At 63.6% G+C, this 87861-nt stretch carries 83 protein-coding genes, 1 tRNA gene and 2 pseudogenes; 39 read left to right on the forward strand and 47 right to left on the reverse strand.

The annotated features are described in order from the left end of the window. Both NKI47_RS26070 and NKI47_RS26075 read right to left on the reverse strand, forming a co-directional pair. Positions 1–430 (reverse strand): TPM domain-containing protein (locus tag NKI47_RS26070; protein ID WP_502897352.1); only part of this gene is annotated, 430 nt, incomplete at its 3' end. A gap of 218 nt (positions 431–648) precedes the next feature. Next, a complete protein-coding gene (locus NKI47_RS26075; protein ID WP_023678141.1) occupies positions 649–1293 on the reverse strand; it encodes a LemA family protein in 645 nt (214 codons plus the stop codon). 161 nt (positions 1294–1454) lie between these two features. Here NKI47_RS26075 and NKI47_RS26080 point away from each other — a divergent pair, with 161 nt between their 5' ends. The 3 genes from NKI47_RS26080 (at position 1455) to NKI47_RS26090 (ending at position 3429) form a co-directional block, all read left to right on the forward strand. Next, positions 1455–1706: a hypothetical protein gene (locus tag NKI47_RS26080; RefSeq protein ID WP_023678142.1), complete on the forward strand. Its 252-nt coding sequence runs from the start codon at positions 1455–1457 to the stop codon at positions 1704–1706. Positions 1707–1714: 8 nt separating this feature from the next. Continuing rightward, entirely contained in the window at positions 1715–2599 is an 885-nt protein-coding gene (gene pdxY, locus NKI47_RS26085; protein ID WP_023678143.1) for a pyridoxal kinase PdxY, read from the forward strand. Between the two features lie 62 nt (positions 2600–2661). Beyond that, entirely contained in the window at positions 2662–3429 is a 768-nt protein-coding gene (locus tag NKI47_RS26090; RefSeq protein WP_352594145.1) for a DUF429 domain-containing protein, read from the forward strand. Between the two features lie 11 nt (positions 3430–3440). Here the strand turns inward: NKI47_RS26090 and NKI47_RS26095 are convergent, their stop codons facing one another. Further along, entirely contained in the window at positions 3441–4643 is a 1203-nt protein-coding gene (locus NKI47_RS26095; protein ID WP_352594103.1) for an aromatic ring-hydroxylating oxygenase subunit alpha, read from the reverse strand. Between the two features lie 415 nt (positions 4644–5058). On the opposite strand from NKI47_RS26095, the gene NKI47_RS26100 reads away from it, so the two are divergent. Further along, positions 5059–5463: a hypothetical protein gene (locus NKI47_RS26100; protein ID WP_352594104.1), complete on the forward strand. Its 405-nt coding sequence runs from the start codon at positions 5059–5061 to the stop codon at positions 5461–5463. A gap of 90 nt (positions 5464–5553) precedes the next feature. On the opposite strand, the gene NKI47_RS26105 is transcribed toward NKI47_RS26100, so the two are convergent. Continuing rightward, complete coding sequence (locus NKI47_RS26105; RefSeq protein ID WP_352594105.1) at positions 5554–7641, reverse strand: PAS domain S-box protein; 2088 nt, start codon at positions 7639–7641, stop codon at positions 5554–5556. Between the two features lie 46 nt (positions 7642–7687). Continuing rightward, a complete protein-coding gene (locus tag NKI47_RS26110; RefSeq protein WP_198023578.1) occupies positions 7688–8467 on the reverse strand; it encodes a response regulator in 780 nt (259 codons plus the stop codon). Between the two features lie 46 nt (positions 8468–8513). On the opposite strand from NKI47_RS26110, the gene NKI47_RS26115 reads away from it, so the two are divergent. After that, positions 8514–9200 carry a winged helix-turn-helix domain-containing protein gene (locus tag NKI47_RS26115; protein WP_352569491.1) on the forward strand — a complete coding sequence of 229 codons (687 nt, stop codon included), beginning with the start codon at positions 8514–8516 and terminating at the stop codon, positions 9198–9200. 76 nt (positions 9201–9276) lie between these two features. On the opposite strand, the gene NKI47_RS26120 is transcribed toward NKI47_RS26115, so the two are convergent. Further along, the gene (locus tag NKI47_RS26120) at positions 9277–9444 is read right to left on the reverse strand and encodes a hypothetical protein (RefSeq protein WP_023721318.1); all 168 of its coding nucleotides are present in this window, start codon (positions 9442–9444) and stop codon (positions 9277–9279) included. A gap of 600 nt (positions 9445–10044) precedes the next feature. Between NKI47_RS26120 and NKI47_RS26125 the strand changes: the two genes are divergently transcribed. Then, entirely contained in the window at positions 10045–10509 is a 465-nt protein-coding gene (locus NKI47_RS26125) for a L,D-transpeptidase (protein WP_352569490.1), read from the forward strand. Between the two features lie 43 nt (positions 10510–10552). Here the strand turns inward: NKI47_RS26125 and NKI47_RS26130 are convergent, their stop codons facing one another. Both NKI47_RS26130 and NKI47_RS26135 read right to left on the reverse strand, forming a co-directional pair. After that, positions 10553–13639: an efflux RND transporter permease subunit gene (locus NKI47_RS26130; protein ID WP_352569488.1), complete on the reverse strand. Its 3087-nt coding sequence runs from the start codon at positions 13637–13639 to the stop codon at positions 10553–10555. Next, positions 13636–14913, reverse strand: coding sequence for an efflux RND transporter periplasmic adaptor subunit (locus NKI47_RS26135; protein WP_502897348.1), 1278 nt, complete (start codon positions 14911–14913; stop codon positions 13636–13638). Before NKI47_RS26135 ends, NKI47_RS26130 begins: the two co-directional genes overlap by 4 nt. Positions 14914–15063: 150 nt before the next feature. On the opposite strand from NKI47_RS26135, the gene NKI47_RS26140 reads away from it, so the two are divergent. The 7 genes from NKI47_RS26140 (at position 15064) to NKI47_RS26170 (ending at position 22628) form a co-directional block, all read left to right on the forward strand. Continuing rightward, positions 15064–15600, forward strand: a complete 537-nt coding sequence (locus NKI47_RS26140; protein ID WP_352594106.1) for a TetR/AcrR family transcriptional regulator — start codon at positions 15064–15066, stop codon at positions 15598–15600. A gap of 145 nt (positions 15601–15745) precedes the next feature. Then, positions 15746–17350, forward strand: coding sequence for an inorganic phosphate transporter (locus tag NKI47_RS26145; protein ID WP_352594107.1), 1605 nt, complete (start codon positions 15746–15748; stop codon positions 17348–17350). Between the two features lie 86 nt (positions 17351–17436). Beyond that, a complete protein-coding gene (locus tag NKI47_RS26150) occupies positions 17437–18462 on the forward strand; it encodes a transporter (RefSeq protein ID WP_352594108.1) in 1026 nt (341 codons plus the stop codon). Between the two features lie 166 nt (positions 18463–18628). Next, on the forward strand, positions 18629–19273 hold the full coding sequence (locus tag NKI47_RS26155) for a carbonic anhydrase (RefSeq protein WP_352594109.1): 645 nt from the start codon (positions 18629–18631) through the stop codon (positions 19271–19273). A gap of 10 nt (positions 19274–19283) precedes the next feature. Further along, positions 19284–19694 (forward strand): nuclear transport factor 2 family protein, encoded by a 411-nt coding sequence (locus NKI47_RS26160; protein ID WP_352470724.1) that lies wholly within the window; start codon positions 19284–19286, stop codon positions 19692–19694. A 198-nt stretch (positions 19695–19892) separates the two neighbouring features. After that, positions 19893–20402 carry a hypothetical protein gene (locus NKI47_RS26165; RefSeq protein ID WP_352594110.1) on the forward strand — a complete coding sequence of 170 codons (510 nt, stop codon included), beginning with the start codon at positions 19893–19895 and terminating at the stop codon, positions 20400–20402. 171 nt (positions 20403–20573) lie between these two features. After that, positions 20574–22628, forward strand: coding sequence for a M3 family metallopeptidase (locus tag NKI47_RS26170; RefSeq protein ID WP_352594147.1), 2055 nt, complete (start codon positions 20574–20576; stop codon positions 22626–22628). A gap of 327 nt (positions 22629–22955) precedes the next feature. Here the strand turns inward: NKI47_RS26170 and NKI47_RS26175 are convergent. Then, positions 22956–23352: pseudogene (locus NKI47_RS26175) on the reverse strand (transposase); the annotation flags it as partial. Between NKI47_RS26175 and NKI47_RS26180 the strand changes: the two are divergent. The 3 genes and pseudogenes from NKI47_RS26180 to NKI47_RS26190 all read left to right on the forward strand — a co-directional run. Then, positions 23339–23530, forward strand: coding sequence for a hypothetical protein (locus tag NKI47_RS26180; RefSeq protein WP_352470727.1), 192 nt, complete (start codon positions 23339–23341; stop codon positions 23528–23530). The pseudogene NKI47_RS26175 and the gene NKI47_RS26180 overlap by 14 nt on opposite strands. Positions 23531–23565: 35 nt before the next feature. Further along, complete coding sequence (nadE, locus tag NKI47_RS26185) at positions 23566–24399, forward strand: NAD(+) synthase (RefSeq protein ID WP_352594111.1); 834 nt, start codon at positions 23566–23568, stop codon at positions 24397–24399. Between the two features lie 116 nt (positions 24400–24515). Beyond that, positions 24516–24650 (forward strand): annotated as a pseudogene (locus tag NKI47_RS26190) (IS630 family transposase); the annotation flags it as partial. A 211-nt stretch (positions 24651–24861) separates the two neighbouring features. On the opposite strand, the gene NKI47_RS26195 reads toward NKI47_RS26190, so the two are convergent. From NKI47_RS26195 to NKI47_RS26210, 4 genes are all read right to left on the reverse strand, one after another. Further along, positions 24862–26199, reverse strand: a complete 1338-nt coding sequence (locus tag NKI47_RS26195; protein ID WP_352594112.1) for an LGFP repeat-containing protein — start codon at positions 26197–26199, stop codon at positions 24862–24864. 223 nt (positions 26200–26422) lie between these two features. Continuing rightward, positions 26423–29635, reverse strand: a complete 3213-nt coding sequence (locus NKI47_RS26200; RefSeq protein ID WP_352594113.1) for an AfsR/SARP family transcriptional regulator — start codon at positions 29633–29635, stop codon at positions 26423–26425. Positions 29636–29755: 120 nt separating this feature from the next. After that, positions 29756–30214: a hypothetical protein gene (locus tag NKI47_RS26205; RefSeq protein ID WP_352594114.1), complete on the reverse strand. Its 459-nt coding sequence runs from the start codon at positions 30212–30214 to the stop codon at positions 29756–29758. A gap of 243 nt (positions 30215–30457) precedes the next feature. Continuing rightward, positions 30458–30533 (reverse strand) — tRNA-Ala (locus NKI47_RS26210). A gap of 167 nt (positions 30534–30700) precedes the next feature. Between NKI47_RS26210 and NKI47_RS26215 the strand changes: the two genes are divergently transcribed. The 3 genes from NKI47_RS26215 to NKI47_RS26225 all read left to right on the forward strand — a co-directional run bounded on the left by NKI47_RS26215 (position 30701) and on the right by NKI47_RS26225 (position 32334). Then, a complete protein-coding gene (locus tag NKI47_RS26215) occupies positions 30701–31003 on the forward strand; it encodes a YggT family protein (protein ID WP_292657287.1) in 303 nt (100 codons plus the stop codon). Continuing rightward, a complete protein-coding gene (locus NKI47_RS26220; protein WP_352569478.1) occupies positions 31000–31332 on the forward strand; it encodes a DUF167 family protein in 333 nt (110 codons plus the stop codon). The genes NKI47_RS26215 and NKI47_RS26220 overlap by 4 nt, the downstream gene beginning before the upstream one ends. A gap of 246 nt (positions 31333–31578) precedes the next feature. Then, on the forward strand, positions 31579–32334 hold the full coding sequence (locus NKI47_RS26225; RefSeq protein ID WP_352569477.1) for a haloacid dehalogenase type II: 756 nt from the start codon (positions 31579–31581) through the stop codon (positions 32332–32334). Between the two features lie 16 nt (positions 32335–32350). On the opposite strand, the gene NKI47_RS26230 is transcribed toward NKI47_RS26225, so the two are convergent. From NKI47_RS26230 to NKI47_RS26260, 7 genes are all read right to left on the reverse strand, one after another. Then, positions 32351–33319 carry an ABC transporter ATP-binding protein gene (locus NKI47_RS26230; RefSeq protein ID WP_352594115.1) on the reverse strand — a complete coding sequence of 323 codons (969 nt, stop codon included), beginning with the start codon at positions 33317–33319 and terminating at the stop codon, positions 32351–32353. Further along, complete coding sequence (locus NKI47_RS26235) at positions 33319–34329, reverse strand: ABC transporter ATP-binding protein (RefSeq protein ID WP_352569617.1); 1011 nt, start codon at positions 34327–34329, stop codon at positions 33319–33321. The genes NKI47_RS26230 and NKI47_RS26235 overlap by 1 nt, the downstream gene beginning before the upstream one ends. Continuing rightward, positions 34326–35243, reverse strand: coding sequence for a dihydrodipicolinate synthase family protein (locus NKI47_RS26240; RefSeq protein WP_352594116.1), 918 nt, complete (start codon positions 35241–35243; stop codon positions 34326–34328). The genes NKI47_RS26235 and NKI47_RS26240 overlap by 4 nt, the downstream gene beginning before the upstream one ends. 18 nt (positions 35244–35261) lie before the next feature. Then, positions 35262–36167 (reverse strand): ABC transporter permease, encoded by a 906-nt coding sequence (locus NKI47_RS26245; protein ID WP_023678168.1) that lies wholly within the window; start codon positions 36165–36167, stop codon positions 35262–35264. Beyond that, positions 36164–37123 (reverse strand): ABC transporter permease, encoded by a 960-nt coding sequence (locus tag NKI47_RS26250; RefSeq protein WP_023678169.1) that lies wholly within the window; start codon positions 37121–37123, stop codon positions 36164–36166. The genes NKI47_RS26245 and NKI47_RS26250 overlap by 4 nt, the downstream gene beginning before the upstream one ends. 66 nt (positions 37124–37189) lie before the next feature. Further along, a complete protein-coding gene (locus NKI47_RS26255) occupies positions 37190–38770 on the reverse strand; it encodes an ABC transporter substrate-binding protein (protein ID WP_023678170.1) in 1581 nt (526 codons plus the stop codon). Between the two features lie 32 nt (positions 38771–38802). Further along, positions 38803–39516: a FadR/GntR family transcriptional regulator gene (locus NKI47_RS26260; protein ID WP_031212077.1), complete on the reverse strand. Its 714-nt coding sequence runs from the start codon at positions 39514–39516 to the stop codon at positions 38803–38805. Positions 39517–39613: 97 nt separating this feature from the next. On the opposite strand from NKI47_RS26260, the gene NKI47_RS26265 reads away from it, so the two are divergent. From NKI47_RS26265 to NKI47_RS26275, 3 genes are read left to right on the forward strand one after another with little or no spacing between them, the layout of a single operon-like run. After that, entirely contained in the window at positions 39614–40585 is a 972-nt protein-coding gene (locus NKI47_RS26265) for a Gfo/Idh/MocA family protein (protein ID WP_352594117.1), read from the forward strand. Beyond that, entirely contained in the window at positions 40582–41577 is a 996-nt protein-coding gene (locus tag NKI47_RS26270; RefSeq protein WP_023678173.1) for a Gfo/Idh/MocA family protein, read from the forward strand. The genes NKI47_RS26265 and NKI47_RS26270 overlap by 4 nt, the downstream gene beginning before the upstream one ends. Beyond that, positions 41567–42517, forward strand: a complete 951-nt coding sequence (locus NKI47_RS26275) for a dihydrodipicolinate synthase family protein (RefSeq protein ID WP_352574553.1) — start codon at positions 41567–41569, stop codon at positions 42515–42517. The genes NKI47_RS26270 and NKI47_RS26275 overlap by 11 nt, the downstream gene beginning before the upstream one ends. A 34-nt stretch (positions 42518–42551) precedes the next feature. Here the strand turns inward: NKI47_RS26275 and NKI47_RS26280 are convergent, their stop codons facing one another. Next, positions 42552–43499: an LLM class flavin-dependent oxidoreductase gene (locus NKI47_RS26280; RefSeq protein WP_352574551.1), complete on the reverse strand. Its 948-nt coding sequence runs from the start codon at positions 43497–43499 to the stop codon at positions 42552–42554. A gap of 130 nt (positions 43500–43629) precedes the next feature. Then, a complete protein-coding gene (locus NKI47_RS26285) occupies positions 43630–43785 on the reverse strand; it encodes a hypothetical protein (RefSeq protein ID WP_023678176.1) in 156 nt (51 codons plus the stop codon). Positions 43786–44049: 264 nt separating this feature from the next. Between NKI47_RS26285 and NKI47_RS26290 the strand changes: the two genes are divergently transcribed. Beyond that, entirely contained in the window at positions 44050–44817 is a 768-nt protein-coding gene (locus NKI47_RS26290) for an SDR family NAD(P)-dependent oxidoreductase (RefSeq protein ID WP_352470743.1), read from the forward strand. Positions 44818–44831: 14 nt separating this feature from the next. On the opposite strand, the gene NKI47_RS26295 is transcribed toward NKI47_RS26290, so the two are convergent. The 10 genes from NKI47_RS26295 to NKI47_RS26340 form a co-directional block, all read right to left on the reverse strand. Further along, positions 44832–45776, reverse strand: coding sequence for an ABC transporter permease (locus NKI47_RS26295; protein ID WP_352574549.1), 945 nt, complete (start codon positions 45774–45776; stop codon positions 44832–44834). Next, positions 45773–46828 carry an ABC transporter permease gene (locus NKI47_RS26300; RefSeq protein ID WP_352594118.1) on the reverse strand — a complete coding sequence of 352 codons (1056 nt, stop codon included), beginning with the start codon at positions 46826–46828 and terminating at the stop codon, positions 45773–45775. Before NKI47_RS26300 ends, NKI47_RS26295 begins: the two co-directional genes overlap by 4 nt. Continuing rightward, the gene (locus NKI47_RS26305) at positions 46828–48318 is read right to left on the reverse strand and encodes an ABC transporter ATP-binding protein (protein ID WP_502897353.1); all 1491 of its coding nucleotides are present in this window, start codon (positions 48316–48318) and stop codon (positions 46828–46830) included. Before NKI47_RS26305 ends, NKI47_RS26300 begins: the two co-directional genes overlap by 1 nt. Positions 48319–48595: 277 nt before the next feature. Beyond that, positions 48596–49627, reverse strand: a complete 1032-nt coding sequence (locus tag NKI47_RS26310; RefSeq protein ID WP_023678180.1) for a BMP family protein — start codon at positions 49625–49627, stop codon at positions 48596–48598. Positions 49628–50157: 530 nt separating this feature from the next. Beyond that, positions 50158–51363: a 3-oxoadipyl-CoA thiolase gene (gene pcaF / locus NKI47_RS26315; RefSeq protein ID WP_352594119.1), complete on the reverse strand. Its 1206-nt coding sequence runs from the start codon at positions 51361–51363 to the stop codon at positions 50158–50160. Between the two features lie 140 nt (positions 51364–51503). Continuing rightward, on the reverse strand, positions 51504–52265 hold the full coding sequence (locus NKI47_RS26320; protein ID WP_352574542.1) for an SDR family NAD(P)-dependent oxidoreductase: 762 nt from the start codon (positions 52263–52265) through the stop codon (positions 51504–51506). An 11-nt stretch (positions 52266–52276) separates the two neighbouring features. Then, positions 52277–53089 (reverse strand): ABC transporter permease, encoded by an 813-nt coding sequence (locus tag NKI47_RS26325; protein ID WP_352594120.1) that lies wholly within the window; start codon positions 53087–53089, stop codon positions 52277–52279. After that, on the reverse strand, positions 53089–53952 hold the full coding sequence (locus tag NKI47_RS26330) for an ABC transporter permease (RefSeq protein WP_352594121.1): 864 nt from the start codon (positions 53950–53952) through the stop codon (positions 53089–53091). The genes NKI47_RS26325 and NKI47_RS26330 overlap by 1 nt, the downstream gene beginning before the upstream one ends. Before the next feature lie 76 nt (positions 53953–54028). Beyond that, positions 54029–55192: an ABC transporter substrate-binding protein gene (locus NKI47_RS26335; RefSeq protein ID WP_352594122.1), complete on the reverse strand. Its 1164-nt coding sequence runs from the start codon at positions 55190–55192 to the stop codon at positions 54029–54031. Continuing rightward, positions 55173–56303 carry an ABC transporter ATP-binding protein gene (locus NKI47_RS26340; RefSeq protein WP_352594123.1) on the reverse strand — a complete coding sequence of 377 codons (1131 nt, stop codon included), beginning with the start codon at positions 56301–56303 and terminating at the stop codon, positions 55173–55175. The genes NKI47_RS26335 and NKI47_RS26340 overlap by 20 nt, the downstream gene beginning before the upstream one ends. Positions 56304–56417: 114 nt before the next feature. Between NKI47_RS26340 and NKI47_RS26345 the strand changes: the two genes are divergently transcribed. Then, positions 56418–57230 carry a helix-turn-helix domain-containing protein gene (locus NKI47_RS26345; RefSeq protein ID WP_352594124.1) on the forward strand — a complete coding sequence of 271 codons (813 nt, stop codon included), beginning with the start codon at positions 56418–56420 and terminating at the stop codon, positions 57228–57230. Positions 57231–57238: 8 nt separating this feature from the next. On the opposite strand, the gene NKI47_RS26350 is transcribed toward NKI47_RS26345, so the two are convergent. From NKI47_RS26350 to NKI47_RS26370, 5 genes are all read right to left on the reverse strand, one after another. Beyond that, complete coding sequence (locus tag NKI47_RS26350) at positions 57239–59308, reverse strand: 3-hydroxyacyl-CoA dehydrogenase NAD-binding domain-containing protein (RefSeq protein WP_352594125.1); 2070 nt, start codon at positions 59306–59308, stop codon at positions 57239–57241. 121 nt (positions 59309–59429) lie between these two features. After that, the gene (locus tag NKI47_RS26355) at positions 59430–60377 is read right to left on the reverse strand and encodes an ABC transporter permease (protein ID WP_352569465.1); all 948 of its coding nucleotides are present in this window, start codon (positions 60375–60377) and stop codon (positions 59430–59432) included. A gap of 2 nt (positions 60378–60379) precedes the next feature. Further along, complete coding sequence (locus NKI47_RS26360) at positions 60380–61354, reverse strand: ABC transporter permease (RefSeq protein ID WP_023678190.1); 975 nt, start codon at positions 61352–61354, stop codon at positions 60380–60382. A gap of 1 nt (position 61355) precedes the next feature. Continuing rightward, positions 61356–62849, reverse strand: a complete 1494-nt coding sequence (locus NKI47_RS26365) for a sugar ABC transporter ATP-binding protein (protein ID WP_352594148.1) — start codon at positions 62847–62849, stop codon at positions 61356–61358. Between the two features lie 74 nt (positions 62850–62923). Beyond that, positions 62924–63937 carry an ABC transporter substrate-binding protein gene (locus tag NKI47_RS26370; protein WP_352594126.1) on the reverse strand — a complete coding sequence of 338 codons (1014 nt, stop codon included), beginning with the start codon at positions 63935–63937 and terminating at the stop codon, positions 62924–62926. Between the two features lie 218 nt (positions 63938–64155). Here NKI47_RS26370 and NKI47_RS26375 point away from each other — a divergent pair, with 218 nt between their 5' ends. The 5 genes from NKI47_RS26375 (at position 64156) to NKI47_RS26395 (ending at position 70436) form a co-directional block, all read left to right on the forward strand. Further along, complete coding sequence (locus NKI47_RS26375; protein WP_352594127.1) at positions 64156–66567, forward strand: glucan 1,4-alpha-glucosidase; 2412 nt, start codon at positions 64156–64158, stop codon at positions 66565–66567. A gap of 100 nt (positions 66568–66667) precedes the next feature. Then, entirely contained in the window at positions 66668–67684 is a 1017-nt protein-coding gene (gnd, locus tag NKI47_RS26380) for a phosphogluconate dehydrogenase (NAD(+)-dependent, decarboxylating) (RefSeq protein WP_352594128.1), read from the forward strand. A 22-nt stretch (positions 67685–67706) separates the two neighbouring features. Continuing rightward, positions 67707–69083, forward strand: a complete 1377-nt coding sequence (gene zwf / locus NKI47_RS26385; RefSeq protein ID WP_352594129.1) for a glucose-6-phosphate dehydrogenase — start codon at positions 67707–67709, stop codon at positions 69081–69083. Positions 69084–69102: 19 nt separating this feature from the next. Continuing rightward, positions 69103–69807: an ROK family protein gene (locus NKI47_RS26390; protein WP_352594130.1), complete on the forward strand. Its 705-nt coding sequence runs from the start codon at positions 69103–69105 to the stop codon at positions 69805–69807. 164 nt (positions 69808–69971) lie between these two features. Then, positions 69972–70436, forward strand: a complete 465-nt coding sequence (locus NKI47_RS26395) for a Ros/MucR family transcriptional regulator (RefSeq protein WP_352569456.1) — start codon at positions 69972–69974, stop codon at positions 70434–70436. A gap of 363 nt (positions 70437–70799) precedes the next feature. Here NKI47_RS26395 and NKI47_RS26400 read toward each other — a convergent pair whose 3' ends face one another. Further along, positions 70800–71087, reverse strand: a complete 288-nt coding sequence (locus tag NKI47_RS26400; RefSeq protein ID WP_352568805.1) for a GIY-YIG nuclease family protein — start codon at positions 71085–71087, stop codon at positions 70800–70802. A 331-nt stretch (positions 71088–71418) separates the two neighbouring features. Here NKI47_RS26400 and NKI47_RS26405 point away from each other — a divergent pair, with 331 nt between their 5' ends. Next, complete coding sequence (locus tag NKI47_RS26405; protein ID WP_352594131.1) at positions 71419–72660, forward strand: MFS transporter; 1242 nt, start codon at positions 71419–71421, stop codon at positions 72658–72660. Here the strand turns inward: NKI47_RS26405 and NKI47_RS26410 are convergent, their stop codons facing one another. The 6 genes from NKI47_RS26410 to hemC all read right to left on the reverse strand — a co-directional run bounded on the left by NKI47_RS26410 (position 72661) and on the right by hemC (position 79157). Further along, positions 72661–73377, reverse strand: a complete 717-nt coding sequence (locus NKI47_RS26410) for a glutamine amidotransferase (protein WP_352594132.1) — start codon at positions 73375–73377, stop codon at positions 72661–72663. Positions 73378–73395: 18 nt separating this feature from the next. Further along, on the reverse strand, positions 73396–73875 hold the full coding sequence (locus tag NKI47_RS26415; protein ID WP_023678200.1) for a tellurite resistance TerB family protein: 480 nt from the start codon (positions 73873–73875) through the stop codon (positions 73396–73398). A gap of 39 nt (positions 73876–73914) precedes the next feature. Beyond that, on the reverse strand, positions 73915–75522 hold the full coding sequence (locus NKI47_RS26420) for a heme biosynthesis protein HemY (protein WP_352594133.1): 1608 nt from the start codon (positions 75520–75522) through the stop codon (positions 73915–73917). A gap of 8 nt (positions 75523–75530) precedes the next feature. Then, a complete protein-coding gene (locus tag NKI47_RS26425; RefSeq protein ID WP_352594134.1) occupies positions 75531–77021 on the reverse strand; it encodes a COG4223 family protein in 1491 nt (496 codons plus the stop codon). A 500-nt stretch (positions 77022–77521) separates the two neighbouring features. After that, positions 77522–78229 carry a uroporphyrinogen-III synthase gene (locus NKI47_RS26430; protein WP_352594135.1) on the reverse strand — a complete coding sequence of 236 codons (708 nt, stop codon included), beginning with the start codon at positions 78227–78229 and terminating at the stop codon, positions 77522–77524. Between the two features lies 1 nt (position 78230). After that, a complete protein-coding gene (hemC, locus tag NKI47_RS26435) occupies positions 78231–79157 on the reverse strand; it encodes a hydroxymethylbilane synthase (RefSeq protein WP_352594136.1) in 927 nt (308 codons plus the stop codon). Between the two features lie 101 nt (positions 79158–79258). On the opposite strand from hemC, the gene tsaD reads away from it, so the two are divergent. The 6 genes from tsaD (at position 79259) to NKI47_RS26465 (ending at position 83355) form a co-directional block, all read left to right on the forward strand. Then, complete coding sequence (tsaD, locus tag NKI47_RS26440; protein ID WP_352594149.1) at positions 79259–80344, forward strand: tRNA (adenosine(37)-N6)-threonylcarbamoyltransferase complex transferase subunit TsaD; 1086 nt, start codon at positions 79259–79261, stop codon at positions 80342–80344. After that, positions 80341–81351 carry an NAD(P)H-dependent glycerol-3-phosphate dehydrogenase gene (locus NKI47_RS26445; RefSeq protein ID WP_352594137.1) on the forward strand — a complete coding sequence of 337 codons (1011 nt, stop codon included), beginning with the start codon at positions 80341–80343 and terminating at the stop codon, positions 81349–81351. The genes tsaD and NKI47_RS26445 overlap by 4 nt, the downstream gene beginning before the upstream one ends. A gap of 26 nt (positions 81352–81377) precedes the next feature. Next, a complete protein-coding gene (locus NKI47_RS26450; RefSeq protein ID WP_352594138.1) occupies positions 81378–81674 on the forward strand; it encodes a YciI-like protein in 297 nt (98 codons plus the stop codon). 134 nt (positions 81675–81808) lie between these two features. Further along, a complete protein-coding gene (locus NKI47_RS26455; RefSeq protein WP_352594139.1) occupies positions 81809–82234 on the forward strand; it encodes an EVE domain-containing protein in 426 nt (141 codons plus the stop codon). Further along, positions 82231–82887, forward strand: a complete 657-nt coding sequence (locus NKI47_RS26460; RefSeq protein ID WP_352594140.1) for a class I SAM-dependent methyltransferase — start codon at positions 82231–82233, stop codon at positions 82885–82887. Before NKI47_RS26455 ends, NKI47_RS26460 begins: the two co-directional genes overlap by 4 nt. 48 nt (positions 82888–82935) lie before the next feature. Further along, a complete protein-coding gene (locus NKI47_RS26465) occupies positions 82936–83355 on the forward strand; it encodes a DUF1761 domain-containing protein (RefSeq protein ID WP_352594141.1) in 420 nt (139 codons plus the stop codon). Between the two features lie 3 nt (positions 83356–83358). Here the strand turns inward: NKI47_RS26465 and gcvA are convergent, their stop codons facing one another. After that, entirely contained in the window at positions 83359–84279 is a 921-nt protein-coding gene (gcvA, locus tag NKI47_RS26470) for a transcriptional regulator GcvA (protein ID WP_352594142.1), read from the reverse strand. Positions 84280–84441: 162 nt separating this feature from the next. Here gcvA and NKI47_RS26475 point away from each other — a divergent pair, with 162 nt between their 5' ends. After that, positions 84442–84690, forward strand: coding sequence for a hypothetical protein (locus NKI47_RS26475; RefSeq protein WP_352594150.1), 249 nt, complete (start codon positions 84442–84444; stop codon positions 84688–84690). Positions 84691–84799: 109 nt separating this feature from the next. Here NKI47_RS26475 and NKI47_RS26480 read toward each other — a convergent pair whose 3' ends face one another. Beyond that, a complete protein-coding gene (locus tag NKI47_RS26480; protein ID WP_352594151.1) occupies positions 84800–85336 on the reverse strand; it encodes a L,D-transpeptidase family protein in 537 nt (178 codons plus the stop codon). A 144-nt stretch (positions 85337–85480) separates the two neighbouring features. Between NKI47_RS26480 and NKI47_RS26485 the strand changes: the two genes are divergently transcribed. Beyond that, positions 85481–86164 (forward strand): response regulator transcription factor, encoded by a 684-nt coding sequence (locus NKI47_RS26485; protein WP_023680479.1) that lies wholly within the window; start codon positions 85481–85483, stop codon positions 86162–86164. Positions 86165–86289: 125 nt separating this feature from the next. Further along, entirely contained in the window at positions 86290–86745 is a 456-nt protein-coding gene (locus NKI47_RS26490; protein ID WP_023680480.1) for a Crp/Fnr family transcriptional regulator, read from the forward strand. A 46-nt stretch (positions 86746–86791) separates the two neighbouring features. Here the strand turns inward: NKI47_RS26490 and NKI47_RS26495 are convergent, their stop codons facing one another. Continuing rightward, positions 86792–87685: a sugar phosphate isomerase/epimerase family protein gene (locus tag NKI47_RS26495; protein WP_352594143.1), complete on the reverse strand. Its 894-nt coding sequence runs from the start codon at positions 87683–87685 to the stop codon at positions 86792–86794. Between the last annotated feature and the right edge of the window lie 176 nt (positions 87686–87861).

The raw sequence follows: 87861 nt of genomic DNA on the forward strand, positions 1-87861 counted from the left end.
TGCCGCCGGAGAAATCGCCGGCACGGAAGGCCGGCACCATGTCGTTTTCGATGATCAGCTTGGTGTGCAGGTCGGTCAGCGTGCCTTCCAGCCCATAGCCGACTTCGATGCGCATCTTGCGGTCGTTCGGCGCCACCAGAAGCAGGACGCCGTTGTTCTCCTTCGCCTGGCCCAGTTTCCAGGCGCGGAACAGCCGGTTGGCGTAAGGCTCGATCTCCTCGCCGTCGAGGCTGGGGATGGTCGCGACGACGATCTGGTCGGACCCTTTGGTCTCGAACTCGGCAAGCTTCTGCGTCAGCGCCGCCTCGGTCGCGGCATCGATGATGCCGGCATTGTCGACGACCCGTCCGGTGAGGGTTGGCAGGTCGGCGGCGAAGGCGATGACAGGGAGGAGGAGGAGAAGGCTTTGGAAGACGAGCAGGAAGGCCAGGCAGGCGTTCTGTCGCGCCCCCCTCTGTCCTGCCGGACATCTCCCCCTCAAGGGGGGAGATCGGCTGTCACGGCTGTTTTCGCCAATCTCCAACGTTGCAGGATGGGCGGTGAGGCCAAAGCTGCCAATCTCCCCCCTTGAGGGGGAGATGCCCGGTAGGGCAGAGGGGGGCGCTACGGAGTGCAAGGCCAATAGGGACCACGCTCACCGGCTGTTCTTCACCCGCCTTGCGTGGTGTTGGTGCCGAAATCGACCTTCGGCGGCTGCATCTTATCCTCCTCGATGGTGAAATTCGCAAACGGCTGGTTGCCGCGGAACCAAAAGGTCGCCCAGATCACCGACGGGAAGGTCCTCAGCGTCAGATTGTACTCTCTCACTGCCTGGATATAGTCGCGGCGGGCGACCGTGATCCGGTTCTCGGTGCCTTCGAGTTGTGCTTGCAGCGCCAGAAAGTTCTGGTTGGCCTTGAGATCGGGATAGTTCTCCACCACCGCCAGCAGGCGCGACAGCGCGCTGGTCAGGCCGGCCTGGCTGTCCTGGAATTTCTTGAAGGCTTCCGGATTGTTCAGCGTTTCCGGCGTCACGGTCACCTGCGTCGCCTTGGCGCGCGCTTCGACCACGGCATCGAGCGTGTCCTTCTCGTGCGCGGCGTAGCCCTTGACCGTGTTGACCAGATTGGGGATGAGATCGGCGCGGCGCTGGTATTGATTCAACACCTCGCTCCATGCGGCTTTGGCGTTTTCCTCAGCCGTCGGAATGGTGTTGTAGCCGCAGCCGGCAAGCAGCGGCAGCATGACGGCCATGACCAGGAACGCAGCTAGATTACGAAAGATTGGCGGCGAAGAAAGGCGCTGGGCAAGCATGATAAGTCCCCTCGATAGCATTGGCAGGCGAAGCATTAGCACAATCCTTGCGTAAGAAAATGACTTCGGCCGAGAAGTGTTACTGGTTTCTGCCATTCGCCGTCGGGCCCTGTGACAGACGAGGCGAACGGGTTAAGCTCGGCATAAAACGGGACATCACCATGGCGAAACGCCACGACAGCGACGCGGAATCGCGCCGCATCATCGAACGGGTGGCGCGCGAGACCGACCCGGGGGGCACCTCGTTCCTTGCACGAACCACTAAAGGCGCGCGCGACCACGTCACCGCGGCCGATGCCGACCGGTCGGACCCGATCGAATATTGGGGCACCCGCATCGGTCGGGCAGCGGGCTTGCTTATTGCCATCGGCCTGTTGATCTGGCTCGTGCTTTTCGTCACCAGGGGCAGTTAGGAAAATCAATGAGTGCCGAAAAAACCGAGGCGCCGCGCGCGGTCATCGTCGTCTCCAGCCATGTCGCCCGTGGCTCGGTCGGCAACCGTGCCGCTGTCTTTGCGCTGGAGACGCTCGGCTTTCCGGTTTGGGCGGTACCGACCGTCATCCTGCCCTGGCATCCGGGCCATGGCCGGGCCACCCGCATCGTGCCGCCGCTAGACCAGTTCAAGGCGCTGATGGCCGACCTTGAGCGCGCGCCGTGGCTGGGCGAGGTCGGCGCCGTGCTGTCCGGCTATCTCGGCGAGGCTGGCCAGGCCGAAGCCGTCGCTTCGCTGGTCGGCGCAGTGAAGGCGAAGACGCCGGACGCCCTCTATATCTGCGATCCGGTGATGGGCGATTCGGGCGGGCTCTACGTACCTGAGCCGACCGCAATCGCCATGCGCGACCGGCTGATGCCGATCGCCGATATCGCCACGCCCAACCGCTACGAGCTGGAATGGATGGCCGGAGCGCCGCTGCCAGACCTGAAATCGGCAATGGCTGCGGCCCTGCAGGCCGGCCCACCGGCCATGCTGGTCACATCGGCGCCGGCGATGATGGCCGGCGGCACCGGCAATTTACTGCTTGCCGGCAGAGAGGCACTGCTTGCCGAACACCGGCTCATCGACAAGCCGCCGAATGGGCTCGGCGACCTGACGGCGGCCGTCTACCTGGCGCGGATCCTGTCCGGCCAGCCGGCCGCCAAGGCGCTGCAATCGACCACGGCGGCGGTCTACGAGATCCTGGCGCGGACCGCCAAGCGCGGCGGCGACGAGTTGCAGCTCGAGACCGATGCCCAGAGCCTGTCGCACCCGATGGCGATGGTGCAGCTTCGCCATCTCCTGCATCCGGAACGGGACCGCCGGGCGTGACGCAGGCCGAAGACGCCGTGCCCCAGGATGATGCGCCCAAGGATGTTGCGCCCGACGATGTTATGCCCTGGGGTGTTGTGCTTGTCGGCGTCGACGGTTGCAAGGCCGGCTGGATAGCCGTCCGCCGCGATCCCGGTGCGGCACCGTCGACAGCCGTTTTCCCAAGCTTCGCGGCGTTGCTCGACCGACTGCCCGCCGACTCGTTGGTAGCGGTCGATATGCCAATCGGCCTGCCCGATTTCTCCCAAAGAGGCGGTCGCGGCCCGGAGGCGCTGGTGCGGCCGCTGCTTGGGGCCCGGCAGTCCAGTGTCTTTGCCATCCCCTCCCGCGCCGCGCTCTATGCGGAGATCGAAGCCTTCACCACGGTCGAAGCCTGGTACGCCGCACATTGCAAGGCAAGCGAGGTAGCCAAAACAACCTCAGATCCGCCGCGCGGCGTCTCGATCCAGGCCTTCGGCATCTTCGCCAAGATCCGTGAGATCGATTCGCTGCTGATCGCGCGGCCCGAACTGCGCAGCCGCGTCTTCGAATCGCATCCGGAAGTTGCCTTCAGCAAACTGAACGGCGACCGCGCTATGCGCCTGCCGAAGAAGATCAGGGGCAACATCAATCCGGCCGGCATGGCCGAACGCAAGGCGCTGCTTGCCCGGCATGGCTATAGCCAGGATTTTCTCGACCAGACGCCGCCGCGCGGCGCGGCCGCCGACGATTTCCTCGACGCCGCGGCGATGATGGTGGTTGCCGGACGCATCGTCAGAGGCGAGGCAATGCCGTTTCCGGATCCGCCGCTCGCCGATCGTTTCGGCATTCCGGTCGCCATCTGGGCCTGAGGACCAGGGCGTCAGGAGCGTGATCTGAGCGCCTCGTTGAGTGCCCACATATCCTTCTCCTCGGGCGCGGTCTCCAATCCGAGCACGGGAACTTGCTTGCGCAAATGGTCGTGGTGGGTGCGCACGCCATATTCGAGATCGGAGAGGTAAAAACCTCCGAAGGCTTCGGACAGCATGGATTCGTTGGACCATATCGAAAGCTGTACATCCTCGGCCAGCGTGTCGCGGTCGATGCGGTAGGATAGGTAGCGGGCTGCCGCCTGTCGCCTGGTCTCGTCGCTATAGCGGTAGATGGCGCCGCGCAGCAGCGTCTCACCCGTCGACAGCGGAAATTCCTGATAGAACTGCACCGATTCCGGCATGATCGACAGCGCGTTGTTCGGGAAGATGCCGTAGTAGATCCAGGCCTTGCGCAGGTGTTCCGGCAGGTGCTTCGCCTCGGGTGCGAGCTTGATATATTGCGCGACGCTCCAGCGCCGTCCGGCATACGGATTGTAGGTGGCGAACGAGCGCGACACGCCGTTGACGAACGGCTCGTCGAAATAGGTCGCACCGTAAAGGTCCTGCAGCGCCGGATGCGCCATGGCGACGTGGTAGCCTTCATTGTCGACATCGCGCACCGATTTCCAGTTGACCGGCGTCTTTTGGGTCCAGATGCCCCAGGACGGCACCATCTCGGCGACGCCGTAATGGGCAATCTCGGCTTCGATCGGCTTCAACAGCTCGGCCACCGATGGCTGCGGCCCACCCTTGCGGAAACGGATGAAGATGAAGCCCATCCAGATTTCGAGCTCGAGCGGCATCAGGCCGAATTCGGTCTTGTCGAGGTCGGGGAAGGAACGGGGGCGGGCAGCACCGCGCAGCGTGCCGTCGAGATTGTAGACCCAGCCATGAAAGGGGCAGACCAGCGCATTCTTGCAAGTGCCCTGGCTGTCGGCAACGACGCGACTGCCGCGGTGGCGGCACATATTGTTGAAGGCGCGCACAACGCCATCCTTGCCGCGCACGATCAGCGCCCGCTCGCCGACCACATCCATCGTCAGATAGTCGCCGGCGTTCGGCACGTCGCAGACATGGCCGGCGATCTGCCAATGGTTGCGGAAGACGTGCTCTTTCTCGAGTTCGAGCAAGGCGTCGGAATGATAGCTCCAGCCCGGCAGCCCCCGCCGATCCCAATCGTTGGGGATTGCCACGTCACGCAGATGCGGGTTCATAAAAGGCTCTTTATTTATTGAATGCTCGTTCAATAAAAGCATATTTTCCGTTGAAATGCAATGGCTTGTGAAAATGGGGCGAATTCTTGACGGGAAATCGAGCGGGATTCGAGAACCCAGTCCGAACGATCGAAGTCGGGAAAATCCCGGGAATTCCAGACGTTAATCCCCTTACACGTGTTGAGCGCCCGACGCTCTGTGGGCCTGGAAAGGCGACGTGGATCTGGTGCCGTGGGTAGCGGAAAACGAGAATGCCACCGGTGCTGCCAGCTACGCCGGATCGATTTGCCCAGGAATGGCCGCGGGCTTGGTTTCATGCCGGTTACACAATCGTTAATCCATCATCGTTGGCCGGTTACAAGGTGCGATTAAGTTCGTTTCAACAGAGAAAAGAAGAAGACTGAAGGAAACGACGATGCGTACGAAAATCCAGATCACCGATACCGACCTTCGCCAGCAGGGTCCCCAGCGTAACGACCGGCGCCCGAAGCTGGCGCTGCGCCAGCGCGCCAGTGATCATCCGATGGCGATGTTCACGCTGCTGGCGGCTGCCGCATTTGCCGGCATGGCGTTGACGCCGACCGTCGGTCCGGCCTTCGCCTCACTGAACCCGCCGGCCAACCTCATCAATGGCGCGACAACCACCACCAAGACGGCGCGCCTGCCGATGCCGGAGATCGATTTTGCCTGCAAGGGGCAGGCCTGGGGCGCCGAGAGCCTGGACTGCCTGCGCGTCATCGCCGCCCAGTCGGGCAAGGCACGGCCGGTCCGCATGATCGCCAATGCCGCCCCGCTGGCTGATACGCCGAACGTTTTTTGATTTTTTTGCGAGCGCCCTCCAGCACTCCAGTCAGGCTCCCGCCGCAATGTCGGCCGGGAGCCTTTTTCTTCCGGGGCGAGATCGCGGAGTCTAGCCGCCCAGAGCGGCCTGCTCGGCAATGGCCGAGAGCACGCCGCGCACATCCAGCGTGCTGAACGGTTTTTCGAGGATCGGCGGTCGCTGCTGCGCCGACAGCGCTTCGATCTCGCCTTTCGCGCCGATCAGATCGCCGGTGACAAGCACGAAGCGCCGTGCCAGACCCGGCATTTCGGCGAGTAGCTCGCGATAGGCGGCTATGCCGCTGGTGCCGGGCATGCGCAAATCGGAAAACACGATGTCCGGCGGCACATGGCCGCTCAGCGTCGCGGCGGCCGAGACCCAGGCCGGCACGACCCGCGACTTGATGCCCATCAGCTCCAGAATATCGGACAGCGACGCGGCGACATCCGGCTCATCGTCTATGATCAGCGCGTGACGCAAGCCGCTGGACCGCGACGGAGCTTCGCCGGCGGCGGCCGCGCCGGCAGCGATCGCCGGCAGCTGCACAACAAAACGCACACCTCTCGGCGAAACCTCCTCGAACCAGATATTGCCATTGTGCCGCTCGATGATCGATTTCGAGATCGACAGGCCGATGCCGGTACCGACACCGACCGGCTTGGTGGTGAAATAGGATTCGAATATGCGTGAGCGTATCGCTTCCGGCACGCCTGGCCCGTTGTCCTCGACCGAGAATCCGGGATTGCCGCGGTCGCTGCGAAACGTCCGGACCTTGATCCGGCGGTCGCCGGCAACGCCGACCAAGGCGTGCTGGCTGTTGATGAGGAAGTTGGCGGCCACCTGCGTCACGTGGTCGGCATCGGCCATGGCCAGCAACGGGCCGCTGGCGAAATCGGTGTCGATGATGATGCCGCTCGACCGTGCACCATAGGCGGTCACTTCGAGTGCGGCGCGGATCACCTGGTTGAGGTCGGTTTCGGCTTGTGCGGCCGGGTGCAGGCGGACCATCGACAGGAAGCTCTTGACGATACGGCCGCAGCGCTCGGCAGCGGCGCGCACCTTTTCGGCGCGCACCTTGGTCTGCGGATCGGCGGCGAATTCGTGCAGCAGCGTCGACTGGGCGACAACCACGGCCAGCGGATTGTTGAGCTCGTGCGAAACGCCGGCAAGCAGCGAGCCCATTGCCGCCATCTTCTCGTTCTGGTGCAGTTTTTCGCGCTGGCGGTTGATTTCCTCCTCGGCCCGCAACTTGTCGCGCAGGTCGCGGATGGAGCCGAAGATCAGCTGGCGATCGGCGACCCGCATCTCGGTTGCCGTCAGCTCGATCGGAAAAACCTCGCCGGCGGCATTCTGGGTGACCGTTTCAAGCCGTTGGCCGACCATCGGCGCGCCGCGGCCCGACATGTATTCGGCACCCGACGCATAGCCCTTGCGGTAATATTCCGGCACGACCGTATCGAGCAGGTCCTTGCCGAGGATATCGCTGCGCCGATAGCCGAACATCTTTTCGGCGGCCGGATTGAATTCGATAATCGAGCCGGTCTCGTCGATGACGATGATGGCGTCGAGAGAGGCCTGCAGCATGGTGCGGCGAATGACGTCGCTGGCATGCGCGTCGGAGGGCGACCGTTCGATGGCATCGCCGATGGCGAGTGCCACCATGTGCAGCGCCGCCTCTTCCTGGTCGGTCCATTCGCGTTCGTGGATGCAGTCGTTGACCGCCAGCGTGCCCCACAAATTGCCGTGCGAAAAGACCGACACCGACAGGAACGACTTGATGTTCTGCTTTTCGAAATCCGTCCGCAGAAAGCCTTCGAGATCGCGTGTGTGCCCGGCGAAGATCTTGCCTTGACGCTCGTCCTCCGCCAGCCGTTCCAGCAATGGGTCCGAATCGACGACCGACTGCATGATGACGGTCGGCGACGCCAGCTCGCCGCCAAACCGGGGGGCGATCCAATAAGCGGCGACCGACTGGGCGAAGCCCTGGCCGGGCAGTTCGCGCAGGCGAAACAGGATGCCGCGGTGACAATCCATGGCTTCGCAAAGCGTCTGGAGAATACCCTCCATTTCGCGTTGCCAGTCGCCGGCTTCGCGCAGCCGGCGAACCACATGCACGGCCGCCATCGCCGCGCCCTGCCTGGCGCCCTGCATGTCCGCGCGTGTTGTTTCAGCCGTCATGGTCAGCCGTCATTTCCTGGCCGTGGCTTGCTCAAGCCGCCGGGCCCTAGTTGTTTTCCCCGACTGGCAGCGAGAAGATATAGCCTTCGCCGCGCACCGTGCGCAGGAATTTCGGATTGGCCGGATCCGCCTCGATCTTCTTTCTCAGCCGCATGATGCGGATGTCGACGGCGCGGGACGACTCCGGGTCCTCGACGAAACCGATCGCCTCGGAGATCGCCGCCCGCGTCAACAGCCGGTTGGCGCGCGTCAGGAACACCTCCAGCACGTCGAACTCGCTCTTGGCCATGTCGATGACCGCGCCGTTGGCGCCGGTGACGAGCCTGCCGTCGAGATCGGCGTGAAAGGGTCCGAAGCTCACGGACCGGCGGCCGCCGGATGTTTCAGCCTTGGCCTTTTGTGGCTCGGTCGGCTCAGGAACGCGACGCAGCACGCTGCGCACCCTGGCCAGCACTTCGCGCAATTCGTAAGGCTTGACGATGTAATCGTCAGCGCCGAGCTCCAGTCCGACGATGCGGTCGAGCGCGGTACCGGCGGCCGTCGCATAGATGATGCCGATCGGCATTTTCGACCGCATCCAGCGGCCGAGCGACAGGCCGTCCTCGCCCGGCATGGCAATGTCGAGAATGGCCAGATGGAAGGACTGGGTTTCCAAAAGGTCGCGCGCCGCCGCCGCGCTTTCGGCCGTGGCCACATCATAGCCGCTGGCACCGAGATACTCGGCGACCGCATCCCTCAGGTCGGGCTCGTCCTCGACAATGACAATTCGTGCCCGCACGATGCTTTCGCTCCCGCTTTCAGCGGAAAGTAGATTGGGTATAAACATGATGTCCAGCACTCTTCTTGGATTGCCGTATGCGGGGTAGAAAATCATGGCTGCACGATCCGTTATCGCGCTTGTTTCCGTCGCTGAAGTAGTTGCGACCGATCTCGCCGATCATCTCGAGCGGCGCGGTCATGACGTCCGCGCGGCGCGACAGCCGTGGGAGGCCGAATCGCTGCTTTCGGAAAAGGGTATCGATGTCGTGGTTGTCGGCGACAGCGTCAGCCAGGCGGAGGGGCGCGACCTGCTCAGGCGACACGGCGGCGAAGGTGGACCGGATTTCATCCTGATCTGCCGCCCGGCCGATCTGGTCGACAAGGTTCTGGCGCTCGAACTCGGCGCCGCCGACGTCGTCGAAAGCCCGCTCAATGTCAGGGAGCTTGCCGCTCGCGTCGGCGGCCTTCTGGCTCGGCGCGGCAGGAGCGCCGGGGAACTGATCGTGCTGGAGAACGCGACCGTCGATCTCCGATCGGCCATCGTCATGCACCGCTCGGGAACGGAAGAACAGCTGTCCCCCGGGCAGGTGGCGCTGCTCAGGCTGTTCCTGGCCAGCCCGCGCAAGGTGCTGACGCGGGACGACATCATCGCCGCCGCGCCCGCCGAAAATGCCGAAGCCTTCGATCGGTCGATCGATTCGCGCATCGTGCGGCTGCGCCGCAAGCTCGATACCGAAACCATCACCACCATACGGGGTGCGGGCTACCGGTTCGATCCGCCCACGCAATTCGCCGATTGAAGGCAGGACGGCCACCCTTTTGTCTTGAGCATCGGATTTTCCCAAAACCGGTTTCCACTTTGGGGTCCGATGCTCTTCAGCGCACCACGAGAAGCGACGGGCCGGACGGCATGTCACTGTTCGTGCTGACCTCGCCGGCATGGGCACGTTCCTTCAGCAGCACGGTGGCGAGGCCGGCAATGCCGAGCAGCCCCTGCACGTAGAGCAGGGCGGAAAGCACGGAAGCGGCGAATTTCGTTTTCATCCTGTTCGTTCCTCAAAATTGGAATTTACGGGCACTTCAGGGGAACCCCCGAAGCGCCCGCGCCGCCAGCGGAGCCCCCCGTTGCGGCGCGGGCCTTCGGTCCTCTCGGCTGCAAGTTGCCGGAGGCGCCGCGCATCCTCAACGGCCCTAAGCCGCCCCCGCCAGAGGGGCTTGAGCCGGTCGACGCGCAGGCTGGAAACTGTCCAGACCAATCCAGACCGTAGCGAAAACAGTGTTGGCTTCCGATCGTTCGTTGACCGCTGTTTTCGTTAGGTCAACTTTGCCTGTTCGCTGTATCCGGATCATGCCGCCGAGGCTGCGCTTTGTTGCAGCTCGGTTTCGGAGTCAGGTGAATTCCTATCAAACGAAAGGCAATCGCGTATTCGCGCCGCGGTTTGGCCGATCCGCCTAGGCAAACACGCCACCGTCATGACGACGTCGTGCAACTGCAAGCTGCTTTGCACGGACCTTTTCTGTTAACCAGGGGAAACAGAATCGAAACACAAACGAGCACGTAGCGAAATCGACTTGAAACATGACGCCCCGATAAGCCGGTCATCGAATTGAGCCGGCCCCGACCGGCAGAATAGGGGAGACATCATGTACACTGCCATTTCCGCCAAGCTCATCAACATCGCCGCCGCCCTCATCACCGGTACTGCCTTGCTTGTCAGTGCCGGCAACGGCGCAGCCCACGCCGCCGCCAACAAGATCGTCGCGCGTGTGTCGCTATCGCAGCAGACCATGGAAATCCTGGTCGACGGCCGGCCGACATTCGCCTGGAAGGTCTCGACCGGCGACAGGACGCACGTCACGCCGACCGGTTCGTTCAAGCCGACCCGCATGCATGAAATTTGGTATTCGAAGAAATACGACAACGCCCCGATGCCGCATTCGGTGTTCTTCAGCGGCGGCTACGCCGTACATGCGACAAGCGCCATCAAGCGCCTCGGCCAGCCAGCCTCGCATGGCTGCGTGCGTCTGCATCCGGACAACGCCGCCGATTTCTACCAGCTCGTCGAGGTCTTCGGCCCGGCCAACACCAGCATCGTCATCGTCAAGTGAGCGATGCTTCTCGTCGCCCCCAGGGGCCGGAAATTAGCGCAGTCTAATCCGGCATTACCGGCATCAGCTTCGGATCCGGCTTTTCGGCGTGATGCGGCAGGTCCTTGCTGGCGATAAAGGTGTAGAACATCGGCACCACGAACAGCGTGAACATGGTTCCGACCAGGATGCCGGTGAAGATCACCAAGCCCATCGAATAGCGTGCCGCCGCACCGGCGCCGCTGGAGATGATCAGCGGCACCACGCCGAGCGCCATCGCCGCCGTCGTCATCAGGATCGGCCGTAGCCGCACCTTGGCCGAGGCGATGATCGCATCACGCCGCCGCATGCCGTGCATTTCACGCTGCTGGTTGGCGAACTCGACCAGAAGGATGCCGTGCTTGGTGATCAGGCCGATCAGCGTGATCAAGCCGACCTGGGTGTAGATGTTGAGCGTGCCGAGCCCAATATTAAGCGGCACGATCGCGCCGAAGATCGACAGCGGCACCGCCATCATGATGATCAGCGGATCGCGGAAACTTTCGAATTGCGCCGCCAGCACCAGATAGATGACGAGCACCGCCGCCGCGAAGGCGATGATGATCGTGTAGCCCTGTTCCTTCTCCTGCCGCGATTGACCGGTATAGTCGATGAAGAAGGTGTCGGGCAGGCTTTGCTTGGCAATGTCCTCGATCGCCTGTAGCCCATCCCCGGTGGTGATGCCGGGCCGCGGCAAGGCAGAGATCGTCGCCGAGTTGAGCTGGTTGAACTGCTCGATGGCGGCCGGCGACGCGTTGGTCGAGATCTTCACCACCGCCGAGAGCGGCACCATCTCGCCCGATACGCTGCGCACGAAATACTCGCCCAGTTTTTCGGGATTGTCGCGGAATTGCTGCGGCACCTGCGGAATGATGTCGTAGCTATTGGATTCGCGGTCGAATTGCGCCACTTCGGCGCCACCGACCAGGAGCGTCAGCGTCCGGCCGATGTCGGCTATCGGCAGGTTGAGCGCGGCGGCGCGATCGCGGTCAATCGTCACTGTCACTTGCGGCGCGTCGAAGGTCATCGAATTCTGCACGACGATGAAGCGGCCGGAGGCCTGCGCCTTGTTCTTGATGTCTTCGGCCGCCTCGTACACCTGCGAGGCGTCGCCGGTCGAGCGCACGACCATCGTTATCGGCAGGCCGCCGCCGGAGCCGGGCAGCGTCGGCGGCGCGAAGACGAAAGCTTCGACGCCCGCCACCTTGCTCAGGCGGGCCGTAATGTCTTGCTGGATTTCCTTCGAGTTGCGCGTGCGGTCAGCCCAGTCCTTGAACGCAAAGCCGACGAAAGCGCTGTTCGTCTGGCCACCACCGAAGGCGACCGCGGAGAACTGTGCCCGCGTCTCAGGCAGATCCTTGACCAGGCCGAGTATCTGATTGACGTAGGTTTCGGTATAGTCCGACGTCGCGTACCGCGGCGCGGTCACCAGCGAAAGCAGGAAACCCTGGTCCTCTTCCGGCGCCAGTTCGCTCGCGGTCTTGGTGAACATGAAACCGGTCGTGGCGACCAGCGCGAGGACGATCATCAGCGTCACCGGGCGATAGTTCAACGAACCGGTGACGAGCCGCTCATAGATGTGTTCGACGCGCCCGAACGTATTGTCGACAATGCGCTGGAAGCGGCTGTGCGAGCCGGACCTCAGGATACGTGCCGACATCATCGGTGTGATGGTGAGGGCGACGACACCCGAAAGCACCACCGAGCCGGCAAGCGTCACCGCGAATTCGCGAAATAGTGCGCCTGTCAGGCCGCCGGTGAAGGCCAGCGGCGCGAACACGGCGGCCAATGTTATCGTCATGGCGACGACGGCGGACGAGATCTCGCGCATGCCGTTGAACGCCGCCTGCATCGGCGACAAGCCGTCTTCCTCCATATGGCGGTGGATGTTTTCCACCACCACGATGGCATCGTCGACGACAAGTCCGATCGCCAGCACCATGGCCAGCAACGACAAAAGATTGATCGAATAGCCCACTGAAAACAGCAGGAAACAGACGCCGATCAGCGACAGCGGAATGGTCACGATCGGCATCAGCACCGAGCGGAACGAGCCGAGGAAGAGCAGGATGACGACGATGACGATGGCGACCGCCTCGCCGATGGTCTTGAATACCTCCTCGATCGACGCGCTGATCTGCTCGGTTGAGTCGTAGACGATCTCCATCGTCATGCCGAGCGGCAGCGTCTCCTGAATGGTCGGCACAATCTTGTGGATTGCCGCCGCGGTGGTCAGCGGATTGGCGGCCGGCGTCGGAAAGATAGCGAGAAAGATGCCGGGCTTGCCGTTGAAGCTGACCCTGGTGTCGGTGTTCGCCGCGGCGAGTTCGACGCGGGCCACGTCGCGCAGTCTCACCACATTGCCGTCTTTCGAGCGGAGCGGAAGGGCAGCGAAAGCCTCCGGGGTCTGCAGCGTCGAGCGAACGGTGATCGAGGAAACCACATATTCGTTTTCGGTGTCGCCGGGCGCGGAAAGGAAATTCGATTCGTTGATGGCGGCCAGCACTTCCGCCGCCGTCACGCCGCGCGCCGCCAGTTTGATCGGGTCGATCCAGACCCGCATCGAATATTCGGCTGCGCCGAAGATCTGCACGTCGGCGACGCCTTCGACCGTCGAGATACGCGGCCGCACGACGCGCTCGATATATTCGGTGAGCTGTTCCGGCGTCATGTTCGGGTTCTGCATCGAGATGTACATCATCGCGAACTGCTGGCCGGTGCCCTTGACGATCACCGGGTCCTTGGTTTCGTCCGGCAGATCGCCGCGAACGCTCTGCACCTTCGACAAGACTTCGTTCAGCGCGACGTCGGGGTCGGAGCCGAGTTTCATCTGCACTGTCACGGTGCTGGATGACGGCCGGCTCGCCGACGTGACATAGTCGATGTTTTCGGTCGACGCGACGGCACGCGCGATCGGCGCGGAAATGAACCCCTGGATCAGGTCGGCGCTGGCGCCGGGATAGGCAGTGGTGATGGTGATGGCCGTTTCTTCAACCTCTGGATACTGCCGGATCGAAAGGTTGAAGATGCCCTGAAAACCCAGAAGCAGGATCATGCAGGCAAGCACGGTCGAAAGGACCGGGCGGCGGATGAAGAGGTCGGAAAAGCTCATTGCTGGGCTGCCTGCTGGTTCCCTGGCTTGCTCGGATCGATCGTGTTGTCGACGGCAACGGACATTCCGTTGGAGAGCCGGTTCTGGCCGGCGGTAACGACTTCGTCGCCTGGCGCGATGCCCTCCAGAATCTCGACCAGGCCGGCGTTGCGGCGGCCTGGCTTGACGAACACCTGGGCTAGCACGAGCTGCGGCTTCTGTTCTTCCGCTGCCGGCTTGGCTTCCTCTGCCGGTTTGGCTGGGGTAGCAGCCGACTTTTCGTCGGGTTTTGCCGCGGGTGCTTCGGCTGCGGGCTTGGCAGCATCTGCAGCCGGCTTTTCTTCCGGCTTTGCCTCGGGCGCCGCGCCGTTGGCTTCGGCGGATTTGGCCGGGCGCACTACGAAGACGAAGTCGCCGTACAGACTGGAGGTCAGCGCCGTCTGCGGCAGCGCCAGCACGTCGTTCTCCTCGGGCAGTTCGACGCGCACCTGGACGAACTGGCCGGGCGTCAGCTTGCCTTCGGGATTGCCGACCTCCGCCCTTACCGTCACCAGCCGGCTGGTCGGGTCGATCTTCGGATCGATACCGCGGATGCTGCCGGTGAACGGCATGTCGCCGCCGCCGACGCCCAACCGCACCGTCTGTCCGATCTTCAGCTGCGGAAGCTGCTGCTCCGGGACGGTGAAATCGACACGCATCGTGTCCATGTCCTGCAAGGTCACCACGGCGGTGCCGGGTGTGAGATACTGGCCAATGTCGATTTTCGGAATACCGACGGTACCCTTGAAAGGGGCCGTCAACTGCTTTTGGTCGAGCACCGCTTGCAGCTTGTTCACCTGCGCGGCGGAGACCGATGCTGCTGCCTGCGCTGTGTCGAGCGTAGCGTCGGTGCCGACCCCGCGCTTCTGCAGCTCAAGCGCGCGCATCAGCGTCGTCTGGTCGGAGGTGGCTTGCGCCTTCGATGCCACGAGGTCGGCTCGCTCGACTTCATCGTCGAGTTGCAGCAGCACGGCGTTGGCGGCGACCTTCTGATTGGCATGGAACAGGATGTCCTTGACGATGCCCGCGGTTTCGACCGTCAGGTCGACGCCGCGTACGGCACTGACAGTGCCGATCGCCTCGATGCCGGGCGTCCAGGACATCGGTTTGACGATGACCGTCGACACGGTCGCGGCCGGCGGCTTCATGGTGGCGAAGAACTGTTTGATCGCATTGTCGCGAAACAGGTTGAAGCCGACGATGCCGCCGCACACCAGCACGAGCAGAATGAAGGCGATGATGAAGCGCTTGATCACGAACAGTCCCCTCGGCCACGGCCCAGCATAACGGTCGGACGGCCGGAACACATACCTGTGACTGGTCCCAATTTCAAATGACGGCGATCTTACTGTACCGTCTGGACGGTCTTGTCAATTCCGCCTAAGCTAATGAATGGGGAACGCTTGATGAAGGCCCGCAGAGCAAATTCGCGCGAGAAGATTCTCGCCGCCGCCGCCGCCGTGGCGCGCGAGACGGGTCCTGGCAGCCTGTCGCTGGATGCGGTCGCCAGCCGTGCCGGCGTGTCGAAGGGTGGTCTTCTCTACAATTTCCCGACCAAGGCGAAATTGATGCAGGCGCTGGTCGAGGATTACCTGCGCGCCTTCGAGCAGGCGCTGGAGTCCGCCCGCACGGCCGGCGTCAACGGCGAAAGCCCGCTTGCAACTTACATCAAGCTGTCGGCCGAGCATGCCGAGGAATCGAAACCGTCGGCATCCTGGATATTTTCGGCGATTGCCGAGGATCCCGACTTCCTGACGCCGATAAAATCGTTCAGGCGGCAGGTGTTCGAGCGGCTGAAGGAGGAGACGCCGAATCTCAAGGCGCTGCTGGTCTGCTATCTCGCCATCGAAGGGCTTCGCAGCATGAACCTGTTCGGTTCGGACATTCTCTCCGTCGAAGAGCGCCGGCTGCTGATATCGACCCTGCTGGAGATCGCGGAATAGTCTAGGAATACGCCGGCTGGGTTCAGTTGCCTCGCTCGCTTCGATCGCCCGTTTGCGTCAACCCAAAGTGCCTGCCGTCACACAGGCTTCATCGTGCCGACATAGCGTCCTCCCATTCTTTGCTGCAAGGCACGAGGAGTGGGGTGTGGTCGATATTGTTTCAAGCGAAGCAGGAATTCCAAGGCCGGAGCATCCGCTTGACCGGCCAAACGGCACCGGTAAATGGTTTCTGCCGGCCTTTGCCGTCATCATTCTGGGCGGCCTTGCCTATGTCGGCTACGCGCTCAGCCAGGACCTGACCAGCACCGTCGCGGTGCCGTGGATCCTACTTGGGCTGGCGCTGCTGATCGCGCTCGGCTTCGAATTCGTCAACGGTTTTCACGACACTGCCAATGCGGTGGCAACGGTGATCTACACGCATTCCATGCCGGCCGAGCTTGCAGTGATGTGGTCCGGCTTCTTCAATTTCCTCGGCGTGCTCACCGCCAGCGGAGCAGTCGCCTTCGGCATCATTTCGCTGTTGCCGGTCGAGTTGATCCTTCAGGTCGGATCGAGCGCGGGGCTGGCCATGGTCTTCGCGCTGCTGGTCGCGGCGATCATGTGGAATCTCGGAACCTGGTATCTCGGCCTGCCTGCCTCGAGCTCGCACACACTGATCGGTTCGATCATCGGCGTCGGTCTCGCCAACCAGTTCATGGCCCCGGCCGGCTCCGTCACCAGCGGCGTCGACTGGTCGCAGGCGTCCAATGTCGGCCTGTCGCTCCTGATCTCGCCGCTGGTCGGTTTTGGCCTGGCTGCACTGCTGCTTCTGGTGATGAAGCTGCTGGTCAGGAACCGCGAGCTCTACGAGGCGCCCAAGTCGAGCGCGCCGCCGCCGCTGTGGATTCGGGCGCTGCTTATTTTCACCTGCACCGGCGTCAGCTTTGCCCACGGCTCCAATGACGGGCAAAAGGGCATGGGCCTCATCATGCTCATCCTGATCGGCGTCGTGCCGACCGCGTTCGCGCTCAACCGCACACCGGACGTGAACTATCTCGAAGCTTACAAATCGGCGGCGACGCAAGTCGAAACGGTACTCGGCAAATACGTCAAGCCCGGCGTCGTCGTGACTGACGCGGCGACCGCGGTCGGCGACGCCGTTCGCACCAAGACCTGGAAGGACGAGACCACGCCTGCCCTGCAGAGCTTCATCCACGACACCAGCGCCATGTTGTCGCCCTATCCGTCCGTGGAAAAGCTGCCGACAACGCTGGTCAGCAACGCCCGCAACAACATCTATCTTATCGGTGAAGCGCTGAAGCTGATCGACAAGAAGAAGCTGCTGCCGATGGAGGCAGACGACCTGAAGGCGGTGACGACCTACCATAAGGCGGTCGACAACGCGACGAAGTTCATCCCGCTCTGGGTCAAGGTCGCCATCGCGCTGGCGCTCGGCCTCGGCACCATGGTCGGCTGGAAGCGCATCGTCGTCACCGTCGGCGAGAAGATCGGCAAAAGCCATTTGACCTACGGTCAGGGTGCGTCCGCCGAGCTTGTCGCGATGGCGACGATCGCATCGGCCGACTATCTCGGCCTGCCGGTCTCAACCACCCATGTGCTGTCCTCGGGCGTTGCCGGCACCATGGCGGCGAACGGCTCGGGCCTGCAATGGTCGACGGTGCGCAACATGCTGATGGCCTGGATACTGACCCTTCCGGTCTCCATCTGTCTTGCCTTCGTGTTGTTCGTCATCTTCCGCCAGGTGTTCTGAGCGGGGGCAGGGTTTGACCAGAATGTCGCGGCACCGGCCCCGGCGCCGCCCTGATCACCTGAACGTGCATCGTTTCGGCGGCGGCCATGAATGACGCATCGCATCTGACATTGCTTGCCGCGGACGACCAGCATCATGCTCCCGGGCTGGTCTGGGCCTATCATGCCGCTCCCGGCAAAGCTCCCGAACCGCTGGCGCCCCGAGACATAGAGGCCGCGCTGGCCTCAGCGGGCGGCTGGGTCTGGCTGCATGTCGACCTTGTCGACCGGCGCGCCCATTCCTGGGTCAGCCATGCCTGCGCGCTGCCGGCGTCGGCTCATGCAATCCTCGAAGGACATGAGGACAGCCTAGTGCTGGCGCATGAGAATGGCGTCGTCCACGGCATTTCGGCCGATCTGCATGGCGAGATCACCCATCAGTCGACGACCATCGGCAGATTGCATTTTGCGGTCTCGGAACGGCTGCTGGTCACCGGCCGCCGGCATCCGCTGGCGGCAGTGGAGGAAGTGCACACGGCCCTTGCCGCGGGGCTGCGGCCGGCCACGGCATTCGAGCTGTTCGAAATGCTAGTCATGGCTTTTTGCAAGACCACCAGCCTGCGGCTCGCCGCGGCAACGAAGCGGCTGGATGCAGTCGAGGATCATCTCGTGACCGAGCGGCTTGCCGACGAAAAACGGCAGCTGAAGGATGTGCGCCGCCTTGCCGTATCCCTGCATCGGCCGATCTCGGCCCTGGCAGCGCTTTTCCAGGACGAAGACCGTTCCGCCTGGAACCTTTCCGCCGGCGCACATGAAGTTCTGCGCCGGCTTGCTGCGCGCCTTGAACGGCTCGACCGCGAGGTCGTCATGATCAACGACCGGGCAAGGCTGCTGCAGGAGGAGCTTGCGGCTGAGCTTGCCGACGAATCGAACCGTAGCCTCAAGGCGCTGGCGGTGATGAGCGCGCTGCTTTTGCCAGGAACCCTGATCGTCGGCATTTTCGGCATGAACACAGGCGGACTGCCATTTGCCGAGAGTCCCAGCGGCTTCTTCCTGGCGATGCTGCTGGCGGTTGGCGCGACCGGCCTGTTCTACTGGCTCCTACTGCGCGCCGGCGCCAATCTGCGGTTCTGAGGCCGATTAATGGCGGCGTTCGTTCACCTGTGTCAAAATACGGGCTGCCACCTCGAAACCACGCCATCCCGCCTTCCGAAAATCGGTTCCGATTTTCAGGCCGATGCGCTAGAGCCTTTCGGGATTGAACCGTGCCTTTAACCCGGAAAGGCTCCCACCGCTGCCCATGCCCCATCTTCCCGAGCATCTTCTCACCGGCTACCGCAATTTCATGAATGGCCGCTATCTCACCGAGAGCGGGCGTTATCGCTCGCTGGCGCGAGAGGGCCAGGCACCGGAAACGATGATCGTCGCCTGCTGCGATTCCCGTGCCGCGCCCGAAGCGATCTTCGATGCCGGGCCGGGCGAGCTGTTCGTGCTGCGCAATGTCGGCAATCTGGTGCCGCCCTATGCGCCAGACGATCAGTTCCACTCGACATCGGCGGCGCTCGAATTTGCCGTGCAGAGCCTCAAGGTCAAGAACATCGTGGTGATGGGCCACGGCCGCTGCGGCGGCATCCGCGCGGCGCTCGACACCACGGCCGCGCCGTTATCGCCGGGCGATTTCATCGGCAAGTGGATGAGCCTGATCGCGCCCGCGGCCGAGACCGTATCGTCCAGCACCTTCATGACCGCGACCGAGCGCCAGACGGCGCTGGAGCGCATCTCGATCCGCTATTCCATCGCCAATCTGCGTACCTTCCCTTGTGTTTCGATCCTCGAAGGCAAGGGGCGACTGTCGCTGCACGGTGCCTGGTTCGATATTTCGACCGGCGAGCTTTGGGTGATGAACAAGGAAACCGGCGATTTCGAGCGGCCGGAGACGGAGTAGGAGACGAGGCATGGTGCGAGCTCGGATCGCGTTCGCGGCGGCGGCACTGCTGTGCCCGATAACTGTCGCCCGCGCCGATGATAGCGCGATCATCGACCGCTGGTATTCGGCCCTGCTGATCGCCGACCGCACCGAATTGTCGGACCTGCTCGCCGACAACGTCCGCATCAAGCTCGACGACCTCGGCGTCGTGCAAAGCAAGCAGGAATTCATCGCCTCGATCGCCGAGTGGCAGGGCGCCGTCGCCGGGGCCGAAATCCGCCACCGGATCGAGAAGACGGAGGGCGGCGTCACCACTGTGATCGCCTGCTATGATTTTCCCAGCAACGACATGCTGATGCAGGAGACCTTTGCAGTCGCCAACGACCAGATCACCGCCAGTTCGCAAGCCGCGATCGCCGAAAACTGCGACGGCTACTGACGAAATTTGGTCTTGAGCTTCTCGGGGGATAGGCGCTGGAATTGCCGGCGTCAATTCGGACCTGTCCACGTCACGTGGTTACGCAGGTGGGAACGCCAATGCGACAAGCCATGCGGTCAATCCACTCACAACGACGGTCGCGCCCTGCAAAAGTGCACTATTATCGGAATTCGAAATCTTATGTGTTGGAGGGCAATGATGGGCAAGCAATTCAATCTTTTCCTGTCGCACAGAGATGAAATCGTTTTCAACCATGCCTTGTCCAAGGGTGTTGAGAATATAGTATTCGTCAAGCCGTCCATCGAAGATGGCGATACCCCCATTTTTTGGGAGCCCATCCGAGAAGAAGAACGGTCTTTTAAAAACAGAAGAGTTCTGATATCGTCAAAGGATTTTTTAAACAACATAGTCCTTGAGCGTGACGCTGAAAATAAATGTTTGCAAGTTAGTTCAAGATTATCTCCGGTAATTGAATATGATATAAATCTGTGGCGCGGCGATGTAATGTTGCCTGGCAGAATGTACTATAAATTAGACTGGGCGGAAGGCGATGTGAGGAAAGCATACGACGCATACTTTAGTCGTGTTTTCAAGTTGTCTAAATCTAACCTAAATAAAATTAGAAATAGTCACGGAAGCGTCATCTATCTCGGAAACGAAATGATGCCTGAATTTTACAACGAGACCATGGATTTTAGATTATTATAGATGGGAATTACCGTTACAGTGCACTTTTTGCTGCACTGCGCGCGAGTGGGCATCCTGGTTCGCATACGAGTCGTGGGCACGCATCGGCGTTAACCAGGCGTGCTGTTGCGCGCAACGGGCCGGCGCCTTACATCGGTGACGATCCGCTTCTCCCGCCCACCCAGCGAAAGTTTGCCCATGCCGTCAACCGTCGACCTCGCCGCCCATCCGCTGACCGCATGGCAAGGGCCGCTCGGCCTGCCCGATTTCACGCGCATCGGCGACGGCGATTTTTCTCCGGTCTTCGACGCGGCCCTGAAGGCGCATGAGGCCGAGATCGAGGCGATTGCCGGCAACACCGGGATACCGACGATCGAAAACACGCTTGCCTCGCTCGAGTTTGCCGGCGAGGCGCTCGACCATGTCTCCTCGATCTTCTGGTGCCGCGCCGGCGCCCACACCAATGAGGCGATCCAGGCGCTGGAGCGCGACATCTCGCCAAAGATGTCGCGGCATTACTCGGCGATTTCGATGAATGAGCGACTGTTTGCCCGCATCGACGATCTCTATCAGCGCCGCGAGGCTTTGAAGCTCGATGCCGAAACGCTGCGGGTTTTGGAAAAGACCTGGAAAAACTTCGTCCGCTCCGGCGCCAGGCTCGACGCCGAAGGCAAGAAGCGGCTTGCATCGATAAACGAGGAGTTGTCGTCGCTCGGCACCAATTTCGGCCAGAACGTGCTTGCCGACGAGCGCGACTGGGCGTTGTTCCTCGACGAGGCCGACCTGGCCGGCCTGCCGGAATTCCTGAAAAGCTCGATGGCGGAAGCCGCCGAGATGCGCGGCCAGAAGGGCCGCTACGCCGTCACTTTGTCGCGTTCGATCTACGAGCCGTTCTCGACCTTCTCAGAACGCCGCGATCTGCGCGAGACGGCGTTCCGCGCCTTCATCATGCGCGGCCAGAATGGCGGCGCCACCGACAACAGCGAAGTGGTGCGCGATATGCTGCGCCTGCGCGCCGAGAAGGCGAAGCTGCTCGGCTATCCTTCCTACGCCGCATTGAAGCTCGACGATACTATGGCCAAGACGCCGGAGGCGGTGCACGCGCTGCTCGATCCGGTCTGGGAAAAGGCGGTGGAAAAGGCCGCAAGCGACCAGGCCGAATTGCAGCGGCTGGCGGCCGAGGCCGGCAGCAACGAGAAATTCGCTGCCTGGGACTGGCGCTTCTATCAGGAGAAGCTGCGCGCAGAGAAATTCGCCTTCGACGAGGCCGAGCTGAAGCCGTACCTGCAGCTCGACCGCATCATCGACGCCTGTTTCGACGTGGCGACACGATTGTTCGGCATTTCTTTCGAAGAAAAGAAGGGCATTGCCACCTGGCATCCGGACGCCCGTGTTTTCGTCGTGAAGAATGCCGACGGCAGCGAGCGCGGCCTGTTCCTCGCCGACTATTTCGCGCGGCCCTCGAAGCGCTCCGGCGCCTGGATGAGCGCGCTGAAATCCGGTTATAGGCTTGGCCCTGGCTCCAAGCCGGTCATCTACAACATCATGAATTTCGCCAAGCCGCCGGCCGGCGTGGCAGCCTTGCTGTCGGTCGATGAGGCCAAGACCCTGTTCCACGAATTCGGTCACGCGCTGCACGGCATGCTGACCGACGTCACTTGGCCGTCGGTCGCTGGCACCTCGGTCAGCCGCGATTTCGTCGAGCTGCCGTCGCAGCTCTATGAACACTGGCTGACGGTGCCGGCGGTGCTGGAAAAGCATGCGCTGCATATCAAGACCGGCAAGCCGATGCCAAAGGCGCTGGTCGACAAGATGCTGGCGGCGCGCACCTTCGGCGCCGGCTTCGCCACCGTCGAGTTCACCGCCTCGGCGTTGGTCGACATGGCCTATCACGCACGCCCGGATGCGCCGGACCAGCCGCTTCGTTTCGAAGCCGAAACGCTCGAAAAGCTCAATATGCCCGACACCATCGCCATGCGTCACCGCACCCCGCATTTCGGCCATATCTTTGCCGGCGATGGCTATTCTGCCGGCTATTACTCCTACATGTGGTCGGAAGTGCTTGACGCCGACGCGTTCGCCGCCTTCGAGGAAACCGGCGATCCCTTCAATCCGGCGCTGGCCGAGCGGCTGCGCAAGAACATCTACGCCGCCGGCGGTTCAAAGGACCCGGAAGAACTCTACACCGCCTTCCGCGGCAAGATGCCTTCCCCGGAAGCGATGATGGCCAAGCGCGGGCTGGTGTGATGCATGCCCGCTCTTGTCACCGTTCCTTTCCATCCTGATTGATGTCGGCTGTCATGGCGTCGGGTTGCGCACCGCCTGATCCGGTTTCCGCCGGTCCCGCTCGGCCCCGTTGACCGTTCGCGTCGTTGAGGTGACTGCACTTAATGCGGTCTCCATCGTTCCGGCCGAAGGAGCCGCGTTCATGGCGGCGCTACGGGCTGTGCGGGGGTAGGCAACGACAGCTTGCCCGCTATGCTGATCGGCCGCTGCCGCATCTGGACCGCGGCTTGCGACGACTACTAGTGGCTCTGCACAGGGATTATGACTCGTTGGCGGTGGGCTTTGGATAGGATAGGCTTTGGCCAATTTGAGGCGGGCCTGTTCGGTCGAGAACATCCCGTTGATGCGGGCGCCGCTGGCGCCTCGCTGGTTTTCCCAAGCGGCGATCTCGGCAAACAGGCTGTCGCGACTTTCGATGCGGCGGTCGAGGTACCGGCTACGCAGGATGCCGATCTCGATCTCGACCATGTTGAGCCGGCTCACGTGTTTGGACCTGTCATGGAACTCCAGCCGTCGCAGGATGCGTCGCGCCTCTGACGCCGGCAGGGCCTGATAGAGCGCGGCGTGTGGGTCGGCAGACTAACGAGCACCACCCTGACGCGGTCGGCCTGGGGGTAATGAATATCGAGGAGGTCGCGCATGCAGTGGCAAAGTCTTGTGCTGCGCGCTCGGTGACCTTGACCTTATGCAAGGTCGGTGTCACCGCGCCTTCTGTCCATAAGATGGTGCTCATCCTCGAGCGGGCCGGATTGATCCGCAGGCGACCCGGCCTCGCGCGCAGCATTGAACTGCTCGTCGAACCCAATATCCTACCCACGCTACAACCCATCGAACCCGCCGAATCCTCTGTGCAGAGCTACTAGACGGAATGCTGTGATATCAGGAGCACCCACTGCCAATGACCGAACAGGAAATGATTATCAACGCGTTGGGCGTCGCTCCCAGTGTTGACGTCGCGCTGGAAGCACGCCGGCGTATCGACTTTCTCGGCACGTATCTGCGTGCATCGGGCCTCAGCACCTATGTGCTGGGGATCAGCGGCGGGGTGGATTCACTCGCCGCGGCCCTTCTGGCTCAACGAGCCGTCGAAGAACTGCGAACGGCTGGATATGACGCCAAATTCCTGGCCGTTCGGCTCCCGTATGGCAACCAGGCCGACGAGAGCGACGCCCAGCGGGCTTTGGACACCATAGGGGCGGACGAAGTGTGCCGGGTCGACATCAAGCCGGCTGCCGACGCAATGCTGGATTCGATCAAGCGGGCTGGTGTCGAGTTCGGCGACGCCGGCCGCGAGGATTTCTTGCTTGGCAACATCAAGGCGCGTCAGCGCATGATTGCCCAGTTCGCGCTCGCCGGTGCCAGCCGAGGACTGGTCATCGGCACCGACCATGCGGCCGAGGCACTGATGGGCTTCTTCACCAAGTTCGGCGACGGCGCCGCCGATATCCTTCCTCTTTCGGGGCTAAACAAACGCAGGGTGCGAGCCTTGGCCGCGCATCTGGGCGCTCCGCCCGAACTCGTCGACAAGACCCCGACCGCCGACCTGGAGAACCTTGTCCCGCTTCGTCCTGACGAGGATGCATATGGCGTCACGTATGAACAAATCGACGATTTCCTCGAAGGCAAGGAAATCGACGAGGCCGCGCGAACGCGGATTCTTCATGTACATTCCAGCACGGCACATAAGCGCGCGCTTCCGGTGACAGCGATTGCGCTAACACTCTCGCCATGACGGCACGGGCAAACAGTTCCATGATTCCGCTTCGTGGCCAGCGCCTCGTGGAGATTGCTTCCGCCATTTGGCAACCGCGAGTCTCGCGCGACAGCTGTTCGTGCTCGGTCAGCTCCAAGCGGGCCCAGATCCTGCTCGCTGCCAATGCCGGCCTGGGCGACGAGGCCATCGCCGCCACGGTGGTGGTCGGCGGCTCCACGGTCTACCGCACCAAGCGCTTCGTGGAGATAGGCCTGGAGGCGGCGCTCAGCGGATTGATCCGCAGGCAATCCGGCCTCGCGCGCAATATCGAACTGCTCGTCGAACCCGAAAGCCTACCCAGAGCTCAGCTAACCCATCAAATCCTCTGTGCAGAGGTACCAGGGCAATAAAACTCTCTGTCGCGAACTGGCAGCCCCGCCAACGGAAGGCGGGGCTGGTAAGTTGATTGTCCCGGCAAGCTTTTTTGCCAGGGCGATTGGCCTAGGCAGGCACAAAGCCAAAATAGGCTTTGTAGGAAGCCCCCTCGCCGGAAATCAGGGGTGTTTCCACCTTGAACCCAATCCCGCTGAAGGTGGTATTGTTCGTGCGTGCAGCGAGCAACACCATCTGCTTTGCGGAGATGGTTACTGTCGCGCTCCCGATCCTGTCATCGCCCCAATCGAAGAGATCGCTGATGGCGCCGCCGATCGATGGCATCAAGGATCCCAGGGCCGGGCCGGCTATCGCGGCAATGATAGGTCCTGCCACCGGAATGAGGCCCAAAGCGAGCGTGCCCGCCGTATGGACGCCCATGACGATCTTCTGCACCTCGTCCTTGTATTTGTTGGGGTCGCCAAAATCGTTTTCCATCAGCACCGTGCCGATATTGATGCCGTAAGGCTTGCCTCGATAGATTTCCATAAGGTCGGGTCTTGTATCTCCGGCATCGACGTCGCCATAGACCTGGCTGCGCTTGGTGTCGGCGATCTGCGGCGTTGTCACGCTGACGATGACATAGGGTTCGTCCGCACTCGATCCCTGATCCCAGTCGGTCTCGCCGAAGCAATGGAGGCCGGTATAGTGGACGACGACATCTCGAAGGTCGATCGCGTCGGTGTCGGGCCACCAGTATATGCCGCCGTTTTCAAACAGATTGGCACGGCCACCATCGGCAAATTCGGTCTCGTCGGTCGTGGGATATCCCAGATATGACTGTTCCCAGCCCAGGCTCTCCCACTTCTTGCGGATGTCACCGTACACCACGTTGGCTCCTGTGTTCGGTGTCCAGTAGATCGAGCCGGCATTGGCAAAATGGTTGTAGCGCCCGACGCCGTCGGGAGTTCCGGTTTCGTCGGTGACCGGATAGCCGAGAACCGAGCGCTCCCAGCCCATTGCTGCCCATTTGCCGCGAATTGCCCCCCAAATCGCTTGAGCACCGGTATTCGGTGTCCAGTAGATCGAAGCGGTATTGTTGTTGAAGTGATTGTATCGGCCGACGCCGTCGGGAGTTCCGGTTTCGTCGGTGCAGGGAATGCCCCACGCGAGACCGCCAAGCGCAATCCACTTCCTGTAGATTTCGCCATGGATCTCAAAGGCGTCGTGCATGGCATCGTTGTAACAAATGCATGAGCCGTTCTTGAGATACCAGGCTTTTCCAGTGTCCTTCCTGTCGATCTCGGCGAAGCCGGCGCCTCCAAGGGAGTTGTACTTTTGCTGTATGACAGCTTCGGGCGAGAGGAGCGACCAAGGCCCGATCCTGAGCTGGTCGGAAAGTCTTGTGGCTCCAGCCCGGATGGTGCCGCCACGCACTCTCGAAGTTGCTCTGGCAGTATACGGCATGACCTTTTCCTTCCTGTGAGTGTTGGTGTCGGGGGCTTCAGGCCTCCGGCGATCGGTTTTGATCGACGGGCCGAGGTTCCCAGACCGCGACTTACGGACGGCTTACAGAGTTCCGAGCTGCGCCAGAGCAATTCCAGGAAAAATCTGGAACGGTTTTCCGTCCGGAATTGCGCAAAAATAAAGAGATAGAGCGGTTCGGCGTTTCGGTGAAACAATGACCGGTCTAGAGAAGCGGGCGCACGAGCGAACGCAGCAAAGGCGAGGGCTCGTCATCGCCGGTCGAAGCGAGCGCGCGTTCATAGCGCCGGTAATCCTCGATGGCGCCGGCATGGTCGTTTCTGGAGAGGCTCTCCTGGATGAGCGTGCCATGGAGTTTGGCCGATTCCGGGTAGAAATCGAGCGCACGCCGGCACGCTTGGCGTGCCCGATCTGCGTTGCCTTGGCTCTGCCAGTGTTTGGCGACCCGCACGGCAAGCTCGACCAACCCGTCCCGCACCCGGTCGGCCGCGGCGTTCGACCAGGCGGGCGTCGGGCCATTCGAGAAAAGCGGGCCGACAAAGCCTTCCAGCAGTTTCTCCTGCTCCTCGATTGCGCTGTCTCTTTGGCCCGACAGAACGGGTTTCAGCCGGTCTTCCCAATCCTGCAGATCGATCCAGACCTTGTCGGCAGCGAGCCGCAAACGGCCCTCTCTCAGCGTTACGAGCTCGCCTTGCCCGAGCAATTTGCGCAGACGATGCAGCGCCTGCTCCAAGGCCGCTTTGGCCTGGTCGCCGTCGAGGTCGGGCCAGAGCCAATCCTGCAGGGTTTCCACCGAACAGACCTGATCCCTCGACAGGCAGATAATGCGCAATATGTCGAGAGCGCGGGTAGGTTTGGCACCGGGCGCGACCTCGGCACCATCGATCTCGAGGCGGAAGCCTCCCATCAAGTGGATCCTGAGCGGCCAAGGCCACTGGACGGGTCGGCCAGCGGGCGGGACCAGATATCGCGCCCGAACGACGCGGCGGCAGAGATCGACGTCGATCTTTCGCTCCAGCGCATCGGCGACCAGATCGGCCAATAGGTCCGGCAGGTTGAGCAGGATTGCGGAGGGGTTGACCTGGCGCAACACCTCCATGAATTCAGCCAGACGAGTGCCATAGGACGCGCCGCCTTTCCACTTCTGCTCCAGGGCCCGAGCGGCCAGAATGTTGAGTTCGACCCGCTGGCGAGGGCCGCCGCTCAGCCTTTCGACGATCTCCTGGAGTAGCGCAATGGCCTCCGCTGGACGCCGATCGGCCAGCAGGACCTGGTATTTGGTGACGTAATGCGGCCAGCGTTCGATCATCGGCTCATTCGCCCGCTCGATCGCATCCATGAAGGCATCGCAGTCGAGATAAGCCTTGACGAAGTCGCCGTTGCGCGTGTGCATCGCCGCGTGGCAGTCGGCGACTACAGCGACCTGGGTTGTGAACCTGCTGTCCGCGATCTCGCCCAGCCGGGAGACGAGCGCATTGAATTCCGAGAACCTGTTGTGAAGCTTCATCAGCAATTGAAGCTGATAGAGCGCGCTGAACTCGACGCCCCGTAAGGCGTGCTGCTCGCCTATCGCCGTTGCGCGTCGCAACGCATCCTCGGCCGAGGCATAGACAAAACCGCGCCGCGAATAGGGGAAGTAACGGCCGCTGGCCGAGCCAAAGGACACCAGCCACATGCCGAGCACCAGCGGCGGGATATCCGGATGTTCGAGATCGGCGGCAACGCTGTCCACGGCATTGGCAAAAATGTCGCGCTGCCCCGACGAGGTCGCGTAGTCGATGAGCGCTTCGCTTGCCAGCAGGCGCAACTCGACCGAATCCTCGATCGGCAGATGTGTCAGGCGCTGCTGGATATCCATCACGAGGCGCTTCGCGTCATGGGCGTCGAATTCGCCAGGTTCGGCGAAATCGACGGCCCGCAGGATGCCGAGCCTGACCATCATGAGTTCCTCCGGATCCAACTCCGGCAATCCCCTGGCAAGAACCTGTGAGGCTCGGCGCGTCCAATCCGCCAGCCCCTCATGCGTACGCCAGCTGGCGGTCTTGACTACGACCGCCCGCGCGACCGTCAGGCATTGGCCGCGCATGTCGGTGTTCTCGAATGCTTGCCATGCCTTGGAGAAGTGCGGTTCGGCCTTCGCATCGTCCGATGCGAAGGCGACGCCCAGCCAATAATGGACCCACCCGTCCATCTGGTCAGGGGGCAGCCTGTTGCACCATTCGACGAAGCTGGCCCTGCGCCCTTGCGAGAGAACGCCGTTAGCGCATTCCAGAATGAGCTGGCGTGCCAGCGGCCAGGCGCCCGCCTGCAACGCCAGCACGATTGCCGCGTCGGTTTTGTCTGCCTCGTGCAGGACCTTTGCTGCCTGCTCGCGCAGCCTGGAACGGTCCGCTTCCGTCACGCGCCGGTCCAGTAGGCCGGCAAGGTATTCGCGCAACAAATCATGCAGCTGGAAGGCGGCGCCGCCCGGACCGTCGCGGGTGATCAGCAGCTGGCGATGCTGCAGCCGCACCAGCAGGCGAGCAGCCTGCGGCGAGCCCAGGAACGCATCGGCAAGCTCCGTGCTGATCTCCGGCAGAACGTTGAGCCTGATAAGCAGATCCTGGTCCTCCGGCGCGATGTCGCGCAGGAAATAACGTCCGACAATCTCCCGAAGGCCGGCGCCTCCGGCGAGGCCGGTCTGCGAAAGCGGGTAGTACATTCCGGCGTTGGCCAGCAGGAGAAGGCCCACCGCCCAGCCGCGCGCCTCCGAAATGTCGCCGACCTCGGACGGCGATTGCGAGCGGGCGGTGACGAGGTTGCGAGCCTCCCCAGGCGAAAACTCCAGCAGCGTTTGGTTGAGCACCGGCAACTGTCCCGACAGCACGAGGTCGGCGACGTCGCCCTCAGGCAGCATCCGCGATGTGCAGATGCAGCGGACAGTGTTGGGGCGTTCGCGCAACAGGATCGCCAGCGTCCGGCGAAAGCCTGGCGCATCGGCACGATGCAGATCGTCGAGGACCAGGATCGTGCCCGGATCAAGCCGCGAGAAATAGGTGCGGAAGAACAGCCGCGCGAAATCGTCGGAATTGTCGGCATATTCCGGACCAAAGACCGGCATGCCGGCATGCCTGCCGTCGAGCGACAGCGTCAGATAGTGGAAAAGGCGCGCAACGTCCTGGTCCTCGGTGTCGACCCGATACCAGTTGTACGCCGATTCGCCTTGCTTCAGCCCGCCTTGTTCCAGCCCGCCGTGTTCCAGAAAGTCGATCACCGCGGTGGTCTTGCCGTATCCACCAGGCGCCGCCAGCCAGCATGCACCGCTGTCGAGGGCCTGCGAAAGCAGCGCCACTACGCGCGGACGGCTGACAATTCCCACTGGCCGGGGTGCCGAGAGCTTTGCTATCTCGCGCGGCGCGTCCCGGAAGTATTTATCCATTGTGAGGACTCTCGCAGCGCAGTCGCCTCGCCAAAACAGGTAATCGGTTCGCCCGCAACAACAAATCGCCGGCCGGCGTTGTGCTCGCCTGACGTGCCGTTCTCGCCGGCAAGGTCGCGCCTATCCCTTGTGCGACATGATATGCGAAACCCCGACACTCACGTCGGCGGTGTGTCTTGCCATCACTGCGTTCATTCGCATTGCAATCGCCGCATAGCCGTTTCGTTCGTGGTCGGTAACTTCCGAGGGCTTGAAGAGCCAAGGAAGGGGTGCAACCTGCGCGTCGGCGAAATTGGCCGGCAGGTTCGATGGCAAGGCCTTTTTCCCTAAAGGCAGCTCTAGCCCAAGGTCGCTAAATTCGTCCTCGAGGCTGGCGTGCAGATGAGAAAGCACCACATAGATCGCCAGCTTTGATCTAGTCCTTTCTGTGTTGTTTTGGTTGTACTCTTGAAGAACCTCATCGAACGATGGCGCTACGTCGCTTTCCGCAGCGGTAGCTCGTGTTGCAACAGCACCGGCCAGGGCAGTCGCTGCCATTCCTGTAAGACCTACAAAATCACGCCTTGTCGTGCTGGTCATGGTGAATTCCCCTCGGTTTTGAAGACGGACCAAGTCTGGCAAGGACGAGGCGCAGTGGCAATAGGCCGCATACGCTACTGGTGTAGAGGGTCTTTACGTCGCCGATGTGAATCCACCCGGCAACGATAGTGCCAAGCCGCCAGCAGGCCTGCAATGCGTTCGCGAGCTTCGTCTGAGAGACGCCGCGAATCCAAGGAGGATTTCCTTGGAATTCATCCAGGCAAAGGGTCGGAAAAAATCCGCTGGTGGAGCTGAGGAGGATCGAACTCCTGACCTCGTCATTGCGAACGACGCGCTCTCCCAGCTGAGCTACAGCCCCGTCCAGCGGATGGGGCTTTTATCGGCCGCTGCGGTTTCCTGTCAAGGCTGCGCTTGCTGCCGAAATGCCGCTCGGCCGTTCGTGCGCCCTCGCCCATGCGGCAGAAGGCGGCTCTTGCCGCTTTCACCTACAGTGGCTACATGTCGGGCGTTCGCAAGGAGCAACCGATGATCGCAGTCTTTTATACGCTGCATGCCGCGATTAATATCTATTGGTACATTGTGATTGGTGCGGCTATCTTCTCGTGGCTTTACGCCTTCAACGTCGTCAACTCGCGCAACCAGCTTGTCGACTCTATCGGCAACATGCTTTATCGGCTGACCGAGCCGGCATTGCGGCCGATCCGCCGCGTCCTCCCGGACCTTGGCGGGATCGATATCTCGCCGATCATCCTGTTGCTTGCGCTGACATTTATCAGCGTGTTCCTAGACACGACCGTTCAGCCGATGTTCGGTATCGGATCGATGTGAGTCACGAGACGAACCGTTTCTTTCGACTTCGCGCCGACGGCATCGACCTGTTCGTCCGGCTGACGCCGAAAGCGGCGATGGACAGGCTGGAGGGCATGGAAACATCGGTGGATGGGCGAAGCTATCTAAAAGCCCGCGTCCGCGCCGTGCCGGAAAACGGAGCCGCCAATCGAGCGCTGGAAAGGCTGGTAGCTAAGGCGCTTGGCGTGCCGGCATCGGGCGTCTCGATCGCCGCCGGCGGCACCGCTCGGCTGAAGACGGTCCGTGTGCTTGGCGATACTGCGGCGCTAGCGAAACGCATCGATACGCTGGGCACGTCTGCGCCATGATCTCGGCTCGCTCACTTACCCCGCAAAAAAGGCCGGGCTGCAAAGCCCGGCCAGATGTGAAGGTCGAAAACCTTCAGAGGGGAACGCGCCGGACGAATGGGAGGAAACATCCGACGCACATTGCATATGGGTTGGCGTCGACGACGTTTCAATGAGGTCGGGGGAACCACCTTCGCGAACAGGCTTTTAAACATTTCGACTATCTGATCAGCAGCTCGACGCGGTCGATCCGTCCTATCGCGACCGATGCGGCAGGACACCAACCGCAACCCCGCCCGAAAGCTCAATATGACCGCCACTCGAGTCCTATTCTTCGATGTTCTGGGAACCGTCGTTGATTGGCGCAGCGGTATCGCAAGGGAGGCCGGCTCCTTCCTGGCGCGAAACGGTGCACAGCAGGTCGATCCCGGTGAATTCGCCGATGCGTGGGCGTCGCGCTATGACGCCTCGACCGAGGCGGTGCGGACGGGGCACCGGCCTTTCGTTTCACTCGACGTGATCAACAGGGAGAATCTGGACGCCACCCTCGTCCAGTTCGGGCTGGCCCCATCCGAGCTGCCGACCGCCGAACTTGAGGAACTCAACCTCGCCTGGCGCCGGCTGGAGCCGTGGCCCGATTCGCTGAAAGGCCTTGCGAGGCTGAAGGAACGCTTCATCATCGTGCCCTTGTCAGGGGCCAATACCCGGCTGTTGCTGGATATGGCCAAGCGCGCCGGCCTGCCTTGGGACACCGTCCTTGGCTCGGATGTGTTCGGCACCTACAAGCCTGCGCCGCAGGCTTATCTCCGTGCAGTGGAGATCCTGGGGGTGCGACCTTCGGAGGCCGTGTTAGTCGCCGCGCATAATGACGACCTGGCTGCGGCGCGAAGGTGCGGTATCGGAACCGCCTTTGTTGCTCGGCCAAAAGAGCATGGCCCGGCGCAGACGACCGATCTCTCGCCTCTTGAGAGCTGGGACTTTGTGGCCGACGACCTTGTCCATCTCGCCCACGTTCTCCCGTAGGCCGAGGGCAGAAAACCTAAGCGATGTCGTCGCGGATGCAGGCCTTCAGATGGCCCTCGGCTGTCGCCCTCAGCGGCGGTACAGCCCCGGCGCAAGCTTCCAGCGCAAACGGGCAACGGGTTCGGAAAACACAGCCCGACGGCGGGTTTGCCGGGCTTGGAATATCGCCCTTGAGCACTTGTCGGTCTTGCCTGGCCAGCGGATCGAGCGATGGAATGGCTGACAGCAGCGCGCGCGTGTAGGGATGCTGCGGCCGGGCATAAAGCTCGGCCGCCGGCGCAACTTCCATGATGCGCCCGAGATAGAGCACGATGACCGTGTCGCAGATGTACTCGACGACGGCCAGATCGTGCGAAATGAACAGCATGGTCAGGCCGAGCCGGAGCTGCAGGTCGCGCAACAGATTGATGATTTGCGCCTGGATCGAGACGTCGAGTGCCGAGACCGGCTCGTCGGCAACGATGAATTCCGGCTCGAGCGTCAGCGCCCGGGCGATGCCGATGCGCTGGCGCTGGCCGCCCGAAAATTCATGGGCGTAGCGGTCATAGGCGTCGACCGGCAACTCGACCGCGGCAAGTGCCTTCTCGGCCTTCGCCCGCCGCTCGGACTTCTTGCCGATGCCTTGAATGTCCAGGCCTTCGGTGAGGATCTGCCCTATCGTCATGCGCGGCGACAGGCTGGCGAAGGGATCCTGGAAAATATACTGCATCTTGCGGCGCTGGCGGCGCAACTGGGCGGCACCCAGCCTGGTGATGTCGGTGCCGTCATAGTTGATTTGGCCGGATGTCGGCTCGATCAGACGCAGCACCGAGCGGCCGATCGTCGTCTTGCCGGACCCGGATTCGCCGACCAGGCCGACCACCTGGCCACGCCCGATATCGAAGGAAATATCCTCCAACGCCCTTACGACGGGTCCGCGCGAGAACGCTGTCGGCGCAAAATGCTTGGCCAGGTTTTTGACAGCGAGGAAAGGGGCGTCGGCCATCAGAGCTCCTCCCAACGCAGGCAGCGGCTTTGCTGGGTCGGCGTCGCCCCAAACAAGGGCGGGACCGCGGCGCGGCAGGCAGCGATAGCCATCGGGCAACGCGGCGCGAAGGAACAGCCCTTGGGCAGCAAGGCGAGCGACGGAACATTTCCGGCAATGGTGGGGAGCGGCGTCCCCGCCGCCTTCAGCGCCGTGGCCTGGCCGAGCCGCGGCACCGAGCGCATCAACCCTGCGGTATAGGGATGACGCGGACGGGTGAACACTTCGCTCACCGGACCTGTTTCGACGATACGCCCGGCATACATCACCGCCACCCGGTCGGCGATTTCGGCGACGACTCCGAGATTGTGGGTGACGAACAGGATGCCCATGCCGCGCTGCGCCTGCAGGTCGGCCAAAAGATCGAGGATCTGGGCCTGTATGGTGACGTCCAGCGCGGTCGTCGGCTCGTCGGCGATCAGCAAGCCCGGATCGCAGGACAGGGCCATGGCGATGGTGGCGCGCTGGCGCATCCCGCCCGAAAGTTCGTGCGGATATTGCCGCGCCCGCCGCTTCGGATCGGGAATGCCGACCTGCGCCAGCAGCCGCACCGCGTCTGCTGCTGCTTCGCGGTGCGACTTGCCGAGATGGATGCGGATCGGTTCGGCGATCTGCTCGCCGATCGTGTAGACCGGGTTGAGGCTGGTCATCGGCTCCTGGAACACCATGCCGATCTCGTTGCCGCGTATCTTGCGCAGCGACTCGGCATCGAGGCTGGTCAGTTCGGTGACCGTGCCGTTCTTGCGCCGCAGCGCGATCGACCCCTCTGCGATATGTCCGACCCTTTTCGGCAAGAGGCCGATGATCGACAGGCTGGTGACGGACTTGCCGGATCCGGATTCGCCGACGAGCGCCACCGTCTCGCCGGAGCCGATCGTCAGGTCGACATCCGTTACCGCCGCGATGTCGCGCCCCGCGATGCGGAACACCGCGCGCAGGCCGGAAATCGAGAGGATCGGCGCGACACTCAGCGGAGCAGCCCCACGTCGCGAAGGATCATGTCGACCTTCGCGGTTTCCTCGTCGTTCAGGCTGCGTTGCGGCCGCGCCATGGTGTTGGAGGCAATGATGCCGAGGCTCTTCATCGCCGCCTTGAAGGCGCCGACGCCGGCCGAGCCGGCGCTTGTCCTGCCGAGCGAGATCCAGACGATCTCGAACAGCTTCAACAGCCGCTCCTGCTCCAGGCGGGCTTCGGCATGCTGGCCCGCCTGCGTCAGCTTCCACAGCCTGACATAACCATGCGGGTCGACATTGGCGAGCCCCGGCACGACGCCATGCGCACCCATCGCCAGCACGCTATCGACCAGTATCTCGGAGCCGGTCATGCCGAAGAAGCCGGGGTCGTCGGCCATGTCCTTGAGCACGTAACGCAGATTGCCGTCATCGCCGCTGGAATCCTTGATGCCCGCGATGGCGCCTTCCCTGGCGAGGCCGACCGTGGTCTTGCGCTCCAGCTTGACGTGGACGCAGACCGGGATGTCGTAGGCGATGACCGGAATGTCGATCGCATCCTTGATATAGCGGAAGTGGTCGCCGATCTCCGGCTGGCTGGTGCGGGTATAAAACGGCGCGGTGACGACGATGGCGTCGGCGCCGGCCGATCTGGCGATCCGGGCGTGGTTGATGACGCGGTCGGTCGTCGGGTCGATGACCCCGGCGAAGATCGGAACCCGGCCGTTATTGACCTTGACCGCGTGCTCGAGGACGGCCCTGCGGCCCGCCTCGTCGTGGAAGACCACCTCGCTGGTCGAGCCGAGCACGAACAGCCCGTGAACGCCGCCGTCGAGCAGGTTCTCGATGGTGCGGGTGAACGACGGAAAGTCGATGCTGAAATCGGCATTGAGCGGGGTGACGACAGGTGGCACGACGCCGGTAAACAGGGGCATTTTGATGAACCTTTGAGGTCAGTTGAGATCGGAGCGGGGGTCGAATGCGTCGCGCAAGCCGTCGCCGATGAAGTTGATGGCGAGCACGGTGAGCACCAGTGCGGCGCCCGGGAACATCCATTGCCAGGGGTAATTTTCAAGCACGACGGTGGAGCGGGCGAGATTGAGCATGTTGCCCCAGCTGGCTTCGGGCGGTGCGATGCCGAGGCCGAGGAAGGACAGGCCGGCCTCGAGCAGGATGGCGTTGGCGATCTGCAAGGTGGCGTAGACGACCAGGATATCGATGCAATTGGGCAGGCCGTGCCGGAACAGCAGATGCGGCAGCCCTGCCCCCATGCCGCGGGCGGCAACGACGAAATCGCGCTCGCGCAGTTCGAGCAGCCGGGCGCGTACCATGCGCGACAGCACCGGCCAGGAGAGCAGCGAGATCACCAGTATGGTCGGCGCGATGCCGGTGCCGGCGATCGAAGCCAGCACCAGCAGGAAGATCACCGGCGGCAGCGTCATCGCCAGATCGACCAGGCGCATCACCGTGCCGTCGACGAGGCGCCCGCCAAAGCTGGCGACGGCGCCGACCAGGAAGCCGATGACGGTGGAGATGGCGACCGAGCTGACGGCAACCAGCAATGAGATCCGCCCGCCTTGCAGCAACCGGGCCATGACGTCGCGCCCGACGCCGTCGCTGCCCAGCCAATGAATGGCCGACGGCGCCTTGTTCATTGCTCGGAGGTCGATGGTGTTAGGACCGAACGGCCACCACAAAGGATACGTCGAAACCGCCAGCAGGATCGGGATGACGATCAAAAGCCCGGCACGCGCCGCGCGGTTTTCAAAAAAGCGGTCGAGCGCGCGGCGAAGCGGGCCTTTGGTTTGCGGCACGGCTGTCGGGTCAACTGTAGGATCTGGCGCCGTGATTGCCATCATGCCACCTGAATGCGCGGGTCGACGACGGCATAGACGACGTCGGTCAAGAGGTTGACCAGGATGACGCAAACGCCGATCACCAGGGTAGCGCCCATGATCACCGGGTAATCGCGGGTGCCGACGGCGTTGACCAGAAGCAGTCCCATGCCCGGCCAGTTGAACACGCTTTCCAGGAAGATGGCGCCGCCGATGGCGATGCCGACAGTCGAGCCGATCAAGGTAATGACCGGCAAGAGCGCATTGCGGGTCGCGTGCTTGATGATAACCCAGAACTCGCGCACGCCCTTGGCACGCGCCGTCCGCACGTAATCCTGGTTGAGCACTTCCAGCAGCGAGGCGCGCATGTAACGCATGATCAGCGCGGCATGGCCGACGGACAGCAGGCAGGCGGGCAGGACGAGGTGCGCAAGCACATCCGTCGCCGAGAACGGCGCACCCGCGGTCTGCATGCCGCCGGACGGCGCCCAGCGCAGCAGCACCGAGAAGAAATAGAGACCGAGCAGCGCTGTCAGAAAAGCCGGGCTGGAGATACCGATAAACGACAGCACCGACAGCGCGATGTCGGATGGTTCGTTACGGCGCACCGCGCTGAAAATGCCGGCGGAAATGCCGAGCACGATGGCGATCGCCAGGCCCGTACCCATCAGCAGCGCCGTCGGGCCGATGCGTTCCATGACCAGTGGCAGCACGGCAACGCCGCTGCGCTGGATCGAATAGCCGAAGTCACCGCTCAGCGCCGCGCGCAGCCAGGCGAGATATTGCACGGGAAGCGGCCGATCGAGCCCGAGCCGTTCGCGCAGGCCCTCGAGGTCGGAAGCCGACATGGGGACCGATGGGTTGATATAGGCGTCGATCGGATCGCCCGGCGCCAGCCGCAACAGGATGAAGATGAGGACGCTGAGCGCGACCAGCATCAGCAATCCTGTGGCGCTGCGGCGGGCGATGAAGCTCAACATGGGCTTTCCGTGGCGGTGGCAGGCGGCGCCAAAGTGGTCCCGCCTGCTCGCTTGGTTGCGGGTTTCTTACTGGATGTCCCAGCGCTCGGGGTGAGCTGCGTAGGGGCCGCCGCCCGGCGCCGGCGTCCAGACGAAGTCATGCAGCTTGTTGGAGGCTACGCCATAGCGGTTGGCCACCCACAACGTCGCCCAGGGTAGCTCCTTGTTCATCACCTTGCAGACCCCCTGCCAGGATTGATCGAGCTTGGCCGGATCGGTTTGGCCTAGCGCGGCGTCCAATGCGGTGCTCAGATCGTCGAACTCGATGCGCATGGTGTTGAAGCCTGCCGGCGGGATCTGCGACTTGTTGAGGCCGGGATTGAGGCCGGCCGGGTTGGGGCCGTTCTGCAGGCCGGCATAGACCATCGGAAAGGCGTTCCAGTCCGGCGTGCCTTGCTTGTAGACGATGCCGTTGTAGGTCGGCGTATCGACGACCCGCGGCACCACATTGATGCCGACCTCGGCCAGCATCGACTGGACAGCGGCCATCACATTGGCCGCTTGCGGCGAGCCGTAATAGGTCAGCAAGGTGATCGGCTTGTCGCCGTTGATCTTGTCCCAGCCGGCCTCGCTCAGCAGCGCCTTGGCCTTTGCCGGATCGTAGGCATAGGGTTCGAGGCCTGCGGGAACGAGATGCGGCGCGACATAGCCGCAATTGGCTGGCTCGGCGGCACCGCCGTAGAGGCTGTCGATGATGGCGTTGCGATCGATCGCGTACATGATCGCCTGGCGGACACGGATATCCCTAAACAGGTCGACCTTCTGGTTCAGGCCGATATAGTTGACCACGTACGAGGCACCTTCGATCACCTTGAAATTGCTGTCGCTCTTGAACGATGCCGCATCGTCGGGCTCGACATAGGTGAACTGGATTTCGCCGGCACGGAGTGCGGCAACGGCCGCCGCCGGCGACTCGAAATAGCGGTTGATGAGCACGTCTACCTTCGGCTTGCCGCCGCGATAATCGTCATCGGCTGCCAGTTCGACATATTGGTCGGTCACGTAGCGCTTGAACTTGAACGGGCCGGTGCCGACCGGTGTGGTCGACCACCAGGTGCTTGTCGCCAGCGATTCCGGCGGCAGAGCGGCCAGGGCATGCTCCGGCAGGATCATCAGCTGCGAGAGGATGGATAGAAACGAGCCGTTCGGTTTCGATAGCTTCACCACTGCGGTGTGGTCATCCGGGGCATCGACCGAGGCGATGTTGGCGAGGCGGGCGGCAAACAGGCTGCCGGAGGCCTTGTTCTTGGCAAGCTCGAGGGTGAACTTGACGTCCTTCGAGGTGAACGGTTTGCCGTCATGCCAGGTCTCGTTGACCAGGTTGAACGTATAGCTCAGCTGGTCGTCGCTGATCTTGTAGTCCTTGGCGAGGTCGCCTTCGATATCGGCCAGCCCGGCATTGTAGATGACCAGCGGTTCAAAATAGGTGCTGAGCCAGGTGTAGCCGCCGGTCGCCACCAGCGGGTTGAAGTTCTTGGGAAAACCGCCGGGGCCGACGTCGAAGCCGCCCGCAATGGTCTTGGCGCTTTGTGCCTGGACACTGGTCAATGGGGCAATGCTGGCGAGCAGCAGCCCGGCGACTGAGAATGCGATGGTCCTGATACGCATGGTTTCCTCCCTTGGCATAGTCAGGTTGTTCTTCAGCTTGTTCGGTTTTTTGCGATAACCTGCTGGATCCCCCGGTAATGGTCGTCGAGCCGCCGACGCGCCTGGTCGACATCCTTGGCGGCGACAGCCTCGACGATCTCGTGATGGTCGCGCCATGTCGCCAGCGGCGTCGGATTATCGAGATTGGTGAAATTCGAGGCCTTGTTGAACGCCGTCCAGAAGATGTCGATCAGCGCGCTCAGCATGTGATTGTTCTGGCAGCGGAACAGCAGCTGATGGAATTGCTGGTCCTCTTCGGCGAAGCTCTCATGGCGCTCGGCACGTTGCCGCATGCGCTCGGTCAACTGGCGCAGCGCCTCGATGTCCTCGGCACTGATCATCTCGATCGTCTTGGCGATGAGGCCGGTTTCCAGCACGCGACGGATTTCGCGCAGCTCTTCGACATCGCGCAGCGAATCCTGCAAACCGTAGGCCAGGTTATCCAGCAGCGGCTTGAACGAGAATTCCTTGACGAACACGCCGATGCCGCGTCGCGTCTCCAGGATGCCGATCGATTCCAGCGCCTTGATGGCTTCCCGCACGGAGTTGCGGCCGACGCCGAGCCGCTGCGCCAGGAACGTCTCCGGCGGCAGGGGATCGCCTGCCTTGAGCTGGTTGCTTTCGATATAGGCCCTGAGGCTTTCCTGCACGGTGACGTGAAGCAGCGGCGGTCTGCTCAACGGTTCGATCGACTTCAGTTCCGCCATCCCACTGCCTTCATCATCCGCTGAAGCTTGCCCGCCGCTTGTCGTATAGCCACTTGTAGGATATCCTGCAAGCCCATAACAAACCTGCTGCCTCCGAATGAAGATTACCCTCGCCGGCTCGAGCCACTGGCACGCCGAAATACACCTCGACGCCGCACGCTTTTACGGCACGGAGATCACCGGTATCTGGGACGAGGATCCTGGCCAAGCGCAAGCGTTCGCCGCGCATCACGACCTGCCGTTTATCGAAGATTTCAAGGAGATACTCTCCAGCCCGCCGGATGTGATCCTGTTGATGGGGCACCCTTCGATGGTGCCGGCGCGGGCACGTGCGATCATCGCGGCAAGGATACCGCTGATCCTGGAGAAGCCGGCGGCCAGCCATACGAGGGAACTGATGGCGCTGCGCGACCTTGCCAGGCAGCACCAGGCTTTTGTCGCTGTTCCCCTGCCCAACCGTTTCGGGCCGGCCGTTGCCGGCCTTGAACGGCTGCGCCGGCAAGGTCGCGCCGGCCCCGTGGCGCATTGCCAGTTCCGGCTGGTCAACGGCCCGCCGCAACGCTACATCGCCTACGGTGTCGCCTGGGTGCTCGACCCGGCGGTTGGTGGCGGGGGTGCGTTGAGGAATCTCGGCATACACGGCGTCGACGCGGCACTCAGCCTCGCAACCGGCAAGCTCGGCCTGAAAAGCGTTTCGATCGCGAACCGCATCCATCCCGGCCCGGTCGAGGATCACGCACTTCTGGTGCTGGAAGACGAAGCCGGCGCGCTGTTCATCGTCGAGGCCGGTTACACCTTTGCTTCGATGCGCCCCGGCGGTGACTTCGAGTGGCGCATCGTCAGTGCCAATGCCACCCTCATCGATCATGGCGACCATGTTATCTGCGCAACGCTCGACGACGCGGCAATCGTCGACTTGCCGGTCGAACTGCCGGCAACGCGCTATCGTCTGTTCATGCGCGATACGCTTGACCGGCTGGCCAGAAAGGCGCCTCCGCCGGTGTCCATCGAAGATTATGTTGCGGCGATGTCGCTGATCGACGCCGCTTATCAAAAGGCAGGACCATGATTGGAATAGGAATTATCGGCGCCGGCGATTTCGGCGCAGCCCATGCGCGGGCAATCCGCGAGGTTGGAAATATTCGCCTCGTCGCCGCCTCTCGAGGAAATGCCGACGCACTGCAGCAATTCACCGCTGAACATGGCGGCCGCGGCTACGCGGACTGGCGAAGGCTGCTGGACGACAAGGAGGTCGATGCGGTCCTCATTGCCAGCCCGCACCATCTCCATGCCGAAATGGCCATCGGCGCGGCAAAGGCCGGCAAGCATATCCTGCTCGAAAAACCGATGGCGCCGACGGTGGCTGCCTGCGATGCGATCAACGCCGCCGTGGCCAAGGGTGGCATCAAGCTGATGGTCGCCCACCTCATGCATTTCGCCCTGCCCTGCATGGCGGCCAGGCAAATTCTGGAGGAAGGCGAGCTCGGCCGGCCGCTCGCCGGATCGAGCTGGATCATCAAGCTGTGGATGGAGCACAATCGCCGCGACTGGCATCTGCGCAAGGCGACCGGCGGCGGCATGCTGTTGACGGCCGGCATCCACGCGGTCGATCGCCTGGTCTGGCTGATGGATGACGATGTCGTGTCGGTGAGCGGCATGCTCGGCGCCAAGTTCCATGACCAGGAAGCAGACGACAGCGCTCTGCTCGGATTGCGCTTCGCCGGCGGCGGCATCGGCCAGGTGCAGAGCGTCGGCTATCGCACCGGCGCCACCACCTATGCCATGGATCTGGTCTGCGAGCGGGGAACGCTGCGCATCGACATGGACCGCGGCACCATGCTTGGCCGCGAGACGGTCTGGACCGAGCTGCCCGGTTCCTTTGAGCCGAACTGGATGCATAACGCGCTGGTGCGCGAATGGAACGCAATGCGCGATGCCATTGCCGATGACACGCCTGTGCCGGTCGACGGCATCTATGCGCGCAAGATCATCGCTATTATCGAGGCTGCCTTCGCGTCGAACGAAACCCGCCGCGAACACGAGATCGCCGGTGGACGCTGACCTCGACGACCATCTGGCCCGCTTGCCCGCACACGCACCGCGCGGCATCTGGGGCGCGGTGATGCTGGCCATCGACGATCGCGGAGCGATCGACTGGCAGGCGACGGAAGAGACGATCGCCCGACTCTGCGCCTCAGGCGTCGACGGCGTCTATTCCAATGGCACGGCCTGCGAATTCCATTGCCAGACCGAGCCCGAATTCGACCGGCTTTGTGAGTTGGTCGCAACCATAGCCGGCCGCGCGCGCCTTCCTTTCCAGATCGGCATCAGCCAGTCCAATCCGCGCGTTGCGCTGGAGCGACTGACGCGGGTCGCCGGACTTCGCCCGGCGGCGGTGCAGTTCACGCTGCCCGACTGGTGGCCGCCCAGCGACGACGAGGTCATGCGCTTTGCCGGCGGCCTGTGCGACGCCGCGCCTGAAACGCCGCTGGTGCTCTACAATCCGCCGCACGCCAAGCGCCACCTGACGCTCGACGGCATCGCCAGTCTGCGTGCGGCCGTGCCATCGCTGGTGGGCGCCAAGCTGCCGGGCGGCGACGCCGGCTGGTATGCCGACATGCGCCGCAAACTGGACGGATTTTCCGTCTTCGTCCCCGGCCACACGCTGGCAGCAGGCTATGCTGGAGGGGCCCATGGCAGCTATTCCAACGTTGCCTGCCTCAACCCGAAGGGCGCGATGATGTGGTGGCAGATAATCCGCACCGACATGGCCGCCGCTGCCGAGGTCGAGGCCCGCACAAAGGCCTTCCTCGCCGCACATGTCCTACCGTTTCGCACCCGTTACAATGTCGGTGATGCAGCACTCGATAAGGCGATGGCGGCGGCCGGCGGCTGGGCGCCGCTCGGCCCACGACTGCTCTGGCCCTACAGCTCCGTTCCCGATCAGGAAATACCGACGCTGGCCAGGGCGGCTCACGCGGCTTTCCCGGAATGGTGGTAGACCTGTCACCAAGGCGCGGGACGACGGAGGCTCTTCAGCAGCCGGCGCGTGCTCCCTGTGTCGCGCGTGACGCAAACGCCCCCGGCTGAGGGACATCGGCCTCGCGCCGTGCCAGCGAATTGCGCAGCAGTGCGATCGCCTCGCGGCTGGCGGTCGCAATCTCGCGTGGCCTGTCGATGCCGACGATCATGAACTCCTTGATCCCCAAAGCGGCGTAGGAAAGCAGCGAAAGCGCGACCTGCGCCGGCGGCCCGGCAAGTTCGAGCGCCTTCTGGCAGGAAGCGGCCGGTTTGTCTTCCGAACGGATTCGGACGGGAAGCGCGAAACGCAGCTTGCCGGCCCGGCCGTGTTCGGCAGCAGCGCCGCGTACGCGCTCCATTGACTGGCGGATTTCTGCAAGTGAGCCAGGCGCCAGCTCGAACACGTCCGCATGCCTGCCCGCGACCCTGAGCGCAGTGCCCGACTGCCCGCCCATGCGGATGGTCACATCGGCACCATGCGGCCCCTTGCGCGGCACATAGCCGCCTTTGATGCTGTAAAAGGTGCCTTCATGGTCGAACGGCCTGTCGTTCGACCACAACCGCTTCAGCAGCACCAGATATTCGTCGATGCGTTGCCAGACCACCGTATGGCCGGCCGGACGTGCCTCGGCATCGTCGTCGCTCAGCGGCTCGCTGAGCATCCTGAGCGACAGCCGGCCACCGCTTCTCGCGTCGAGGGCAGCGAGCTGCCGCGCCGCCACGGTTGGTTCGATCACGCCTGCCCAATGCGTGAGCACGACCTCCAGGGACGAGGTCCGGTCCAGCGTCTGGGCGGCAAGGTCCATATTGGTCAGCAGCCCGGCCTGGTCGTCGATGACGATCTTCCGGAATCCGGCATCCTCGATCAGTGACAGCTTCGTCGCGGTCTCGACAAAGTCGTAGAAAAAGCTGGCGTTGGTGGCGTGGATCTTACCGGGAACATGCGTGAACTCGATTGGCATTGCCATCTCCTCCATCACGTTGGAATCAGGGCGCGCAAAAGCGCACCGACATTCGGTTCATCAACTCCGGAATTTCTGCAAACGGCAGGCCGCTGTCCCGAGGAAGCCTCGATGATCAGAGCCTTGACAATCAGGGGATCAGCCCCAGTACCACTGCCCCGGTGAATACAAACGCAAGGGCAAAGACGAGATAGGCGAAAGCGCCGGCATAGGCCGGCCGCCACACCTGGTCGGAACCCAGCCTTTGGCCTTTGCGGGCAGTCTGAGCGTTCTGGCTATAGGACATATCGACCTCCGTCTCGGCGCTTAATCTATAAAATCAGTAGACTTTGTCGAGTGCTATTTTCGCGCGATCCTTAGAACAATTTTCTCCAAATGATAGACACATTAGTGCTTTTACTGCTTAGCGCTGCCTTTCGAGGCATGCCAGGGTGACGGCAGGAAACGTCAGGTCCATGTGTCTGTGGCTCCTTGGCCATCCAATGGATGAGGGATAGCATCGCTTCAGCGGAAAGCCGCGACGTCACGGCAAGGCAGCAGGGAGCAAACCATGGGCACAAGACTGGCCGGCAAGGTCGCCATCATTTCGGGCGGCGCGACGGGAATGGGCGGTGCGGCCTCGGAGCTTTTCGCGGCCGAGGGCGCCAAGGTGGCGATCGTCGACCGCAACGGCGAAGCGGCGGCGGCCACCGCAGCGGCGATCAGGCAACGCGGCCATGTCGCCGAGCACTGGGTCGCCGACGTATCGGATGAGGCGCAGGTCGAAGCGGCGGTGAAGGGCGCGACGGAAAAATTCGGCCCGGTCACGGTTCTGTTCAACCACGCCGGCACCCTCGTCATCAAACCCTTCCTGGAGACCACGCTGCAGGAATGGGACTGGCTGCATGCCGTCAATGTGCGTTCGATGTTCCTGATGACGCGTGCCGTGCTGCCCGGCATGATCGCCGCCGGCGGCGGTTCCATCGTCTGCACCTCGTCGATCTCGGCGGTGGCGGCGACGCCGATGGAGGTGCTTTACGACACCACCAAGGGCGCCTGCCATATGTTCGCGCGTGCCATCGCCGTCGAGTTCCGCGACCGCAACATCCGCTGCAATGCGGTCTGTCCAGGCTTCATCAGGACACCGCATGGCCTGCGCGAGGTCGCCGATCTCGACAAACTCGGCGTCGATGTCTCCGACGCGGCAATGGCGGCGCAACAAGGGCGGATCGGCGAGCCGGAAGAGGTCGCGAAGGCAGCCCTGTTCCTGGCCAGCGACGAGGCCAGCTTCGTCAACGGCGCCCATCTGTTCGTCGATAACGGCTTCACCGCGATGTGAAAGGCGAAGCGCCGCTACCGCTCTTCGCGCCGGAACGGCTTGAGCAGCGCCGACGGGGCCACCGCATTGCGCGACATCACCGCCATAGCGACGATGGTGAAGATGAACGGCAGCATCAGGAAGGCCTCGTAGGGGATATGGCCAAGCCCGCTCGCCTGCATGCGCAACTGCAGGGCATCGACGAAGGCAAACAGCAGTGCCGCGCCTGCCGATCGCCACGGATCCCAGCGGCCGAAAACGACGAGCGCGATTGCCACCCAGCCACGCCCCGAAACCACGCCGAAGGTGAAGGCGTTGAATTGCGCCATCGACAGGAAGGCACCGGCCAACCCCATCAAGGCACCGCCGAGGATCACCGCCTGGAAGCGTGTTGCAATGACGCTGACGCCGGCAGAATCGGCGGCACGCGGGTTTTCGCCGACCATGCGCACCGACAGGCCCCAAGGCGTGCGGTAGAGCACGAAGGCGGCCAGCGGTATGGCCAGCATCGCCATGTAGACCAGCGAGAACTGGTTGAACACCGCCGGCCCAAGCACCGGAATGCCGGACAGGATCGGGATCGGCAGCGTCTCGAATCCCTTGATGTTCGGCGGTACCGATTGCTGGCCGAAGATCAGCCGGTAGAGGAAATAGGCAAGGCCGGAGCTAAACAGCGTCACGCCGATGCCGCAGACATGCTGGCTGAGGCCGAGCGCAACAGTGAACAGCGCGTGCACGGCGCCCATCAGCGCCCCGGTCAGCACCGCCGCTAGCACGCCAAGCCAGAGGCTGCCGCTGAGGCTCGCCGCGGTGAAGCCGGTCATCGCCGACAAAAGCATGATGCCTTCGATGCCGAGATTGAGCACACCGGCGCGCTCGGAGAACATCTCGCCCAGCGTCGCGAAGGCCAGCGGCGTGGCGATGCGGATGATCGCGGCGAGGAAGCCGACCTGGAAGATCTGTTCCAGCACCACGCTCATTTGGCTGTTCCCACGCGACGGAGGCGATAGGCGGTGAACAGCAGGGCCACCAGCATGGCGAGCAGCGCCGTTCCCTGGATGACATCGCTGAGGAAGGCCGGAACGCCGGTCGCCCGCGACATCGCCTCGGCGCCGGTCATCACCGCGGCAAGGAAGATCGCCGCCGGCACGACGCCGAGCGGATTGAGCCTCGCCAGCATGGCGACGACGATGCCGGAATAGCCATAGCCCGGCGAGATGTCGCTCATCACCTGGAAATGCACGCCGCCGACCTCGCCGACGCCCGCAAGGCCGGCCAATGCGCCAGACAGCAGCGCCGTCGAAATCAGCACCCGCTCGACATTGATGCCGCCATAGCGCGCCGCCTCGGGGTTTTCACCGGTGACCCTGATGCGGAAGCCGAGCGTGGTGCGCGCGACCACGAACCAGATGACCGGTGCGGCGACCAGCGCCGCGACGACGCCGAGATGCAGCCGCGTGCCTTCGAGCAGCACCGGAAAATTGGCCGTATCCTCGATCGGCGGCGAGATCGGGTAGCCGCTGAAACTGTCCTTCCATGGCCCCTCGATCAGCGCCATCAGTGCGTAGAAAATGACCGAGTTGAGCAGCAGCGAGCTGACCACGTCATCGACCCTGAATTTTACCCGCAGCGTGGCGGGGATCAGGGCGACGGCCGCGCCGGCGGCGGCACCCGCCAGCGCCATCAGCAGCATGGCGAGCGGCCCCGGCATCGGGATTGCACCGACGGCACAGCTCGCCACCGCACCAGCCAGCAATTGCCCTTCGGCGCCGATATTCCAGAATTTGGCGCGGAAGGCGACTGCCACGGCAAGTCCCGTGAAGATCATCGGGGTGGCACGCACCAGCGTTTCGGTGACGGCGTAGCTGTCGCCCAGCGACGCCGAAAACATAACGCCATAAGCCTCGACGACGCCGGCGCCAGCCAGTGCAATGAGGCCGCTGCACAGGATCAGCGTCGCGCCGATGGCGAGCAGCGGCAGCGCCAGATTGAACCAGGCGGGCGTTGAGGTGCGGGCCTCGAGACGGAACATCAGGCATGGCCCTCCGCTCCGGTCATCATCAACCCGAGTCTGGCGATGCTGGCGTCGGCGCTGTTCAGCGTGCCGACGATGCGGCCCTCATACATCACCGCGATACGATCCGAGAGCATCAGCAACTCTTCCAGATCCTCGCCGATGACGACGATGCCGCAGCCCTTGGCGCGCATGTCGAGGAATTTTTCGTGGATGAAACGCGCGGCGCCGATGTCGAGGCCGCGAGTCGGCTGCGAAACGATCAGCACCTTCGGATCGAAGGCGAGTTCGCGCGCCAAAAGCGCCTTTTGCAGATTGCCGCCGGAAAGCGCCCCGGCGCGCGTCATCGGCCCGGGGCAACGTATATCGTAGGCTTTGATCTGTGCCTCGGCGAAGGCGCGGATCGCATCCGGCTTGAGCAGGCCGTTGCGGCTGAACGCCGCCGTGCCGATGCGCGGCAGCACCATCGAATCGGCGAGCGGCAGATTGGTGACCAGCCCTGTCGTCATACGGTCTTCCGGGATGCGGCCGAGGCCGAGCGCCTGCACTGTGCTCGGCGAGAACCGCGAAACCGTTTTGCCGGCTATGGTCATCTTCCCGGCATCGGGCGCACGCACGCCGGAGATGACCTCGGCAAGCGCGCGCTGGCCATTGCCGGAGACGCCGGCGATGCCAAGGATCTCGCCGCCACGAACCGACAGCGAAACATCGCGCAGCGCCATGCCGGAATGATGAGATGTCGAGATACCGTCGAGGGTCAGCACGGCCGCACCGGGCATCGACGGTCCTCTGGCCGGAGGCACGATCTCGTGGCCGCACATCAGCCGCGCCATCTCCGAGGACGTGGTGCTGGCCGGCGCATCGACGCGGCCGGCAACGCGCCCATGCCGGAGCACGACGCAGCGATGCGTCAGCGCTCGCACCTCGTTGAGCTTATGCGAGATGAAGATGATGCCGAGCCCTTGTGCCGCCATCGAGCGCAGCGCCGAAAACAGCCCGTCGACCTCGGTTGGTGCCAACACCGCCGTCGGCTCGTCGAGGATCAGCAGCCTTGCGCCGCGAAACAGCGCCTTGACGATTTCGAGCCGCTGTTGCTCGCCGACCGACAGCGCCGAGACGGGGAGGTCCGGGTCGAGCGTCAGCCCGTGCTGGCGGCCGATCTCGGCGAGCCGCGCCAGCCCGCCGGCGCGGTCGATCCGGCCCGATCTGCCGGGTATGCCGATCAAGAGGTTCTCCAGCACCGAAAGCCGCGGTGCGAGATGAAAATGCTGGTGCACCATGCCGATGCCGGCGGCCAGCGCATCGGCCGAACTGTTGATCGCCACCGACCGGCCCTGCACCAGGATCTCGCCGGCATCGGGCGCATAGGCGCCGAACAGCACGTTCATCAGCGTCGTCTTGCCGGCACCGTTTTCGCCGAGCAGCCCGAGGATTTCACCCGGCGCGACGCTGAGATCGACGGCTTCGTTCGCCTTGACGGCGCCAAAGCTCTTGGAGATGCCGCGCATTTCGATGAGAGGGGCAGGCGTTGACAAGGGTGCTCTCGATCGGAATTGGCTTACGATTCAGCTTGGACCTGCGGGTGGCGCTCGTCGCACCCCCCTCTGGCCTGCCGGCCATCTCCCCCTCAAGGGGGGAGATCGGATGTCACTTCTGCTTTCGCAAATCGTCAACGCTGAAGAGGAGGGCGCTGTCGGCGAAGCTGCTAATCTCCCCCCTTGAGGGGGAGATGGCCGGCAGGCCAGAGGGGGGGTGCGACAAGCACCAACCCCAAAAGACAGAGCCCTAATCCGAGACCGGCGTATTCTCATCGACGTCGACGCGGAAATTGCCGTCGAGGATCTCTGCCTTCTTCTTCTCGACCAGTTCCTTGACCTCGGCCGGCAGCGTCTTGTCGAACTTGTGGTAGGGCGCGAGGTAGGAGCCGCCCTTGGCCATGCGCGAGAAATCGCCGTAATCCTGCGCGGTGAAGACGCCGGCCTTGACCAGCTTGATCGCCTGCTCGACGGTCGGATACATGTCCCAGACCGGCCCGGTGATCACCGTGTCGGGGCCGAGGCTCGACTGGTCCGACATGTTGGAGATGGCGAGGATCTTCTTCTCCGCCGCCGCTTCGATGACGCCGAAGCGCTCGGCATAGATGACGTCGACGCCGGCATCGATCTGGGCGACGGCCGCTTCCTTTGCTTTTGGCGGATCGAAGAACGAGCCGATGAAGGCGACCTTCTTCTTGATGTCGGGATTGACCTCCCTGGCGCCGGCAAAGAAGGCGTTGACCAGCCGGTTCACTTCCGGAATGCCCATCGCCGCGACGGCGCCGACCGTGCCTGACTTCGACATTTTTCCGGCGATCATCCCGGACAGATAGGCCGGCTCGTGAATCCAGTTGTCGAAAACGCCGAAATTCGGCTCGGCCGGCCCGGCGCCGGAGCCGAACAGGAAGGCGGTCTTCGGGAACTGCTTGGCGGTCCTACGCGATTCGCGCTCGGCGGCGAAGGCATCGCCCAGCACCAGCTCATAGCCGCCCTGCGCATATTCGCGCATGACGCGGCTGAAATCGGCCGTCTGCACCTTCTCCGACCATTTGTATTCGATGCCGAGTTCCTTCTCGGCCTTCTGCAGGGCAACGTGGATCTGGTTGTCCCACGGCTCCTCGATCGGCGTGGCGAAGATCGCCGCCACTTTCAGCTTCTTGGTCTTGGCAAAGGCGCTGCCCGGCAGCATCGCCGCCGCCAGGCCGAGCGCGCCCAGCTCCAGCACGTTGCGTCGCGAAAGCCCTTCGCGTTTCGATTGGATTCTGCTCTTTTTGTTGTCCATTGCATGCCCCTCTGTTCGACAGCCATGTCGAGCCGGCTGTTCGGAAAATATAAAGACAGGGAACTATGGAACGACGCCGGACCTTTGTCCACATGGTCAAATTTCGGGTAATGTCTCAGTTTGAAATTTGACGCGATTGAACGTGCCGCAATAGCCGAAGGACGTAAGGCTCTATTTCAAGCCTTCGCGCGGTTGAAAGAATGCTTTCCCACGTTTTTTGCGGTTCATGGCCATTTGCGATCAAGCTCGGCGCGTTGTGAAAGGCGTCCGCGAGCATCCGTGCCTTTTCCGGTTTGTCAGTCCCTCGAATTTCGACGAGAACATAATGCAGAATTATGAGGATTGTATCGTTGGTAATGGGTTGAGGATCGCTCAATTCAAACAGCTTTCTTGCAAGGGCCACACTTTCCCGGCCTAGGCGCAACGGTGTCCATCATTTCGCAAGGATCGCCCATTGACCAGAGCGTCTTTCGCATATCGGGCAAACGAGATAGGCGGCGCCAGGGCTCTGCCCCAGGGCGGCCAAAAGATCAAACGCGTTCGAGCGCCACGGCGATGCCCTGGCCGACACCGATGCACATGGTGGCGAGCGCGTATCTGGCGCTACGTTCGCGCAGCTCCAGCGCCGCCGTGCCGGTGATGCGCGCGCCGGACATGCCGAGCGGATGGCCGAGCGCGATGGCGCCACCATTCGGGTTGACGTGCTCCGCATCCTCGGCAATGCCGAGCTGGCGCAGCACGGCGATGCCTTGCGAGGCGAAGGCCTCGTTGAGCTCGACGACGTCGAATTGCTGCGGCGTCAGGCCGAGCCGGGCACACAGCTTTTGCGTGGCCGGCACAGGGCCGATACCCATGATGTGCGGCGCCACGCCGGCGGTGGCACCGCCCAGAACACGGGCGATCGGCGTCAGCCCATATCTTTTCGCGGCTGCTTCCGAGGCGACGATCAGCGCCGCCGCGCCGTCATTGACGCCCGAGGCATTGCCGGCCGTAACCGTGCCGCCTTGTCGGAACGGCGTCGGCAACTTGGCCAACGCTTCGATCGACGTGCCCCCGCGGGGATGCTCATCTCTGTCGACAACGACCGGATCGCCCTTGCGCTGCGCGATCGTCACCGGCGTGATTTCCTTTGCCAGCCGGCCATTGGCTTGTGCGGCTACAGCCTTGTCCTGGCTGCGCACGGCAAATGCGTCCTGGTCGGCGCGGGAGACAGCGAACTCTTCCGCCACGTTCTCGCCGGTCTCCGGCATCGAATCGACGCCGTATTGCTTCTTCATCAGCGGATTGATGAAGCGCCAGCCGATCGTGGTGTCGTAAATCTCGGCATTGCGCGAAAAGGCGGTCTCTGCCTTCGGCAGCACGAACGGAGCGCGGCTCATCGATTCGACGCCGCCTGATATCATCAGCTCCGCCTCGCCGGCCTTGATGGCGCGGGCAGCAATTATCACCGCATCCATGCCCGAACCGCAGAGACGGTTGACGGTCGAGCCCGAAACCTCCTTGGGCAGGCCGGCCAGCAGCAGCGCCATGCGCGCCAAATTACGATTGTCCTCGCCGGCCTGGTTGGCGCAGCCATAGACGACATCGTCGATAGCAGCCCAATCAATGCCTGGATTACGCTCGACCAGCGCCCTCAGAGGTATCGCGCCGAGATCGTCGGCACGGACCGCCGACAGCGAGCCGCCGAAGCGCCCGATCGGCGTGCGGATGTAGTCGCAGATATACGCCTCGGCCATTATGCCGCCTCTCTCTTGCACTGACGATTTCTGCTCCCGGCCCGCCATCTTGGCCGCATTCTCCTTGAGACGAAAGCACATCTCGCTGTCGGCCGTTAGGCCAACGAGAATTTCAGCTGCCGCCCGCCGGGAGCGGCGGATCAGCCGATGCTTTCTCCACCGTCGATCACCAGCGCCTGACCGGTCATGAAGGACGAGCGGTCGGAGACGAGGAACAGGATCGCTTCGGCGATTTCCTCCGCGCTGGCCCAGCGCTGCATGGGAATCTTGGTGCGGACATAGTTCTCGATCGCCGCCCGCCCGCCCATCTGCGCGATGAACGGCTCGTTGAAGGGCGTATCGACCCAGCCGGGGCACAGCGCGTTGATGCGGACATTGTGTTTGGCATAGTCGAGCGACATCTGCCGGGTCATCGCCACCACTGCATGTTTTGACGTTGCGTAGGCGATCATTTCGCGGTCGTAGAACACACCCGAATTCGAGGCGGTATTCAGGATCACCCCGCCGCCTTGCGCGATCATCGACGGCATGACCAGCCTGGCCGCGAGGAACTGCGCCCGCACATTGATCCGCCAGGAGGCATCCATGCCGTCGGCGCCGACTTCGGTCAGCGTGCCGCCGACCTGGATCCCGGCATGATTGTGCAGGATGTCGATCCGCCGATGCCGCCCCAGCGTTCCCGCAATGAGCTGCTCGACCGCCGCATCCTCGCCGACGTCGGTGGCGACGGCCTCGGCCCGACCGCCGGCCGCACGAACGTCGGAAGCGGTTGCTTCCCCCGCCGCCTGGTCCCTGTCGGCGATCACCACGAGCGCGCCTTCCCTGGCCATCATCATGGCGCCGGCACGCCCGATCCCCGACCCGGCACCCGTCACCACGGCGATGCGATCTCTCAGAATCATGTTTTTGTCTTTCAGTGTGATGGTTTTCGTTGCCGCAGTTGCCATTGGGCAAGCACAACGAGCAGAACGGAGGCGACGAGCACGATCGTCGCGATGGCATTGATCTCCGGCGTGACCCCGCGCCGGATCGAGGCGAAGACATAGATCGGCAATGTCGTCTGTGCGCCGGCGACGAAGAAAGCGACGATGAAATCGTCGAAGGAGAATGTGAAGGCGAGCAGGAAGCCGGCGATCACCGCCGGCATGATCTGCGGCAACACGATGCTGCGGAACGTCGTCAGCGGGGTAGCGTAAAGATCGCTCGAGGCCTCGACCAGATTGCGGTCGAGGCTGCCGAGGCGCGTGCCGACAATCATCGCCACCAGCGCCATCGAAAACAGCCCGTGCGCGGCGATGATCGAGCCATAGCCGAGCGCCAGGCGCGGTGGCTGGTCGTTCGGCCACAGCGAAGCGACAAACGGGTTGACCACCCCGAATAGCTGGACCAGCGCGACCAGCGTCGAGATGCCGATGACGACGCCAGGAACGACGATCGCAGCACCCAAAAGCGCATCGAAGACGGCTCGCGTCTGCGCGCCGACACGCGCCAGGCCAAGCGCGGCCGCCGTGCCGCACAGCGCCGCCAGCAAGGCGCTGGTCGTGGCGATGAACAGGCTGTTCTTCAGCGCTTCGACCAGGAACGGGTTTGCCAGGGCCTTGCCGTACCATTGCACCGAGAAGCCAGTGAACTCGCTGGCGTGGTGGCCGGCGTTGAACGAAAACAGCACCACCAGCGCGATCGGCAGGTAGAGAAAGGCAAAGACCGCAACGACGAAGGCACGCATCAGATCAGGTCCACCCGGCGGGCACCCGAAAGCCGGGTCGAAATGCGGTTCGCGGCAAGCAGCACGACCACTGAAACCGCCACAAGTGTGATGGCGATTGCCGATCCGAATGGCCAGTTGCGCGATTGCAGGAACAGATCGACCAGCGCGTTGCCGATGAAGAAGACCTTGCCGCCGCCGAGTAGCGTCGGGATCAGATATTCGCCGAGCAGCAGGACCATGACCAGCGAGAAGCCGGTCATCACACCTGGCAGCGACAGCCGCAGCGTCACGCCGAGGAATGTCGAGATCGGCGTCGCGCCGAGATCGGCGGAGGCCTCCAGCAGCCGGCGGTCGAGCCGCTCGAGGCTGACATAGATCGGCAGGATCATCAGCGGCAGATAACCATAGACGATGCCGAGCAGAACCGCTCCCGGCGTGTTGATCAGCCGCACGTCCTCCATCCCGACATAGGCCAGCAGAGCTGGGATGCCGCGCCCGCCAAGCACATACATCCAGGCATAGGTTCGCATCAGCAGGCTGGTCCAGAACGGGATGACGACAAGCGCCAGCAGGATCAGCCGCCACCGTTCCGGCGCGCGCAAAGCGAGGTAATAGGCGACCGGATAGGCAACGAGAAGACAGGCCAGTGCGCCCGCCGGCGCCAGCACCATGGTGTTCCAGAAGGCGGTCGCCCGCGCCGGAAGATTGGCATACTGCGCCAAGGTGAAAGCGGCCTGATAGCCGCCTTCCGGCGCCCGCTCGCCGACGCTGAAAACGGCGATCGCCACGAACGGCAAAACTAAAAACACCACCAGCCACGCCGTTGCTGGACCGAGCAGCAGGGCGGTCAGGAGATTGTGACGGAGGACGTTGCTGCGCATTGAAAAAACCGCCCGGGTGCCGGCGGACATCTGTCCGCCGGGGAGTTGCCTGCATCGAGCCTGTGGCCTGCCCGGTTCAAGCCGACTTGAAGCGTGCCATCAATTCGGCCCGGCCCGGATCGGTTAGCGTCGCAGCCGCACCGAATTCGAGCGGCTTCAGCAGATCCGCCGCCGGATAGAGGATCGGATTGTCCAGCACCTCCTTGGGCAGCAGCGCATTGACCCGCGCATCGGTGGAAGGCGCACCGTTGGCCAGGTGCTCCTTGACCGCGACTTTCGGGTTCATCAAATAGTTGAGCAAGGCATAGCCGGCAGGCTTGTTCGGCGCATCCTTGGGTATTGCGTAGAAGTCGGTCCAGATCTCGCCGCCTTCCTTGCCAAGCACGTAGGCGATTTCGGGGATGTCGCGGTGGAGCTGCGCCCCGTCATTGGTCCAGCACATCGTCATCCAGGCGTCGCCGGCACGCATCGACGGCTGGTAGTCGCTAGAGACCGCGAACAGATGCGGCTTGACCTTCAGCAGCAATTCCTCCGCCTTGGCGAGTTCGTCCGGCTTCAGCGAGTTGAACGAGAAGCCGAAATATTTCAGCGCGTTGCCGATCGTGGTCAGCTGGTAATCATGAACCATGGTCCGGCCGTCGCCCTCCGCCATGGCCGTGTCCCAGAATTCCTTCCAGCTCGTCATCGGCTTGGTCAGTTTCTTGGTGTTGACGGCAAAGCCGGTGGTGCCCCAATTCTTCGGCACAGCGTAGGTCACGCCGTCGATGGTGCCTTCCCCAGTGAAGCGCGGGTCTTCTTGCGAGCCGTCATAATTGGCAAGCTTGGCCATATCCAGCGCTTCGATGATGCCAAGCTTCTTGTAAGTCGAGATCGTGTAGTTGGTCGGAACGAAAAGGCTCCAGCCCGAGGCGCCGGCCTGCAGCTTGGCCAGCATCTCCTCGTTTGACCCGAACACGTTCACCTCGACGGCAACGCCGGTTTCGGCCTTGAAATTCTCGAACGTCGCCGGGTCGTGATAATTGGGCCAGGTGGCAATCGACATGCGGTCGCCAAGCCCCTCCTGGGCGAAGGCTGGCGACGGCACGATGCCGAGTTCGCGGGCCATTACTGCCGTTGCGATGCCTAGGCCGGTGAGGCCAAGGAACTCGCGGCGGCCGATGGAACCGCGCTTGAGGCGCATCAACTGGTCGACGAATTTTTCAGGGCTTATCGGCAGTCCGTCACGATACGATTTCGACATTTTTGTTTTCCCTCTGGTTGGTCACGTTATTCTCCGGAAACGCCAGCGGCGTTCCGGCTGTAAAGCCGACGGCGACGGGTTCACCCGGCTTGAAGAGATTTCCACCGCCAACCAGATAATCGGCCTTGGCGAGCAGTGTCCCGATGCCTTGGACCTCGATTGCATATTCCGCGGTGGAACCGAGAAAGATCCGGTTGCGGACAAGCCCGTTCAGCCGGCCGCTTCCGGGCGCGCCGAGACTTAGGGATTCAGGACGCAGGCTGACCGAGACGGCTTCGCCCTGGGCTAGCGAAGTGCGCTTGCGCGCGGCGATGACGGTGCCGTCGGCAAGCGCTACCTCGACGAGCTTGCCCGAGAGCCCGACGACCTTGCCGCTCAAGAGATTGGTCTTGCCGACGAAATCGGCGACGAAGAGGTCGGCGGGTTCGTCGTAGATTTCGCTCGGCTGCCCAAGCTGGACGATGCGCCCGCCATTCATGACGCAGACGAAATCGCTCATCGACAGTGCCTCTTCCTGATCGTGGGTGACCAGGACGAAGGTGATGCCGATCTCGCGCTGCAGGTTCTGCAGCTCTATCTGCATTTCGGTGCGCAGCTTCTTGTCGAGCGCCGCCAGGGGCTCGTCGAGCAGCAGCACCGCCGGCTTGTTGACCAGCGCCCGCGCCAGGGCGACACGCTGCTGCTGGCCGCCGGAAAGCTCATGGATCTTGCGGCGTCCATAGCCGGCAAGCCGAACCATGGCGAGCGCCTCGCCTGCCTTCAGGCTGATCTCCCGCGACGACAGGCGCGGCCGCGCCTGGCGTAGGCCATAGGCGACGTTGTCCGCCACATCCAGATGCGGAAACAACGCATATTGCTGGAACACCATGTTGACCGGCCGCCGATAGGGCGGCGTGCCGGCCATGTCGCGGCCACGGATGAATACCACACCTTCGCTTGGCTGTTCGAAACCGCCGATCATGCGCAAACAGGTTGTCTTGCCGCAGCCGGACGGCCCGAGCAACGCGACAAAGGCAGACGGCGGGATGGCAAGATCGATGCCGCTGACCGCGATCACGCTGCCGTAGCGTTTGGTGACCCCGCGAAACTCGATGTCGGGCACTGCGGTCAAAGCTGCGGACTCCGGCGGCTAGTTGGTCTCGAAACGCTATCAGAGCCAATGGCGGCTAGTATATACCTCCCAGGTGGTATATTTCGTCTATTTTCTCGTCTGGAGGGGTATGAATTGGGCGTTTCACGCAGCGATGAATACAGCCGGCTCGCTGCGCTCATCGCAGCGACGCGGGAGACGAGCGGCGAGCTTTTCGGCAAGGCGATGGTCGCCTGGCTCCGCCAGCATGTCAGCTTCGATCATTGCGTGATCTTCGGCTATCGCGGCGCCTCACGCCCGCCGCTGCTGTTCGAGACATTCTCGCCGGCCGAAAGCCATGTCTTCGTCGCGCTCTATCAGGAAGGGCCTTATCTGCTCGATCCGTTCCACCATGCGGCAGTCGAGCGCAAGGAAGGCTTTTGGCGCATGCGCGAATTGGCGCCGGATCGCTTCTATGCCAGCGAATATTACCGCTCCTATTACAGCCAGACCAGGCTTGCGGAGGAGGTCGGTTTTTTCGTGCCGCTGCCGGGAAAGGACGCGCTGGTGGTCTCGCTAATGCGATTGCGCGCTTCGGGGCCGTTCGGAACCGCCGATGCCAGGTTGCTGCGCGACATGGCGCCTGCGGTGATCAGCCTCGTCAGGCTGCGCTGGCCTACCCTTCCGGCTGACGGACCGGTTGGGACGAAGCAAGACGAGGCGATTGCTCCGGCCAGTGAGTTCGAACGTGCTCACATCTGGAAGAGCCTTTCGCTCACGCCGCGCGAACAGCATGTCGTCGATCTGGTGCTTCAGGGCCATTCCACGGAATCGATTGCCAGGGCGATGCGCATCGTGCCGGGAACCGTAAAAGTTCATCGCCGCAACATTTACCGCAAGCTCAAGATAAAGTCGCAGGCGGGTCTGTTCGCGCGTTTTGTCGAGATCATGGACGCACGGATTCGGTAGTCCCAAGTTCAACCGGCAGCGCCGTCCCAGGAACCGGTTTCGGCCATCTGCCTGAGCCGGGGTGCCACTCGAAAGACATCCTTGCCGGTCTGCTGGTGCCAGTGATCCAGCCGCCGGATGATCTTGTCCACGCCTTCGAGGCTCGCCCAGAACATCGGCCCGCCCTTGCCGACCGGGAAGCCGTAGCCGTTGACCCAGACGACGTCGATATCGGAGGCGCGGGCGGCAATCTTGTCCTTGAGGATTTTGGCGCCCTCGTTGATCATCGGATAGAGCGTCCGCTCGATGATCTCCTCGGCGCCGATCGCGCGCGGTGCAATACCGCGCTCGGCAGCCTTGTTGCGGATCAGCGCCTCGACATCGGGATCGGGCAGCGGCGTGCGCGAACCGCCTTCGTAGCGATAGAAGCCGCTGCCGGTCTTCTGGCCGAAATGTCCCTGTTCGCACAACGCATCGGCGATCACGGCCGTCTGGCCACGCGCCTTGCGGTTGCGCCAGCCTATGTCGAGGCCGGCGAGATCGCTCATCTCGAACGGCCCCATCGGCCAGCCGAAATCGGTGAACACCTGGTCGACCTGGCGCGGCATTGCGCCTTCCAGCAGAAGCGTCTCCAGTTCCGCACCGCGCGCCGCCAGCATGCGGTTGCCGACGAAGCCGTGGCAGACGCCGACAACGACCGGCACCTTGCCGATCCGCCGTGCCAGATCGACGATGGTCGCCAGCACGTCGGGCGAAGTCTTGTCGGCGCGGACGATTTCCAAAAGCTTCATGACGTTAGCCGGCGAAAAGAAATGCATGCCGAGGAGATCTTGCGGCCGCGACGTCGAAGCGGCGATTTCGTTGACGTCGAGATAGGAGGTGTTGGTGGCGAGGATCGCGCCCGGTTTGGCCACGGCATCGAGCCTGCCGAAGACATCCTTCTTGACCGCCATCTCCTCGAACACGGCCTCGACGATCAGGTCGCAATCGGCAAGATCGGCATAGTCGGTGGAACCCTTGAACAACCCAAGCCGTTGGCGCTTGGCGTCTTCGCTCAGCGAGCCGCGGATGACGGAAACGGCATAATTCTTGTTGATCGTCGCCAGCCCGCGCTGCAAGGCCTCGTGTGTCGCTTCCAGCAAGGTCACGGGGACGCCGCCGTTGGCGAACGCCATGGCGATGCCGCCGCCCATCGTGCCGGCGCCGATGACGCCGACCCGGGCGATCTTGCGCCTGACGACGTCCTTGCCGGCAATCTTTGCCGCCTCACGTTCAGCGAAGAACAAATGCCGCTGCGCGCGTGATTGGTCCCCGGCGACAAGCTTGACGAACAGGTCGCGCTCCGCCGCCAGCGCTTCGTCGAAGGGCAGCGTCAGGGCGTTGCGGATCGACTGCGCACAGGCGATCGGCGCCTCGAGGCCGCGTGCTTTGCCGGCAAGCACTGCCGCTTCCTTGTCGAACGCCGGCAAGTCGGCCTGGTCGAGGCGATCATTGCGGTCGCGCACCGGCGTGAACGGACCGCCTTTCGCGGCCGTTTCGTTGGCGAAATTCACCGCTTGCGCGGTCAGGTCGCCATCGAAGACGGCATCCACCAGGCAGGCGGCGAGCGCCTCGGCCGCACCGATCGGCGTTCCCGAAACGATCATGCTGAGTGCCTTCAGCGGACCAACCAAGCGCGGCAGGCGAACCGTGCCGCCGCCGCCCGGCAGCAGGCCGAGCTTGACTTCCGGCAGGCCGAGCCTTGCCGTTCGGTCGGCAACACGGAAATGGCAGCCGAGCGCCAGTTCCAGGCCGCCGCCGAGCGCAGTGCCGTGAATGGCCGCGACCGTCGGCTTGGCGATGGTTTCCAGCATGGCGACTAGGGCGCCCAGGTCCGGTTGCCGCGCCGGCTTGCCGAATTCGGTGATGTCGGCGCCGGCGACGAAGGTCCGCCCGGCACATGCTATCACGATTGCTCGGACCGACGGCTCGTCGCGCAGGGAAACGAGCGCCTGCATCAGCGGCTCGCGCACATGGAAGGTCAGCGCGTTGACCGGCGGATTGTCGATGCTCACCACCGCGACGTTGCCGTGCCTTGTAGTGCTGACGAAATCGGACACGCAAACCTCACGCAATGATGTTGGCCAATAGCGCGACGGGATTTACAGCGCTGGCATGCGGATGGGAACCACGTGTTTTGCGGGCCGGATCGATATCCCGTCGCCGCCGGGTGGCCTTGCCTTAGCGCAGCGCCTTCTGCCCACCGGCGGCGGTGATGACGCCGACGATGATCAGCCCTGTCAGCACCAGGCGGACGCCGACGCTGACGCCGAACGTGTTGAGCATGGTCAACAGCAGCACCAGGAACAGCGCCGCGCCCCAGACCCCCGGCACATTGGCCTTGCCGCCCGCCACCGACGTGCCGCCGATGACGACGACCGCGATCGAGGCCAGCAGATACTCATTGCCGATATCGACATTGGCGCCGCGGAAATAGCCGGCGAGCAGTGCGCCGTCGAGGCCGCCGAGCGCGCCCGACAGCGTGTAGGTGAGGAAGCGGGTGCGGCCGACATTGACGCCGGCCAGCCAGGCAGCGCGGATGTTCTGGCCGATCGCCAGCACCGAGCGTCCGTAGATCATGCGCTGCAAAATGATGCCGGCGCCGATGGTGAACAGCACGGTGAGGATCGCCAGCACCGGGATGCCGAAGATCTGCCAGTTGGTGAAATCGGCAAAGCCCGGCGGCGGCTTGATCTGCAGGCCCCGCCCATAGCTGATATCGACCGACTGGATGACGAAGCTGGCCGACAGCGTCGCGATGATCGGCGGAATGCGCAGCGCCCAGATCAGCAGATAGTTGACGGCGCCGATCGTCATGCCGCAGGCAAGCGCGGCCAGCAGCCCGACCGCGATCATCGCATCATTGCCGTCCATGACCTTCATGGCGACGGCGCTGGCAAGGCCGATATTGGCCGGCAGCGACAGGTCGACATTGCCCGGCCCGAGCGTGATGACGAACATCTGCCCGACGCCGACGATCACCGTGAAGACGGCGAGCGACAGCGCCGCCGTGATCATGCCGCCGCCGCCATAGCCGCCGGTGAAGGCGATGGTCGCCAGCCACACCAGCAGCGCCCCGAAGAACGACCAGATCCAGGGTCTGGCGAGCAGTGTCCGCAGCGATGCCATGCTCACCTCTCCCTGCGGCTGATCAGCACCCGCGCCGCCAGCACGATGATCAGGATGGCGCCATTGGCGGCGACCTGCCAGTCGGGCGGAATGTGCATGAACGTCAAGAGGGGCGATGCCGCCAGCGCCAGCGTCAGCGCGCCGATGACGGCGCCGATCGGCGACACCCGGCCGCCGACGAACTCACCGCCGCCGAGGATGACGCCGGCGATCGAAAGCAGCGTGTAGCCATTGCCGATATTGGCATCGGCCGAGGTGGTGATGCCGATCAGCGCCATGCCGGACAAAACGCCGAACAGGCCGGTCAGCGCAAACAGCGCGATCTTGGTGCGCAGCAGCGACCAGCCGGCGCGTTTGAGTGCGGCTGAATTGCCGCCCGATCCACGCAGGATGACGCCGTAGGAGGTGCGCATCAGGCCAAAGTGGACGACGGCTGCGATCAGCAATGCCGCGATGATCGGGAACGGAATGAAGGGTGGCTTGAAGGCCATCAGCGCCAGCAGCCAGTCCGGCGCCTTGCCGCCGGGCTTGGGCAGGATGAGGATGGCCATGCCCTGCCAGACAAAACTCATGCCGAGCGTCACCACGATAGAGGGCAGGTTGCGCAGATGGATCAGCGCGCCGAGCAGCGCGTAGACGCCGATCGACCCGAGCAGGATCACGACGCCGAGCAGCGGCGCGTCCTTCAGCCATGTCGCCGTCACGCAGCCGACGAAGCCGACAAAGGTGCCAATCGACAGATCGAGCTCGTTGCCGGCGATGACGAACATCTGCGCGATCGTCGCCAGAGCGATCGGGATCGCCAGATTGAGCATCAGGCTGAAACCGAAATAGCTGATGGCGCGCGGGTTGAGCCAGGCGATGGCGATGAGCACCAGCGCCAGCGACAGTGCCGGCAGCAGGCTGCGCAGCATGCGCGCCCGCCTCGTGGCGCGAGCCGAAGATTTTAGCCCATTCTCGACGGATACCGCTGTCATCTCAGGCCGCATCGCCGAACGACGACTGGATGATCTTTTCCTCCGTCAGTTCGTCGCGACGAAGGTTGGCGACGATCCGGCCGTTCTTGAACACATAGATGTGGTCGCAATTGTCGAGCTCTTCGGTTTCGGTGGTGTACCAGAGGAAAGTGCGGCCATGGCGAGCCTCCTCGCGCACCAGGTCGTAGACTTCGAGCTTGGTGCCGATGTCGACGCCGCGCATCGGATCGTCCATCAGCACGATCTTGGCGTCGGAGCCGAGCGCCCGCGCGAACAGCGCCTTCTGCTGGTTGCCGCCGGACAGCGAGAAGATGTTGTTGTTCATGTCGGGCGTACGGATGCCGATTTTCCGCTGCCACAACTCGGCGAGCTCGGCTTCGCGCTGCGGCGAGATCAAGAGGCCGTTGCGCAATCGCGTCAGCGAACGGATGCCGATGTTCTCGGCGATCGACCATTGCGGAAAAATTCCGTCCGACTGGCGGTCGCCGGCAACCAGCGCCACCGGCGCGGTGACCTCGATGCCGGTCTTGGCACGGGAAGCCGCAGCAAAGATAGCCAGCAAAAGATCGGTCTGCCCATGCCCGGCAAGTCCGGCAAGGCCGATGATCTCACCGGCACGGGCGACGAGCTCGTTGCCGTCCTGCTGTCGCGCCGGGCGCGCCCGGACCCGCAGCGGGCCGGGCTCCGGCTTGCCGCTCGCAATCTCTGCGGCGGTCTTCTCGCGCGCCTCCGCTCCGCCCATCGCCGTCACCAGCCTGTCGCGGTCGAAGGCGTCGGCCTGCCCGGCGGCGACCACCTTGCCGTCGCGCATCACCACGATGCGGTCGGCATTTCCGAGCACTTCGCCCAACACATGCGAGATCAGGATGCAGCTCTTGCCGGCGGCGATGAAGCGGCGCACGAACGCCAGCAGCTGGCCGGCGGTATGCGCGTCGAGCGAGGATGTCGGCTCGTCGAGGATAACCAGCTCGAGCGGCTCCTGCGTGACCGTGAAGGCGCGCGCCACCTCCACCATCTGCCGGCTGGTGATGGAAAGATCACCGACGATGTCGAATGCCGAGATGCTGTGGCCGGGGAAGATCTCGTCGAGCTTGGCGGCGATCAGATCGGCCGCCTTGCGCCGCCAGCCGAAGCCATGCAGCGACGCGTGGTTGATCCGCGTGTTCTCGGCGACGCTGAGGTTCGGGCAGAGCGACAGCTCCTGGAACACACAGCGTATGCCGAGCTGCTGCGCGCGCGGCACCGAATAACTTGCCTCGACACCGCCGCGGACCGCGATCTGCCCGCTGTCGGGGGCAAGCGTGCCCGCCACCATATGCATGAGCGTCGATTTTCCGGCGCCGTTATGGCCGACGAGACCGACGCATTCTCCGGCACGAACGCTGAAATCGACACCGGCGAGCGCCCTGACGGCGCCGAAATGTTTTTCGGCTCCGTCCAGTCTTATGATGTCCAAACTGACGGCGCCGAAAAGCTTTTCGGCGCCGTCCGGCATGATGATGTCTGCATTGGCCTCGGGCATCCCTCAACGATACCCGGTTATCCGTGGCGGCAACAATAGTGCCATGCTCACTTGATGTTGGCCTTGATCGCCGCGACGGCGTCTTCCTGCGTGTATTCGTGGCTGGCGACGCCGCCCTTCGGAATCTTCGGCAGCGCGGCCTCGAAATCGTCCTGGGTGAAGGCAAGGTAGGGCACCAGCAGGTCGTGCGGCACGTCGGTGCGGCCGTCGAGCACCTGCTGCGCCACCCAGAAGGCAAGCGTCGATACGCCCGGTGCGATCGATGCCGACCAGGTCTGGTAACCGTCCTTTTCCTTCTGCTCCTTCCACCACTGCAACTCGTCCTGGCGATTGCCCATGATGATGGTCGGGCGTGGCTTGCCGGCGGCGGCGAAAGCCTGCGCCGCGCCGTAGCCGTCACCGCCCTGGTCGACGACCCCGACAACATCCGGCAGCGAAGGCAGGATCGTCACTACGGCTTTCTGTGCCGTGGTCTGGTCCCAGTCGCCCGTCACCGAGCCGACGATCTTGAACTCGGGATGGGCAGCGACGCCTTCGAGGATGCCGGCATGGATGGCATCGTCGATTGAGGTGCCGGCGAGGCCGCGGATTTCCAGCAGGTTGCCGCCCTTGGGCTGGAACTTGGCCATCTGCTCGACTTCCTGCTTGCCCATGTCCTTGAAGTCGACGACGACGCGGTAGGCGCAGGGTTCGGTGACGATGCCGTCGAAGGAGACGACGACGATGCCGGCGTCGCAGGCCTGCTTGATGGCGCCGTTGAGCGCATCCGGAGACGCCGCGTTGATGACGATCGCGTCATAGCCCTGCAGGATCAGGTTCTGCACTTGGGCTGCTTGCGTCGGCACTTCCTTGTCGGCCGTCGTGAAGACGTCCGCGGCGCCGACCACCTTGTCGGCAACCGCCTTCTTGGTAACGATGGCGTAGCTGTCCAGCATCGCCTGCCGCCAGGAATTGCCGGCGTAATTGTTGGAGAAAGCGATTTTCTTGCCGCTGGTGTCGGCAAGCGCGGTACCTGCGGCGAGCATCGCCGCAAGAGCCCCCAAAACGAATATTTTCCTCATGTCATACTCCTCCCGTGAGTTGCTGTCTTACTGGTGGTTAATGGCTGACTGGTGGGTATTGGCTGATACGCTCACAATCTTGTTTTTTATCTATTATCAGACAAATGCAGATAGGCGGCAAGCTGTCAACAGCAATCCATGGCCGGCGATCAACTTGCGGTGCAATCATTGAAACCGGTTCGACTCCTGGTCTAGGGATGGCACTGGAGACCGATTGAATGGCAACGAACCTTGCCCCGGGTGCACCCGGCATTCCGGCGCGCTGGACGTCGAGCGCCAAGAGCGGCGTCGGCACCGCGCTCTCGCCGGCCTGCCCGATCTGGTTCACCATCAGCCATGGTATCCTCAACGAGATCTACTACCCGCGCCTCGATAGCGCCTGCACCCGCGATCTGGGGCTGATCGTCACCCGACCCGACGGCTATTTCTCGGAAGAAAAACGCGACGCCGAACACAGTATCGAACCCCTGGCGGACGGGGTGCCTGCCTACCGGCTGGTCAACACCGCAAGCGATGGAACCTACAGGATCGAAAAGCGCATCCTGACGGATCCGGAACGTCCCGTCTTGCTGCAGGAGATTATGTTCACGCCGCTCAAACGCGCGGCCGCCGACTACCGCGTCTACGCGCTGCTGGCACCGCACCTCGTCAACGCCGGCATGGGCAACACCGCCTGGATCGACGACCATGAAGGACGGCCCGTCCTGTTTGCATCGGGACGCGGCACCTGCCTGGCGCTCGCCTCGTCGCTGCCGTGGAAGGTGTGCTCGGCCGGCTATGTCGGCGTCTCCGACGGCTGGCAGCAGCTTCGTCAAGGCGGCCGGCTCGATCCGGCCTGCCGCAAGGCCGAGGACGGCAACGTCGCGCTGACCGGCGAGATCGCCTTTTCGGCTGCGAACCCAAAAATATTGCTGGCGCTCGGCTTCGGCACGACGCCGCAACAGGCGGCGGAAACCGCTTTCGCCAGCCTGAGGCAAGGTTTTGAGCCCGCGGTCAGTTCCTATGTTCAAAAATGGCACCAATGGCAAGCCGGTTTGCTGCCGCTGGACCGGCATGCGGCGTCCGGCCTCAATCCCTACCGCCTCAGCACAGCGGTGCTGGCGACACACCGGTCGTCCGCCGGAGCAGCCGTTGCCAGCCTGTCGATCCCGTGGGGCTTCAACAAGGGCGACGACGACCTCGGCGGCTATCACCTGGTCTGGCCGCGCGATCTGGTCGAAACCGCCGGCGGCTTCCTCGCCGCCGGCGACCCGGCGGAAGCCTTGCGCATCCTTGGCTATCTGCGCGCGATCCAGCAGCCGGACGGGCATTGGCCGCAGAACGCCTGGCTCGACGGATCGGCCTATTGGCCGGGCATCCAGATGGACGAATGCGCCTTCCCGCTGCTGCTTGCCGACGCACTGCGCCGCGCCGGCCATTTGCCGCCTGCCGCACTCTCCTCCTTCATGCCGATGATCGAGCGCGCTGCCGCCTATGTCGTGCGCAACGGCCCGGTCACCGGCGAGGACCGCTGGGAAGAAGACGCCGGCTACAGCCCGTTCACGCTTGCGGTCGAGATCGCGGCTCTGCTTGCGGCTGCGGACATCTTCGATGCCGCCGGCAAAACAGAGCCGGCAAACTATCTGCGCGAAACCGCCGATGTCTGGAACGATCAGATCGAACGCTGGACCTACGTCGCCGGCACCGCCGCATGCGAGCAAGCCAGCGTCGAAGGCTACTATGTCCGCATCGCCCCGCCCGACACCGCCGGCGCGGCATCGCCGAAAGACGGCTACGTCCCGATCAAGAACCGCCCGCCGGCCGATACGGACCGGCCGGCCAAGGCGATCGTCAGCCCGGATGCGCTGGCGCTGGTCCGCTTCGGCTTGCGGGCAGCCGACGATCCGCGCATCCTCGACACGGTCAAGGTCATCGACGCGCAATTGCGCTGCGAACTGCCGCAGGGCCCGCTCTGGTACCGCTACAATGGCGATGGCTATGGCGAGCATGCCGACGGCGCGCCCTTCGATGGAACCGGCCGGGGCCGGCCCTGGCCGCTGCTGGTCGGCGAGCGCGCTCATTACGAGCTGGCGGCAGGCCGCAGGGATAGTGCGGCAAGCCTGCTCAGGACGTTCGAGAACTCTGCCGGACCGGGCGGCCTGCTGCCGGAGCAGGTCTGGGACGGTCCCGACATGCCGGAGCGCGAATTGCGGCATGGCGGGCCCTCCGGCAGCGCCAAGCCGCTGGTCTGGGCGCATTCCGAGCACATCAAGCTGCTGCGGTCGCTGCGCGACGGCACGGTGTTCGACATGCCGCCGCAAGGCGTCAAGCGCTATATCGAGGGCAGGACGGTGTCGCGCTTCAGGGCATGGCGCTTCAACCACAAGATCCGTACCATCCCGGCAGGCAAGGCGCTGCGCATCGAACTTCTGGCCCGGGCGGTGGTTCATTGGAGCAGCGACAATTGGGCAACCGTCCATGACACCGAGACCACCGCGAATGCTTTCAGCATCCATCTTGCGGAATTGCAGGTTGCCGAGATTGCTCCGGGCAATAGCCCGGGCAATAGCATTGTCTTCACTTTCTTCTGGCCCGAAAGCGGCCATTGGGAGAATGCTGACTTTTCTGTCGGCATCGGCGATACCGGATAGAGCATGATCCCGCAAAGTGGAGACCGGTTTTCGGAAAAGATCATGCTTCAATCACAGCGCCACTAGATCATCGATCCCTCAAGTAAGGCAGGACGAGACCATGCAGATAGGAATGATGGGACTGGGCCGGATGGGCGCCAACATGGTTCGGCGCCTGCTGCGTGATGGCCACGAATGCGTCGTCTACGATATCAACCCGGCGAGCGTCGCCGCGCTTGTGAGCGCCGGCGCGATCGGAGCCGCCTCGATGGAGGAGTTCGTCGGCAAGCTGGCGAAGCCGCGCAGCGCCTGGCTGATGCTGCCGGCGGCGATCACCGGCAAGATCGTCGACCAGGTGGCTGCCCTGATGGAGCCGGGCGACATCATCATAGACGGCGGCAATTCCTATTATCACGAGGCCGTCGACCACGCCGCGCGCCTCGCCTTGAAAGGCTTGAGCTATGTCGATGTCGGCACCAGCGGCGGCGTCTGGGGCCTCGAGCGCGGCTACTGCCTGATGATCGGCGGCCCCGACAGCGCGGTCCAGCATCTCGATCCGGTCTTCGCAACGCTGGCGCCGGGCGCCGACGCCGCTTCGCCCGCCCCTGCCAGGGATGCCGGAACCGCTCGCTTCGGCTATCTCCACTGCGGACCAAGCGGCGCCGGCCATTTCGTCAAGATGGTCCATAACGGCATCGAATATGGCGTCATGGCCGCCTATGCCGAAGGCATGAACATCCTGAAGTCGGCGAATGCCGGCAAACGGCAGCGCACCGCCGACGCCGAAACCAGCCCGCTGGAAAACCCGCAATATTACCAGTTCGACATCGACATCGCTGAAGTGGCCGAGGTCTGGCGGCACGGCAGCGTCATCGGCTCGTGGCTGCTCGACCTGACGGCCGGCGTACTGAAGGCCGATTCGTCGTTGACGCAGTTCGGCGGGCGGGTCTCGGATTCCGGCGAAGGCCGCTGGACGCTGAAGGCGGCGATCGACACCGGCGTGCCGGCGCCGGTGCTGTCCTCGGCGCTGTTCGACAGGTTCTCCTCGCAAGGCGAATCCGAATTCGCCGACAAGCTTCTGTCCGCCATGCGCTATGCCTTTGGCGGCCATGTCGAAAAACCCAAGGCCGGCTCGTGACGGGCGACAGGGAGGCACGCCCATGAGCCAGGAACGATCGGACACGCTGGTGCTTTTCGGCGCCACCGGCGATCTCGCCCACAAGAAGATCTTCCCCGCCCTTTACGCCATGGTGGCCAAAGGGACGCTGAACGAGCCGGTGATCGGCGTCGCCTTCGATCCCTGGGACCTCGCCAAGCTGCAGGCGCGCGCCCGCGACGGCATCGTCAACGCCTTGGGCGGCATCGACGACAAGATCTTTGCCAGGCTTGCATCGCTGCTGCGCTATGTCAGCGGCGACTATCGGGCGCCTGCGACCTTCGAGAAGCTGAAGACCGCGCTCGGCAGCGCTGAGCGGCCGCTGCACTATCTGGCGGTGCCGCCGGCGATGTTCGAGGTGGTCGTCCAGGGGCTGGAGCAGTCGGGCGCCGCCCAGGGCGCGCGCCTGATGGTGGAAAAGCCGTTCGGCCACGATCTGCAATCGGCGCGCTGGCTGAACCGGGTGCTGCATCTGGTCTTCGACGAAAAGTCGATCTTCCGCATCGACCATTATCTCGGCAAGGAGGCGATCCAGAACCTGCTCTATTTCCGCTTCGCCAATTCCTTCCTCGAGCCGATCTGGAACCGCAATTACGTCGAGAGCGTGCAGATCACCATGGCCGAGGATTTCGGCGTCGAGGGCCGCGGCCGCTTCTATGACGAGGTCGGCTGCATTCGCGACGTCATCGAAAACCATCTGCTCAACATCCTCTTGCTGCTCGCCATGGAACCGCCGGTCGGCCGCTCGGCCGACGATCTCATCGACGAGAAGGTGCAGGTCCTGCGGGCGATCCGGACGCTGACCAGGGACGATGTGGTGCGCGGCCAGTTCGACGGCTATCTCAACGAGCCGGGCGTGGCGCCGAACTCGCCGGTCGAGACCTTCGCGGCGGTGCGCTTTTTCGTCGATACCTGGCGCTGGCAGGATGTGCCGTTCTTCATTCGCGCCGGCAAATCCCTGCCGGTGCACGCCACCGAGGTCATCGTGCGGCTGAAGCGGCCGCCGCTCGACGTCTTCGATCCGATCAAGCCCGGCGACTGCAATCACGTGCGCTTCCGCATCGATCCTCAGGTGGCGATCTCGATCGGAGCCCGGCGCAAGGCGCCCGGCGATGACATGGTCGGTGAGCAGGTCGAGCTCACCGCGCTGGACGATTCGAAGGGCGACATGCCGCCTTACGAGCGGTTGATCGGCGACGCCATGAACGGCAACGGCCAGCTGTTCACCCGCCAGGACGCCAGCGAGCTCGCCTGGCGCATCGTCGGCCCGGTGCTCGGCGACACCACGCCGCCCCTTGTCTACGCGCCAAAGACCTGGGGGCCGGCCGAAGCCATGGCTGGATTCGGGCCGCAGAACGGCTGGATCAATCCAGCGAAATGATTTCTGGGAGGCGAAAGCGATGGCCAAGGCGATGAAGCAACCGGCATCGGAGGAAGAAAAGATCGTGCTTGCGATCGATATCGGCGGCTCGCATGTCAAGATCCGCACCAGCGCCGGCGGCGACGAGCGCAAGACCGCTTCCGGACCGGAGCTTACGCCGCAGCAGATGGTCGCGGCGGTGAAGACGCTCGCCGAAGGGCTGCACTACGATGTCGTCTCGATGGGCTATCCGGGCCCGGTGCATCACAACCGGCCGCTGACCGAACCCGCCAATCTCGGCAAGGGCTGGGTCGGCTGCGATTTCGCCGCCGAGTTCGGCAAACCGGTCAAGGTCGTTAACGATGCGCTCATGCAGGCCATCGGCAGTTATGAGGGCGGCCGCATGCTGTTCCTTGGCCTCGGCACCGGCCTGGGGGCCGCGATGATCGTTGATAGCGTTGCCCAGCCGATGGAGCTTGCCCATCTTCCCTACAAGAAGCGCGGCAGTTTCGAAGACTATGTCGGCGAACGCGGCCTGCAAAAGCGCGGCAAGAAGAAATGGCGCAAACACGTCTTCGACGTGGTCGACCGGCTTCGCGCCGCCATGCAGCCGGATTACGTGGTCATCGGCGGCGGCAATGTCGACGAACTCACCGACTTGCCCGCCGATTGCAGACGCGGCGACAACACACGCGCCTTCGAAGGCGGATTTCGACTGTGGCGCGACAAATCCCTGATTATCTGATATTGCTGATTGTCTGATATTATCGAGCACCGGCTCAGGGTTGTTAATCCCGCGCTGCCGTTAGTATTATTATTCAAAATAATGTGTGACGTGGTGCGGCGTCATTGCATTGCGCAGATTTGCCGACTAGGAATTTCTGCGACCCCCATGGACGGAGAGATAGATTGACCGACGACAACAACAACGCTCGCAAACACATCGACCTGCTCGAGCTGACCGCCCATATCGTCTCCGCATACGTCGAGAAGAACCGCTTGCCGGCTTCCGGCCTCGGCGATCTCATCGCCAGCGTCAGCGCTTCCATAGGCGGCCTCGGGCAACCGGCTGTGCCGGTCGCCGCGCCGCTGACGCCTGCCGTCAATCCCAAGAAATCGGTGACGCCGGACTACATCATCTGCCTCGAGGACGGCAAGAAGTTCAAATCCTTGAAGCGCCATATCGGCGTTCATTTCGGGCTGACGCCCGACGCCTATCGCGCCAAATGGGGCCTGCCGTCGGACTACCCGATGGTCGCCCCCAACTACGCGGCCTCGCGTTCGCAGCTGGCCAAGGCGATCGGCCTCGGCCGCAAAGCCGCCCCGCCCGCGCCCGTCAAGGGCAGGGGCAGGAAGGCCAAGGCGCCGGCTTGATACCATTGGATCGAGCGGGATGCACATTGAACGCGTTCTGCTGATCGGTCTGTTGGTGTTCAGCGGAAGCTGCGACGCTCGAAGCTAACGGCATGGCATCCTAGGGTCTGCGCCGCGTCGCTTCGCTCCTTGCTCCGCCCTAGGACGAAGGTAGGATGGCTGAAGGCTAATCGCTGATATCGGAGAGTGGCAGCGCGTCCGGTGTATCGGACGACGATTGATGGCGAATTACAAGCTTTCGAGATTGGCCGAACATCCCTCCAATTCGTCATCCCAGGGCGGAGCAAGGAAAAAGCGACGCGGCGCAGACCCTGGGATCCATGCCGTTACCACGCGGCAGTGCGCCTACGGACCAGAACCGAACTACCACCCCGTTCCGCGAAAAAGCTCGAACCACTCTGGATTGGTCTTCTCGATCAGCTCGATCTTCCACTGCCGCGGCCAGCGCTTCAGCGACTTCTCGCGCTGAATGGCGTCACGAATGTCGAAATGTTCCTCGTACCAGACCAGGCGCTGCACGCCGTAGCGGCCGGGGAAGCGCGAACCTTGGCCGGATTTGTGCTCCGGCATGCGGCGGCCGAGATCGTTGGTGACGCCGATGTAGATCGTGCCGCGCTTCTGGCTCGCGGTCATGTAGGTATAGCCGGTCATGGCTGAAGGGTAGCTGGCACAGTTGCGGATACAAGCGCCGTTCTGAGCCGCTGTATTCTTCGGCTGAGGTAGCGGCATGGATCCCAGGGTCTGCGCCGCGTCGCTTCGCTCCTTGCTCCGCCCTGGGATGACGAAGCGAGAGGTGTTTCGGCTAGTCTCGAAGGTTTGCAATTTGCCATGCGCTTGTTATCTGCCACGACGAAATTGTTGATCCAGGCCGGATTTTTGCGCGCGCCTCCGGCCGAACTGCGCTAAAGGCTCTTTTGGCCGGACCAGCGCCCATCGTGGAAGTGCCCCGCCGGCCGACATCGCCGCCACGGGGCCTTATTCCATGACCACAGAATCCCAAGTACCATCCGAGCAGCGCTATGCCGCCTTTCGCCACCGGCCGTTCCTGAGCTACTGGGCGGCGCGCTTCCTCTCGACATTCTCCACCCAGATCGTGTCGGTCGCCGTCGGCTGGCAGATCTACGATCTCACCCGCGACCCGTTCGACCTCGGCCTTGTCGGCATCGTCCAGTTCCTGCCTTCGCTGCTGCTGGTGCTGGTTACCGGCGACGTTGCCGATCGTTTCGGGCGCCGGCTGATCATGGCGCTGGCGGTGCTGGTCGAGGCGGGCTGCGCCTTGGCCCTGCTGCGGCTGACGCTACGCGGCCTCTCCGGGCCGATGCCGGTCTTCATCGTGCTCGCCATGTTCGGCATCGCGCGCGCCTTCTTCGGGCCGGCCTCCTCATCGCTGTTCGCCAATCTGGTGCCGCCCGAGGATTTCGCCAACGCCATCGCCTGGAACTCGTCCGCCTGGCAGACGGCAACCATCGTCGGGCCGGTCGCCGGCGGCCTGCTCTACGGGCTTTCAGCCGAAGCCGCCTACACCACCGCCGCCGTGCTGATGCTGGTTGCCGCCGTGCTGATCTTCACCATCCCGAAGCCTGCCCAGCGCAGCCGGACCGACAGGCCGACGGTACAGACCCTGTTCGCCGGCTTCGGCTATATCTGGAGCGAAAAGATCGTGCTCGGCGCGATTTCGCTCGATCTGTTTGCGGTGCTCCTGTCCGGCGCCTCGGCGCTGCTGCCGGTCTACGCGCGCGATATCCTCGAACTCGGCCCATGGGGGCTCGGCCTGTTGCGCTCGGCGCCCGGCGTCGGCGCCATCTGCGTCGCCATCTGGCTGGCCGGACACCCGATCCGCAACCATGCCGGCCTTGTCATGCTCGGCTTCGTCGCGCTGTTCGGCGCGTTCACGGTTCTGTTCGGCCTCTCGACCATCACCTGGCTGTCGATTGCGGCCCTTGCGCTGCTCGGCGCCACCGACATGTTCAGCGTCTATATCCGCGAGACGCTGATCCAGCTGTGGACGCCGGACGACGTTCGCGGCCGCGTCAACGCTGTCAACCAGGTGTTTGTCGGCGCTTCCAATGAGCTCGGCGAATTCCGCGCCGGTACCATGGCGGCGTTGATCGGCACGGTTCCGGCCGTGGTGGTCGGGGGTGTCGGGGCGATCGCTGTTGCCGGCCTATGGGCGGTGCTGTTCCCGCAGCTGCGCAAGGTGCATCATCTCAGGGGGCGAAACTGATTACCGCAGCGCCGGCTTGCCGAAAATCATCGATAGGAACTCGCCGAGCCAGCGCTTGAGGTGCATGTCCCAGATCAGCCGGCCGCCGAGATGGTCGCGGCCGGGCTGCGCGCCGGGCAGTTCGAAGCGGTGCGCGCCGCGCACCACCCAGCGCTGCATCATCGCCCGGGTCAATTCGCCATGGAACTGAATGCCCCAGGCATTGTCGCCATAGCGGAAGGCCTGGTTGGGATAGGTTTCGGCCGTCGCCAAAAGCGTCGCGTCCTTCGGCAGCGAAAACCCTTCGCGATGGAACTGATAGACCATCTCCGGCCAATGCATCAGCCTGCTGCCCGCTTCGGTCGCCTTCAGCGGATACCAGCCGATTTCGACGAGGCCCTCGCCATGGCCCTCGACCCTGCCGCCAAGATGCTTGACCAGCATTTGCGCGCCGAGGCAGATGCCAAGCAGCGGCCGGTTCTCGTTGAGCGGAATTTTGAGCCAGTCGGTCTCGCGGCGGACGAACTCGTCGCCGTCATTGGCGCTCATCGGCCCGCCGAACACCACGGCGCCGGCATGGCCATCCAGCGTCTGCGGCAAGGCCTCGCCGAGCGGCGGTCGGCGGATGTCGAGGTCGAAGCCTTCCTCGATAAGCATATGGCCGACCCGTCCGGGGCTCGAATGCTCCTGATGCAGCACGATCAGGATCTTTGGTCTCGGACTTGGCTTGGGCGGCATTGGAAGGCGGGATCCTGTCTATTCGTCGCTTGAGGTTCCGGCGGCACCAGGAGCCGCGGCGGCCGCCTTGAGACGCGCCTCGACACGGTCGCGACGTTCGACGCCGATAAGCTCGGCGACCCGCCACACGGTATTGTCCTCGAGTTCGTGCAGCTCGCCATCGGCATAGACGATCTCCCACATCAGGCCGATGAAGGCCTTTCGCGCCTCGGCGTCGAGATGGCGCTTGAGCACGCTAGTGAAAGCGTAGAGGTCGATCGCCTCATTGTCGGCCCGCTCGCCGGCAGCCGCCAACGCGTCGAGTTCGTCGCCGCTGATCGAGTAGCTTTCCGCCAGCACCTTCTTGAACCGTTCCCATTCGGTATCCTGGCGCACCCCGTCGGCGTTCATCACGTGGAAAAGCAGGGCGGACGCGGCAATGCGCGGATCGTCGGCGCTGGGGCTGGCGCCACCACCGGACGGCAGATCCCTTAGAAACGACAAAACGCGTTCGAACATCAAATCATTCCCAATAAGCCCGGGTCCACTTGACCCTGATCAGAACAAACGAAACCGGCGCGTCGATTTATCCGCCGCGTCGTCTGGATCGACGCCGGGGTCGTCGGGCAGCCGCGTCAGCTCCTGCGCCGGCTCGACGGCCTCGGCATCTTCCGGCACTTGGGCAAACGCCGCCGCGGTGATTGGTGTCACATGATCCTCGCCGGCACGGTCGTCCGTCTTCTCCTCGGTCGCTGTGCCCGGTGTCTCCGCCGTGTGCTCGATCGTCCCGGCTCTTTCCTGTACCGGCCTGGCTGGAGCCGCGATGGCCGGCACCGGCGCCTCCGGCGTATCCTCATGACCGTCGATCAACTGTCCGAGCCGCTCTATCGGCGCCCGCCATTCGAATGCGTCGAGCCTGCCGGTGATCGGCGATATCGGAGCCCAGCGCTCGGAGACGACGCCGTCGGCGACCCAAGCCGGGTCGCGCGGCGCTCTCACCGCTTTCGACAGCAACTGCCGCACCTTGCCCTGGTCGGCGGTTTCGGCCTCCTCGATATCGGCCAGCAGCAGATAAGCGCCTACGCGGCGATCGATGCGGATGGCGGCTTCAGCCTCCCGGCGGGCGGTTGAAAACTCCTGCGCATCTAGCGCGGCGCGCGCCACGGCAAGCGAGGACTCGGCATGGTTCTTCTTCAGCTCCTGCAGCTTCTTTGCCCGGTTCAGCCGGTCGAGCACGGCATCGCCCGGCCTGGCATGGCTGTAGAGCTCGGCGATCTCCGGATGGGGCTCGGCCTTCCACGCCGCCTCGAGGATTTTCGAGCCTTTGCGCACGTCGTTCTGCCTAAACAGCAATTTCGCCGCGACGACCGCCGCCGGTGCAAAATCCGGCCGCAGCCGGTTGGCTTCGAGCGCCGCCGCCCTTGCGGCATTGGCATCGCTGTCGATCAGCGCCTGCGCCTTGGCGGTCAGCAGCACGGCGCGGCGCCGGTTGGCGGCGTCACGCTCGATCTGCCGGGTCGACTTCTGGGCGTCGACCAGTTTCAGCGCGCCATCCCAGTCGCCGCGTCCGGTCAGGTCTTCCAGCGTCGATTCGGCCGCCCAGGCCAGTTGCGGCGCCACCGCCGCGGCACGGCCGGCATAGTGGCGGGCTGCGTTGCGGTCGCCGAGCCGCTCGGCCTCGAGATAAAGCCCGCGCAGGCCGAGCAGCCGCATTTCGGGATCATCGAGCATGGTCTCGAACTTTTCGCGGGCGCCTTCATGGTCGCCTTCGAGCAGCGAGGCCTGCGCGTCGAGCAGCTGGATCAGTGGCTCCTGATCGGAGCGGATCAGCTTTGCCGCTTCCTTGGTCTTCTTGCGGGCGAGCGCGCCGTCACCGGCGCCGGCGGCGATCATCCCGGTCGACAGCGCCTGGTAGCCGCGGTCGCGGCGACGCACGCGGAAATAGCGCGAGATCGTATAGGGGCTGTTCCACAGCGCCTTGACCAGCCACCAGACGATCATCACCGCGGCAACCACGGCAACGACCGCCACCGCCGCGACCATCAGGCTGACCTGGTATTGATAGCCGTTGAAGGTGACGAGCATTTCGCCCGGCCGGTCGGCCAGCCAGGCGAAGCCGAGCCCGAGCGCAAAGACGACGGCAAGGAAGGCGAGGATGCGGATCATTGGGTTCCTCACGCCTTCATCGCGCCGGCGATGAGCGAATCGATCTGCGTCTCGACCTCCATCCGCGCTTTCAGCTTGCCGGCAAAGTCGGCGCCGGCGGCCTTGGCCGCCTCAGGCAGGGTTTCGTATTCGCTGAGCGCCTTGGCGTAGTCGCCCTGGTTGACCGCGACCTCCATGCGCGCGACGGTTTCCGGAACGCCGGTGCCTTCGACGGCGCCGATCGGCCTGACCTTGACCAGCGATTCGGCGCTGGACAGCAGCTTCTGCAGGATGCCGGCATTCTGGTCGATGGGCGTCGCGGCAGCGACCATCGCGTTGGCGGCGCCGTCCGCTTCGGCGGCGATCTCGGAGCGCATCGGGACGCCCTTTTCGGCATAGGTGCGCAACGTCGCGATCTCGGGCGCATCGGGTGAGATCGCGGCAAAGGTTTCGAGCTCGGCGGCGAACGGTGCACCACGGTCGAGCGCTGCCTTGAGCGCCGAAGCGGCAATGGCCAGTGCGATCTTCGGCTGCGAAGCCTGTGCATCGACCTTGCCCGAGATCTGTGAAACCGACTGTTCCAGGGCCGCAAGCCGGCTGTCCTGCGCCTTTGTCGTCTCGCCGGCCGATTTCACCAGCGCATCGAGCGCGGCCAGCCTTTCGTTGAGCGGGCCGAGATCGACCGGCGCCCTACCGCCGGCCTTGCCGAGGGCCGCAACCGCCGTCTCGATCTGCCTTACCTTGTCGCCAAGTACTGCCAGGCCGGCATTGCCGCCGGCGCCGCCTTGCTCGACCGCCGACTTCAACGTCGCAACGTCCGCCCTGACCTGGTCCAGCGCCGACGACACCCCGTCCACCTTGGCCGATGCGTCATTGTTGGCGCCGGCCTGTCTGAGGTCCGCGACCTCGCGTTTCAGCGAAACGATCTCACCATTGACCGCGTCGAGCGACACGCCGCCCGACCCCGGCGCACCGAGCAGGCCGGCAAATTGCAGCCCGCCGGCCGCGGCGAGGGCGATGACGCCGCCGATAATACCGGCGGCGATGCCGTTGATGCCGCTTCGCTTCGGCTGCGCTGCCATATGGTCGTCCCCCGTCTCAGCTGTCTTCTCGCCGGAACCTGGGATCCCCGGTTCGTTGGCCCCGCTTCCGCTGGATGCATCTTCGAAACTGTAGTCGGAAACCGTGGAGCGCCCGGCCGGCGCATCCGAACCGGCGGGATAAGGGGTTTCCGCTTCCCTGGCAGAGTCGACGCCGGCGTCCGCCGGCTCTTGCGTGCCGGCCGGCGCGGCTGCGTCGGCATGTTCCCATGGCTCGAGATCGGTCTGGTCCGCATGCACCGGCTCTTCAGGTGGCTCCGGCTGCGAGGCGTTCGCCGCTTCCTCGGCCCGCGCCTCGTCGGTCTGCGAGGTCACGGCATCCTGTTCGTCGGCGACTCGCGAGACGGCGCCAGGCTCAAGCTCGATGGTCACCGGCTCACGGCGGCTCTTGGAATGCCGCATCTTCGGCGTCTTGACCATGCTCGGGCTCCGCAAAATTCGCTTCGGGATGGTTTGAAGGGTCTAGCACATCACCAAGCGGTGAAAAGGGGCGGCGTGATGACGCCACGGCTTGGAGTTCAGTTTTGGCAAAACGCCGCAGGGCCGAATCCATGTTTCAAGCCAAGGCCATGCTCGGCACACAAAAAACCCGCCTCGGCGGGCGGGTCGTTGGAGCCAATTAGCACCGTAACCAAATTAGTAGCATAGCTGCCGGCACAAAGCAAGAACAAAATGTGCCCGAGGGCAGCCATCCACGTTGGCACTGCCCCTCATCGCCCTGCCGGGCACTTCTCCCCGTATAGTGACGGGGAGAAGGGCTGTCACGAGTCTCGACGCTTCTTCTGCAACGCTGGAGGTTGGTGAAATCCTCGACGAAGGCACCCTCTCCCCGTCACTATACGGGAGAGGATGCCGGCAGGCAGGTGAGGGGCGGCGCCAACGTTTGGAACAAGCTGGCACAGAGCAGCGGCGGATGCCGGTCAGCGCGACGCCTGCAAAAGTCCCAACAGCGCGTCCTCGCTGGGCTCAGGCGCAATCCGGATCTCGGCGACATCGCCCAAGGCCGCGGCGATGCGCCCCGATAATCCGAAAAAGCGCGTTTTTTCAAAAACACCGCGCAGCACCGGCCGGCTAGCCAGGGCCTGCATAGCGGTGGCCGCCTTGGCCGAATAGAGCAGCACCGCCTCGACCGGCCGGGCGGACAGGCGCGCAAGAACGGCCTCGTCGGAGTAATCCAGGACAACGGTGTCGTAGGTCTCGACGGCGCGGACCTGAACGCCCGACGCCAACAGCCCTTCCTCGAAGCCGGGAAATCGCACCCGCCCGCAGAGATAGACGATCGTCTGCCCCGCGTAACCGCCAGCAAGCGCATCGGCCAGCGCCTCGGCATTGCCCGGGCCTTCGCTGACCGACAGAAACCCGGCAGCGCGGGCGGCTTCCGCCGTCTTCCTGCCGACGGCGTGGCACGGCAAGCCGGCGAGCGCCGCGATGACCTCTTTCGGCGCATGGCGGACGGCATTGGCGCTGGTGACCGCGACTGCCGCGGCGTCAGCGAGCGCGCCGGCATCGACCGGCAGCGCCACGGTTCCGGTCAAGGGCAGCAGGATCGGCTGAAAGCCGGCATCCGCAAGCCGGCGCCCCGTGCGCGACGCGCCCGGTTCGGGCCTCGTCACAAGGACGCGGAGCATGTCAGGTCCAGCCATCGAAGAATGTTTCGCCGGCCTTGGCCCGAACGGTCGCCGCGGCTTCCGCGCCAATGCGCGCCGCCTCCTGCGCCGGCCCTTGCAGCCTGACTTCATGCGACTGCGTGCCATCGGGCGAGATGATCAGCCCGGCAAAGGAAACCGTTCCGCCCGATATCGTCGCATGTCCGGCGATCGGCGTGCGGCAGGACCCGTCGAGCGCCGCCAGGAAGGCGCGCTCGCAGGCCAGCGCCTCGCCAGTCGGCCCGTCGTGGATCGCTGCCAGCATCTGTTCCACGTCGCGGTCTCCGATGCGGCTTTCGATGCAGATCGCGCCTTGCCCCGGCGCCGGCGGAAAGACCTCGAGCGGCATCAGGTCGGTGACGACGTCTTCGAGCCCGAGCCGCTTCAGCCCGGCATAGGCGAGGATGGTGCCGTCGGCGATGCCGTCGTCGAGCTTGCGCAGCCGCGTCTGCACATTGCCGCGAAACATCACCACTTCGACGTCCGGCCGCATCCGCCGGATCAGCGCCTGGCGCCGCAGCGACGACGAACCGACCCTGGCGCCTTGCGGCAGGCCGGCAATCGTTCGCGCCGCCTTGCCGATGAAGGCATCGCGCGCGTCCTCGCGCGGCAGGAACGCGGACAGTTCCAGCCCCTCGGGCAACAGCGTCGGCATGTCCTTCGACGAATGCACGGCGATGTCGATGCGGCGCGCCAGCAGCGCCTCCTCGATCTCCTTGGTGAACAGGCCCTTGCCGCCGGCTTCCGACAGCGGCCGGTCCTGGATGCGGTCGCCGCTGGTCGAGATGACGACCACCTCGAAAGCTTCCGCCGGCATGCCATGCGCCGCCATCAGTCGCGCCTGCGTTTCATGCGCCTGCGCCAGCGCCAGCGGGCTGCCGCGTGTTCCGATTTTCAAGGTTGTTTGCATGACGCGCCGTCCGTGATAACCCCCGGCAGGTTTTCGGGTTTTCTCCTATCGGGGAAAGGCCGACAGTACAATCTGTACGATTTTTGGACAGCGACGAATTGATCCGCGTTCTGGGCATCGAGACGAGTTGCGACGAGACCGCCGCCAGCGTGGTGGCGCTGGACGGTCGCAGCACGCCGCAAATCCTGTCGAACATCGTGCTCAGCCAGATCGAGGAGCATGCCGCTTTCGGCGGCGTCGTGCCGGAGATCGCCGCGCGCGCCCATGTCGAGGCGCTCGACGGCATCATCGAGGCAGCGCTCGCCGATTCCGGCGTCGACCTCGCCGATATCGATGCGATTGCCGCCACCGCCGGTCCCGGTCTTGTCGGCGGGCTGATCGTCGGCCTGATGACGGCCAAAGCAATCGCCGCGGCAGCCAAAAAACCGCTGATCGCCATCAACCATCTCGAAGGCCACGCGCTGACGGCCAGATTGACCGACGGGCTCGACTTTCCCTACCTCTTGCTGCTGGTCTCCGGCGGCCATACCCAGATCGTCGCCGTACGCGGCGTCGGCGACTACCAGCGCTGGGCGACGACCATCGATGACGCGCTTGGCGAGGCCTTCGACAAGACGGCCAAGATGCTCGGCCTGCCCTATCCGGGCGGACCGAATGTCGAGAAGGCGGCGGCAATCGGTGACGCGACGCGTTTCGCCTTTCCGCGCCCGATGAAGGGCTCCGTGCAGCCCGATCTTTCCTTCTCCGGCCTCAAGACCGCGGTGCGCCAGGCGGCAACGGCGATTGCCCCGCTGAGCGACCAGGATGTTGCCGATATCTGCGCCTCGTTCCAGGCGGCGGTGGCGGATGCGCTGGGCGACCGTGTTGCGCGGGCGCTGACCCGGTTCCGTCAGCAATTCCCGGACAAGGCCGAGCCTGCATTGGTTGTCGCCGGCGGCGTGGCCGCCAATCGGACCATCAAGGCGACATTGCAGGGCCTGTGCGAGCAGGCCGGGTTCAGCTTCGTCGCGCCGCCGCTTAACCTCTGCACCGACAATGCGGCGATGATCGCCTGGGCCGGCATCGAGCGCTTGCGCGCCGGCATATCAGGTGAAAACGCCGCCGATTTCGTGCCGCGCTCGCGCTGGCCGCTGGACAGCGTCTCGGCCCCGATGGTCGGCTCGGGCCGGCGTGGGGCCAAGGCATGACCGGCAGCGAGCACAAGGCGCCAAGCGGCTGGCGCGTCGCCGTGCTCGGCGGCGGCGCCTGGGGCACGGCGCTGGCGCTGGCCACGCTGCGCGCCGGTCATTTCGTCCGCCTCTATGCGCGCGACCCGGAGACCGTCGCGGCGGTCGACCGTGGCGAAAATCCGCGCTATCTGCCGGGCATCGCGCTCGATCCCGGCATCGTGGCGACGAGCGACATCGAGGCGGCGCTCGACGGTGCCGACTGCGTTCTGGCGGTAGCGCCGGCGCAATCGTTGCGGATTATGCTGACGGCCGCGTCCAGCCATATGCCGAAAGGCGTCCCGCTGGTCCTCTGCGCCAAGGGCATCGAGCGCGACACCGGCGCGCTGCTATCGTCCATCACCGAGCAAATACTGCCGGCAAATCCGGTCGCCGCTTTGTCCGGCCCAAGCTTTGCCACCGACGTCGCCAGGGGCTTGCCGACGGCCGTCGTGGTCGCCGCCCGCGACGAGGCTCTGGCCACCGACCTTGCCGCCCGCTTTTCGGCGGAAAATCTGCGCTGTTATTCGAGCGACGATCTAATCGGCGTCGAGATCGGCGGCGCGCTGAAGAACGTCTTTGCCATTGCCGCTGGTGCCGTCACCGGCGCCGGGCTCGGTGCCAGCGCCCAGGCGGCTATGGTGACGCGCGGCTTCGTCGAATTGCGCCGCATCGGCGCCGCCTTTGGCGCCAGGCCGGAGACGCTGATGGGGCTTTCCGGCCTCGGCGACCTGCTGCTCACCTGCTCGTCCGCGCAGTCGCGCAATTTCGCCTATGGGCTGGCGCTGGGGCAAGGCAAGCCGCTTGCCGGCCTGCCTTTGGCCGAAGGCGTGCCGACGGCGGCAATCGCCGCCCGCATCGCCGGCGAGCGCCGGATCGACGCGCCGATCATCGCTGCCGTCGCCGCCATACTGGACGGCACCATAACCATAGACCAGGCTGTGTCGGCGTTGATGACAAGGCCACTCAAGACCGAAACCGACATGTGATTCCGAACGATTGCGGAGATGGAAAGATGCTGTTTGCGTTGATTTGCAAGGACAAGCCAGGAAGCCTGCAGGTGCGGCTCGATACGCGGCCCAAGCACCTTGCCTTCCTGGAAGGGCTGAACGGCGACAAGAAATTGGCCTTCGCCGGCCCGTTCCTCGACGCCGACGGCAAGCCGAACGGCACTCTCGCCGTTGTCGAGGCGCCCGATCTGGCTGCGGCAAGAGCCCTGTCGGCGGCCGATCCCTATACCAAGGCAGGGCTGTTCGAAAGCGTCGAAATCCGGCAGTGGAACTGGAGCTTCAACAAGCCGGCGGATATCTGATGCATGTCGCGCAAAAGTGTGCAGCGGTTTTGTGATAACGGCATGCATACAACAAGAACCTAAAGCGCGTCGCATGAGGCCGGTCGAACGCGACGCGCTTTTAGTCGCGGCGGCACCTGAGGAGGAGCAACACAATGAACTACTGGCTGTTCAAATCCGAACCTTCGGTCTTCTCCTTCGAGGACCTCAAGGCCAAGGGCAAGGCCGGCACGCAATGGGACGGCGTGCGCAATTATGCGGCGCGCAACAACATGAAGGCGATGCAGATCGGCGATCTCGGCTTCTTCTACCATTCCAATGACGGGCTGGACATCGTCGGCATCGCCGAAGTCTGCGCTCTGGCCCATCAGGACAGCACCACCGACGATCCCCGCTGGGAGTGCGTCGATATCCGCGCCTTCAAGGCCATGCCGAAGCCGGTGACGCTGGAGCAAGCCAAGGCCAATCAAAAGCTGGCCGACATGGCGCTGGTGCGGCTCGGGCGGCTGTCTGTGCAGCCGGTGACGCCGGCCGAATGGCAAGAGGTTTGCCGCATGGGCGAACTGACGCCGGCGCCATGACGGCGCTGACGCCGGACAGCGCCAGGAAATTCATCCTCGACAACACGGCGCTGATGGCGCCGCCGCATGTGCCGGAGATCCGCCTGCACCTGGCCGACGAGGCACATGAACTATGGCAGCGGACCGAGGACGAGCTGACCGAAATCGGCCTGCCGCCGCCCTTCTGGGCTTTTGCCTGGGCCGGCGGCCAAGGCCTTGCCCGCTACATCCTCGACAATCCGGCGGCGGTGCGCGGCAAGCGCGTGCTGGACTTCGCCTCCGGCTCCGGCCTTGTCGCCATTGCCGCGGTGAAGGCCGGAGCTGCCGAGGTGATCGCCGCCGATATCGACCCATTCTGCGCGACCGCGATCCGCCTCAATGCCGAGGCCAATGGGACCGAGATAGAATTCCTCGCCGGCGACTGCATCGGCAGCGATGCCGGCTGGGACGTGGTGCTGGCCGGCGACGTCTTTTACGACAAAACTTTCGCCGACAGGCTGATGCCATGGTTCGTCGCGCTGAAGGCGCGCGGCGGCGACATCCTCGTCGGCGATCCCGGCCGTTTCTATCTGCCGAGGGCGGGACTGGAACCGCTTGCCGTCTATGAAGTGGCGGTGACCCGGGCGCTGGAGGACGCCGAGGTCAAGCGCACCACCGCCTGGCGCCTTGCTTGACGGCATCGCCGAACAGGCGTTCCATCGCGCAATCGACCGGAGGGAACCATGGATTTTTCAGCAATCAATTGGCTGGCGGTAGTCGTCGCCGCCGTCGTGGCGTGGCTGTTCGGCGGGGCCTGGTACATGGGCTTGAGCAAGCCGTGGCTGAAGGCCGCCAAGCTTGATCCGGCGACGATGAGCAAATCGATGCTGCCCTTCGTCGTCTCCTTCATCGCGGAGCTCGTCATGGCGCTGGTCATGTCGCTGATCATCGGCGCCGTGACCGGCGGCGAGCCGAGCCTGCTTGCCGGGGTGATCTTCGGCTTCGTTCTCTGGCTGGGGTTCGTCGCCACCACGCTTTCGGTCAACCATCGCTACGAAGGTTTCGGCTGGGATCTGACGCTCATCGATGTTGGTCACTGGCTCGGCGTGCTGCTTCTCATCGGGGCGGTGATCGGCTGGTTCGGCGCGGCGGCGACAGGCTGACCGTCAGGTCGGCGTCTTGGCGACTTCCTCGAGGAGCCAAGCGCGAAAGGCGACGATGCGCGCATCGTTCGCCGCAGTCTCCGGATAGACCAGGAAATAGGCGAATTCGGGCGCGACCTTGATGCCGAGTTCGAACGGCCGGATCAGCCTACCTTCCGAAAGGTCGTTTGCCACCATGGCGAAATCGGCGAGCGCGACCGCGTTGCCGTCGAGCGCGGCCTGGACGGCATCGGTCGAATTGCCGAACACGATGGTCCGGCTGTCGTCGAAATCGTCGACGCCCGCCGCCGCCATCCACATGCTCCAGTTCGGCCAGGTGACGCCCTGGCGCGACCACTCGATATGGGCCAGCGTATGATGGAACAGGTCGCGCGGCTCCTTGAGCGGCGGCCCTGACCGCAGCAAGGCCGGGCTGCAGACGGGGATGATGACGTTTTCGAACAGCCGGTGCGAGCGAAGCCCCGGATATTTGCCGGTGCCGAAACGGATGCCGAGATCGACGTCGTCGCGATCGAAGTCGCGCACCTCGTAACTGATGTCGAAACGCAGCTCGATTGCCGGATGCTGCTTGCGAAAATCGTCGACGCGCCGCATCAGCCACTTCGTCGCGAATTGCGCATCGAGGGTGACCTTCAGCAGCGCCGATCCGCGCGCCGTCTTCTGCGCCCGTGAGACGGCCCGGCCAAGCAGGTCGAGCGCATCGGTCGAAGCTTCGAACAGCACCGCGCCCGCCTCGGTCAGCCGGATCGTGCGGCTGGTGCGTATGAACAGCACGATGCCGAGCTGATCCTCGATTTCCTTGATCTGATGGCTGACCGCTGCCGGCGTCAGGCCGAGCTCGTCGGCGGCGCGGGTGAAATTGAGGTGCCGCGCCGCTGCCTCCAGCGTCCGCAGCGCACGGGTTCCAGGCAGCAGGCGCGCCATCAGCGCCAGACGAGGAGGGTTCGGTCGAGCATTCCAACCCTCAAACAAAACTTGAAGATGCAGAAAAAACTACTCGTTTCCCGTTTGAATTTCAATCCGCCATGCTCTGAGCATCGAAGAAACATCAAACCGGATTTGATGTCCGGAGAAGCGGATTGCACCATGTCTGACATCGCCTTGCGCTCGGTAACCCTCCGCCCGGCCTGGCTGCGCACCATGCTTGACTGGCTTCGGCATGCAAAAATCGCCGTCAATCTTCCCTACGAGAATGTCGAGGATCTCTCCGATCGCCAGCTGCGCGACATCGGCGGCGAACGCAAGGACATCGCACGCGCCATGGACCGCGAACTCGGCCGGCTCGGCCTTCTCGACATCGGTTGGCAGAGGCCGAGGAAGCGGATAGGGCAGTAGTGAATGGTGAATGGTGAATGGTGAATGGGAAGCTAGGCGGTGCGCCTGCACATGTCCCTATCGATCGCTTCTCGCCACTCACTATTCACTATTCACTATTCACTATTCACTACCTCACCACCCTTACCACCGTCCGCTCCGACAGCAGCGGCAGCAGCCGTGCCATGGTGCGGGCCGTTACCGCGACGCAGCCTTGCGTCGGCGCGAAGCCGGGGCGCGCCAGGTGGAAGAAGATGGCGCTGCCGCGCCCGCGCCGGCGCGGCACAATGTTCCAGTCCAGCACCAGGCAGGCGTCATAGAGATCGTCGGTGCGCAGCATCCGCTCATGGCTGGCGCCATAGGGGATTTTGACCGGGCGGTTGTAGTTGCGGTCCCCAGGCACTTCGCACCAGCCGAGGTCGCGGCCGATCGGCATCATCGCCAGCCGCGTCCGGCGGCCGCCGGCAAAACGGTCGCCGCGAAAATATCCCGACAATATCCGCATCGAGGCAAGCGGCGTGGCGCCGTCGCCCTCGCGCTTGCCGGCCGAGATGCCGCCATGCCCCAGCGCACATGGAAACACGAGTTTGCCGGCCTGCAGAAAGCCCTGGCTGGGTTGGCCGGGGCGCGCGCGCACGGTGAGCACGGTGAGCCCTTTCGGCAAAATTGCGCCGACTGCATTGCGATCGTGTTTTTTCTTGTATGATCGTGCCACGGAACAAATCACTGTGAACGGCTGTTGTGCCGGTCAGCTTCCGCATAAACAGGCAGCGGTCAACTGAAATCTCTTTTCAAAACAACGGATTGATCCATGACTTCACGCACCATTCTGATCGTCGACGACGATGACGACCTGCGCGGCACCCTTGTCGAGCAATTGTCGCTTTATGAGGAATTCGATGTCCTGCAGGAAGCGACCGCCGCCAAAGGCGTCGCCACGGCGCGTGGCGGGCTCATCGACCTGCTCATCATGGATGTCGGCCTGCCCGACATGGATGGCCGCGAGGCGGTAAAGATATTGCGCAAGGGCGGCTACAAGGCGCCGATCATCATGCTGACCGGCCATGATACCGATTCCGACACCATCCTTGGCCTCGAGGCCGGCGCCAACGACTATGTGACGAAGCCGTTCCGTTTTGCCGTGCTGCTGGCCCGCATCCGCGCGCAGTTGCGCCAGCACGAACAGAGCGAGGACGCCACTTTCTCGGTCGGCCCCTACACGTTCAAGCCCAGCCAGAAGCTTCTGATCGACCCGCGCGGCGCCAAGGTGCGGTTGACCGAAAAGGAAGCCTCGATCATCAAATATCTCTACCGTGCCGACCAGAAGGTGGTGACCCGCGACGTGCTGCTGGAGGAAGTCTGGGGCTACAATTCCGGCGTCACCACGCATACGCTCGAAACTCACGTCTACCGGCTGCGCCAGAAGATCGAGCGCGATCCTTCCAACGCGGAAATTCTCGTGACAGAAAGCGGCGGCTACAAGCTGGTTCCTTAAACATTTCATTATTCAAATAAGCGATCCGGGCGGGGCGCTTTTCGGGTACGGTCCTGAGGCTGGAGGTGGTTTTGGATCGGCCTCGTAGGGGAGGAGTCGGACTGACGGTTCGGGGACATAGCTAGATGGCGCTGGATGACGACATCCGCATCCTGTCCACCGTGAGGCTCTTCGAGGGCTTTACGCAGGAACAGCTGCGTCTGCTCGCCTTCGGCGCCGAAACCACCATGTTGAAAGCCGACCACAAGCTTTACCGCGAGGACGACGAGGCTGATTCGGCCTACATCGTGGTCAGCGGCCGCATCGTCCTCTACCGCGAGCACGACGGCGAGCGCATCCCGATCGGCACCGCCGGCCCCGGCACCATACTCAGCGAACTGGCGCTGATCGCCGACACCAACCGGCTGACCAGCGCCTCCGCCGAAATCGATTCGGAAGTGCTGCGGCTCAGCCGCAAGATGTTCCGCCGCATCCTCGAGGAATACCCGGAACTGGCGGTTCACTTGCACCAGCGCATTTTGGAGGATTTCCAGGCGATGATCCGCCGCATCGAGGAACTTGGGCCGCGTTTTGCCGGCTAATATAGCGCCTCTGGCCTAACCAGATCGATTTCGGAACTGCGAGGGCTCAGGGCCGGTGCGTTGCGGAAACAAGCTCGGCCTTGCGTCGCGCCGTCTCCAGTCCCAGCGCAATGAAGCGGCGCGCATGCTTGGCCAGCTCCATATTGTCGGTCCACAGATTGCGCCAGATCGCGGTTTTCCGCGACAGGTTCTCGTCGACGATTTCCGACGAGAAAGATTCGAAGCTGAGGTCGTCGCTGTAGCCGATGGCGGTCAGCGCGTCGAATATCGCGGCAAAATCGATATTGCCGGTGCCGAGGAAGCCGCGATGGCTCTCGCCGATATGGACATAGCCGATCTTCCCGACCGCATTGCGAATGGCCAGGCCGACATCGGCCTCCTCGATGTTCATATGGAAGCTGTCGAGATGCAGGAAGATGTTGTCGGAGCCGCTGTCCGCGATGAAGGCCATGCCTTGCGCGGCGGTGTTGAGCAGATTGCTTTCGAAGCGGTTGACGATTTCGAGGTTGAGGGTGACGCCGGCTGATTTTGCCGTGTCCGCCACCTCGGCCAGCGTGCCGGCGCTGCGGTTCCACTGGTCACGCGTCGGCGCCTCGCTCTGCAAGCCGTGGCTGGTGCTGAGTATGCCCGCAACCTTCTGGCCGCCGAGATCGCGGGTCAGCGCGATCGTACGTTCCAGGATTTCGACGCCGTGCGCGGCAATCGTTTTGTCGGCGCTCGAAATATCGCCGTCGGCCGGCAGTCCAATGCTGATCGCAACGCCGAGGCCGAGATCGGCGATCCGCTTGGCCAAGCCGTCAATGTCGACATTGGCGGGGTCGAGATAGGAGAATTCGATCAGGTCGAAGCCGGCTTCCCTGGTGTTGGCCAGCGTCCGCTCGAGGTCGCCCTGCGCCGAGCTCGCCGACCAGACGAATGAGTGGATTCCGATGCGCGACATGATCGTCTCCGGTTATTTCCAGCTGACCCAAGTCCAAAGCGGTTTTGGCAATCCGATGCTCGGACAAAAAGGTGGGGCCGGTCAAAACCGCCCCCCCAAGCGTGGGGGGGATTTGGCGCCGCGGGGCCCCCCCTGGTATAGATAAAAATTTTTTGGCGGGGAAGAGTAGGGTGGGG

Source organism: Mesorhizobium sp. M0633, assembly GCF_040320645.1.
Lineage (GTDB): Bacteria > Pseudomonadota > Alphaproteobacteria > Rhizobiales > Rhizobiaceae > Mesorhizobium.

Excerpts from the sequence above, each read along its gene's own strand:
- NKI47_RS26100 (WP_352594104.1), top strand. The coding sequence starts at position 5,059 with ATGCGTACGAAAATCCAGATCACCGATACCGACCTTCGCCAGCAGGGT.
- NKI47_RS26195 (WP_352594112.1), bottom strand. The coding sequence starts at position 26,199 with ATGCCGTATACTGCCAGAGCAACTTCGAGAGTGCGTGGCGGCACCATC.
- NKI47_RS26490 (WP_023680480.1), top strand. The coding sequence starts at position 86,290 with ATGGCGCTGGATGACGACATCCGCATCCTGTCCACCGTGAGGCTCTTC.
- NKI47_RS26120 (WP_023721318.1), bottom strand. The coding sequence starts at position 9,444 with ATGAAAACGAAATTCGCCGCTTCCGTGCTTTCCGCCCTGCTCTACGTG.
- NKI47_RS26390 (WP_352594130.1), top strand. The coding sequence starts at position 69,103 with ATGGCCAAGGCGATGAAGCAACCGGCATCGGAGGAAGAAAAGATCGTG.
- NKI47_RS26155 (WP_352594109.1), top strand. The coding sequence starts at position 18,629 with ATGCCCCATCTTCCCGAGCATCTTCTCACCGGCTACCGCAATTTCATG.
- NKI47_RS26495 (WP_352594143.1), bottom strand. The coding sequence starts at position 87,685 with ATGTCGCGCATCGGAATCCACTCATTCGTCTGGTCGGCGAGCTCGGCG.
- NKI47_RS26230 (WP_352594115.1), bottom strand. The coding sequence starts at position 33,319 with ATGGCCGACGCCCCTTTCCTCGCTGTCAAAAACCTGGCCAAGCATTTT.
- NKI47_RS26080 (WP_023678142.1), top strand. The coding sequence starts at position 1,455 with ATGGCGAAACGCCACGACAGCGACGCGGAATCGCGCCGCATCATCGAA.
- NKI47_RS26090 (WP_352594145.1), top strand. The coding sequence starts at position 2,662 with ATGCCCTGGGGTGTTGTGCTTGTCGGCGTCGACGGTTGCAAGGCCGGC.
- NKI47_RS26160 (WP_352470724.1), top strand. The coding sequence starts at position 19,284 with ATGGTGCGAGCTCGGATCGCGTTCGCGGCGGCGGCACTGCTGTGCCCG.
- NKI47_RS26150 (WP_352594108.1), top strand. The coding sequence starts at position 17,437 with ATGAATGACGCATCGCATCTGACATTGCTTGCCGCGGACGACCAGCAT.
- NKI47_RS26290 (WP_352470743.1), top strand. The coding sequence starts at position 44,050 with ATGGGCACAAGACTGGCCGGCAAGGTCGCCATCATTTCGGGCGGCGCG.
- NKI47_RS26225 (WP_352569477.1), top strand. The coding sequence starts at position 31,579 with ATGCGGCAGGACACCAACCGCAACCCCGCCCGAAAGCTCAATATGACC.
- NKI47_RS26215 (WP_292657287.1), top strand. The coding sequence starts at position 30,701 with ATGATCGCAGTCTTTTATACGCTGCATGCCGCGATTAATATCTATTGG.
- NKI47_RS26285 (WP_023678176.1), bottom strand. The coding sequence starts at position 43,785 with ATGTCCTATAGCCAGAACGCTCAGACTGCCCGCAAAGGCCAAAGGCTG.
- pdxY (WP_023678143.1), top strand. The coding sequence starts at position 1,715 with ATGAGTGCCGAAAAAACCGAGGCGCCGCGCGCGGTCATCGTCGTCTCC.
- NKI47_RS26420 (WP_352594133.1), bottom strand. The coding sequence starts at position 75,522 with ATGATCCGCATCCTCGCCTTCCTTGCCGTCGTCTTTGCGCTCGGGCTC.
- NKI47_RS26140 (WP_352594106.1), top strand. The coding sequence starts at position 15,064 with ATGAAGGCCCGCAGAGCAAATTCGCGCGAGAAGATTCTCGCCGCCGCC.
- NKI47_RS26405 (WP_352594131.1), top strand. The coding sequence starts at position 71,419 with ATGACCACAGAATCCCAAGTACCATCCGAGCAGCGCTATGCCGCCTTT.
- NKI47_RS26400 (WP_352568805.1), bottom strand. The coding sequence starts at position 71,087 with ATGACCGGCTATACCTACATGACCGCGAGCCAGAAGCGCGGCACGATC.
- NKI47_RS26365 (WP_352594148.1), bottom strand. The coding sequence starts at position 62,849 with ATGCCGGACGGCGCCGAAAAGCTTTTCGGCGCCGTCAGTTTGGACATC.
- NKI47_RS26270 (WP_023678173.1), top strand. The coding sequence starts at position 40,582 with ATGATTGGAATAGGAATTATCGGCGCCGGCGATTTCGGCGCAGCCCAT.
- NKI47_RS26280 (WP_352574551.1), bottom strand. The coding sequence starts at position 43,499 with ATGCCAATCGAGTTCACGCATGTTCCCGGTAAGATCCACGCCACCAAC.
- NKI47_RS26355 (WP_352569465.1), bottom strand. The coding sequence starts at position 60,377 with ATGGCATCGCTGCGGACACTGCTCGCCAGACCCTGGATCTGGTCGTTC.
- NKI47_RS26450 (WP_352594138.1), top strand. The coding sequence starts at position 81,378 with ATGCTGTTTGCGTTGATTTGCAAGGACAAGCCAGGAAGCCTGCAGGTG.
- hemC (WP_352594136.1), bottom strand. The coding sequence starts at position 79,157 with ATGCAAACAACCTTGAAAATCGGAACACGCGGCAGCCCGCTGGCGCTG.
- NKI47_RS26360 (WP_023678190.1), bottom strand. The coding sequence starts at position 61,354 with ATGACAGCGGTATCCGTCGAGAATGGGCTAAAATCTTCGGCTCGCGCC.
- NKI47_RS26250 (WP_023678169.1), bottom strand. The coding sequence starts at position 37,123 with ATGTTGAGCTTCATCGCCCGCCGCAGCGCCACAGGATTGCTGATGCTG.
- NKI47_RS26165 (WP_352594110.1), top strand. The coding sequence starts at position 19,893 with ATGGGCAAGCAATTCAATCTTTTCCTGTCGCACAGAGATGAAATCGTT.
- NKI47_RS26320 (WP_352574542.1), bottom strand. The coding sequence starts at position 52,265 with ATGATTCTGAGAGATCGCATCGCCGTGGTGACGGGTGCCGGGTCGGGG.
- nadE (WP_352594111.1), top strand. The coding sequence starts at position 23,566 with ATGACCGAACAGGAAATGATTATCAACGCGTTGGGCGTCGCTCCCAGT.
- NKI47_RS26265 (WP_352594117.1), top strand. The coding sequence starts at position 39,614 with ATGAAGATTACCCTCGCCGGCTCGAGCCACTGGCACGCCGAAATACAC.
- NKI47_RS26295 (WP_352574549.1), bottom strand. The coding sequence starts at position 45,776 with ATGAGCGTGGTGCTGGAACAGATCTTCCAGGTCGGCTTCCTCGCCGCG.
- NKI47_RS26205 (WP_352594114.1), bottom strand. The coding sequence starts at position 30,214 with ATGACCAGCACGACAAGGCGTGATTTTGTAGGTCTTACAGGAATGGCA.
- NKI47_RS26255 (WP_023678170.1), bottom strand. The coding sequence starts at position 38,770 with ATGCGTATCAGGACCATCGCATTCTCAGTCGCCGGGCTGCTGCTCGCC.
- NKI47_RS26375 (WP_352594127.1), top strand. The coding sequence starts at position 64,156 with ATGGCAACGAACCTTGCCCCGGGTGCACCCGGCATTCCGGCGCGCTGG.
- NKI47_RS26300 (WP_352594118.1), bottom strand. The coding sequence starts at position 46,828 with ATGTTCCGTCTCGAGGCCCGCACCTCAACGCCCGCCTGGTTCAATCTG.
- NKI47_RS26075 (WP_023678141.1), bottom strand. The coding sequence starts at position 1,293 with ATGCTTGCCCAGCGCCTTTCTTCGCCGCCAATCTTTCGTAATCTAGCT.
- NKI47_RS26370 (WP_352594126.1), bottom strand. The coding sequence starts at position 63,937 with ATGAGGAAAATATTCGTTTTGGGGGCTCTTGCGGCGATGCTCGCCGCA.
- NKI47_RS26260 (WP_031212077.1), bottom strand. The coding sequence starts at position 39,516 with ATGGCGGAACTGAAGTCGATCGAACCGTTGAGCAGACCGCCGCTGCTT.
- NKI47_RS26325 (WP_352594120.1), bottom strand. The coding sequence starts at position 53,089 with ATGCGTGCCTTCGTCGTTGCGGTCTTTGCCTTTCTCTACCTGCCGATC.
- NKI47_RS26475 (WP_352594150.1), top strand. The coding sequence starts at position 84,442 with ATGTCTGACATCGCCTTGCGCTCGGTAACCCTCCGCCCGGCCTGGCTG.
- NKI47_RS26430 (WP_352594135.1), bottom strand. The coding sequence starts at position 78,229 with ATGCTCCGCGTCCTTGTGACGAGGCCCGAACCGGGCGCGTCGCGCACG.
- NKI47_RS26105 (WP_352594105.1), bottom strand. The coding sequence starts at position 7,641 with ATGACGGCTGAAACAACACGCGCGGACATGCAGGGCGCCAGGCAGGGC.
- NKI47_RS26310 (WP_023678180.1), bottom strand. The coding sequence starts at position 49,627 with ATGGACAACAAAAAGAGCAGAATCCAATCGAAACGCGAAGGGCTTTCG.
- NKI47_RS26240 (WP_352594116.1), bottom strand. The coding sequence starts at position 35,243 with ATGCCCCTGTTTACCGGCGTCGTGCCACCTGTCGTCACCCCGCTCAAT.
- pcaF (WP_352594119.1), bottom strand. The coding sequence starts at position 51,363 with ATGGCCGAGGCGTATATCTGCGACTACATCCGCACGCCGATCGGGCGC.
- NKI47_RS26110 (WP_198023578.1), bottom strand. The coding sequence starts at position 8,467 with ATGTTTATACCCAATCTACTTTCCGCTGAAAGCGGGAGCGAAAGCATC.
- NKI47_RS26455 (WP_352594139.1), top strand. The coding sequence starts at position 81,809 with ATGAACTACTGGCTGTTCAAATCCGAACCTTCGGTCTTCTCCTTCGAG.
- NKI47_RS26465 (WP_352594141.1), top strand. The coding sequence starts at position 82,936 with ATGGATTTTTCAGCAATCAATTGGCTGGCGGTAGTCGTCGCCGCCGTC.
- NKI47_RS26410 (WP_352594132.1), bottom strand. The coding sequence starts at position 73,377 with ATGCCGCCCAAGCCAAGTCCGAGACCAAAGATCCTGATCGTGCTGCAT.
- NKI47_RS26095 (WP_352594103.1), bottom strand. The coding sequence starts at position 4,643 with ATGAACCCGCATCTGCGTGACGTGGCAATCCCCAACGATTGGGATCGG.
- NKI47_RS26445 (WP_352594137.1), top strand. The coding sequence starts at position 80,341 with ATGACCGGCAGCGAGCACAAGGCGCCAAGCGGCTGGCGCGTCGCCGTG.
- NKI47_RS26125 (WP_352569490.1), top strand. The coding sequence starts at position 10,045 with ATGTACACTGCCATTTCCGCCAAGCTCATCAACATCGCCGCCGCCCTC.
- NKI47_RS26335 (WP_352594122.1), bottom strand. The coding sequence starts at position 55,192 with ATGTCGAAATCGTATCGTGACGGACTGCCGATAAGCCCTGAAAAATTC.
- NKI47_RS26460 (WP_352594140.1), top strand. The coding sequence starts at position 82,231 with ATGACGGCGCTGACGCCGGACAGCGCCAGGAAATTCATCCTCGACAAC.
- NKI47_RS26425 (WP_352594134.1), bottom strand. The coding sequence starts at position 77,021 with ATGGTCAAGACGCCGAAGATGCGGCATTCCAAGAGCCGCCGTGAGCCG.
- NKI47_RS26305 (WP_502897353.1), bottom strand. The coding sequence starts at position 48,318 with ATGCGCGGCATCTCCAAGAGCTTTGGCGCCGTCAAGGCGAACGAAGCC.
- NKI47_RS26330 (WP_352594121.1), bottom strand. The coding sequence starts at position 53,952 with ATGCGCAGCAACGTCCTCCGTCACAATCTCCTGACCGCCCTGCTGCTC.
- gcvA (WP_352594142.1), bottom strand. The coding sequence starts at position 84,279 with ATGGCGCGCCTGCTGCCTGGAACCCGTGCGCTGCGGACGCTGGAGGCA.
- NKI47_RS26115 (WP_352569491.1), top strand. The coding sequence starts at position 8,514 with ATGGCTGCACGATCCGTTATCGCGCTTGTTTCCGTCGCTGAAGTAGTT.
- zwf (WP_352594129.1), top strand. The coding sequence starts at position 67,707 with ATGAGCCAGGAACGATCGGACACGCTGGTGCTTTTCGGCGCCACCGGC.
- gnd (WP_352594128.1), top strand. The coding sequence starts at position 66,668 with ATGCAGATAGGAATGATGGGACTGGGCCGGATGGGCGCCAACATGGTT.
- NKI47_RS26130 (WP_352569488.1), bottom strand. The coding sequence starts at position 13,639 with ATGAGCTTTTCCGACCTCTTCATCCGCCGCCCGGTCCTTTCGACCGTG.
- NKI47_RS26415 (WP_023678200.1), bottom strand. The coding sequence starts at position 73,875 with ATGTTCGAACGCGTTTTGTCGTTTCTAAGGGATCTGCCGTCCGGTGGT.
- NKI47_RS26245 (WP_023678168.1), bottom strand. The coding sequence starts at position 36,167 with ATGATGGCAATCACGGCGCCAGATCCTACAGTTGACCCGACAGCCGTG.
- NKI47_RS26200 (WP_352594113.1), bottom strand. The coding sequence starts at position 29,635 with ATGGATAAATACTTCCGGGACGCGCCGCGCGAGATAGCAAAGCTCTCG.
- NKI47_RS26485 (WP_023680479.1), top strand. The coding sequence starts at position 85,481 with ATGACTTCACGCACCATTCTGATCGTCGACGACGATGACGACCTGCGC.